The organism is Pseudarthrobacter phenanthrenivorans (assembly GCF_036455295.1).
Lineage (GTDB): Bacteria > Actinomycetota > Actinomycetes > Actinomycetales > Micrococcaceae > Arthrobacter > Arthrobacter phenanthrenivorans_C.
The window spans coordinates 56793-172135 of the sequence record NZ_JAYXNX010000002.1 but is presented as its reverse complement, the minus strand read 5'-3'; the positions used below and the strand labels follow the sequence as shown (position 1 = coordinate 172135).

Below are 115343 nucleotides of genomic sequence, written 5' to 3'. Positions count from 1 at the left end.
GCCGACCGGAAGCCGGGCCAGGAACAGGGCCCCGCGGCAACCGAGTGGGGCTGGGCGTGGCCGGCGAACCGACGCATCCTGTACAACCGCGCGTCCGCTGACCCGGCCGGCAAGCCGTGGAGCGAACGCAAGAAATACGTCTGGTGGGACGAAGATCAGGGTAAGTGGGTCGGCGACGACGTCCCCGACTTCCCGCCGAACCTCGCCCCCGGCAGCAAACCCGACCCCTCGGTGGGTGGACCGGCCGCGCTCAGCGGGGATGATCCGTTCATCATGCAGGCCGACGGCAAGGGCTGGCTGTTTGCGCCTAAGGGCCTGGTGGATGGGCCCCTTCCCACCCATTACGAGGCCCAGGAATCACCCGTGGCGAACGCGCTGTATCCGCAGCAGCAGAGCCCGGCACGCCTGATGTTCCCCCGGAAGGACAACCTCAGTGCGCCAAGCGCCGGCACCAATGGCGTGGACGTCTATCCGTACGTCTTCACCACGTATCGGCTCACCGAGCACCACACCGCAGGGGGGATGAGCCGTTGGCTGCCTTACCTGTCGGAGCTGCAACCGGAGATGTTCTGCGAGGTCTCGCCGGAGCTGGCTGCCGAGCGGGGATTGGAGCCCTATGGGTGGGCAACGATCATTTCGCCGCGCTCCGCCATCGAGGCGAAGGTGCTGGTCACTGACCGGATGCGGCCCCTGGCTGTTGGTGGCCACACGGTGCATCAGATCGGGCTGCCCTACCACTGGGGCGTCGGCAGCAATGCCGTGGTCAGCGGCGACGCGGCCAACGATCTGCTGGGTGTGACGCTGGACCCCAACGTCCAGATCCAGGAGTCCAAGGTGGCCTCGTGCGACATCCGTCCGGGCCGAAGGCCGCGCGGGAAGGAACTTCTCGACCTGGTTGCTGAATACCAGGTCCGCGCAGGAGTCACTACCGAGACCGGCAACCAAACGGTCACTGATCCCGCGGCGGAAGGCATCCATCCCGCCCCGGGTGACGCCGGCCCGGCCGATGGCGGTCCGCGCTGATGACCGTCACCGCCACAGCCTCAACCGAAGCACAGACCGCCCCGCCCGGATTCCGGCTGCCCACAGGCAGCGTTCCGGCCGCCGACCAGACGTTGGAGAACTAGATGGGCCAGCTGTCCGGACCGACCGACCCCACCGCAGATGCCCACTGGGAGCACAACCATCCGCGCAAGGGGTTCTTTACTGACACTTCTATCTGCATAGGCTGCAAGGCCTGCGAAGTTGCCTGCAAGGAATGGAACCACAACCCGCAGGACGGAAACCTCGAACTGCTCGGTTCTTCCTACGACAACACTGGATCACTGGGCGCCAGCACCTGGCGGCATGTGGCGTTCGTTGAGCAAGGCCAGGATCGCATTGCCGAGGCCCGCGAGTCCGGAAGGGCCCTGGTCAGTCTGGGCATGCCCCGCATTGGCCCTCCTGCCCCGGCAGGCTCCGCCGCGACAGACCTGGCAGGGGCGGATACGACGCCCCCGGACACGGCGGACTTCCGGTGGCTGATGTCCTCGGACGTCTGCAAGCACTGCACCCACGCCGGCTGCCTGGACGTTTGCCCCACCGGGGCGCTCTTCCGCACCGAGTTCGGCACTGTGGTGGTCCAGGACGATGTCTGCAACGGCTGCGGAACCTGCGTCGCCGGGTGCCCTTTCGGCGTCATCGAGCGCCGGAGCAACGGCACCGTCAAGGTGGCCACCAGCAGGGAGGAACAGCACGCCAAGCACCCTTCCGTTCCCAACGAGGGCATCGCCCAGAAGTGCACCCTGTGCTACGACCGGCTGGTGGCGGACGAGACGCCCGCCTGCGCCAAGGCGTGCCCGACGACGTCCATCAAGTTCGGCGACCACGACGACATGGTGGACACGGCCCGGGAACGGGTGGCCACGCTGCACGCGCAGGGCATGACCGAGGCGAGGCTTTACGGCGCGAACGAGCACGATGGCGTCGGCGGTACCGGATCCGTCTTCCTGCTGCTGGATGAGCCCGAGGTGTACGGGCTTCCGCCGGACCCCCGGGTCCCAACTGCCGACCTGCCGCAAATGTACAAGCGGGCAGGCATGGCGGTGGCGGGCATGGCCGCGGCCGCAGCACTGGTTTTCCTGGGAGGACGGGCGTGACCCTTTCCGAATTCGACAACTTCCGGCCGGCCGAGCCCGCCCGGCGCCGCCGGCAGGGCGGCAAGCCCGGGATGCGCCGCCGCCGTGACAACGGCGACGGTTCGCGTGAAATGCCCATGGTTCCGGAGCCGGAGTTCACCTCGTATTACGGCCGTCCGGTGGTCAAGCCGGCACCGTGGGGCGATGACGTTGCCATCTACCTGTTCCTGGGCGGCGTGGCGGCCGGTTCGGCGCTGCTGGGCCTCGGCGGCCAGCTGACCGGCCGGCCGGTACTCCGCCGGAACGCCCGCCTGGGCGCCTTGGCGGCAGTAAGCGCCGGGGCCGTTGCCCTGGTTAAGGACCTGGGCAGGCCGGAGCGTTTCCTGCACATGCTGCGAACCTTCAAGGTGACCTCGCCGATGAGTGTGGGCTCCTGGATCCTCAGCGCCTTCAGTGCCGGGGCGGGCGTCTCGGCAGTAGCGGAAATCGACCGGATGAGCGGAAACAGGCTGCCGCTGGGACCCTTGCGCAAGGTGCTGCAGGCTGTCGAAGGTCCCGCGGGTGTTGAAGCCGCCGTGTTCGCCGGCCCGCTGGCGGCCTACACGGCGGTGCTGCTCGGCGACACCGCCACACCCACATGGAACGCCGCCCATGAGGAACTGCCTTTTGTCTTCGTGAGTTCCGCGTGCCTCGCTTCGGCAGGGCTCGCCATGGTCACCACACCGGTGCGCGAGACTGGCCCGGCCCAGAAACTGGCCGTACTCGGCGTCATCGGCGACGTGGTGGCCATGAAGGTGATGGAGCGCCGGATGGACCCGATCGCAGCCGAGCCCCTGCACCAGGGCAAGGCAGGCGCCATGCTGAAGTGGAGCGAGCGGCTGGCACTCGCCGGCGGCCTGGGAACCTTGCTGGGCGGCCGCAACCGCGTCGCAGCTGCTGCTTCAGGCCTGGCTTTGCTGACTGCATCCGCACTGACCCGCTTCGGCGTGTTTGAAGCAGGACTGGCTTCCGCCAAGGACCCGCGGTACACGATCGAGCCCCAGAAAAACCGGCTCGCGGCCCGCCGCGCCGCCGGTGTTACCGGCGACGCAATCACCACCGGCAGCTGAGCAGCCGGCGCTTTTCAGCGGATCTGAATGCCCTGCCCCGCAGTGGTGTGGCCGATGACGGGGTGTCCGGGCAGCTCGCCGACCACCAGCAGGCCGCCGGAGGTCTGGGCATCGGCCAGCAGCAGCAGGTCGTCCCCGGTGATGCCCGGCGCCGCCTCCAGGTGCGGACGCACCCAGTCGAAGTTGCGCCGGGTCCCGCCGGACACAAAGCCGTCACGAAGCGCCTCGCGGGCTCCCTCAATCACCGGCACGGCCTTCAGGTCTATCACTGCGCTCACTCCAGAGGCCCGGACCATCTTGTAAAGGTGGCCCAGCAGGCCGAAGCCCGTGACGTCCGTCGCTGCCCGGAGCCCCGCGGCCACCGCCGCCTCGGAGGCGTCGCGGTTGAGGGCCGCCATCGTCTCTATCGCCTCGGCGAAGACCTCACCGGTCGTCTTGTGCCGGTTGTTGAGAAGCCCGACGCCGATCGGCTTGGTGAGCGTTATGGGCAACCCCGGCTGGGCCGCGTCATTGCGCAGCAACCGGTCGGGATGGGCCACGCCGGTGACAGCCATGCCGTACTTTGGCTCCGGATCGTCGATGGAGTGGCCGCCAAGAACGGGGCAACCGGCCTCCAGCGCCACACTCAGCCCGCCCCGGAGGACCTCCGTCATCAGTTCCATCGGCAGGACATCACGGGGCCAGCCGACCAGGTTGATGGCCGTCACCGGCCTGCCGCCCATTGCGTAAATATCCGAGAGCGCATTGGCGGCAGCGATCCGGCCCCAGTCAAAGGCGTCGTCGACAACGGGGGTGAAGAAATCGGCAGTGGTCAAAACCGCGAGGTCATCGCGCACCAGGACGGCGGCGGCGTCATCGCCACTGTCCAGGCCAACAAGCACCTCTGCACCGGGCTGGCCGATCAGCCCGCGGACTGCGTCTTCCAGCTCTCCGGGCGGAATTTTGCAGGCACAACCCCCGCCATGCGCGTAGCCGGTGAGCCGGAGCGTGCCGACGGCGGCCTCTTCGAGTTGCTGGACTGACGACTGTACCTCATTCACCCGCCTAGCGTACCCCTCAAGCCAACCCTGCTATATTGAGGCGCGGTGGCGTCCGGGTCCTGGTGGGCCCCCCGGTCTTCAAAACCGGTGAGGCTGAGCATCTCGGCCTGGCGGGTTCGATTCCCGTCCGCCACCGCCAACTTTCGGCTGCGAATGCCGCGATATGAGGAGGGCTGTGGACCACGTCGATCCCCGGCGCCTGATTCCCCGCACCAACGACCTGCTGGCACTCCCTGCCGTCCGCGATGCCCGTACCCGGCTGAACGAGCGTGTGGTCCGCGAACTTGTCCGGGACATCCAGGGGCAGGCCCGGCGCGGTGACCTGCTTCCGGGCCAGGTTGAGCCCGTCCTGCTGGCCGCCATCGGCCGCCGCACGGCGACCACCCTGCGTCCGGTCGTTAATGCAACCGGTGTCATCGTCCACACCAACCTGGGGCGGGCACCCCTTTCGGCGGCTGCGGTCGACGCTCTCATCGCAGCCAGCGGTTATGTTGACGTGGAACTCGACCTGGCTGACGGAAGCCGCTCCCGCCGGGGCGCCGGGGCCCGCGGGGCGCTGCTCGCCGCCTGTCCCGCCGCCGAGGAAGCGCTGGTGGTCAACAACGGTGCAGCTGCGCTGGTACTGGCCACCACTGCCCTGGCCGCCGGCCGGGAGGTGGTGGTGAGCCGGGGCGAACTCGTTGAGATCGGTGCCGGCTTCAGGCTCACAGACCTGATGGAATCGACCGGGGCAAGGCTTCGGGAGGTGGGCACCACCAACCGCACCCACCTGCACGACTATGCCGGAGCCCTCGGCCCCGACACAGGCTGCGTCCTCAAGGTCCATCCGAGCAACTTCCGGGTTGACGGTTTCACGTCCGCTGTTCCGCTGCACGACCTGGGCCCGCTGGCACAGGCAAACGGGATACCCCTCGTGGCCGACCTTGGCAGCGGACTGCTGGTTCACGACCCGCACCTCCCTGATGAACCCGATGTTGCCACCGCCCTGGCTGCCGGGGCCGACGTCGTCATCGCCAGCGGCGACAAACTGCTGGGCGGACCCCAGGCAGGCCTGCTGCTGGGCCGCAGGGAAGTCATCACCCAACTGGCCCGCCACCCCCTCGCCCGTGCCGTCCGCGCCGACAAACTCGCCCTCGCAGCCCTTGAGGCGACCGTCGCGGGCGGCACACCGCCTGTCGTTCAGGCGCTGCACGCCGACGCCGGTCACTTGCGGCGCCGCACGGAGCGGCTGGCCGGTGAACTGGGAGTACCGGTGGTGCCGCATGACGGCAGGGTAGGCGGCGGGGGAGCCCCCGGTTTTCCCCTGCCCGGTTGGGCGCTGCGGCTCCCCGAAGGGCTGGCGCCGCTCCTGCGCACTGGTGATCCTGCCGTGCTGCCGCGCGTCCACGACGGCTCCTGCCTGATCGATCTGCGCTGTGTTCCCGCCGCGGACGATGACCGGATACTCGAGGCGGTTCGGCGCGCACTGGAAACCCTCGACGTCGCGACTGCAGGCAGGGCGGGCTGAGCGTGCACGTCGTTGCCACCGCCGGGCATGTGGACTCCGGCAAGAGCACCCTTGTTCGCGCCCTCACCGGCATGGAGCCGGACCGTTGGGAAGAAGAACGGCGCCGCGGGCTGACCATCGACCTGGGATACGCCTGGACCACGCTGCCGTCCGGACAGGATGTTGCGTTTGTGGACGTCCCCGGCCACGAGCGGTTCCTGGGCAACATGCTGGCCGGAATCGGGCCCGCGCCCGTGGTCTGTTTCGTCGTTGCCGCCGATGAAGGCTGGCAGGCGCAGTCAAGCGACCACAGGGACGCCGTGGCGGCTCTTGGGATCGAACATGGCGTAGTGGTCCTCAGCCGGGCGGACCGGGCGTCCAGCCGGCGCGTGGCAGAGGTCCTGGCACGGACCCGCGTTGAGCTGGCAGGAACTGGCCTGCGGGATGCCCCCTCCGTTGCCGTGTCCGCCATCGACGGTACCGGGCTGCCTGACCTTCGTTCAGCGCTCGACGGCGTCCTGGCCAGCGTGCCTCATCCCACCACGGAAGGGCGGGTCCGGTTGTGGGTGGACCGCTCGTTCACAATCACCGGTTCCGGCACTGTGGTGACCGGAACGCTGGCAGCGGGAACGATCGTCCAAGGCGACCGGCTGAGCCTGCTGGGGCACTTTGGTTCGCGGCCCGTCGTCGTCCGCGGCCTGCAAAGCCGTGACACCTCATACCCTTCCGTGGCGCCGGTCAGCCGTGTTGCCCTGAACCTGCGGGACGTTTCCGCTGCTGACGTTCGCCGCGGGGACGCGCTTCTCACCCCCGACGCGTGGCCTGCCACCGGCGTCGTGGGCATCCAACGGAGCACCGGCGTGGCCTACACGGATGTGCCGGAGCAGCTCATGGTCCACGTTGGCACCGCGTCAGTGCCGGCCCGGCTGCGTCCGTTCGGCGCCGACCACGCCCGGCTCGTCCTTGACCGCCATCTGCCTCTGGTCCTGGGCGACCGGCTGGTGCTCCGGGACCCCGGCAGCCGCTCGGTGCTGGGCGGAGCACGTATCCTCGACGCCGATCCGCCGGAATTGCGGCGGCGCGGTGACGGCGCCCACTGGGCCCAACGGCTTGCGGGCATGGACCCGGCCGGAGACGTGCTGGGGGAGGTGGCAGCCCGCAAGGCCGTGCAGGTGGAACATCTGCGGCGGCTCGGACTGCTGTCCGGCAATGACTCCGGGGCGCCCCCCGGGGTCAAGGTCATCGATGACTGGTGGGTGCACGCTCCCGTCCTTGAGTCCTGGCAGCACCAGCTCCGCAACGCCGTGCAGGCCCTGCAGGAACGCGACCCCTTGGCTCCAGGCCTGTCCATGGGCGCGGCCCGGGACCTTCTTCGACTGCCCGATGAGAGGCTGCTTGCCCACGTCATCCGCGGGGCTGCCCTGGTACAACAGACAGGTCACATCAGGCTGCCTGGCAGCGAGGGCAACCTTGGCCCCATCGAAGCGGCAATCGCGGAATTGGAGCGTCGGCTCACCGCCCATGCGTTTAAGGCCCCGGAATCCGAGGAGCTGACCGCACTGGGCTTAGGCGTCCGGGAGCTGGCTGCCGCCGAACGGACGGGCCGCCTGCTGCGGCTGCGTGATGGCGTAGTGCTGCTGCCCACGGCTCCAGCCCTTGCCATGCGCACCCTCGCCGCCCTGGAACAGCCCTTCACCACCAGCCAGGCACGCCAGGCACTGGACACAACCCGCCGGACCGCGGTTCCGCTGCTGGAGCACCTCGATTCGCGGGGGTGGACGGAGCGGTTGGACGCCGGCCACCGCAAAGTGGTGCGCTGACAGTACGGTTAGGGGCGGTCACTCCCGGCCTGCCTGCTGGACCCGGCGCAGGATATCGTCGACCACCTGGGGGAGCGGTACGGTGGCATCGATGGCCGTGCCACACGCCGGGATCTCCTCCCGCGTTTCATGCAGGTGTTCAATCAGCTTCCGTTCCGCCTCCCGCCCGCCCCATTCGTCCCGCGGACGCGCGTCAAGGCGGCGCTTCAGGGTCTCCCGGTCCACTTCGAGCACGAAGACGCCATCGAACAGGTCGATGAACTCGGCCAGGTTCCTCGACCCTCCGCAGAAGAACGTCACTGCCTCCTGCCGGTCTGCAGCCAGCGCCCTGACGTCGTCCACCCGCCACAGGTGGTGACGGTGCGCGGAGACGCCGGTGACGTCTGATACTGGTTCACCCGTCAGCGGGTCGCCCTGGTAGGCCAGTTCCCGGTCGCCGTTGACGGCGTGGTAGCCGCGCCGCCGCAACTCGTTGCAGACCGAGGTCTTTCCGGTGCCTGACCCACCTTCGACGAGGTAGTTCTTTCTGCCCATGCCTGATGATAGCCACGCGGGAGGCGTCGCCCCAGGGTGCAGGGACCCGGACAGGCGGGCAGAACTCCCCATGCCCCTTACGGCCTGCCGCCTGGATTTCCGCCTAGGCTGGTGGGCATGTCGACGCCAACACCCGATCCTGCCACGCCCATGAAGTCCCTGCTGTACTGGCGCAAAAGCATGATCAACGGAGCCAGGACGGTGCCCGTAATAGTCAGCATGGATTCCTCAGGGGTGTTCCGCATGGTGGATGCTGCCGGCGTGAGCGTGCTCGCTTTGCCCGTGCAGCAGGCGTCATTCCGGTTCACCAGCATGGGAACGATGGTGGTCACAGCCCAGGGCCGCAAGTATGACCTGCTGGGCGTTGGGGCGTCCCTGTCCCCGGACCCGTCGCCGGAGCAGAAGGCGGAGATGAAGGCGGCCTCCGACGACTACAAGGACCGCACAGCGCTCAACCGTGCCGGTTCGGCTGGTGCTGCCATGAGCCCTGCGGGGGGATTGGGCGGGGTAGCCGGTGTCGCCGGGAGCGCTTTGATGATGTTCTCCTACTACGAGGGGCTGGAAATCATCAAGGCCTGGCAGGCGGTCCTGCCGGAAACGGGCGCGGCTGTCCAGACGAGCCCAATGAAGGCCGGTCTTTACATGATTCTGGCGCTCTCCGCGGCCATCATCATCGGCGTCGTTATTGCCATCAACGTTCTCTAGAGTGGTCATGGAAAGAAACCAATATGGGAGGACGTTGTGCGCGCGATGATCATGGACCGGATAGCCGGCCCACTGTCCGTTCAGGAGGTCGCCGCCCCGGAGGTGCCCGCCGGCGGCGTAGCAATAACTGTTGCCGCGACCGGCCTGTGCCGGAGCGACTGGCATGCCTGGGCGGGCCACGACGACATCGTCCTGCCGCATGTTCCGGGCCACGAGTTCGCGGGCGTCGTTGCCGCCGTCGGTGCGGGCGTGACCAAGTGGGTGGTTGGCGACAGGGTGACCGCGCCCTTTGTCGAAGGGTGCGGAGCCTGTGAGTGGTGCCGTGCGGGCGCCGCCCAGGTTTGCCCGGACCAGCAGCAGCCCGGATTCACCCACTGGGGCTCCTTTGCGGAGCAGGTAGTGGTCCACGCGGCGGATACGAACCTGGTGGCGATCCCTGACGGCGTCAGCTTCGAAGCGGCAGCAAGCCTGGGATGCCGGTTTGCCACTGCGTACCGTGCACTCACCGGCCGCGCCGGCCTGGCCAGCGGTGAGTGGGTCACCATTGTGGGAGCCGGCGGTGTTGGCCTGAGCGCCGTCATGATCGCGAAGGCGCTCGGCGGAAATGTCGTGGCGGTAGACCGGAACCCGGCCGCCCTCGAGGTGGCGGCGTCCCTGGGTGCCGACCATGTCCTGGCCGCGGACGGGTCAGACGTCCCGGAACGCGTACACGCCATCACTGGCGGAAGCCATGTCTCCATTGACGCCGTCGGCAGCGAGCAGACCTGCGCGGACGCACTCCTCAGCCTTCGCCGCCAAGGCAGGCACGTCCAGATCGGACTCCTCCCGCCCGTTGACGGCCACCCCCGGGTTCCGATGGCCCGCGTCATCGCCTGGGAACTCGCGGTCTTCGGAAGCCACGGCATGGCTGCGGCAGACTACCCCGGAATGCTTGCCCTGATCGAGTCCGGGGCGCTTGAACCGCAAAAGCTCATCGAGCGGGTGATCGGGCTGGATGAGGCTGCGGGGATGCTGGCTCGTTTCGACACGGCCAACGTGGCAGGCATGACGATGATCGATCCCACACGGTGACGCGGCCGGTCCGGACTGGGTGGTTTGATTAGTCGGTGCTCCGTGTAAAACGCTTTGTGGTCTTCAGCCTCTTCGTGGCGTGCGTCAGTGCGGCTTTCTCGTTCTGGCTTGTGCGGCAGCCCGGGGCGGAAGCCAGCGCGGTCATGGCCGCGCCGCCGCGGGCAGCGGTCAAGCTCGCTGCGGGGGCGCCGGGCATCACCACCGCCGTGAATGTGACGTCCAGCCCGGATGCGCAGTGGCTTGCCGATGCTGCCGCGCAGACGGACATCCCTCTCCGCGCCCTGCAGGCCTACGTGAACGCGGCAGCCACGGCGAACATTTCCAATCCCGGCTGCGGAATCGGCTGGAACACGGTAGCCGCCGTGGGCTTCGTTGAATCGGGCCACGGAAGCCATGGCGGTGGCTCCCTGAGTCCCACGGGGCAGGCGAGCGGGGCCATTGTGGGTCCCAGCCTCAACGGCGCGGGTTTTGCCGCCATTCCGGATACCGACGGCGGTGCACTCGACGGCGACCCGCGCTGGGACCACGCGGTGGGACCCATGCAGTTCATTCCCTCCACGTGGCGGCTTGCGGGAAGGGACGGGAACGGCGACGGAATAGCCGACCCCTTCAATATCGACGATGCCGCGCTCAGTGCGGCGGACTACCTCTGCGGCCACGCCCGTGACCTCACCACGGCACAAGGGTGGACTGACGCCATCTACTCCTATAACCAGTCCGACGCGTATATCCGCCAGGTGCGTTCCCAGGCCACCACCTACGCCGCCGCAAAGGCAGGATCGGCCCGCTAGGTCCACGGTCCCGCGGGGGCGGCATGCTTACGGACTACCCGCTCCGCGCAGGTCACTCCGGCAGCCAGTTGACGGGCAGTGACTTCAGCCCGTAGACGATGCTGCTTTCCATCCGTTCCAACTGGGCGTCCGGGGCCACCGAAAGCCCGGGAAAGCGGGCCAGCAGGGACTCCAGGGCAATCCTGGCCTCAAGCCGTGCCAGTGGCGCGCCGAGGCAAAAGTGGATTCCGTGGCCGAACGCAAGGTGCCGGTTCGGGTTGCGGTCGACATCGAATTCCGCCGCGCGCTCGAATTGCTGCTCATCGCGGTTGGCTGACCCGATCCAGGCCACAAGGGGCGCGCCCGCCGGGATTCTCTGGCCGCCAAGAACCGTCTCTGCTGCCGCCACCCGGTACATGGACTGGACCGGTGACCGGAAGCGAAGCACTTCTTCCAGGGTCTGGGGAATTAAGCCGGGCTCGTCCAGGAGCCGCGCGTGGATGCCGGGCGACTCCGCAAGGCACAGGACGGCGTTGCCGATCAGGTTGGTGGTGGTCTCGTTGCCGGCCACCAGCAACAGGCTGCAGAAGCCGAGAAGTTCGGGCACCGTCAGTTTTTGGCCCTCGATCTCCGCGGCCAGGAGGCTGCTGATCAGGTCGTTGCCGGGCCGGCTCCTGCGCTGGTCGATCAGGGCCAGAAAGTATTCCACCATTTCCGAGGTGGTGGACTCCTGTCCTTCGCCCGCAGGAGCCGTCCGGGTCTGGCTAACAACCACATCTGACCAGTGCTTGAACCGCTCCCGGTCTTCGGCGGGAATGCCCATCAACTCCGAGATGACAATGACGGGCAACGGGTAGGCCAACTCCCGGATCAGGTCTGCGCTGCCGCCACCCGTCGTCATCGCGTCCAGGAGCTCGCCGGTGAGGGCGGCGATGCGCGGCGCCAGCGCGTCAACGGCCTTGGGGGTGAAAGCTTGCGTGACCAGCGAACGCAATTGCCGGTGCCGTGGCGGATCGGTGGTGATCAGGCTCGCTGAGAACAATTGCCCGGTACCGGAGGGGTTCCCGCCGCCCATGCGCGAGGAAAAGGTTGCGTGCTCGGACAACACCCGCTGAACATCGTCATAGCGGAACACGTGCCAGCTCCCGGATTGGTCATCCTGGAAAACCGGGGCCGCTGCCCGCATCTGTTCATAGTGCGGAAAGGGGTTGAGCGGGTACTGGGCGGACTGGGTGACATCCATGGTGGCCTCTCTGCACACCTGGCGCCTACTGCGGGCATAAAAGGCGCAAGCCCTTGACTGACTGACCGTAGAACCTCGATCCTAGCCAATGCCTGCTGCGGGGTCATTAGTTTCGCAGCCCCAAATCCGGCCCTCTGTGGGCTGCGCTACCGCCGGGCAGGAGCGGCCGGGAGAACCACGCCAGGTTTTGTGCTAGCCAATTTGGGTCCTCTAAGGTTGATGCTCGATGAAAGCCCCTGAAGAGACATCCGATCAGTCGCCCGCCATCTCTCCCCGTGGACCCGTGTTCGTCGATGCGTCAGGCCGGCGGCTCCGGCGGGTCAAGATGATCGGCCTGGGGGTCGTCGGACTTGTGGCGGCGTACGTCATCCTCGTACTGGCCGCATTCATCGGCGGTTCCGGGGTCTCGGCACCATTCCTTCCCCTGCCCGCCGCCGCCGGGCCCCGCGACACTCCATCAAGCACCCCGTCTGTGGATCCACGGGCCGGCTTGACCGGGCCCGCCGTTCCGATCGTTGAGCAGTCCCCGGCGGCCGTCCCGGAGCCTGTCTCTGCTGTTACTGCCGTGCCTCCGGTGGCAGGTACCGCCGTCGCACCCGCTGCGGCCGCCGCCCCGGCGGCGCCTGCCGCTGCTCCTGCCCCGGCCCCGGCCCCGACCGCGGCCCCCGCTGCGACGTCCGGAACCGCCACCGGCTCCAATGCAACTGCCCCCGGCTCCAGCGGAACAGCGCCGGGCGCCAGCGCCACCACCGCCCCCGGCGCGAGCGGCTCCGCCCCGGGCCAAACCATGGAACCGGCGGTCACCGAACCGGCCACCGTGATTGTCCCCGCCTATAACGAGTCCGCAGGCATTGAGGCCGCGGTGCGCTCCATCCTTGCCTCCACCCATCCAGTGGAAATCATCGTGGTGGACGACGGCTCAACAGACGGCACGGCCGACATCGTGGAGGCCCTCGGCCTGCCTGGCGTGACCGTCATCCGCAAGGAGAATGGCGGCAAACCATCGGCCCTGAACGCCGGAATCCAGGCGGCCAGCCACGATCTCGTGGTCATGGTGGACGGTGACACCGTCTTCGAACCCGATACGGTCCGTGCCCTCATCCAGCCCTTCGCGGATCCCAGGGTTGGGGCCATTTCCGGCAACACCAAGGTGGCCAACCGCGGTGGCATCCTGGGCGCCTGGCAGCACATCGAGTACGTGGTGGGCTTCAACCTGGACCGCAGGCTGTTCGACGTTGCCGAATGCATGCCCACCGTCCCCGGGGCAATCGGTGCCTTCCGGCTCCACGCCCTCCGCAACGTCGGGGGCGTCAGCGATGACACGCTCGCCGAGGACACCGACCTGACCATGGCACTGTGCAGGGACGGCTGGCGCGTCGTGTACCAGGAGGACGCCAGGGCCTGGACGGAGGCACCCGCCACCCTGGGCGCACTGTGGCGCCAGCGGTACCGGTGGTGCTACGGCACTTTGCAGGCAATGTGGAAGCACCGCGGTGCCGTTGTGCAGAGTGGGGCGGCGGGCAAGCTGGGCCGCCGCGGGCTCGGTTATCTTCTCGTCCTGCAGGTGCTGCTTCCCCTGTTCGCGCCCATCGTCGACGTCTTTGCCCTGTACGGCCTGATCTTCCTCGACCCGCTGCGGATCGGCGCGTTGTGGCTGCTGTTCCTGGCGGTCCAGCTGCTCATGGCCGCTTATGCCTTCCGGCTCGACAAGGAACGGCTCGGACCGCTCTGGACACTTCCCCTGCAGCAGTTCGTCTACCGGCAGCTCATGTACCTGGTGGTTATCCAGGCAGTTGTCACCGCTGTGGCCGGAGTGCACCTTCGCTGGCACCGGATGGAAAGGTACGGCAGCCTGCGCGTCCCGCAGACCCAGGGCCAGGGCTAGGGTAGGTTCGTTCCTATAGGATTCGTGGCTCCCTGATAGGGCTGCCGCCACCTAGCCGCTTCACCGTGGCGGCAGGCACCCTGACTGCAAAGGAGCTCCGTTGGCTGTCGAACTTACCAGTGGCGCGCTGGAGTGCCTTTTCACCGGCTCGGTATGGGCCGAGGGGCCTGTGTGGGTGCCGTCATCGCAAACCCTCCGGTGGAGTGACATCCCGAACGACCGCATCCTTGAGTTCGACCCGGCCACCGGGAAGACCCGCGAATATGCCGCCGGCGTCGAATACACCAACGGCCGCACACTGGACGCCGATGGCAGCGTGGTGCAGTGCAGCCATGGCCGGCGCCGGGTGGAACGCGACACCGGGGGTTCCGTCACCGGCCTGGTTGACTCGTTCAAGGGCCGGCAGCTCAACTCACCCAACGATGTGGTGGTTGCCCGCGACTCGGGTATTTGGTTCACGGACCCGCCCTACGGCATTCTTCCCGGGACAAAGGAAGGCCATGAGGGGGAGCAGGAATACGGCGGCTGCTATGTCTTCCGCTTCGAGCCGGCGTCCGGAACCCTCACGGCGGTGGTCACAGATTTGGTGCATCCCAACGGGCTGGCCTTCTCACCCGATGAGTCCGTCCTTTACGTGGCTGACACCGCCGGCCGCCGTTACGGGGTGCCGCTGCGGATCGCCACCTACAGCGTGTCCGACAGCCGCTGCGGTCCACGCACCGGCACCCTCGAACTGGAGGACGACCGTCCGGCGGACGGTCTGAGGGTGGACGTTGACGGCAGGATCTGGACCTCCGCCGGCCCGTCGGTCCGGATCTATTCGCCGTCCTTTGAACTCCTGCACACCATGGAAGTGCCGGAAACGGTGGCCAACCTGTGCTTCGGCGGCCCCGACGGACGGGACCTCTACATCACGGCGACCACCAGCCTGTACCGGATCCGCACCACCACCACGGACGCAGCCCGCCGCAACTTTCCGCCCAACCACAACTGATCGCGAGGACAACCATGCAGTACCGAACCCTTGGCCCCAGCGGAACCATCGTCACCAGCTTCGCCCTGGGCACGATGACCTTTGGTGCAGAGGCCACCGAGGAAACGTCCCACGCCATCCTGGACGGCTACTTCGAAGCGGGCGGCAACTTCATTGACACAGCCGACGTCTACAGCGCAGGGGTCTCGGAGGAGATCATTGGCCGGTGGCTGGCCCAGCGCCCGGAGCAAAGGGACAAAGCCGTCATCGCCACCAAGGGGCGCTTCCCCATGGGCACGGCACCGAACGACGTCGGAACGTCCCGCAGGCACCTGGCCCGCGCCTTGGATGATTCCCTCCGCCGCCTTGGCGTGGAACAGATTGATCTGTACCAGATGCACGCGTGGGATCCGATCACCCCTTTGGAGGAGACCCTCCGCTTCCTGGAGGACGCGGTACGAAGCGGCAAGATCGCCTACTACGGCTTCTCCAACTTCCTGGGCTGGCAGCTCACCAAAGCCGTCCAGGTGGCCCGCAGCCAGGGCTGGAACCCGCCTGTCAGCCTGCAGCCGCAGTACAGCCTCCTGGTCCGGGACATCGAATTCGAGATCGTTCCGGCTGCCCTGGACGCCGGAATCGGACTGCTTCCGTGGTCCCCCCTTGGCGGCGGCTGGTTGTCCGGCAAGTACAAGCGGGACCAGCGCCCTTCCGGCGCCACCCGCCTGGGGGAGAATCCCAAGCGCGGCATGGAGGCGTGGCAGGCCCGCAACGACAACCCCCGCACGTGGGCCGTGATCGATGCCGTTGAGGACATTGCCTCGGCCCACGCCGCAAGCCACTCCCAGGTAGCCCTGGCCTGGCTCGCGGACCGGCCGGCGGTGACATCAGTAATCCTGGGCGCCCGGACTACTGAGCAGCTGGCCGACAACCTCGCGGCAGCCGAACTCACCCTGAGCGCGGACGACATCAGCAGGCTCGACAGTGCCAGCGAGCCGGAGACCGGGGTCTATCCCTATGGGCCGATGGCCAGGGAACAGCGCAGCCGCAAAATGGAGGGCGGGCGGTAGGCTCCGCCCTCAAAGTGGCGGGGAGCCGGGCGCCCTACCCGCCGTGCTTCAGGACGTCCGGCAATTCATCCACGAATACCGTCTGCGGTGGGTCGAAGTAGATGACCAGCACCTCGGCACCCACCGGGAACACGCTGGTCTTGTCGTACGGGTGTGCGTGGAAGGCCATGATGCCCCCAAGGTAGGGAAGCATGACCTCGCCGATGGTGCCCGGGCCAACAAGCCCGGTCACCCGGCCGATCTTGCCGGTCAGGCTCCGGTCAACATTCCTGCGCATCCATTGCTCCTGCGTGTCGGCAGCCCGTAAACGTCCGGTTCCTAGGCGTCCGGGGCCTTGGCTGGACGTTTCCCCTCATCGCCCTTCCGGAGCGCTGACCGGAGGGCCGGCAGGTAGTCACCCGCCTGGGCAAGGATTCCACCCAGCATCCTGTTGACGCCCTCGCCGCCGTTCAGGACGGTCATGTTGCCCACGTGGGCGAAAGGCTCCGCGGCCGCCGCGATGATGGCAGGCATGTTCTCGGCGAGCTGCTGGGAAATGACGGCGTCCTGGTTGGTGGCCAGCGCCTCTGCCCGGGCCTTGATGCCCTCGGCCTCCGCCAGGGCCTTGGCCTTGATGGCGGACGCCCCTGCCTCGCCCTTGGCCCGCGTGGCGGCGGCCTCGGCCTCACCGGTGACCTTGGTGGCTCCGGCAGTGGCGGCAGCAGCCGTGGCATTTGCCTGCGCCTGCAGCTCCGTTCTCCGCGCGTTGGCCTGTGCCTCGAGCTCCGTGCGGCGTGCCAGTGCCTCCGCGGCGCTGATGTCCGCTGCCTTCTGGCCTTCCGCTTCCGTGCGCCTGGCGTAGGCCTTGGCGTCCGCAGGCTTCCGGATGCTGGTCTGCAGCTTCTGCTCTTCGCGGTCCGCTTCCAGTTTGGCAACCTCTGTTTCCTGCACCACCACCTGCTGCCTTGCGGTGGCCTCGGCCAACGGTCCGGCCTGGGCGGCGTTGGCCCTGGCGCGTTCTGCGTTGGCCTGCGCCACGGACTGCCTGATCGCCGACACGCTCTGTGCGTCCGCGATCAGGGCGGCGGCTTCCGCTTCCTTTTCCGCCGCTTCCCGGTTGCGGGTGGCCTCGGCGATTCGGGCTTCCATTTTCACCTGGGCGATGTGGGGCTTGGCGATGTTCTGGATGTAGTCCGTGGGGTCCTGCAGGTCCTTGATCTGCAGCGAGTCCACCACCAGGCCCAGCTTCTCCATTTCCACCCCGCTCGCACTGCGGACCTGGGACGCCAGCTTGTCCCGCTCGCGGATGATCTCCTCCATCGTCATGCTGCCGATAATGGACCGCAGGTGGCCTTCGAAAACGTTATAGACCTGGCTCTCCATTTTTGGCTGCTGTCCCAGGAAACGGCGTGCTGCATTGGCAATAAAAGGCGGAGCATCACCGATCTTGTAAATGACCACACCCTCCACAATTACCTGGATGCCCTGCGACGTAACGCAGGAAACTTTAAGTTCGGTTTCATTCAGGGTCAGTGACAGGGGCCTTACCGTCTGGAGTCCTGGAAGGACCAGGGCGCCCTTCCCGGTGACGATCTTGAAATCCATCCCTTCCCGGGTTTCAAGGGTTCCCCGGGTCAGGCCCGAGATGATCAGGGCCTCATTGGGTTCAGCTACCTTCCACATCAGCTTTGTTGCCACCCAGATAAATCCGACGGCAACAAGCACGCCCAGGATAATGGCTAGAAGCGGGAAGAATGGTGCAAAGTCCGGCATGACCAGGTCCTTTCAATGCCGTGAAACCGGCATCACGGTAAAGCCCCAATAAAAGCAGCCGTCCCTTGACCCGGCCAATAAAGTTCATTCAATTCCGACGCGCCAGGCAGGCTGTTGTAGACAGTCTGGTTCCGCGCAGCCCAAGAGTCCAGAGCAGGGGCGGATTCGGGCCCCGGCGCGGGACAAGGAGTACGACGCCGGCACCCAGGCTCCATGACCCGGCGCGGCTTCTGCGCCGTGCGCCACCGTCACGAAGGGAAGATCTTCTCCATGTACCCAAGCGCCGCGCTGGCCGCCTTCGCCGCGTCCGCTACCTCCGGGCCCAGCCGCCCGACGTCGTCCGGGCCCACGCGCTGGGTGGGGAAGCCCACGCCCAGGACAGCCGCCAGGCGCCCCAAATGGTTGAAGACCGGCGCGCTGATGGAGCCCACATCTGAGTTCCGCTCGCCGAAGGCTGCGAAATAGCCGTCCGCCCGGGCACTGCTGACCTGGGCATCCAGCTTGTCCCATGTATCGGGTGTGGTGGGCGTGTAGCGCGTCAGTTCCGCATCCCTGATCGCCTGGCGGGCTTCCGGATCGAAGGCAAGGAAAATCTTCCCCGGTGCGCCGGCGTGGATGGGCATGACCTGTCCCACGAGGAACGGGCGCATCACCACGTGCCGCGTTTCCGCCACGGCGACGACCGTGCGGAAGGCCCCGTCCCGCATATAGAGGCATGCCGTTTCTCCCGTCCGGTCCCGCAGTTCCTGCAGGATCGGATGGACCAGGCGGACCACATCAAGGCCGAAAGTGCCCGGCGCGGCCCATTGGACCAGCCGCAGTCCGATACGGTAGCGGTCACCGTCCCGGTCGAGGAACCCTTCCCGGACCATGTTCTGGACCAGCCGCTGGCAGGTACTCTGCGGCAGCCCGGTTTGCCGGGCGATTTGCTGGAGCGTGGGCTCCGGTGATTCCACGGAAAAACAGTTCAGTATTTCTGTGACCTTGCGCAGCACCAAGAGGGGTGGTGCGGATCCGCTGGTTCTCTCTGCCGCCAACGCCCTTGTCCCTAGTCTCCAGTGAATATTGGTGGGTGCGAGTGGTAATCATATCCGGCACATCGACGGTCGCGCCGCGCTGGGGAAACCGTTGACATAGGCAACCAGGACCCGCACGATGGGTTGGAGAACCGCAATGCGGGTCCAATGCCTGGCTGCACACCGCTTTTTATCCGTTTCAGAGCGGAGCCGGGCGTTCTGCTACATCAGACCAATGGAGTGATGATGAGTCTTCAAGGAGTGACCCGGGAGCAGGCCGTAAGGCGCGCCACCGTCGCGAGTGTGGTCGGGACGACCATCGAGTGGTATGACTTTTTCCTTTACGGAACTGCCGCGGCCCTGGTTTTCCCCCAGTTGTTCTTCCCCGGGCAGGTGGCCTTTGCGGGCGTGCTGGCAGCCTTTGGAACACAGTTCGTTGGTTTCGTCGCCCGGCCCATCGGCGCCGCCATCTTCGGCCACTTCGGCGACCGGATCGGCCGAAAGACAACACTGATGGCCACGCTCTTCCTCATGGCATTCGGAACAGTGCTGATCGGCTGCCTCCCCACGTACCAAAGCATCGGCGTGGCCGCGCCCGTCCTGCTGGTGCTGCTGCGCATCATCCAGGGCATCGGCGTCGGCGGCGAGTGGGGCGGGTCTGTCCTCCTAAGCATGGAGTGGGGTGACCAGAACCGCCGTGGCCTGTCCGCTTCCTGGCCCCAGATCGGCGTGCCGCTGGGCTTGGTCCTGTCCACCGGCGTCGTACGCATCACCACGGCCGCAACCGGTGCTGACGGCTTTGTTGCCTACGGCTGGCGGATCCCCTTCATCCTCAGCATTATCCTGATCGGCGTTGGCCTGTTCGTCCGGCTGCGGGTCATCGAAAGCCCCGAGTTCGACGCAGTCCGCAAGTCCAACAAGGTGGTCAAAACCCCCATCATGGAAGTGATCCGCCGGCAGCCCAGGGAGATCCTCCTGTCCGCCCTGGTCCGCACGTCAGAGCAGGCACCGTTCTACCTGTTCATTACATTCGTCATCACCTATGCCACCAAGCAGCTGAAGCTGGACAGCAATTCCATCCTTGACGACACGCTGATCGCAGCGGCCATCGGGCTGGTCACGGTCCCGCTGTTCGGGCGCTTGTCCGACCGTTTTGGCCGGCGGCGCGTATACGGAACCGGCATCGTGCTGACCGCGCTGTTCGCGTTCCCCTACTTCGGTCTGCTGAATACCCGGGACGCCCTCTGGGTGGGCGTAGCGGTAGTGGTCAGCCTGATCCTGCACGACATCCAGTACGGTCCCCAGGCGGCCCTGATTGCCGAGAGCTTCGACACTGACATCCGGTACACCGGCGCAGGACTGGGCTACCAGTTGGCCAGCGTGATCGCCGGCGGTCCTGCACCCCTCATTGCAGCTGCGTTGCTGGCCAACTACGGAAACTCGACGTCCATCTCGCTGTACATCATCCTGTGCTGCATCATCGCAATGCTTGCCCTGATCTTCCTGCCAAGGGGCAAGGGCGCGATGGCCCAGGACAAGGCGGCCACCGCTGCGCCGCGGAGCCTGTAGGACCGGATGCGGACGGACTTCGATCCAGGGCGGCTGGGCCCGCGGGACTTCTACAAATTCCTGACGTCTGTGGTGATCCCGAGGCCCATCGCCTGGGTGTCGAGCACGTCCTTGGCCGGGGTGGACAACCTTGCGCCGCACTCGTTCTTCACCGTCGCCTCCGTGGATCCGCCGGTGGTCCAGTTCACGTCCGTCGGCGAGAAGGATTCGCTGCGGAACATTGAGGCCACGGGGGAGTTCGTGGTCAACCTCGCCCCTGCATCGCTGATCCAGGAGGTCAATGCCACCGGTACCAATTTCAGTGCGGACGTGGATGAGTTTGATGCCGCCGGGCTCAGCCGTGAGCCCAGCACCGTGGTCAGGCCGCCCCGGGTCAAGGAGTCACCCGCGGTCCTTGAATGCACCCTGCACCAAACAATTCGGGTAGGCGATTGCGTCCTGGTGCTTGGCCTGGTGGTGCACGGCTCCGTGTCTTCGCGCGTGCTCAAGGGCAGCCACCCGGATGCGGCCCTGCTCGATCCGCTCTCACGGCTCGGCGGGGATGAGTGGGCCACCCTCGGGCCCATCCAGGACCTGCCCCGGATCCGGGCGTCCCAGTGGCCCGGCTCCTTCAGGCCACAGGGAGGGCACGAAGGAATGGCCGGATGACTACCGTAAGCATTGAAGAAGCGGGACCGGTAGCGACCCTCTCTTTTGGCAGTGGGGAACGGCTGAACGCCCTTGGACGGAACGACTGGCTGGAACTGGGGCAGGCGGTCCAACGGCTGGCGGCTGCACCGTCCCTCCGTGCAGTGGTTGTTCGCGGCAGGGGAGGCGTCTTCTGCGCCGGCTCCGACGTCCGGGAATGGGAGATGTCCCCGGATGCGGACATCAGCCGCACCTTTGTGGTGATCGAAGAAGCGCTGCAGGCACTCGAGGACCTGCCCGTCCCCACCGTTGCCGTTGTTGAGGGCGTGGCAGCCGGCGGCGGCTGCCAGCTCGCCCTCGCCTGCGACCTGCAGTTGCTCACTCCGTCAGCACGCATCGGCATGCCAGTCGGACGCCTGGGACTGCTGGTGCCGGCCTCCTTCGCCAACCGCCTGGCCCTTCGAATCGGCCCCTCCCGGAGCAAGGACCTCCTCTTTGGCGGCCGCATGCTGACAGCCCACCAGGCCCTCGACATCGGGTTGGTCACTACGGTGGCCCCTGACGATCACGCAGACGCGGCGCTCGCAGCGATCCTGGCCGCCTGGGGAGAGGGCTCGGCCGGGTCCCTCAGGGCGTCCAAGGCCGCCGTGAACGAGGGTTTGCGTCCGCTCACGGAAGCCGGCCGCCTGGCGCCCGCGGGTCCGGCAACGGATCCGGTCGAGTTCCGGGGCCGGGTGGCGCGTTTCCTGGCCCGTCACCGCAGCAGGCCCCAGGCGTCATTCGTAGAGGGCGCACCAGGCCGCGTGGCCCCGTAAACCTCTACTGGCCCCGTAAAACCCACGCCGGCGGCCCTACGCCTGCCCGGGCTCCACCACGGTGATGTCCAACCCCATCCGGTTCGCCCTGCGGAGGCGGCCGGCCAGCACGCTGCGCAGCCCGCGGGTCACCAGCCTCCGCTTTGTCAGGAACCTGAACTCCGGAGTATCCGAGGTCACCACATCCACGATCGGCCGGGCGGCATCGCGGGCGGACTGCCCCCACAGGCCCACCACCACCTGCAGGGCGCCGAGGCGCTGCTGGTAGCCCGGCTGGCAGGCCACCTGCCGCAGGAGATCTGTCTCCACCAGCCCTGGATTCATGCCGTGCACCCTGACCCCCGTGCCCTTCGTTTCCAGCCGCAGCGTCTCGGTGAACTGGCGGACCCAGCGCTTACTCGATGCATAGGCGTTCTGCTGCGCCACGGGCCCGGTGTCGCCCTGACCGTACAGGTTGACCAGGTCGCCGTGGCCTTGGCCCAGGAATACCGGCAAGGCTACCCGCGCCCCGTGGAAAGTCCCCAGGATGTTGGTGTGCACCACGTGCTCGAAGTCAGCCACGGGCGTGGACGCCGTGGGCCCGTACACACCCGACACTCCGGCGTTGTTGATCCAGATGTCCAGTGTTCCCTGGCTGAGCGCTTCGTCGCGGAGCGCCTCCACGTCGTGAAGCGTTGCGGTGTCACACCGGCGCCCGGACGCCGTGATTCCCTCCGCCCGCAGGCGTTGGACGGCGGCAGCAACGGCGTCGTCCGACCGGGACGCCAGCACCACCGCGGCACCGTGCAGGCCCAGCTCGCGTGCCATTGCGAAGCCGAGCCCGCGGCTGGAACCTGTCACCACGGCCACGCGGCCGCGAAGCACTTCGGAAGGGACCACGGGCCGCCGGGAACGCATTCCTCAGTGATACCCGCCGTCATGCAGAAGGGCAAGGGTGATACCTACCGGCCCTGGAGCGCCGCCGCCAGATAGGGTGCGGTGCGGCTGTCGCCGGAACGCGCGACGACGGCAGGGTCACCGGCGGCAACGATCCGGCCGCCCGCGTCGCCACCGGCAGGTCCCAGGTCCATGACCCAGTCCGCGGCGGCCACCACGTCCATGGCGTGCTCCACGACGACCACCGTGTTGCCGGCGTCAACCAGGCGGTTCAGCTGCGCCATCAAGAGCAGGACGTCCGCCGGGTGCAGCCCCGTGGTGGGTTCATCCAGCAGGTACAGGGTGTGTCCGCGCCGGGCCCGCTGCAGTTCGGTGGCCAGCTTGATCCGCTGTGCCTCGCCGCCGGAGAGTTCGGTAGCGGGCTGGCCCAGGCGGAGGTAGCCCAGGCCCACGTCCTGCAGGGTCTGCAGGGAGCGTGCGGCTGCGGGCACGCCGGCCAGGAACCCGGCGGCCGCATTGACCGTCATGCCCAGGACCTCCGCGATGTTGCTGCCCAGGTAGGTGACTTCCAGGGTTTCGGGGTTATAGCGTGAGCCCTGGCATTCGGGGCACGGCCCGTAGCTGCCGGGCAGGAAGAGCAGTTCCACCGCCACGAAACCCTCGCCCTGGCAGGTTTCGCACCGTCCCCCGGCCACGTTGAAGGAGAAGCGTCCTGGTCCGAACCCGCGGCGTTTGGCTTCAGGGGTGGCAGCGAAAACCTTGCGGACGGCGTCGAACAGGCCCGTATAGGTGGCCAGGTTGGAGCGCGGGGTGCGGCCGATTGGTTTCTGGTCGACTTTCACCACGCGGTCGATCCGTTCCACACCGGACACATGCCCTACGGTCACCGGCCCGCTGCCCTCCGCGGGGTCCGGTTCGGGCTCTTCGGCACCCGGAAGAGTATCCGGGCCCCCGCGCACTGCGGCCCCTGCAACCTCGGCCAGGACCTGGCTGACCAGGGTTGACTTCCCGGAGCCGGAGACACCGGTGACCGCCGTCAGGACGCCCAGCGGAAAGGCCGCGTCCAGGTCCCGCAGGTTGTGGCGGCTGATGCCCCCAAGTTCCAGCCACCCGCTGGCTTCGCGCCGGGCGCCGCCGGCGTCGTCTGTCTCTGGTTCTTCCGGCTTTGGAAACAGGAACGGCCGCGTCATGGAGCCCGCCACTGACGCAAGGCCCGGTACCGGGCCGCTGTAAAGCACCTCTCCGCCGTCTTCCCCTGCCCGGGGTCCCACATCCACCAGCCAGTCGGCGCGCCGCACCACATCCATGTTGTGTTCCACCACGAAGACCGAGTTCCCCGACGATTTGAGCTGGTCAAGCACGGTGAGGAGGGGTTCGGCGTCGGCCGGGTGCAGCCCGGCTGACGGTTCGTCCAGCACATAGATCACGCCAAACAGGCCCGACCGGAGTTGGGTGGCGATCCGGAGCCGCTGCATTTCGCCGGGCGAAAGCGTGGGCGTGGGCCGGCCCAGCGCCAGGTAGCCCAGGCCGAGTTCCAGCAGCACGTTGATGCGCTGCAGCAGGTCCCGGGTGATGGCCACAGCCACTTCGTTGGCCTCGGAGGCCTGCTTCCGCGATGCAGTTGCCGCGCTGGCCAGGGCAGTGGTGGGACGGATGATCTCCGCCAGTTCGGCCATGGGCACGGCGTTGAGCCCCGAAATGGTGTGCCCGGCGAACGTTACTGCCAGCGCTTCGGGCCGGAGGCCGGTTCCCCCGCAACGGGGGCACGGGCCGGTCTCCATGAAGCCAACCACCTTCTCCCGCATCGCGGGGCTCTTGGAGTCCCGCAGCGTGTGCATGACGTAGCTCCGGGCGCTCCAGAACCGGCCCTTGTACGGTTTGGCCACCCGGTCGCGCTGGGGCGTCACTTCCACCACCGGCTGTTCCTCGGTGAACAAGATCCAGTCCCGCTGGTCGCGCGGCAATTGCTGCCACGGGAGGTCTACGTCGTAGCCCAAATGAGCCAGGATGTCCCGCAGGTTCTTGCCCTGCCAGGCGCCGGGCCATGCGGCAATGGCGCCTTCACGGATGCTGAGGGAAGCGTCCGGAACCAGCGATGCTTCACTGACCGTGTGCGCAGTCCCCAGGCCATGGCACTCCGGGCAGGCGCCGGCCGCGGTGTTGGGGGAGAAAGCGTCGGAGTCCAGCGGTGCGGCCCCGGCAGGGTAGCTGCCGGCGCGGGAGAAGAGCATGCGCAGCGAGTTGGACAGGGTGGTGAGGGTCCCAACGGTGGACCGGGAGGTTGCGGTACCCCTGCGCTGTTGAAGTGCGACGGCGGGTGGCAACCCGGTGATCTGCTCCACCTTGGGATTGTGGCCCTGTTGGATGAGCCGGCGCGCGTAGGGCGCCACGGATTCGAAGAACCGGCGCTGCGCCTCGGCGTAGATGGTGCCGAACGCCAGGGAGGACTTGCCTGAGCCGGAGACCCCGGTGAACGCCACGATCGCATCACGGGGCACGTCCACATCCACGTTCCGCAGGTTGTTTTCGCGGGCTCCGCGTACCCGGACAAAGCCGTCTTCGGCATGGCCGCCGTCCGGGACGGGCAAAATCAGCGCGGTCAGATGGTCGGCGTTCTGTTTGGCATGCACCGCTTCGACTGTACTGGCCATCCGGGCCATGCGGGAACTTGGCGGAACCTGTCCGGACGGCGCGGACGGATCTACACTGAAGCATTCCGCGACGCTGGCAGGCAGGGGAAGCTGACCGGGGTACAGAGGATCAACTACATATTCGGAAGGGCCGGCCATGGGCAACGCGTCACAGGGAGCTAACAGGGCAGTATCCGAGGCAGCGTCGGCCAGCCGCAGCCCGGCGTTCCGCATGCTGGCCCGGGCCGGATTTGTCTTCATCGGCCTGGTCCATATCCTGATCGGTGCCATTGCCCTGCAGCTGGACCGGGGCCAGGGTGGTGAAGCCGACCAGTCCGGCGCGATCGGCAGCCTGGCGTCCAAGCCCGGTGGCGGGATCCTGCTGTGGGTTGGAGCCGTGGCCTGCGCTGCGCTGGCATTGTGGATGCTCAGTGAGGCCGTTTTCGGTGCACGCTCGGAGAGCGATTCCAAGAAGAAACTGAAGGAGGTTGCCACGGCGGTCGGGAAGGCCGTGGTCTTTGGGTTCCTGGCCTTCACCTTCGCCGTTTTCGCCGCCGGCGGCAGCAAGAACTCCAGCCAGTCGGCCAGCGATTTCACGGCAAAGTTGATGGGTGCCCCCGCCGGGGTGGTGCTTTTGGTTGTTGTGGGACTGGCAATCGTCGCGGCCGGCGTCTTCTACGCCTACCGCGGCGTCTCCCGGAAGTTCATGGAGGATTTGCAGGATCCCGGGAACGCCCGGACCGTGGTTGAGTGGATCGGAACCGTAGGCTACGCGGCCAAGGGCGTGGTGCTCGCCGTCGTCGGCATCCTGATCATCGTGGCGGCCGCAACTGCCGACCCGTCCAAGTCCTCGGGCCTGGACGGCGGCCTGAAGGCCCTGGGATCCCAGCCCTACGGCGTGTTCCTCCTCGCCGCCATTGCCGCCGGCCTCATTTGTTACGGCGTCTACTCCATGGCCCGGGCGCGGTACGGAAAGTTCTAGCCTTCGCGGGTGACCGCGGCTGCCAGCGCCTCTGCCAGGGGGACGTGCAGCGCAGGCCCGTGGCCGGGGAGGACAACCGCGGCGTCCACGCCGGCCAGTTCCCGCAGGCTGGCAAGAGCCTCCGCCGGGTCCGTGTGGTACATCGCGTGCAGCATCTGCGGCCCGGAAATCCGGCTGATGGGGTGGCCGCTGACGAACGCGTCGCCCACGGCGATGGCGCCCGCGCCAGGAAAGAGGATTGCGGCATTGCCCGGCGTATGGCCCGGCAGGGGAATGGCAACAGGACTGCCGGGCAGCGCCTGGAGCGTCTCCGCGTCCCACGCCATTGCGCCCAATGCAGGCTTTGCCGCCAGGGCGCCCGCCCTGATGGCGTGCACCATCCAGCGGAAGACGCGGGGGCGCCATGCCCGCCTGAGGACCTGCCCCAGGGTGACCTGGTGTTTCTCCTTGCCCTGCACGTGGGCCAGTTCCGCGGGCGAGCACAGGACCGGGGTTCCAAAAGACTCGGAGAAGAAGGCAGCGGAGCCGGTGTGGTCCACGTGGCCGTGCGTGACCAGTACGGCCCGCGCGTCCGCCGGGTCCAGGCCAAGGAAACGCAGCGACGCAAGCACGTGGCAGCGGTCCTCGGGATATCCGCTGTCCACCAGGATGAATCCTGTTGGGTCGCGGACCACCAGCCAGTTCGACGCCGGCCCTTCAGCGAAGTAGATGCCTGACGCCTGCTCGGAGAGGCTTGTTGCCGGGTTCCATTGGGTGGGTTGCTGCTGCACGGGTCAAGCCTAGCCCGGAGCGGTCCCACCCCGGACCGTGTCCAGAGGGGTACCTAAGCCCCCTAATGTTGCTGTGCAGTTGCTGTGCATCCTATTGATTCTGGTCACGTTCGCCCTACAGTATTCCCACCATTGCCTACGATGGGACACGGAGACAGGACAGATCGACGGCGGACAGCCCCGGCGGTTCCCGACGATTCCAGGCAGGAGGGCGGCACCAATGCACGACAGCAACATGCTGCAGGGCCACCCTGGCCGGGCTATAGCGGCGGCCGCGGCCGGCCTCCTCCTGGTGGTCACATCCGGAAGCGCGGCCCGGACGCAGCCCCCGGCCACGGCCGCGCCGCCGGTCCGCGTCGTTGTGGTGGGGGACTCGCTGAGCACCGGGCACGGAACGTCGCCCCAGCAGGCGTGGCCCGCATTGATGCGCACGGACCCGGACGTGGCGGGACTGGAAATCATCAACGCAGCCGAGGACGGAAGCGGTTACCTCAGCGTGGGTGACTACAACGGGACCTTCGGCACCCAAGTTGATGAATACGTCACCGCGGACACGGGCATCGTGGTGTTCTTCGGTTCCGAAAACGACCTGGGCTACGCACCCTCCGACTTGGGCGACGCGGCCCTGGCCGCCATGGACCGCGCCGAAACCCTGGCCCCGGAGGCGAAACTCATCGTGGTGGGGCCGCCTTCCTACACGGCAACTCCGGACCCCGGGCTGGTCGACATCAGCGGCGAGCTCAAAGCTGCTGCCCGGCAGGCCGGAGCCGAGTTCGTGGACCCCATAGCGGAGGGTTGGATCAGCGGCGATTTCGAGGACCTCATCGGCCCGGACGGTGACCATCCAACCGTCGCCGGCCAGCATTACCTGCTGGAGCATATCGGCGCCCACCTTGAGCAAACGGCCCCGGCCGCGGCCGTTGCGCTGGGACACGCCGAGGCCCAGTAGCGGGCGTCCCCCGGCGTAGTCCCAGGATCAGCGCCCTAGACCAGAGGCCACGGGTAGCGCATCCCGGTCCTGTCGACGGGTAGCACCTTTTCCTGCAGCAGGCGTTGGACCCGGCGCTGCAGCGCAACCGCCTCGGCGTGGTCCAACAGCTCCGCCATCCCGGCGGGAATTTCCGCGGCGAGGGGCGTGATGTCTTCAAGCAGGGCTTCCGGGATGGGTTCGCCGGCGAAGTCCCAGATCACAGTGCGCAGTTTGAACGCCGCGGAGAAACAGAGGCCGTGGTCGATGCCCCATATACGGCCGTCGGCGCCGCGCAGCACGTGCCCGCTTTTCCGGTCCGTGTTGTTCGCCACGTAGTCGAACAGGGCGATCCGCGCCAGCTCCGCGTGTGTTTCGGGCGCATCGGCGTAGAGGGTGAAGTAATGCTCCTGCTGGTCGCCTTCGATGAACCACTGCAGCGATCCCACCCCAAGCGGCGCGTCCGTGCGCACCACCGTCGCCGGTACCAGGCCCCATCCCAGTGTCTCGCTAAGGAGGTAGGCCGCGCGCTCCCGGCGGTACAGGCCGGCGTCGAAATCCGCGAGCGGCCGCTCCCCGGCCTCAGGCTTGTACACCGCCCAGGCGGAATCATCGGCGCAGGAAAGCTCCACCAGGAACGTGGCATTGCTGCCGCTCATGATCCGGCCCAGCAACTCCACGCGGCCCCCATTGAGGAGCGTCAGCTCCCGCGCCGGCACCGTGCGCTCCGAAGCGATCCGTACCGCTTCACGCGGGCCTCAGCCCGCTCAGCGGTTCCGACGTCGAATTCACCGTGAGCACGGCAGGCGCCTGTCCGTCTGCGTAGGAGATGGCAGAGACCGACGCCGGGCTGATCATGATCCGCTGGAAAAGGTCCAGGTGGGTGCCCAGCGCGTGGGCCACGGCCGCTTTGATGGGGTCGGCGTGGGAGAAGCAGACCACCACCCTCCCCGGGTGGGCGGCCCGAAGGGTTTCCAGGGTGCCCACCATCCGGGCCTGCATGCCGGAGAAGCCCTCGCCGTTGGGGAAGCGGAAGACTGACGGGTTGTGCTGGACGGTCTGCCACTCCGGCAGGCCTGCGAGGCCGGCGAGCGCGGCCCCGGTCCAGTCGCCGAAGTCGCATTCCAGGAGGCCGGCTTCTTCCGTCACCGCAGTGCCGGTGCGTGCTGCCGTTGGTTCGGCTGTTTCCCGCGCCCGTTCCAGGGGCGATGAATAGATCGCTTCCACCGGCAGCCCGGACAGCCGGTCCGCAACCGCATCCGCCTGGGCGCGGCCACGCTCGGAGAGATGCAGGCCCGGGGCGCGGCCGGGCAGGACTGTGCCGGTGGTGGGCGTTTCGCCATGGCGCACCAGGAGGATCAATGTGCTCTGTGTCATTAGGTCTAAGCGTAGCCGCGAGCGGACCCCGTGCCGAGCTTGCGAGGCGTGGGGAGCGGCAAGCGGTAGCCGCGAGGGGACCCCGTGCCGAGCTTGCGGGGCGTGGGGAGCGGCAAGCGGTAGGCGCGCAGGAATCTGGAGGAATCTCTCGATTAGCCGCAAGGCGGGGACTACCGTAGAGGAGTGACTGATCGCCCCGATATCTACACCGTTGGTGAACTGCGTGCGGCAGGCTATGTCCAGAAGGACCTGCGCCATGAGATCCGCGACAATCTCCTCGCCGCCCTGGCTTCCGGGCGGGACCCCTGGCCCGGCCTGTTCGGCTTCAGCAGGACCGTCATACCCCAGCTGGAACGGGCCCTGATCGCCGGTCATGACATTGTCCTGCTGGGGGAGCGGGGCCAGGGCAAGACCCGGCTGCTCCGTACCCTGGCCGGACTGCTGGATGAGTGGTCTCCGGTGATCGAGGATTCGGAACTGAACGAGCACCCGTTCGACCCCATCACCGAGCAGTCGAGGGCCCGCGCCCTGACCGAAGGCGACCGGCTGCGGGTCGCATGGCGGCACCGGTCCGAACGCTACGTGGAGAAGCTGGCCACGCCGGACACGTCGGTAGCGGACCTTGTTGGCGACGTTGACCCCATGCGCGTGGCGGAGGGGCGCCGGCTCGGCGATCCTGAAACAATCCACTACGGCCTCATTCCACGCTCCAACCGCGGCATCATCGCCATCAACGAGCTCCCGGACCTGGCGGAACGGATCCAGGTGGCCATGCTCAACGTCATGGAGGAGCGCGACATCCAGATCCGCGGCTACGTGCTGCGGCTGCCGCTGGACGTGCTGGTGGTTGCCTCCGCCAACCCGGAGGACTACACCAACAGGGGGCGGATCATCACGCCGCTGAAGGACCGGTTCGGCGCGGAGATCCGGACGCATTATCCGATCGAACTCGAGGACGAGGTCTCGGTGATCCGCCAGGAGGGCCAGCTGGTGGCGGACGTCCCGCCCTTCATCCTGGAGATCCTGGCCCGCTACACCCGGGCCCTGCGGCAGTCCCCGGCCATCAACCAGACGTCGGGCGTTTCCGCCCGCTTCGCCATTGCGGGGGCGGAGACGGTGGCTGCGGCTGCATTGCGGCGGGCAAGCCTCAGGGGCGAGGACCACGCCGTGGCCAGGATCATCGACCTGGAACCTGCCGTGGAAGTACTGACGGGCAAGATCGAGTTCGAGTCCGGTGAGGAAGGGCGTGAACAGGGCGTCCTGGACCACCTCCTCAGAACTGCCACGGCCGAGGCTGTGAGGGCTCACTTCCAGGGCCTGGACATGGGCCCGCTGGTGGCAGCATTGGACGGGCACCGCACCGTCACCACCGGTGAGCAGGTCACGGCAAAGGAGTTCCTCGGCAACCTTCCGGCGCTGAACGGCTCTGGCCTTTACGACGAAATCGGGCGGCGCCTGGGTGCCGTGAACGACGGACAGCGGGCCGCCGCCGTCGAACTCGCACTGGAAGGCCTGTACCTCGGCCGGCGGATCTCCAAGGAATCCGACGACGAGGAAACGATCTACGGCTAGGGGCAGGACGCAGCATGGCCATCCACAAACGGTCCGCCAAATACGGCCGGTACACCGGCGGTCCGGACCCGCTGGCCCCTCCGGTAGACCTGGCGGAGGCCCTGGACGCCGTCGCGGAAGACGTGATGGCAGGGTACTCGCCGCGGCATGCCCTCCAGGAGTTCCTGCGGCGCGGCGGCCGCAACCGTGACGGGCTGGACGACCTCGCCCGGCGTGTGCAGCAGCGTCGGCGGGACCTGCTTAGCCGGCACCGGCTGGACGGCACCCTGGATGAGGTGAAGAAACTCCTGGACACGGCCGTGCTGGAAGAGCGGAAGCAGCTGGCCCGGGACGCCATGATGGACAACACCGACCGCGCCTTCCGGGAGATGCAGCTGCAGAACCTGCCGCCCTCCACGGCAGCGGCTGTGAACGAACTGGCCTCCTACGACTGGCAGTCAAGCACAGCCCGGGAAGCGTACGACAGGATCAAGGACCTGCTGGGGCGGGAGGTCCTTGAGCAGCGGTTTGCTGGCATGAAGCAGGCGCTGGAAAGCGCCACCGACGAGGACCGGGAAGCCGTCAGCGCCATGCTCCGGGACCTCAATGAACTGCTGGGCAAGCACCGGCGTGGCGAGGACACGGACGCCGATTTCCAGGATTTCATGGCCAAACACGGCCAGTTCTTCCCCGAGAACCCGCAGTCCGTGGAGGAGCTGGTGGACGCCTTGGCCCAGCGGGCCGCTGCAGCCCAGCGGCTCCTGCAGTCCATGTCAGCCGAACAGCGCAATGAGCTGATGCAGCTGTCCGCCCAGGCGTTCGGCTCACCCGAACTGATGGCCCAGCTCAGCGAACTTGATGCGGCCCTCCAGGCGCTGCGGCCGGGAGAGGACTGGACGGGTTCGGAGCGCTTCGAAGGGCAGGAAGGCCTGGGACTCGGTGACGGGACCGGCGTGCTCCAGGACATTGCCGAACTCGACGAACTGTCCGACCAGCTCTCGCAGAACTACAACGGCTCCCGGCTCGATGACCTGGACCTGGATGCGCTGGCCCGCCAGTTGGGCGAGAAGGCCGCCGTGAGCGCGCGCACCCTGGCTGAGATTGAGCGGGCCATGCAGGACGGCGGCTACCTGCGGCGCGGCGCCGACGGCGATCTCAGGCTTTCCCCGCAGGCCATGCGGCGGCTGGGGAAGTCGCTGCTCCGCGACGCCGCGCGCCAGTTGTCCGGGCGGCAGGGCAGCAGGGACACCAGGATGGCAGGCGCGGCGGGTGAACTGACCGGCTCCAGCCGCCAGTGGGAGTTCGGGGACGCGGAGCCCTGGGATGTCACCCGCACCATGACCAACGCCATCCAGCGCACGATGGCAGACGGCGGCGACCCGGCCCGTGGACTGCGCCTCGCCGTGGAGGACATCGAAGTCGCGGAAACGGAGGCCCGGACCCAGGCTGCGGTGGCGCTTTTGGTGGACGTGTCCTTCTCCATGGCTGCCGAGGGGCGCTGGGTGCCCATGAAACGCACCGCCCTTGCACTGCACCACCTGGTATCCACCCGTTTCCGCGGCGACCGGCTGGAACTCATCACTTTTGGCCGCTACGCACAGTCCATGGACATCGGGGAGCTTACGGCGCTGCCTGCGCTGCGGGAACAGGGGACAAACCTGCACCACGGGTTGCTGCTGGCCGGCCGCTTCTTCCGCCGCCACCCGTCAATGCAGCCGGTCCTCCTGGTTGTCACTGATGGCGAACCTACAGCGCATCTGCTCCCGGACGGGGACTCGTGGTTCAACTGGCCGCCGGATGCGGAAACCATCCGCGCCACCATCGGCGAACTTGACCGCGTGGGCCGCATGGGGGCGCAAACCACGTTCTTCCGTCTTGGCAACGACCCCGGCCTGGAGCGGTTCATCCAGCGGATGGCGCGGCGCGTGGACGGCCGGGTGGTGGCATCCGAGGCAGGCGACCTTGGTGCCGCCGTGGTGGGGGAGTACCTCCGGGCCCACGTCCGCAGCGCCTACGCTGACGGCGACTGGTTCTGACCCGCGTCCAGCCCGGCCTGTGAGATGAGTTCGGTCAGCCATGGCCTGTGTTCGCGGTGGAACGTCAGGCCCGCCGGCAGGCCCTGAACCTCAGGTTCTCCGCCTGTGATGTCGATGGTGATCCGGCCACCGGCCAGGGGGGCGTTGGTGATGTGCAGGTTCCCGAACGACTGGGGCAGCGCCGGGTCCATCCAGAAGCCCCCGCGGGAGACGTAGGCGTCGTACCTCATCAGGCAGGTGATCAGCATGATCGGCGTGGTAGCCGCCCAGGCCTGGGGGGAGCAGGCCGTGGGGTACGGCACCGGCTCGGCCACCTGCTCCCGGCTGAACCCGCAGAACAACTCGGGCAGCCGGCCGCCGGAAAAGTCCGCGGCCTCGAGCAGGGCTGTGGCGATGCGCTGGGCCTCACCGACAAGTCCGTACCGCATCAGGCCTGCAGCAATGATTGCATTGTCATGGGGCCAGACCGAGCCGTTGTGGTAGCTGGCCGGGTTGTAGGCCCCCATGTCGGAGGCCAGGGTCCGGATACCCCACCCGCTGAACATCTCCGGCGACATCAGCCGTTCAGCCACCAGCGGCACCTTGTCGTCGTCAACGATGCCGTGCCACAGGCACTGGCCCATATTCGAGGCGCACGCATCAACCGGCCGCTTGTGGCCGTCCAGGGCAATTGCGAAGTACCCGAGGTCCGGCAGCCAGAATTCCTCGTTGAACCTTTTCTTCAACCGTGCGGCCTCGGCGGTGAGCTGCGCAGCCAGCGGCGCGTCCCCGGCGTCGTACGCCATCCATGCGCGGGACAGCAGCGCTGAGTAGACCAGCGCCTGCACCTCGCAAAGTGCGATGGGCGGATCGGCGATGGTTCCGTCCGCGAAATTGATGCCGTCCCAGGAGTCCTTCCACCCCTGGTTGATGAGCCCCTGGTCGTTGAGGCGCTGGTACTCAACGAACCCGTCGCCGTCCTTGTCGCCGTAGGTCCTGACCCAGTCCAGGGCACGGTCGGCGTGGGGCAGGAGGGCGGCAATCCTTTCCTTGCCGAAGCCCCAGCGGCTGACCGAGGCCAGGGTCATTACGAACTGCGGGGTGGCGTCAACGCTGCCGTAGTAAACGGATTTGCCGCCAAGCGCCAGCCCGGAGGACACCCCAAGCCGGACTTCGTGGAGGATCTTGCCGGGTTCCTCCTCGCTCATCGGATCCACCACCCGGCCCTGCCGGTCCGCCAGCGTCTGCAGTGTGCCCAGGGCCAGGGAAGGGTCCACGGGAAGGGCCATTTCCGAAGCCCACAGCGAGTCGCGCCCGAACAGGGTCATGAACCATGGCGCGCCGGCGGCAACGACGATCCGTTCCGGGTGCTCAGGGTCCTCGATCCGGAGCGCGCCGAGGTCGTCGTAGCTGCGCCGCAGCGTGCGTTCAATGGACCGGTTTGTCATCTGGAGCCTGGGAATTTTGGCAACCCATTCCTGATGCCGCCGGTCACTCGGTGACAGCCCGTGCCCGGCGGGACGCGAAATGTTGTGCTGCCCGGCGGGTGCCACGCTCAGCCGTGTGCTCCACTGGCCGTATCCGGGAACCACGGTACGGTAAGTCAGCGCGTCGGCGGAGGCCATGGCGCCGCGCCCCCTGACCAGGACAGCCTTCCGCAGGTCCTGCCAGGCCGCGCTGATGATTAAAGAATCGCCGTCGGCGCCGCGGGTGACGTCCCAGCGGCGCTGGACCCTCGCCTCCTTCACTTCAAACAAATCGGCGAAGTCCGAATCGACGCCCACCGAGATGCTGCACCCGACGGGGTCGCCCGAGTAGTTGCGGATGGTAATCTCCTCAACCACTCCCGCCGCCACTTCCCGCAGGCGCTCCACGATCAGAGGGCTGTCCGCGTACCCGTCGGCCCTGGGAACGCGGCCAATGAACAGGGCCCGGTAGGGTTCCTTCGTCTCCGCCGCCAGCGGCTCAAGGGGCTGGCCGTTCACCGTCATCCTCCAGGCGGACAGGATGCGGGTGTCCTCATGAAAGACGCCATGGGGCAGTTCCGGGTGGATATCCCCGTTCGCTGCGGAGATGCAAAAACACGAGCCCTCCACCAGCGTGACGGTACCGGCCCCCACAGGCCCCGCCGCTGTCTCTGCATTCCATCCAGCCATGTCCGCTCCTTCGACGGCTAAGACGGTCCCGGCGGGATAGACGCTACCCCTCAGGCAGGGCTGGCAAAAGGGGGGGCACACTTGTACCTCCGCCCGGCCGGTCATAACATGCCAGCACATCCACGCCGATCGGTTTAAGGAGCCGGCCATGGGCGCCACACCAGCTGAACCGTCACCAGCACCGCTGATGGTGGACCTGATCATCTCGCTGGACGGGTATGCCTCCGCCGAGGGATGGCCGGGGTGGTGGGGACTGGAGGGGCCCGAATACCTTGCCTGGCTGGACCAGGAATCCGCGAAGAACTACACCTTGCTTCTGGGCGCGAACACGTACCGGCTGATGTACGGCATGTCGGCGCAGGCAGCGGCGGACCGGTCCGGTTTTTCCGAAGAGGAGGGCGCCAGCCTCACGGGGCTGTCCGCCGTACCGAAGATCGTGTTCTCGTCTTCGCTGCAGTCTCCGCTGGGCTGGCCGAACTCGACTTTGGTTGCGGGGGATGCGGTTGAGGCGGTCCGGGAGCTGAAGCGTCGCGGAACAGGGCCGCTGAGTACCCTGGGCAGCATCAGCCTGGCCCGGTCGCTGCTGGTGGCGGGCCTCGTGGACCGGTTCCGGCTGGTCGTCTTCCCCGTGATCACCGGCGCCACCGGGCGGGAGCGGATCTACGACGGTTATCCCGATGTCCGGCTGGAAATGGTGCAGAGCCGGACGTTCGACGGCCGGCTCCAGTTGCTGGAGTACGTTCCTACGGTGCTCACGGGCCCGCCCGACACCGGGCAACCGTGACCGGCTAACTGGTTCGTGGTTCGTGGTTCGTGGTTCGTGGTTCGGGGGGATGGGGTCGGGCGTCCGAGTACATCCCGCACGTGCCAGCCCTGCGGGTCCGCTGGCAGCTCAATACTTGAAGCTTTAACTAACAGCGCGTACGCTTACTTTAATGTTCAAGTAACTCTGCAAGCGAGGACACGTGACCGCTGTTATCCAATCAGTGCCGCTTCCGGCCGGTTTGCCCGCGGCAGCAATCCGCACCCGGGTGAATATTCCCCTGCGCTTCCCGGACGGCTATGCCACTTCCGCTGATGTGATGACCTTCCACGGACTGGCAGACGGGCGGGAACATCTGCTGCTGGCCCTTGGTGGCTGGGAGCAGGCGCTGCTGGCGGGAACCACGGCGCCGCTTGTCCGGATGCACAGTGAGTGCATGACAGGGGACGTCTTCGGCAGCGCGCGCTGCGACTGCGGCCCGCAGTTGCGGAAGCTGTGGAACGGATCGCGTCTGTCGGGGGCTTCCTTCTTTACCTCCGCCAGGAAGGCCGGGGAATCGGTCTCTATCCAAAGCTGGATGCCTACGCGCTGCAGGACCAGGGCCTGGACACGTACGACGCAAACCTGGCGCTGGGACACCGGGACGATGAGCGCGACTACACGCCGGCAGCGCAGATGCTCCATGTCGTCGGTGCCGGCAGCGTCCGGTTGCTGACCAACAATCCGGACAAGGCCGGACAGTTGGCGGCGCTGGGAATCGGCATCGAACAACAGATTCCCACCGGCGTCCACCTTTCAGCCGCCAATGCCCGGTACCTCGCCGCCAAGCGGGATCGTACCGGCCATACGCTGGACCTGGACCAGGCCGCCGCCGGGCGCTCCGTGCAGTCCGCTGCCGGAAGCAATCCGGACCACCGCGGACTGCTTGCCCGCGTGGAAGCCATGATCCCTGGCTTGAGGGCCAGGGCGGAGGAAACCGAGCGGCTCCGCCGCCTGCCGGAACTGACGGTGCGGGAGCTGCAGGATGCCGGAGTGTTCCGGATCCTGCCGCCAGCGGCCGTGGGTGGCTATGCGCTTGGTGCCCGTACCTACGGCGAAGCGGTCAGGGCCCTGGCCAGGGGGTGCGCCTCCACAGCCTGGACCGCCGGGCATCTGGCCGAACACGCCTGGATGCTGGCGCGGTGGCCCCGCGACGTCCAGGACGAGGTGTTTGGAGCGGGGAACATGCCGCTGGCGGCCGCCACAAGCGCGCCGGTGGGTTCGGCGACGAAGGTTGCCGGCGGCTACGCCATTTCCGGCCACTGGGGTTTCGCGTCGGGCGTCATGCATTCCCGTTGGGCGCTGCTGGCCGTCGAGCATCGAGGGGCCCGGTTGCAGGCGCTCGTTCCCGTGGCTGACCTGGAACTCCTGGACGCCTGGCATACCGATGGCCTGAGGGGGACGGGCAGCAATGATCTCCGCGCGGATGGACTTTTCGTGCCCGGGTACCGCGTCCTTGACTGGGCCGAGCTCAGCGGGCCCGGCAACCCCGGAAGCCTGTTCCACAGCGACCCGCTGATCCACTCGCCCATGTCCACCCTGCTGAATCTCGTCGCACCTGCCGTCGCGCTCGGTTCGGCGGAATACGCGCTTGAATTGTTCCGTGCCCAGTTGCTGGTGCCGAAGGACAGGAACGGAGTGCAGACCCGGCAAGGTGAATCGGCCCTGGCCCAGGCACGCTACGCGCGGGCGGCAGGGGCGGTGGCCACCGCCCAGCTGCACTGGCAGCCCGCACTGTCCATCGTGTCCCCGGACGAAGACCCGGCGGCCGGACTGCCGGACCGGCAGCGCGCTTCGCTCCGCCTCTCGCTCGTTCTCAGCGCGGAGTCGGCGCAGGAGGCGGTCCGACTGGCGGTTGCCGGTTCCGGCGGCAGCGTCCACCGGCTGGCCAACCCGTTGCAACGCATCCAGCGGGACGTCGGGGTCCTTCTGAGCCACCCCACCCTGGGCATCGACCCCATCCTGGAGCAGGCAGGCCGCGGCCTGCTGGACCTCGGCTTCACGGTCCGGTCCTTCTAGGCTGCCCGGTCCGGTGCCGCGGCGGCCGGATCCGTGTCAGGATCAAGGTATGCCCCAGCGCCTGATGCTGCTCGACACCGCTTCCCTGTACTTCCGCGCCTTCTACGGACTTCCGGACACCATCCGGCGCCCCGACGGAACGCCGGTCAATGCCGTCCGCGGGCTGCTGGACATGATCGCCCGGCTGAGGCTGGACTACCACCCCACGCACCTGGTGGCCTGCTGGGACGATGACTGGCGGCCGCAATGGCGGGTGGACCTCATCCCCACGTACAAAGCCCACAGGGGCCGAGGCGGTGCCCGGCGGGACCGACGTCGAAGTGGTTCCTGAGGGCCTCCAAGCGCAGCTGCCCATGATCCGCCGGGTGCTGGACCTGGCCGGCATCGCCATAGTGGGCGCTGCCGAACATGAGGCCGACGACGTCGTGGGCACCTATGCGAGCAACGCCCGGTTCCCCGTGGACGTCGTCACAGGCGACCGCGACCTCTTCCAGGTGTGTGATGACGATCGAGCCGTCCGGGTGATCTACACGGCCCGGGGCATGAAGAACCTGGAAGTCATGACGGAAGAGGCTGTGGTGGCCAAATACAAGGTCCTTCCGCAGCAATACGCCGACTACGCCACCCTGCGGGGGGACGCCTCCGACGGCCTGCCCGGCGTGGCCGGGATCGGCGAGAAGACGGCGGCGTCCCTGCTGCTGAAGTTCGGAACCCTCGAAAACCTGCTGGCCGCCGCGGACCAGTCCGGCCCCGGTGTCTCCGCACCCGTCCGGGCCAAACTGTCAGCTGCTGCCGGGTACCTGGCGGCAGCCCCCGCCGTCGTCCGCCTGGTGCGCACCCTGGAGCTGCCTACCCTTGACGAGGCAGGCGCCCTGCTGCAGCCCGTCACCGGTGACCGGCGCGCGGAGCTGGAAACGCTGGCCACCGACTGGAACCTGGGCGGATCGGTGCGCCGGCTGCTTGCTGCCCTGGACCGCAAGGGGTAGCGGCTGCCCGCGGTGGAGGGCAGGAGGACCCGGAGGGCCGGCATGCCACGGTGCTGCGTCATGCAACGTCACGCGCCGCGCCCCGGTGGCCGGAACGGATGACGCCGGATGTACTGCCGTGACGGTTCGTTGCGGTGCGCGTCCGCGGGTTTCGGACGGCTTGAGCCGGCCTTTTTGCTGATGGTTTGGTGGGGTGACGATCCGCACGAGAGGCCATTCCATGACAGTCACTTCAGATCTTGCACACCGCCGGCTTCGGGATATTTTCGGAACCTTCGCCAGCGGCCTGACCGTGATCACCAGCTCCACCCCGGACGGGGCGGCCGGCTTTACCTGCCAGTCCTTCGCGTCCCTGTCCCTGGATCCGGCGCTGGTGACGTTCAGCCCGGCACGCAGTTCCACCACCTGGCCGGCGCTGCGCAAAGTGGGTTCGTTCACCGTCAACATCCTTCCGTCCGAGCACCGGCATCTTGCGGGGCAGTTCGCGCGGTCGAATTCCGACAAATTCGCAGGCGTTGGCCTTACGTCCTCGCCGCTGGGAAACCCCGTGCTGGACGACGCCCTCGCCTGGCTCGACTGCGAACTGCATGCCGAGTACGACGGCGGCGACCACACCATCGTGGTGGCCGCGGTGCGGCATCTCGACGCGAGGCGTGACGGCCAGCCCCTCGTGTTCTTCAGGGGCCGTTATGCCGCGCTCGCCCCGGCGGATCTCCTGCTTGGAGCCGTCGGCTGAGGATCATGCCGGGAGCTCTGCACAGGATCCCGGACGTACTTGCCCTTGCTTCCGGCCCATCCGGTAGTAAGCTTACTGAGCATTGGTAGTAAGCTTGCTGATTAAATGGGATGGGAGCAGGAGCCATGGGCGCAATTTTCAGTACGGCCCTGTCACTGATGCTGACGGTTGGTGGGGCAGCAGTGGCTGCAGAGGGTGGCCCCGGCGCCCCGCGGCAGTACCTGGTGGGGCACGTACTCCTCGGCGTTGGCATCGGTTTATTGATCGCCACCGCTCTGCGCATCGCCCTCAAGATGGTTCTGGCAAGGCCGGCTTCCCGGGTACCGCGGGCCCCCGCGCAGCCCGTGGCCGGTGAACCCGCTGCCGTAACTGTGCTGCCAGTTCGATCCGCCCATGCGGTCTCGCTGCGGGGCAGGCATGCTGCTTGAGATGGAACCGGTGCAGCGGGCTGTGGTGACGGCCCCCGCAGCCGGAAGAGTTCCCCTGCCCCGGCGCCGCGGCACCCGCGCCCTGATGCTGCTGTGCTCCGCCCTTGTTGCCGCCGCAGTGGTGGCCGGTGCATCCGGCATCCAGTCCACGGACACCGACGCCAACGTCCTCCGGGGTTTCCAGATCCGCGTGCTAAGTATCAGCCAGGCAGCGGCAGAGAACAGGATGGACGGGGCCCTGGCAGCCCTGCAGGCACTCGAAAAGGACCTGGGCGACGCGGCAGCCCACGGCCGGCTGTCCGCCGCGCGTTACCGCGGCATCGAAACCGCGCTCTCCGCCGTCAGGGCAGACCTCACCAGGCAGGTTGCCGCCGCCGCCCCGGCGGCACCTCCCGCCGAAAGCCAGGCGGGGACAGCCTCCACTGCCTTGGCCGACACCGCAACCCAACAAGCCCCCGCTTCCACTCCCGTGGACCCTGTGGTTCCTGCCGCCGCGCCTGCACCTGCTCCCGACGTGAAGGCGCCGGGCGCTCAAGGCCAGGACACGGCCAAGGAAGCCAAAGCCAAGGGCAAAGGCCCAGGCAAGCCCTGACCTGACGGGAAGGCGGCCCCCCGCAGGGCAGAATGGAGTGATGATCCCTCCTGTCGGCAACCCCCCTGCCGCTGCCTTCGACCTCGCCACCATCGGTGCTGGCCTGGCCTTCGAAGGTTCCCTTCCCGCCCTGCGGGAGGTGATGGAACGCGGAGCCGCACCGGGAGCCGCAGTTGTGCAGGCGCCCCCGGGAACAGGTAAGACCACCCTCGTCCCGCCGCTGCTGGCCAACCTGTACGGCGGCCACGGCCGCGTCGTCGTCACCCAGCCGCGGCGCGTTGCCGCACGGGCAGCCGCCCGCCGTCTTTCATCCCTGGACGGCCGTCCGGGGGACGGCCGTGTGGGCTACACCGTTCGCGGGGAGCGCCGCGCAGGACCGGGCACCCTGGTCGAATTCGTCACCCCGGGCATCTTGTTGCGCCGCCTGCTGGCGGACCCGGGACTGGACGGGACCGCCGCCGTCGTCCTCGATGAGGTGCACGAACGCGGTCTGGAAACGGACCTTCTCGTCGGCATGCTCGCTGAGGTCCGCGCGCTGCGCGGTGACCTGGCCGTCGTCGCCATGTCCGCAACCCTGGACGCTCCCAGGTTCGCCGCCTTGCTTGGCGATCCCGACGGCGGCGCGCCGGCCCCGATCGTCGACTGTCCCTCCGTGAACCACCCGCTGGAGGTGGAATGGCTCCCGGCTCCCGCAGCCCGGCTGGATACCAGGGGAGTGAGCCGTTCGTTCCTGGCCCATGTCGCCGCCGCGGCTGCCAACGCCCACGCCCTTGCCGCGGATACGGGCCGGCCAGTGGACGCGCTGGTCTTCCTGCCGGGAGCCCGGGAAGTGTCCCATGTTGCCGCGGCGCTCCGGGCCCGGCTGGGTGGCCATGCAGACGTGCTGGAGCTCCACGGCCAGGTGGGCGCAGCGGAGCAGGACAGGGCCGTATCCGGCCGGCGTCCAGGGGACCGGCCGCGGATCATCGTCTCCACGGACCTTGCAGAATCCTCCCTGACTGTGCCCGGGGTCCGGCTGGTCATTGATTCGGGGCTGGCGCGGGAGCCGCGGCGGGACTCAGGCCGCGGGATGAGCGGGCTGGTCACCGTCTCCTGCTCCCGGGCCTCCGCCGACCAAAGGGCCGGCCGCGCCGCCCGCCAGGGCCCCGGCAAGGTGGTGCGCTGCTATTCACAGCAGGCCTACGGGGCGGCCCCCGCGCACGTCACACCCGAGATCAACGTGGCAGACCTGACCGGCGCCGCCCTCACCCTCGCCTGCTGGGGCGCGCCGCGCGGCAATGGCCTTGCCCTGCCGGACGCACCTCCGGCCCTTGCCATGGATGACGCCATGGAGGTGCTCCGGGAACTGGGGGCCGTGTCCGATGGCGGCCAGGTGACGGCGGAGGGACGGGTACTTGCCGGAATACCCGCCGACCCGCGGCTTGCCCGGGCATTGCTCGACGGCGGCGCCGCCATGGGCGGCCAACTGGCCGCCGGTGTGGTGGCCGCCCTTTCCGCCGACCACCGCGCGCCGGGAGCAGACCTGCCCCGCCTTCTGTCACAGCTCAGGGCGGACGCAGGCCCGGCGGGAAGGCGCTGGGCGGAGGAGTCAAAGCGGATGGCCTCCCTGGCCCGACGGCAAAAGGCCGGCGCCCCGGCGCCTGCCCACAGTGCCGCGAATAACGACGAGGCTGTTGGGGCCGTCGTCGCCCTCGCCTTTCCCGACCGCGTGGCCCGGCTCGTGCCAGGCAGCGGGGGAGCAGGACAATACCTGCTGACATCCGGCACCAGGGCAGGCCTGCCGGCGGCCAGCACGTTATCGGGCCATGAATGGCTGGCCGTCGCCGAAGTGTCCCGGGCGGAAGGCCGGGACGCGGGAGGCACCGGCGCCGTGATCCGCGCCGCCGCGCCGCTGTCGGCAGCAACCGCCGAAACTGCAGCCTCGCACCTGTTCTCCGACACCGTGGAGGCAGGGTTCAGCGCGGGCCGGGTAAGCGCACGGCGGACCAAGCGGCTGGGTGCCATCGTGCTGTCCGCAACGCCCGTCCGTCCCACTGCCGAACAGGGAAGGAAAGCGGTGGCGCAGGCGCTGCGGTCCGAAGGGCTGGCCGCCCTGTCATGGTCGACGGCGGCCACCTCCTTCCGGCGGCGCCTTGCCTTCCTCCACCGGGAGCTGGGATCGCCCTGGCCCGATGTGTCTGACAGTGCGCTGCTGACCCGGCTGGAAGAGTGGCTGGGGCCCGGGCTGGAGGAACTCGCAGCCGGGAAGGCGGTCAGTTCGGTAGACCTTGCCCAGCCTTTGCGCCGGCTGCTGCCCTGGCCCGAGGCTGCCCGGCTGGATGAGCTGGCCCCGGAAATGCTCCAGGTGCCCAGCGGTTCAAGCGTCCGGATCGACTACCCGGAACCGGGTGACGACAGTGCTGCGCCGGTAGTGGCGGTCAAACTGCAGGAGTGCTTCGGCCTGGCCGAATCCCCGCGGCTCGTGGGCCGCGTGCCGGTCCTGTTCCACCTGCTGTCTCCGGCCCGGCGCCCCCTCGCCGTGACGGATGACCTGACCTCGTTCTGGTCCGGCCCGTACACGCAGGTCCGCTCGGAAATGCGGGGCCGCTATCCCAAGCATCCGTGGCCTGAAGACCCGTGGTCGGTCCCTGCCACCGCGCGCACCAAACAGCGCATGTAGTGGCGGCAACTGTGCGGCGGGGGCCGGCCTCAGGAGTGGGCGGCAATAAAGGCCGCAACGGGGGCGGCAAGGGAGGCGCCCACTTGGTCGGCGGAACGCTTCTTGCCGGCGACGGCAAACGAGTGGTCACCGCCTTCCACCCACTGCAGCACTGCGTTGGGGCCGATCCGGGACACGACGGTTGACAGGATGTCCGCTGTGGCGAAGGTGTCCCGGGTTCCCTGCAGGAACAGCACGGGCAACGCCAGCCCGTACAGGTGCCCGTCCCGGAGCTTGTCCGGTTTTCCGGGAGCGTGGAGGGGGTAGCCCAGGTACACCAGGCCGGCAGGGTCCATGCCCTCGGCAACGGCCATGGACGCCATCCTGCCGCCGAATGATTTGCCTGCAGCCCATACGGAGCCGCGGTCCCCGTGGGCGTCAGCCTGTCCGCGGGCGGCGGCCATGGCGGCACGCCACGCGGCCATGGCCGCCGGGGGGCGGTCGGGGAACTTCCGCCCTGCCTCCATATAAGGGAAATTGAAGCGCAGGGTGGCCAGCCCCAAGCCATTCAGGGCATCGGTAAATCCCCGGAGGAAGGGGTGGTCCTTGCCGGCCCCCGCACCGTGCGCCACCACCACGGTGGCCGTGGGGTCAGCGGGGCGCGCGTACACGGCGGAAAATGTGGTGTCACCTGCGGTGACGGTGAGTTGCTGGTCGGATGCAGGCATGGCTCCATCATGCCGGAGGCCTGCCGGATGTGCCGCTCCCTGCGCGCTGCCGGGTGTACGTTGTCCCCATGGCGAGCGAACAGACCACCATCACTGTCCCGGGTCCCCACGGCGGACGCGAGATGCGCATTTCCAGTCCCAGCCGGGTCCTCTGGCCGGACCTGGGCCTGACCAAGCTGGATCTGGTCAACTACATCTGCTCGGTGGGAGAGGCGTTCATCGCCGCCAACGGGGACCGCCCCGTATCGCTGCAGCGGTTCTCCGGGAACATTGAGGGCGAGATGTTCTTCTCCAAGAATCCGCCCAAGGGCACGCCTGACTTCATCCGCTCCGTCAAGGTGGTCTACCCCAGTGCCAGGTCCCATCCGCAACTGGTGTTCGACGAGCCCGCGGCCGCCGTCTGGGCCGTCCAGATGAACACAGTGGTGTTCCATCCCTGGCCCTCCCGGGCGGAAAACACTGACAACCCGGACCAGTTGCGCATAGACCTGGACCCGCAGCCCGGAACCGACTTCGACGACGCAATCCCCGCGGCCCTGGTGCTGAAGGAAGTCCTTGCGGAGGCCGGACTGACGTGTTTCATCAAGACGTCCGGGAACCGCGGACTGCACGTCTACGCACCCATCGACGCCACCCGCGAGTTCCTGGACGTCCGGCACGCCGTCATCGCCGCTGCCCGGGAAGTTGAGCGCAGGATCCCGGATAAAGTGACCACGGCCTGGTGGAAGGAAGAGCGGGGCCGGCGCGTGTTCCTGGACTTCAACCAGGCCAACCGGGACCGCACCATCGCCGGTGCCTACAGCCCGCGCGCCCTGCCGCACGCCCCGGTGTCGTGCCCCATCACCTGGGAGGAACTGGAGCAGGCGGACCCCAAGAACTTCACCATCCTCACCGTGCCGGACCGGCTGAAGACCGTGGGCGACCCCTGGGCGGACTTCAGTGCCAGCCCGGGCACCATCGACACGCTGCTGCAGTGGTGGGACCGCGACTGCAAAGCCGGCCTGGGCGAGATGCCTTTCCCGCCCGACTACCCGAAGATGCCCGGTGAGCCTCCCCGGGTCCAGCCGAGCAGGGCACGCAAGCAGGACTGAGTGGCCCCTCGAAAAAGGGGCACTTTGACGCGGACACGCCGGCCGCCGTCGTAATTCACGACGGCGGCCGGCGGCAAAGTGCCCCGGGACGGTTACTCGAAGCGGGACGGGTCGCCCATGCCTCGCCGGACAACCTCGGCAACACCGCTGGAAAAATCGACCACGGTGGTGGGCTCTGCGCCGCAGTCACCGGCGTCGATGACGGCATCCACCTGGTGGTCCAGCCGCTCCTTGATCTCCCAGCCCACGGTCAGTGGTTCCTCTTCGTCCGGCAGCAGCAGCGTGCTGGACAGCAGCGGCTCGCCCAGTTCGGCCAGCAGCGCCTGTACCACCCGGTTGTCCGGGATGCGCACCCCCACCGTCTTCTTCTTGGGATGGAGCAGGCGCTTGGGTACTTCCTTGGTGGCAGGCAGGATGAACGTGTAGCTGCCGGGCGTGACGGCCTTGATGCTGCGGAAGACGTCATTGCCGATGTTCACGAACTGTCCCAACTGCGCGAAGTCACGGCAGACCAGGGTGAAGTGGTGCTTGTCGTCCAGGTGCCGGATGCTCCTGATCCGGTCCAGGGCCTCCCGGTTGCCCATCTGCGCCCCCAAGGCGTAGCAGGAGTCCGTGGGATAGGCGATCAAGCCGCCGTCGCGGATGATTTTCACTGCCTGCGCGATGGCGCGGGGCTGGGGGTCCTGGGGATGAACGTCAAAGAATCGGGCCATGCCCCGAGCCTACGTTCCCTTGGTCCGTACCGCACCCATCCGCGCCGGGCTCTTCGGAGAGTGAACCTCCCGTGGGCCGCGCCGGCTGCCGGTTCCTACCCTGAAACAGGGAACCGGGCAGGGGGACCGTACCCTACCGGCCCGTAGCCGGATGGGGCAGGATGGTTATCTGCCCTGTACCCGCCGGTGCAGTTCCGGCCCGCCTGCCAAGGAGAAGCCCGATGCCCACCATCCTTAATCCGTACCTCAGCTTCCGCGACAATGCCCGTGAGGCAATGAATTTCTACCAGTCCGTATTCGGCGGTGAGCTGACGCTCAGCACCTTCGGTGACTTCCAGGCCAGCGAAGACCCCGCGGAAGCGGAAAAGATCATGCACGCCATGCTGGCTACCGCCCAGGGCCTGGTGCTCATGGGCGCGGACACCCCGAACAGCATGGAGTACCGCCCTGGTTCCGCTATCTCCATCTCGCTCAGCGGCGACGACGAGGTGGAACTGCGTGGCTACTACCAGAAGTTGAGTGCTGACGGGGGCGCAGTCACTGTTCCCATGGAGAAAGCGCCTTGGGGTGACGTTTTCGGCATGTGCACGGACCGGTTTGGCGTCTCCTGGCTGGTCAACGTGAACGCAGCCCAGGCCCCCGCCACCTCCTGAGGCGCGGGGCCGGCACACCGGCGCCAGGACCTTCCCCCTTACGGAATTATTGAGGCCGGACCTCCGGACTGCGAGGATTAATGCGTGAGGTCCCTCATGGAGTCCCTGGTTCCACCAGGGCTTTCCCGCAGGCGGCAGCGTGAAGCGGACGCTTTACCTTGACGTCGATGGCGTGCTCTGCCCGTTCGGCCCGGAAGGAGTCACGGGGTGGGGGTCGGCCTGGCAGTATGCTGACGCCGGCCTGCTGCCGGTCGCCTTCGCGGCCGAACTTGTGGCCGGACTCAATGCCCTGGCCCGGACCCCCGGGCTGCGCTGCGTCTGGCTGACCAGCTGGGAAGAGCTGGCGCCCCGGTACCTGTGTCCCGCCGTCGGCCTGGCCGGCACCACCTGGGCGTTTCTCGCAGCGGACGGGCCTGCCGGCGGGACAGGCTGGTGGAAGCTCCGGGCCATCCAGGAAGACATCGAAAAGACGGGGCCCGATGCCGTGGCGTGGGTGGACGACCAGCTGGCGTTCGAGGGCGAAGCGCAGCGCTGGGCACGCTTCCTGGGCCGGCGCATCCTCACCGTCTCGCCCCATCCCCGCCACGGAATCTCGCCCGCCGAACTCGGCAGGCTCCGGTCTTTCCTGACCCAACCCGTGTTTTGACCTCATGCCGGGGACGCGTACGATCGATAAGGTTTCCCGCCGGTTGTGCCAACACCGCAAGTCATTCCACGCAAACAGCTGGTGAACTATGCTGTCCAAGGCAGCCTGGTTAGAGAAACTGCTGAACGTCGACTCTGCAGATTGGGCAACAGGTGGATATCACCTTCATGGTGGCGCTGGTCATCGGACTGGCACTATTTTTCGACTTCACGAACGGCTTCCACGACACCGCGAACGCCATGGCAACGCCCATCGCGACCGGTGCCATCAAACCCAAGACAGCGGTGGCCCTGGCGGCCGTCCTGAACCTGGTGGGCGCCTTCCTTTCCACCGAGGTGGCCAAGACAGTGTCCGGTGGCATCATCCGCGAGGGATCCGAGGGACTGCAGGTCACGCCGGAAATCATCTTTGCCGGGCTGATGGGCGCCGTTCTGTGGAACATGATCACGTGGTTGAAGGGCCTGCCTTCCAGCTCCTCCCACGCCCTCTTCGGTGGGCTGATCGGCGCGGCAGTGGTCGGGGCAGGATTCGGCTCCGTCAATTTCGAGAGCCTGGTCCAGAAGGTCATCCTCCCGGCCGTCTTCGCCCCCGTGATTGCCGGCCTCGCCGCCTACGTCTGCACCCGCCTGGCCTACGCCCTCACGGCACGCCACGACCCCGAAACGGGCACCAAGCTCACCCAGAAGCGCGGGGGCTTCCGCACCGGCCAGGTCTTCACATCCAGCCTGGTTGCCCTGGCCCACGGAACAAACGACGCCCAGAAAACCATGGGCATCATCACGCTCGTCCTGATCGCAGCCAAAGGTCAGGCACCTGGCTCCGGTCCCCAGCTCTGGGTGATCACCGCCTGCGCCCTGGCCATTGCGGTCGGAACCTACGCGGGCGGGTGGCGCATCATCCGCACCATGGGCTCGGGCCTTACCGAAGTGAAGCCCGCCCAGGGTTTCGCGGCCGAGACCAGCACCGCATCCGCCATCCTTGCGTCCTCGCATTTGGGCTTTGCCCTCTCCACCACCCAGGTTGCCTCCGGCTCCGTCATCGGCTCCGGGATGGGCCGCCGCGGCACCACCGTCCGTTGGAACCTGGTCGGCAAGATCGCGCTGGGCTGGCTCTTCACCCTCCCGGCGGCAGGCGTCGTCGGAGCCCTCACTGCCCTGTTGGTGAAGACCGGAGCCGTGGGCGTGCTCATCGCCGCCGTCGCCGGAAGCGCCGCGGTGCTCTTCATGTTCTTCTATTCACGCAAGTCCTCCGTGGGCCACCAGAACGCCGTCGAGGTCGAGGAAGCCGGCCAGGCCGTCCGGTTCGCAAAGAAAAAGGCCCGGGCCGAAGCAAAAGCCAAAGCCAAGGCAGAAGCGCGAGCCAGGGCTGACGCCCGGGCCAACAACACCAAGGAGAATCGGCGATGAAGTGGTTGGAACTGCTGAACGTTGCGGTTGCAACGCTCGTGGCCGCCGCAACAGTGGTGACCCTTTACTCGCTCGGCGTCCGGCTGACGGCCATCGCCGCAGATGCGGAGCAGACCTCGCCCGGCGTCAAGCGTTCCTTCGCCTACCTCTGCTTCGGCCTGTGCGCCCTGGCGGTCCTGGCTGGCCTATACCTGATCATCCCCTACTTCACCAAGTAGCACACCCGGCCGGCGCTGCCCGGCTGTTGGCCGGCCCACTGCTCCTGGCTAGGCTGGGGCCATGCCGCGTATCCAATACTTTGTGGCCGCCTCCCTGGACGGCTTCATCGCCACCCCCACCGACAACCTGGACTGGCTGCTGCAGTTCGACGGCTTCGAAGGTGGGGCGGACAGCTATAACGTTTTCATGGCCGGTGTGGGCTGCATCGTCATGGGCGGGGAGACGTATGCCTGGCTGTTGGAGCATGAGCCGGGCAGGTGGCCGTATGCCGGCACTCCCAGCTACGTCTTCACCCACCACGAGTACCGTGCCCCGGAGGGCGCGGACGTCACATTCGTGCGCGGGAACGTCCGGGAATTCATTGGCGACTTCCGTCGTGCTGCGGGGGACGGGAACATCTGGGTCGTGGGCGGCGGCAACCTCGCGGCCCAGTTCGCCGACGCCGGACTGCTGGACGAGATCATCCTGTCCGTTATTCCGGTGGTGCTGGGCGCGGGGAAGCGGTTGCTGCCCATGAACGGGCCGACGCCGCCACTTGAGCTGGCGGCCTCCCGCACCTTGGGCCGGGGCATCGTTGAGTTGCGCTACCTGCTGCCAAGTTCCCCGGGCCGGCAGTCCTGACCCGGGTTCGCCCTAGTCGGCGTTGTCCCGGAGCAGGTTGGTGATCCGCGCGGTCGAAAGGCGCCTTCCCCTGGCATCAGTCATAACGATCTCGTGGGTGGTCAGCGTGCGTCCAAGGTGGACTGCCGTGCAGGTGCCCGTGACCACGCCTTCGGCGATCGACCGGTGGTGCGTTGCGTTGACCTCGATGCCCACGGCATGGCGTCCCGGCCCCGCATGCATTCCTGCGGCGAAGGAACCCAGCGTCTCCGCCAGCACCACATGTGCTCCGCCATGCAGGATGCCTGCCACCTGCGTGTTTCCTTCCACCGGCATGGTGGCGACGGTATGTTCAGGGCTCATCTCCAGGAATCGGATCCCCATCTTCACCACCAGGGCCCCGACGCCAAACCTCCCCAGCCAGCCGTGCATGTGGTCGGGAATACCGGCGGCTGTGAGCTCTTCGGCGAAAGCGCCCGGCGTGAAATTGTCTGTCATGGCAACTAGGCTGGCACCTGTGAGTGAAACAACCAAACCGGCCCCTTTCCCGTCCCAGGCCATCGACGAGGGGGCTGCCCGGCAGCGCCCGTCGTCCGCTTCGAGGCCTGCTGTGAAGACCGCCACCCCGGCTGCCGGGGGATCTGTTTCAGCCACGGAGGCACCCGTCATTCCCATCACCGACCAGCCACGGCTTCTGGTCCTTGACGGCCATTCAATGGCCTTCCGCGCATTCTTCGCCCTCCCGGCCGACAAGTTCTCCACGTCCAATGGCCAGCACACCAATGCCATCCACGGCTTCACCTCCATGCTGATCAACCTGATCAAGGAGCAGCAGCCCACGCACATCGCGGTCGCGTTCGACGTCTCCGACGAATCCACGCACCGGAAGGCCGAGTACAGCGAATACAAGGGCGGCCGGAACGAGACCCCCCGCGAAATGAGCGGCCAGATCGACCTCATCGGGCAGGTCATGGAGGCATGGGGCATCAGGACCATCAAGATGCCCGGCTACGAGGCTGACGACATCCTGGCCACGCTCGCCGCGATGGGGGAGAAGGCCGGCTTCGAGGTGTTGCTTGTTTCCGGTGACAGGGACGCCTTCCAGCTCGTCACTGACAACGTCTTCGTGCTCTACCCCAAGAAGGGCGTCAGCGACATTCCCAGGATGGATTCCGCCGCCATCGAAGCGAAGTACTTCGTTCCCCCGTCCCGCTATTCGGACCTCGCCGCGCTGGTGGGGGAGACGGCGGACAACCTGCCCGGCGTGCCGGGCGTGGGACCCAAGACGGCGGCAAAGTGGATCAACCAGTACGGCGGCCTGGAAGGCATCCTGGAACACCTTGATTCCATTGGCGGAAAGGTGGGTGATGCGCTCCGCGAGAACATCGAGAACGTCAAGCGCAACCGGCGGCTCAACCAGTTGCACACGGACCTGGCACTGCCCGTCACCCTGGACGACCTCTACCAGCCGCGCCCTGACCAGGCCGCTATCGAGGACCTCTTCGACCAACTCGAATTCAAAGCCATCCGCGGCCGGTTGTTCGCCCTGTACGGGGACGCCGACACCCCTGCAGCCGAGCGTGAAAGCATCGACACCCCGGAGTACACCGCCCCAGCCAACGCGGCGGAGCTGGCCGCGTTCCTGACCGGGGGCACCGGACAGCGGTCCGCCCTCGCCGTCGACCTCGTGCCGGGCCGGATTGGTGAGGACGCCGCTGCGGTGGCCATCGTCCGTTCCGACGCCGCCGTCTATGTGGACCTCGCAGGCCAGGACGCGGAGACCGAGAACGTGCTGGCCGCGTGGCTGCGCGATCCGGAGGCGCCCAAGGTGATGCACGGGTTCAAGGCTGCGCTCAAGGCCCTGACCGCCCGCGGGCTCGAGCTTGAAGGGGTCGTGGACGACACGTCCATCTCCGGCTACCTCATCCAGCCCGACCGCCGCACCTACGAGCTCGCCGAGCTTGCCCAGCACCACCTCAACGTAGGGCTTCCCGCCGCCACTGCCAAGGCCGGGCAGCTGGAACTGTCGTTCGACGGCGAGGACACCGCCGCTGCCGACGCCCTGGTCCAGGCCGGCGCGGTTGTGCTGGCGTTGAGCCGCTACTTCGAGGACGAACTCAAGGAGCGGAAGGCGGAAGAACTGCTGTCGACCCTCGAACTCCCGGTCAGCCGCGTCCTGGCGGACATGGAACTCGCGGGCATCGCCATCGACATGGACAAGATGGACGAACAGCTCGCGGACCTCGCCCGGGTGATCGACCAGGCACAGGAGCAGGCCTTTGCCGCCATCGGGCATGAGGTCAACCTGGGCTCGCCCAAGCAGCTGCAGACCGTCCTCTTCGACGAACTCCAGCTCCCCAAGACCAAGAAGATCAAGTCCGGCTACACCACGGATGCAGCCTCCCTGAAGAACCTTCTGGAAAAAACCGGGCACGAGTTCCTGGTGCAGCTCATGGCCCACCGCGAGGCCGCCAAGCTGCGCCAGATGATCGAATCGCTGAAGAAGTCGGTGGCGGAGGACGGCCGCATCCACACCACCTACGCCCAGAACGTGGCAGCCACCGGCCGCATCTCGTCCAACAATCCCAACCTGCAGAACATCCCCATCCGCAGCGAGGAAGGCCGCCGCGTCCGTGGCATCTTCGTGGTCAGCGACGGCTATGAATGCCTCCTGTCCGCGGACTACTCCCAGATCGAAATGCGCATCATGGCGCACCTCTCCGGGGACCAGGGGCTGATCCAGGCGTACAAGGACGGCGAGGACCTGCACCGCTTCGTGGGCTCCAACATCTTCCACGTCCCCACGGACCAGGTCACCAGCGCCATGCGCTCCAAAGTCAAGGCGATGTCCTATGGCCTCGCCTACGGGCTGACCTCGTTTGGCCTGTCCAAGCAGCTGGAAATCTCCGTTGACGAGGCCCGGACCCTGATGAAGGACTACTTCGACCGCTTCGGCGCCGTCCGCGATTACCTCCGGGGCGTTGTGGACCAGGCCCGCGTGGACGGGTACACGGCCACCATCGAAGGGCGGCGGCGCTACCTGCCGGACCTCACCAGCACGGACCGGCAGCTGCGGGAAAACGCCGAACGAATTGCGCTCAACAGCCCCATCCAAGGTTCCGCGGCGGACATCATCAAACGCGCCATGCTGGGCGTGCACGCGGAGCTGCAGGCGCAGGGCCTGAAGTCGCGGCTGCTGCTCCAGGTCCACGACGAACTGGTTCTTGAAGTGGCAACGGGGGAGCGGGCAGCCGTGGAAAAGCTGGTGACTGAGCAGATGGCGGCCGCGGCCGAGCTCAGTGTGCCGCTGGAAGTCCAGATCGGCGTCGGTCCCAGCTGGTACGACGCAGGCCACTAGCCCTGGCGGCCCGCTGCGCCCGGCGGAGACAATGTTGTTGCTGGTCAGGCGCCGGATTCGTTACTAGGCTCGGGTAAATGGGGAATCTGAGCGGTAACTATGAGATCCGGCGCTTTCCTGCTGTCTCGGAGGGCAGGGACGGCTACGCCGAAGCCGAAGCATGGGCCCGGGCGGTGGCCTTCGGCTTCCACGATGCCACCCGGGGCGCCGCCCATGTGGCGCGTTCCATGGCCACCTACGAGGCTGACGGCAGGATCTTCACCGGCGCCTACCAGACAGGCGCGGTGGCCCAGTCCTCCCTACCCGCCGAGGTCCCCGTAGCCACCTTCGGGACGTTCCGGAAAACGCTCAACATCGGCTTTGGCCGGATGCTTGAGACCCAGATGGTCACGGCCGTGACCGTCCGGACCCCGCACCGGCGGCGTGGCCTGCTGCGCCGGATGATGACCGAAGACCTGCAGGCCGCCACGGACGACGGCATCGCCGTGGCAGCACTCACCGCTTCAGAGGGCAGCATCTACGGACGCTTTGGATACGGTGTGGCGAGCCTGGAACGCTCGGTGAAAGTGGACACCACGGCGCGGTTCAACGTGCGCCACCAGGCCACCGGCACCGTGGAGGTCGCAGACCCTAAAGTCCTGCTGGAGGTGGCCCCCAAGGTTTTCGGCCGGGTGCACCGCCACACGCCCGGGTCGCTCGGCCGGCAGGAATGGTACTGGCTGCTGGCGTCCGGGTCCCTGAGCCGGGAGGGCAAGGAAGATCCGGCCATCAAGGCGGCGCTGCACTATGGTCCGGAGGGACTTGTGGACGGATACGTCTCCTACAAGTTCGCCGGCTGGGACACCACGCCGGCAACCATGGAAGTGGTGGACCTCCTGGCCGCCACTGACCACGCGTACCTGGAGCTCTGGCAGTACCTGGGCGCCATCGACCTCGTGGAGCGCGTCACCTGGAACGAGGCGCCGGTGGACGATCCCCTTGCCTGGGCGCTGGCTGATGCGCGGTGCATTGACGCCTCGGACAGCCGCGACATGCTGTGGCTCCGGATCCTCGACGTCCCGCAGGCGCTGGCAGCACGCCACTACCCGGCGGACGGACGGTTGGTCCTCGCAGTGGCAGACCCGCTGGGCCTCACGGGCGGCACCTTCGCGCTGGACGTCAAGGGTGGCGGGGCCGCCGTCGAACGCCTGCCCGCTGATGCACCCGCGGACCTCGCACTGGACGTCTCAGCCCTCTCCTCGATCTACCTTGGCGGGGTCAGCCCCGTGACGCTGAAGGCCGCCGGCACCATCAGCGAGGCAACACACGGATCCGTCTTCAAGGCCCAGCAAATGTTTGCGGTGGAACGCGCCACCCACTGCCTGACCCACTTCTAGTTCCCGGACCACCTGGCACGTCCGCTTTGACCCTCATTGCCGGCAGCGACTAGAATGAACAGGCTTGTACCACGTGCACGCGCCCGCGGCCCCTTGAGGGCTGCAAAAAGAAAGAAATCCACAAAATCAGGATGACCCGGAGGATCCGTCGGATTCACCGCGAATCGCGCCTGCGTTCCATAACGCGGGCGCGCCGGTTTGCCTGACCGACTAACTATCCACAACGGAGCCCCTACTACATGACCATCACCTCCACCGAGAAGCCCGGTACCCCCGTAGTCGCCATTAACGACATCGGTACCGCTGAGGACTTCCTCGCAGCTGTCGACGCCACCATCAAGTACTTCAACGACGGAGACCTCGTCGAAGGTACCGTCGTCAAGGTCGACCGCGATGAAGTCCTGCTCGACATCGGTTACAAGACCGAAGGTGTCATCCCCTCCCGCGAGCTGTCCATCAAGCACGACGTTGACCCCGGAGATGTCGTCTCCGTCGGCGATCAGGTCGAAGCCCTGGTGCTCACCAAGGAAGACAAAGAAGGCCGTCTGATCCTCTCCAAGAAGCGCGCTCAGTACGAGCGTGCCTGGGGCGACATCGAGAAGGTCAAGGAAGAAGACGGCGTCGTCACCGGTACCGTCATCGAGGTTGTCAAGGGTGGTCTTATCCTCGACATCGGCCTGCGCGGCTTCCTGCCCGCATCCCTCGTCGAGATGCGCCGCGTGCGCGACCTGGCTCCGTACATCGGCCAGCAGATCGAAGCCAAGATCATCGAGCTGGACAAGAACCGCAACAACGTGGTCCTGTCCCGCCGTGCATGGCTCGAGCAGACCCAGTCCGAGGTCCGCTCCACCTTCCTCAACAAGCTGGAAAAGGGCCAGGTCCGTCCCGGCGTCGTTTCCTCCATCGTCAACTTCGGTGCATTCGTGGACCTGGGCGGCGTAGACGGCCTCGTCCACGTTTCCGAGCTGTCCTGGAAGCACATCGACCACCCGTCCGAGGTTGTCGAGGTTGGCCAGGAAGTCACCGTCGAGGTCCTCGAAGTGGACCTGGACCGCGAGCGTGTCTCCCTGTCCCTCAAGGCTACGCAGGAAGACCCGTGGCAGACCTTCGCCCGCACCCACGCCCTGGGCCAGGTTGTTCCGGGTAAGGTCACCAAGCTGGTTCCGTTCGGTGCGTTCGTCCGCGTCGAAGACGGCATCGAAGGCCTGGTCCACATCTCCGAGCTGGCTGTCCGCCACGTGGAGCTGGCCGAGCAGGTTGTCTCCGTTGGCGACGAACTGTTCGTCAAGGTCATCGACATCGACCTGGAACGCCGCCGCATCTCGCTGTCCCTCAAGCAGGCCAACGAGGGCGTCGACGCCGACAGCACCGAATTCGATCCCGCACTGTACGGCATGGCCGCAGAGTACGACGAAGAGGGCAACTACAAGTACCCCGAGGGCTTCGACCCCGAGTCCAACGAATGGCTCGAGGGCTACGAAGCACAGCGCGCCGCATGGGAGCAGCAGTACGCTGACGCCCAGGCACGTTGGGAAGCCCACAAGAAGCAGGTTGCCCAGCACGCTGCCGACGACGCTGCTGCAGCGACGTCCGGTGACGGCGACTCCGGCGCCACCAGCTACTCCTCCGAGCCTGCTGCCACCGACTCCGGTGCCGGCACCCTGGCTTCGGACGAGGCACTTGCTGCCCTGCGCGAGAAGCTGACCGGCAACTAATTGCCACTGGCCCGGTGCGTCCGGGCTGACCGAACGGGCCCCTGCGAAAGCGGGGGCCCGTTCTGTTTAACGTGGCAGACGCGGCTGGCGCACCGGCGAGGGGCCCGGTTCCCCAGTGGGGTGTGCTCCCCAGCCGAAGGCGATTAAAGGTCGACGACGGCGCTGACTGTCCCTTCGGCGTCGGCCGCCAGTGCCGCCCCGGCTGTCGTGAGCAGCCGCAGGGCGCTGCGGTTGCCGGCCAGTGTCCGGGCGGTGACCCGCCGGAGCCCTGCCCGGCGGGCTTCGCCGAGGACGAGGTGCAGGGCCGCGGCGCCGATTCCCCGGGAACGGAAGCTGCGGCCAAGCCAGATGCCGGTTTCCGCCGATTGCACGTCTTTGTCATTCCGTTTAAGCCGCACTGAGCCGGCAATGTCGCCGCCACAGAAAACTGCCCAGGATTTCTCTGCAGCGGGTCCGTCCAGTCCGGCGGCGGCAGCATGGTGGTAGCCGTAGAACCAGGCCGTGCGCTCCAGGTTCCAGCCGGGGCCGCCCAGAGGGGGAGCCACCTCATCCGGGGAAGCATCCCTCTTGGCCAGCGCCAGCAGTTGGTCAGCCACGGCGTCATCAACGTCCACCAGGGCAACGTCAGCCGAGGGCTTCATCAACCCACTCCGTTCCGTCGGGAGAGAGGAGGGTGGCGCCCGCAGTGAGCTGCAGGATCCGTTCAGTCGCGGCGGCGATGGCGCCGGCATCGTCCGGGACAGCAATCCGCAGCACCGTATGCCGGTCCTGGTACGTGGTACCGGCCATGACCATGCCTGCCGCCCGGAGGTCGTTCTCCAGGCGCCCCGCTGCCGCGTGGGTGACAGGGGCGGAGCAGATGCGCAACCGGCTGCGGCGGACCAGGGGCGCCTCATCCAGCGATGCCGAGATCGATTCCGAGTACGCCCGCACCAGCCCGCCGGCGCCGAGCAGGACGCCGCCGAAGTAACGCGCGACGACGGCGCTGACGTCGCTGAGGTCCGTTACCCCGGGAACGGTTTCCCTCTTCAGCAGGGCTTCGAGCATGGGAATGCCGGCAGTCCCCGCCGGTTCGCCGTCGTCGCTGGAGCGTTGGACAGTCCTGTCGGGTCCGATGACGAACGCGGAGCAGTGGTGCCGGGCGTCATGGAACTCGCGGCGGAGGCCTGCCACCAGGTCCCGGGCCTCGTCCTCGGTGCCGGCGCGGCGGAGGACCGTGATGAACCGGGAGCGCCTAATCTCAAGTTCGTGCCGGAAGTCCTGCCCGGCTCTCAGGGTGGTGTAGGAGGTGGCCCGGCTGTCCGTGTCCTGTGGTGGGTCCGCCGGGTTCAACACCGCTTCAGTCTAGTGGAGAAGCGCATCAGGCCTATCGGCCCATGACAGGGCAGACGGCAGCCTGGAAAATCGACGCATGTCACGCATATTGAAGCGGCTGGCCACGCCGGGAGTGGTGCTGGCTGGCGCGGCAGCATCGGCTGCCTGGTTCCGAAGGTATTACCTGCGCTGGGGTGCAACTGATGCAGAGACGGGCGGCACGCTCCCCGGCGATGACTTCCTGCCCGCACCCGACCTGACGGCAACGCGTGCGGTCAGTATCCAGGCCCCGGCTGAGGCTGTATGGCCGTGGCTGGCGCAGATGGGCCAGGGCCGCGGGGGTTTCTACAGCTACGACTTCCTGGAAAACCTCCTGGGCCTCCGCATCCACAGTGCAGACCGGATCCACCCGGAGTGGCAGGACATCGAGGCCGGGGACCATGTCCACCTGGCGCCGGCTGCGTCCTCGGACCTGGAGATGGCCCTCGTGGACAAAGGAAGCGCCCTGGTCCTGCGGGTTCCACCCGGTTCACCTCCCGGGCCGTTCGACTTCACCTGGGCGTTCGTGCTGCGGCCGGAATCCGACGGCACCACCCGGCTGCTGGTCCGGGAGCGGTATGCCTACCGTCAATGGTGGACAGCCTGGCTGGTCGAAGCAGTGGAGGTGGCGAGCTTCATCATGTCCCGGCGGATGCTCCAGGGAATCAGAAGCCGGGCGGAGGGAAACGCGTAACCGCATGACCGCTGCACAGGGGACCACCCGGCGGTCCGGGAGGCGTGCCCTAGGGTGGGAGGGTGCTGAAAATTGGGTTGACGGGCGGAATCGCCTCAGGGAAGTCAGTGGTTGCCGCCCGCCTGAAGGAACGCGGCGCAGTACTGGTGGATGCGGATGCGCTGGCCCGTGAGGTGGTTGAGCCCGGTACTGAAGGGCTGGAGCGGATCGTCTCGGAGTTCGGTCCCGCGATGCTCGACGACGACGGGCGGCTCAACCGGCCGCGGCTTGGCGATGCGGTGTTCGGCAATCCGGACCGCCTTTCCGCGTTGAATGCGATCGTCCACCCCTTGGTTCGCGCCCGGGCCGCGGCCATCACGGCTGCGGCCGGCCAGGACGCCGTGGTGGTCCAGGACATTCCCCTTCTGGTGGAGACAGGCCAGGGCGCGGCCTTCCACTTGGTGGTTGTGGTGGACGCGCCTGACGATGTGCGGGTGCAGCGCATGCTGGACCTCCGGGGGATGACGGCCGAGGCGGCGCGTTCCCGGATGGCGTCGCAGGCCACGCGCCGTGACCGGCTCGCCGCTGCCGACGTCGTCCTGGATAACTCCAGCACTGTGCAGCACCTTCTGGACCAGGTGGACCGCATGTGGGACGCGCGGCTGGTGCCGTTCGCCCACAACGTGGCTGCGGGGACACGTGCACCCCGCCGTGGGGGACCTGTGCTGGAACCGCACCGCCAGGAGTGGGCCCTCCAGGCAGCCCGGATTGCGGCGCGGATCGTGGCCGCGGCCCCGGAGCTCATCCTGGCGGTGGACCACGTCGGTTCCACCGCCGTTCCCGGGCTGGCAGCCAAGGACGTCATAGACCTGCAGGTCTCGGTGCAGGATCTCGAGGCCGCCGAAAAGCTGGCCCCGTTCCTGGCGGCCGCCGGCTTCCCGGCGGTACGGGGCGCGGAGTCGGACACGCCGAAGCCCGGGGATCCTGACACGTCGGCATGGCAGAAGCGGTTCCACGCCAATGCCGATCCGTGCCGCGCCGTCAACGTGCACGTCCGCGCAGCGGGTTCCGCGGGGTGGCGCTATGCGCTGATGTTCCGGGACTGGCTGCGACACGATCCCTCCGCGCTGCGGGATTACCAGGCGCACAAGGCGGACCTGGGGGCCCGCTTCGCGGATTCGACCACCACCAGGGCTTACGCGGAAGCAAAGGAACCTTGGTTTACGGACATTGCCTGGCCGCGAATGTCGGCCTGGGCTGAGGCAACCGGGTGGGTGCCGCCGTCGTACCCGTCCTGACACGGGAGCTTGTGTGCGGCGCTGTTCGCCTGTAACGGAAGCGGCAGTCCAGTGTCAGCGCCCCGCTGTAAATTAGATTCATGAGCCTTGCGCAGGAGATCAACCGTGTTGTAGCGCCCTTCGAAGTCATCAGCGAGTTCAAACCTGCCGGAGACCAGCCGGCCGCCATCGCGGAACTGACGGAGCGCATCAACAACGGCGAGAAGGACGTGGTGCTGCTTGGCGCCACCGGTACCGGTAAAAGTGCCACCACCGCCTGGCTTATTGAACAGGTGCAGCGCCCCACCCTGGTAATGGTGCAGAACAAGACCCTGGCCGCGCAGCTGGCCAACGAGTTCCGCGAACTCCTGCCCAACAACGCGGTGGAGTACTTCGTTTCCTACTACGACTACTACCAGCCCGAAGCATATGTGGCGCAGACGGACACCTTCATCGAGAAGGATTCCTCAATCAACGAGGAAGTGGAACGGCTCCGCCACTCCGCCACCAATGCGCTGCTGACCCGCCGCGACGTGATCGTCGTGGCAACAGTATCCTGCATCTACGGCCTGGGAACCCCTGAGGAATACATTTCCGGCATGGTTACCCTCCGCCGTGGCGCCGAGATGAACCGGGACGACCTCCTCCGCAAGTTCGTCTCCATGCAGTACTCCCGCAACGACATGGACTTTCACCGTGGAACGTTCCGGGTCCGCGGCGACACCGTGGAAATCATTCCCATGTACGAGGAACTGGCCATTCGGATCGAGTTCTTCGGCGACGAGATCGAGAGCATCCACACGCTCCACCCGCTCACCGGCGAGGTCATCCGCGACGAGGAAGAGATGTACGTCTTCCCGGCTTCCCACTATGTGGCCGGCCCGGAACGGATGGCGCGGGCCATCAAGCGGATTGAGGATGAACTGGCGGACCGGCTGAAGGTGCTGGAAAGCCAGAACAAACTGGTGGAAGCGCAGCGGCTGCGGATGCGCACCACGTATGACCTCGAAATGATGCAGCAGATGGGTTTCTGCAACGGCATCGAGAACTACTCAGCGCACATTGACGGCCGCGGGCCCGGCACCGCGCCGCACTGCCTGCTCGACTACTTCCCGGACGACTTCCTGCTGGTGGTGGATGAGTCCCACGTGACCATTCCCCAGATCGGTGCCATGTACGAAGGCGACATGTCCCGCAAACGGAATCTGGTGGACTTCGGCTTCCGGTTGCCGTCCGCCATGGACAACCGGCCGCTCAAGTGGGACGAGTTCCTGGAACGGGTGGGCCAGACCGTCTACCTCTCCGCCACCCCCGGCAAGTATGAACTGGGCAAAGCGGACGGCTTCGTCCAGCAGATCATCCGGCCCACCGGCCTGGTGGATCCCGAGGTGGTGGTCAAGCCCACCAAGGGGCAAATCGATGACCTCCTGGGTGAAATCAAGACCCGCGTCGAGAAGGATGAGCGCGTCCTGGTCACCACCCTGACCAAACGCATGGCGGAGGACCTCACCGACTACCTGCTGGGCCACGGCGTGAAAGTCGAATACCTGCACTCGGACGTCGACACCCTGCGGCGCGTGGAGCTCCTGCGTGAACTGCGGCTGGGATCCTTCGACGTCCTGGTGGGCATCAACCTCCTCCGGGAGGGCCTCGACCTTCCCGAGGTGTCCTTGGTCAGCATCCTGGATGCGGACAAGGAAGGGTTCCTGCGCTCCTCCACCTCGCTGATCCAGACCATCGGACGTGCCGCCCGCAACGTCTCCGGCCAGGTACACATGTATGCGGACCGGATCACCGACTCCATGGCCAACGCCATCGACGAAACCAACCGGCGCCGCGCCATCCAGGTGGCCTACAACACCGAACATGGTGTCGATCCCCAGCCGCTGCGGAAGAAAATCGCCGACATCACGGACCAGTTGGCCAAGGAAGACGCCGATACGGATGCGCTGCTGGGCAGCTTCGACTACGGCAAGGGCAAGCGTGGCATCACGGGGGCCAACAAGGCCGGGGCCAAGAAGGGCGCGGCGCAGGTCCGTTCCGATGGCCTGGCGGCCGCACCGGCCGAGGACCTGGTGGGCCTGATCGCGCAGCTCACGGAACAGATGCACGGCGCCGCCGCCGAACTCCAGTTCGAGGTGGCGGCGCGGATCCGCGACGAAGTCAGCGAACTGAAGAAGGAACTGCGCCAGATGCAGGCGGCGGGCCACGCCTGACGTCTGCGGGGTATTCGGCTGGGGTACAGTTAAAGGCACGTAGGGGAGTATCCCAAGCGCTACGATCGTCAACACGCAGGGCATGGTTGCCCTGCCGGGCGTAGCGGGCCGCCGCATCAGCACCAAGTGCACTGGCAGGCCGGAGAGACTTACACCATTTTGTGTACCCTGCGAAAGGCTTTCCCGTGCCCGATTTGCCTGTTTGGTTTGAGGTTGGCTCCTTTGCCGTCCTCGGCCTGATTCTCCTGACCGATCTTCTCCTGGTGGTCCGGAGGCCGCACGAACCCTCCATGAAGGAAGCCGGTCTCTGGGTGGCCTTCTACGTCACCCTTGCCCTTGTCTTCGCCGGCGCCATGTTCGCCTTCACCGGCGCCGAATTCGGCAGCCAGTTCGTCGCCGGCTGGGTCACGGAGTACAGCCTCAGCATCGACAACCTCTTCGTGTTCATCATCATCATGGCCAGGTTTTCCGTGCCCCGGAAGTACCAGCAGGAAGTGCTGATGGTGGGCATCATCATCGCCCTGATCCTGCGGGGCATCTTCATCATGCTCGGCGCCATCGTCATCGAGCAGTTCAGCTGGGTCTTCTACATCTTCGGCGCGTTCCTGCTGTGGACGGCCTGGAAGCAGGCCCAGGACGAGGGCGAAGAGGAAGAAGACCGGGAGAACCCGCTGATCGCCAGGATCCGCAAGGTCATTCCCATGTCCGAGAAGTTCGACGGCGGCAAGCTGCGGACCACAGTGAACGGCAGGAAGGTGTTCACCCCCATGGTGATCGTCTTCATCACCATCGGCCTCACGGACCTGCTGTTTGCGGTGGACTCCATACCCGCCATCTTTGGCCTGACCCAGAGCCCGTTCATCGTCTTCACCGCCAACCTGTTCGCCCTGATGGGCCTGCGGCAGCTGTACTTCCTGCTGGGCGGGCTGATGAACCGGCTCATCTACCTGAAGCACGCCCTGTCCTTCATTCTCGCCTTTATTGGGATCAAGCTTGTCCTGCACGCCATGCATGTCAATGAGCTGCCCTTCATCAACGGCGGACAGCACATCGAATGGGCACCTGAGATCCCCACCTTCGTGTCACTCGCGGTCATCGTGGGCACCATCATCATCGCCGTTGTCGCCAGCCTCCTCAGCTCCAAGGCCCAGGCGGCCGCGATTGATCCGCGGCTTGAGGAAGACGCCCGGAAGAGCCACAGCGACGCCGAGTAGGCGCCACCATAGCGCAGCAGTCCCCGGCCGCATGAGCGGCCGGGGTCTGCTTTTTTGCAGCCGCAGGCGGATCGTGCTTCACGCCTTCGTCACCCGCGCGGCGCACCGTGGGTCAGCGGCTGCCTGACCGGGCCATACCCAGCAGCCGCGCAAAGATCCGCTCGCCGTCGTCGGCTATACCGTCGTGGTGGAAGTCAGCTGTCTCCCAGACCTGCAGCCCGCGCACGGCGGCGGCGGTTCGGAGGGAGAGGTCGCGGTCCACGTAGATATCGTCCGTGTAGACCGCTGCTGCCGCCGGAACGGTGTTGCCGGCCAGCACCTGGGGATCGTAGAGCGGTTTCCAGTCCTGCTTTGCCGCCAACGCTTGGGCTACTTCCTGCAGCGGCTGGAGGGCAGGGTCCTGTTCGAAGTACCACGGGTAGACCATCTCGCCCGTCAGCAGCAGGGGCTCGGCGTCCGGCCTGAACCAGGGGTTCTCGCCAAGCATCCGCCAGGCTGACCAACCGGTGGCTGCGCCCTGGCCGTAGATGGACTCGTGCATCAGCGCGTACAGGGGGTTGGACCGTCGTGAGACCACACCCTGGAGCTGCTCCAGGAAGGTGTCCGAGAGCCTCGGCCCGGCGGTGGTCTCCACGAAAGCGTCCTCCAGAAGGTAGTGGAGGCTGTCCACACGGGTGTTGCCGCCCAGGAAAGCCCCCGCCATCTGGAAACGCTCCACGGTCAGGGGCGTGCCGTCGGGCATGGATTCGGTCGTGCCCCGCAGGTGGGCGGCGATCCGCTCGACCGTTACCCGGTCTTCGGGATACCAGCCGAAGTACTCATCGTTCCGCGCGGCCACCCGCTGGTAAGTGGCCCTGTACACGTCATCGGGGCTGCCAGTGAGCGGCGCCAGGCCACCGGTGATCAGGACTTCGCGCAGCCCCTCCGGCGCGAATGAGAGGTAAGTCAGGGCGCAGAAGCCGCCGTAGCTCTGGCCGTAGATGGTCCAGGGGTCGGACCCCAGGGCTCTGCGGATCAGCTCGGCGTCCGCCACGATGGAATCGGCGCGGAAGTGCTCCAAATAGGCCGCCTGCTTAGCCGCAGACCCCCGGTCCGCGAGCGTGACACGGTCGAGGGGAGTGGAGAGGCCGGTGCCGCGCTGGTCCAGCATCAGGATGCGGAAGTCCTGCGCCGCTGCCTTGCCCCAGCCGCCCAGGGAACCCCACCTGTTGCCGCGGCCGCCCGGACCGCCCTGCAGGAAGAGGAGCCAGGGCAGCCGGGCGGCGGCCTCCTCGCTGTGCGCCGCGGAGACGTACTCCCGGGCAAAAACCGTGATGGCCTCGCCGGTTGGTTCGGTGTGGTCCAGGGGCACCGTGAAGTAGTGCTCCACGGTACGCATGCCGCGGAATTCATGCGTGGCCCTGATTTCATGCCCGACGGCGGCAGCCGGGCTCTGGTGCACGTCAGCCACGGGCAGCAGCAGGAAGGGAGGCCGGCTGGCCAAAACGGTCGAGTGCCTCACCGGTAAGCCGGAAGGTGGACCAACCGTCCATGGGGCGGGCACCCAGGCGGCGGTAGAAGTTGATGGACGGTTCGTTCCAGTCCAGAACGCTCCATTCCACGCGTGCGTAACCGTTGTCGACGGCGATCGCGGCAAGGTGCTGCAGGAGCGCCTTGCCGTGCCCTTCGCCGCGGGCTTCGGGGCTGACGTAGAGGTCTTCCAGGTAGATCCCGTGCACACCCTCCCACGTGGAGTAGTTCAGGAACCACAGCGCGAAGCCCTGCACATCGCCTGCTTCGTTTTCCGCCATGGCTGCGAAGACGCGCGGGTTTTCCGCGAACAGCACCTGCTCCAGCATCTCCGGCGTGTTGCGGACGGCGTCCGGTTCCTTCTCGTAATGGGCCAGTTCGTGGATCATGCGAAGGATGGCGGGGACGTCGTGCCGTGTTGCGGGGCGGATTACACTCATTCTCCGAGCTTACCGCCGGTGCCGGAGCGCCTCCGGCAGGGTCCGAGCCGGCAACCGCGTCAGAGCCGGTTCACGTCCGTCACCCGCACCACCGCAGTGCCGCCCGCATCGGACTCCGCCAGGTCCACCTCCGCCGAGATGCCCCAGTCGTGGTTGCCGGCGGGGTCGTCGAAAATCTGCCGCACCTTCCAGCGTCCGGGTTCCTCGGTGATGATCAGCAACCCAGGTCCCCGGGCATCAGGCCCTGTCCCAATATCGTCGTGCTCGTCGAAGTAGTCGTCCAGCGCATCTTCCCAGCGGTCGGCCCCCCACCCGGAGCCGCCGTCGAGCTCTCCCAGCGCGGTGGCGTCCTCGTCGGCGAAAAGTTCAACGCGGCGGAACATCTCATTGCGCACCATGACCCGGAAGGCGCGGATGTTGGACGTGAGCGACGGCGGCGGAGGCGGCGGCGCGTCGTGCGGCGTCGGCGCCGCACCGGACGCCAGTTCCTCCCACTCGTCCAGGAGGCTTGAGTCCACCTGCCGCACCAGCTCACCCAGCCACGCGATGAGATCGGCCAGGTCCTCCCGGAGCATGTCCTGCGGGACGGTCTGGCGCAGCGCCTTGAACGCGTCGGCGAGGTACCGCAGCACGATCCCTTCCGACCTCGCCAGCCCGTAGAACTGGACGAACTCGCCAAAGTTCATGGCACGTTCGTACATGTCGCGGACCACCGACTTGGGCGCGAGCTCGAAGTCGCCCACCCACGGCGCGGCCTTCCGGTACACCTCGAACGCCTCGCCCAGGATTTCCGCGAGCGGCTGCGGGTAGGTTACCTCGTCCAGCATGGCCATCCGCTGGTCGTAGTCGATGCCGTCAGCCTTCATGGCCGCCACCGCTTCGCCGCGGGCCTTCTTCTGCTGCGCCGACAGGATCTGTCGCGGTTTCTCCAGGGTGGCCTCGATGACGGACACCACATCCAGGGCGTACGACGGCGACTCCGGGTCAAGGAGGTCCAGTGCGGCAAGTGCGAAGGGGGAGAGCGGCTGGTTCAGGGCGAAGTTCGGCTGAAGGTGGACGGTCAGCCTGACGGTGCGCCCGTCGGGACCCTGCTCCTCCGGCGGAATCCGCTCGATGACCTCGGCGGCCAGCAGCTCCCGGTAGATGCCCAGTGCCTTCTTCATCAGCCGCAGCTGGGACGACCGTGGTTCGTGGTTTTCCGTGAGCAGGCGCCGGGCGGCAGCGAACGGGTCGCCGGGCCGCTCCATGAGGTTCATCAGCATCGCATGGGTCACGGTGAAGCTGGATGTCAACGGATCCGGAACTGACTCCACCAGCCGCTTGAATGTGGGTTCACCCCAGGACACGAAACCCTCAGGCGGTTTCTTCTTCACCACCTGGCGCAGCTTCTTCTGGTCGTCGCCGAATTTGGCGGTGGCCTTGGCAATCGCCTTGACGTTCTCGATCACGTGCTCGGGAGCCTGCACCACCACAGTCCCGGCGGTGTCGTAGCCCGCCCGTCCTGCCCGGCCCGCAATCTGGTGGAACTCACGTGAGTTGAGCAGCCGGGTGCGGACGCCGTCGTACTTGCTCAGGGCGGTGAGCAGCACCGTCCGGATGGGCACGTTGATGCCCACGCCCAGGGTGTCCGTCCCGCAGATGACCTTCAGCAGCCCTGCCTGCGCCAGCTGCTCCACGAGGCGGCGGTATTTGGGCAGCATGCCGGCGTGGTGGACGCCGATTCCGTGGCGCACCAGCCTGTTCAGTGTCTTGCCGAACCCGGCCGCGAACCGGAAGTTGGCAATCAGCTCCGCGATCTTGTCTTTTTCCTCCCTGGTGCACACGTTGATGCTCATGAGGTTCTGGGCGCGGTCGATCGCTTCGAGCTGGCTGAAATGCACCACGTAGACCGGCACCTGCCGGGTGGACAGCAGTTCCTCGAGCGTCTCGTGCACGGGCGTCTGGTGGTAGTAGTAATGCAGCGGAATGGGCCGCTCCGCCGAGCTGACCGTGGTGGTGGGACGGCCCGTCAGCGCGGTCAGCCCCTCTTCGAACCGGGTGACGTCCCCCAGGGTGGCGGACATGAGCAGGAACTGCGCCTGCGGGAGTTCCAGGAGTGGCACCTGCCAGGCCCAGCCACGCTGCGGGTCTGAATAGAAGTGGAACTCGTCCATGATCACTGCGCCCAGCTCGGCCTCGGACCCTTCCCGCAGCGCGATGTTGGCCAGGATTTCCGCGGTGCAGCAGATGATCGGCGCGTCCTGGTTTACGCCCGAGTCGCCGGTGATCATGCCCACGTTCTCGGCTCCGAAGATGTCGCAAAGCGCGAAGAATTTCTCGGACACCAGGGCTTTGATCGGCGCCGTGTAATAGCTGCGGCGGCCCTGGGCCATTGCCTGGAAGTGCGCGGCGATGGCCACCAGCGACTTACCGGAGCCTGTGGGGGTGGCCAGGATGACATTGGCCCCCGTTGCCAGTTCCATGATGGCTTCGTCCTGGGCCGGATACAGCGACAGCCCCCGGCTTTCCGTCCATTCCACAAACCGCGTGTAAAGGTCGTCGGGGTCGACGGCGGCGGGATGGTTGGGGACGGACAGATCGCTCAGCTGGTCAACGAGTTTCATTGACTTCAACCTTAGTGCCACGTGGCATACCGGCAGGGCGGTGCTGCCGGGTTACGCTACGGCTTGCCCGCGTGTGCATCAGAACCTGGAGAGACTCATGAAATGGGACCCCGCAAAATACGTCCAGTTTGGGGACTACCGGAACAGGCCGTTCTTCGATCTCACGGCCCGCATCCAAGCGGAGGATCCCGTGCAGGTGGTGGATCTTGGCTGTGGACCAGGAAACCTCACGGCAACACTGGCGGAACGCTGGCCAGGCGCCCGGGTGGTTGGTGTGGATTCCTCCGCTGAGATGCTGGCAAAGGCTGCCCCGCTGGCGGTGGAAATACCCAACCTGAGCTTTGAACAGGCGGACATCGCCGGCTGGATGCCCACCGCAAGGACGGATGTCGTGGTGAGCAACGCGGCCCTCCAGTGGGTTCCGGGCCACCAGGACATGATGCGGAGGTGGCTCGCAGCCCTCGGGCCGGGGGCCTGGTTCGCCGTGCAGGTGCCCGGGAATTTCAACGCCCCCTCACACGCCCTGCTGCGCGAACTGGCGGCGTCGGACCGCTGGGCTTCGAAGCTGGCCGGCGTGCTGCGGGGCGGCGAGTCGGTGGGGGAGCCCGGGGACTATTTGCGCATCCTGCTGGATGCCGGCTGGGCGGCGGATGTGTGGGAGACCAGCTACCAGCAGGTCCTGACGGGGACGGACCCGGTATTGGAATGGGTCCGGGGCACTGGACTCCGCCCTGTCCTCGCCGCCCTTGAGGAGACTGACGCCAAGCGCTTCGAATCCGAGTATGCAGCCGCTTTGCGGGAAGCCTATCCCCGGGCAGCGCATGGCACCGTCTTTCCTTTCCGCCGAATTTTTGCCGTGGGCCGCAAAGCGGACTGACACCCGCCGCGATGCTTTTCCAGCAAGTCACACGATGTGACAACGAAGAAAAGTGATCTGGCTTACACTGTCCTCTGGTGTAGGGGTCAAGCCGCTGGCCCCCTCTTCGGCCGAAGGCACGTACAGGGGGTATTTTGCTGGTCGGACTCATAAGGCGGCAGCTTGCGGGCCAATACCCGCAAGTATGGGCGATCGTCTTCCTGCAGTTGGTCCAGGCGGCGGCAAACCTGCTGTTGCCCACCGTCAACGCGGACATCATTGATGACGGAATCGTTGCGCGGGAGCCCGGCGTGATCTCAAGGCTCGGCGTGCTCATGGCGGTCATCGCCGCGGTGCAGGCCGCCGCAGCCATCGCGGCGGGCTACCTCGGGGCAGTAGTGGCCATGAGGACCGGGCACCGCCTGCGGGCTGAAGTATTCGGCAGGATCCAGTCGCTCTCGTCGCAGGACGTGGCAATGTTCGGAACCCAAAGCCTGACCACGCGCGCCACCAACGACGTCCAGCAGATCCAGGCGTTTGCGGTTCTCGTCTTCACCATGCTTTTTGCCGGCCCGGCCATGGGTATCGGCGGCGTCGTGCTCGCCGTGCAGCAGGACCCGGCGCTGTCCGTCGTGGTGATCGCCATTGTGCCCATCCTCCTGCTGATCATGTACCTGATCGTCCGCCGGCTGATCCCGCTTTACCGTGAAGGCCAGGACCTGCTGGACCGGTCAGGTGGCATTCTCCGTGAACAGATCATCGGCGTGGACGTCATTCGTGCCTTCGTCCGCCAACGGCACGAAGTGCGCCGGTTCGCGGACACCAACGCCGGCCTCACGGCCAACAACCTGCAGTCCGCGCTGCTGGTGGCCGGGATGCTCCCAATGATCATGCTGGTAGTCAATATCAGTTCGGTTGCCGTCGTGTGGTTCGGTGGCCACCGCATCCAGGCGGGCCTGATGGACATCGGGGCCCTCACCGCTTTCATCGCCTACATCATGCAGATCCTGCTGGCAATCATGATGTCCATGTACGTCCTCATGACTGCGCCACGTGCTGCGGTATGCGCCGAACGCATCCAGGCCGTACTGGATACCGAGCCGTCAGTCCAGGCCGCAGCCGAGCCGGTGAAGTCTCGGCTGGACGCAACCCGGCCGGCAGGACTGACGTTCCAGGACGTTGGCTTTTCCTATCCCGGGGCGGAAGCCCCGGTGCTTGCGGGCATCAGCTTCACCGCGGCTCCCGGCACCATCACCGCAGTCGTCGGATCCACGGGCAGCGGCAAGACCACCCTGCTGAACCTGATACCCCGCCTGCTTGATCCCACGGAAGGCTGCATCACCCTGGGCGGCCAGGACACCCGGAATCTGCCGCTGGATCAACTGCGCGCCGCCATGGCGATCGTGCCCCAGCACTCACACCTGTTCACCGGCACCATCGCGGACAACCTGCGGGTAGCCGCCCCGGAAGCTACTGACGAGGAACTATGGGCCGTGCTCAGGACGGCGCAGACCATGCGCTTCATGGATGACCTCCCGCTGGGGCTCGCCACGCCCGTGGGCCAGGGAGGTGCCAGCCTCTCCGGCGGCCAGCGGCAGCGGCTGTGCATTGCCAGGGCGCTGCTGCGCAAAGCAGCCCTTTACATCTTCGACGACAGCTTCTCAGCCCTTGACTACGAAACGGAGACCCGGCTGCGGCATGCCCTGGACCAGCAGCTCGCCGGCGCAGCGGTGATCATGGTGGCGGAACGGATATCAGCGGTGGAGGACGCGGACCTCATCCTGGTGCTCGACGACGGCCGCGTCGTTGCGCAGGGGACACACCATCATCTCCTCGAAACCTCAGCCACCTACCGGGAAATCGCCGAGTCACAGCTGGCGCTGGACGGCGCGCTGTGACGGGGGAGGACGAAGCCGGGGAAACGGCACACCGCTTCTGGCCAACTGCCGGCAGGCTCCTTGGCCTCCTGCGCCCCTTCCGGCTGCAGATGCTGGGCGCCGTTGCGGCCACCTGTGCGTTCGCGGGACTCAACGTGGCCGCACCCAAGTACCTTGGCGATGCCACCGACGTGGTGGTGGAGGGCATCTTCCAAGGCAGCCTGGACCAGCGCCTGGGAATCCTGCTGGCAGCCGTGGCCACAATGTACCTCTTCGCCTCACTGTTCAACTGGATCCAGGGGGCCCTGACGGCACGCGCGGTGCAGGGACTCATGCACGGCCTCCGCGCCTCGGTCGAGGACAAGCTGCACCGCCTCCCTTCCACCTACTTCCGGGAACGTTCCCGCGGGGACGTCCTGAGCCGTGCCACCAACGACATCGACAACATTGCCCAGGCCCTGAACCAGGTCCTGACCCAGCTGATCGTGTCCGCGCTGATGCTGTGCGGTTCGCTGGCCATGATGCTGTGGATTTCACCGCTGCTCGCGGCGATCGCCATTGCCACCGTGCCGGTTTCCACTTGGATCACCGTCCTGGTGGCCCGGCGGTCCCAGGAGCACTTCGCCAGGCAATGGAAGGAAACCGGCGAACTCAACGGACACGTTGAGGAGTTCATCAGCGGACATGAAGTCATCAAGGCATTCGGCCACCAGGGGCAGGCCACGGAGGTGTTCAGCCGCAGCAACGGACGGCTGGCGCGCGCAGCCGCCAGGGCCCAGTACTCGGCCGGGGTGGTCCAGCCGCTGATGGTGCTGATGTCCAACCTGAATTACATCGCGGTTGCCGTGGTGGGGGCCCTGGAGGTAATCGCGGGAGCAATGACCATTGGCGGTGTTCAGGCCTTCATCCAGTTCGGCCGGCTGTTCACCCAGCCCGTGGGGCAAATCGGAGGGTTGCTCAATGTCATGCAGTCATGTGCAGCGTCCGCGGCCAGGGTCTTCGTGCTCCTGGACGCCGCCGAAGACCCGCAGGATCCCGGCGGTCAGGCCGGCGGCGCTCCGGCAGGAGGCCGCATCGCTTTCCACGACGTCACCTTCGGGTACCCCGGGTCCGTTCCGGCGGTCCGCAACCTCACCTTTGCCGTGGAGCCCGGCCAGTCGGTAGCCATCGTGGGACACACCGGTGCAGGCAAGAGCACCGTGGTGAACCTGCTGATGCGGTTCCTGGAGCCCTCCGCCGGCCGGATCACCATGGGCGGAGTGGACATCGCCGGGATCCCCCGCGACCAGTTGCGTGCCCACTTTGGCGTGGTGCTGCAGGATTCCTGGCTCTTTGCCGGAACCATCCGCGAAAACATCGCGTATGGGCGCCCGGACGCTGCCGATGCTGCCATCGTGGCCGCCGCAGAAGCCACCCACGCGGACCGCTTCATCAGGTCTCTTCCGCACGGCTACGGAACCGAGCTGGACAACGGCGGGGAGCCGCTCAGCCAAGGGCAGAGGCAACTCATCACCATCGCCAGGGCGCAACTGGCCGGCCGTTCCGTTCTGGTCCTGGACGAAGCAACAAGTTCCGTGGATTCCAGGACGGAGCTGCTGATCCGAAAAGCCATGCAGCGGCTCCGCGACGGCCGGACCAGTTTCATGATCGCCCACCGTTTGTCCACCGTCCGCAACGCTGATCTAATTCTCGTCATGGACCACGGACGCATTGTCGAGCAAGGCACCCACGGAAACCTTCTCGCCGCCAACAGCTACTACGCCAGGCTCTACAACGCCCAGTTCGCCGAACGCGATGGGAAGGCAGGCGTCCTGGAGGGAGGGCTGTGAGCACTGTCCGGGAGTTCCCCGGACCGTGGCGGCCCAACCAGAACAGCAGCGTGGCCCTTTTCGAGCAGGTGAGGCTCCAGGTCATCCACCTCGTGGACAGCGGCGAACTGGCCCCTGGCACCCGGCTGCCGGCGGTACGGGCCCTGGCCGAAGCCCTTGACGTCGCTCCGCACACCGTAGCCAGGGCGTACAAGGAGCTGGAGGCCGCCGGTGTCGTAGCCACGCACGGCCGGAACGGTACCGTGGTCTGCGCGGTCGACGACAGGCTGGGAGGCCTGGCCGCTGCCGCTGCCGCCTATGCCGCCGCGGCCAAATCCCAGGGAGCAAGCTTCGCCGAAGCGGTCAAGCTGCTGGCTGCCGCCTACGATGTTCCCTGAGGGCGGAACCGTCCATGTTCGAAAAAGTTTTCGATTAGCATTATGGGGTGCCTAAAGCCTTAGCTGAAGAAACCTCTGCCCCCTCCGCTTCCCTGATGGTCCCCTCCTCTGCCGCCGTCGAGCGGCCGGACCTCTCCCGCCTCGTGGTGAAGGGCGCGCGTGAGCACAACCTGCGCAATGTTGACCTGGACCTCCCGCGCGATGCCATGATCGTCTTCACCGGCCTCTCCGGGTCCGGGAAGTCTTCACTGGCATTCGACACCATCTTCGCCGAAGGGCAGCGGCGCTATGTTGAATCGCTGTCCGCCTACGCACGCCAGTTCCTGGGCCAGGTGGACAAACCCGATGTGGACTTCATCGAGGGACTGTCCCCGGCGGTCTCCATCGACCAGAAATCCACCAGCAAGAACCCGCGCTCCACGGTGGGCACCATCACTGAGATCTACGACTACATGCGCCTCCTGTGGGCGCGGGTGGGCAGGCCGCACTGCCCTGTCTGCGGCGAGCCGGTCTCCAAGCAGACGCCCCAGCAGATCGTGGACCAGCTCCTGGAACTTGACGAAGGCACCCGGTTCCAGGTCCTGGCGCCGGTGGTGCGCGGGCGCAAGGGCGAGTTCGTGGACCTCTTCAAGGAACTCAGCGCCAAGGGCTACTCGCGGGCCCGTGTGGACGGCAACCTGGTCCAGCTGAGCGACCCGCCAAAGCTGGGCAAGCAGTTCAAGCACACCATTGAGGTTGTGGTGGACCGCCTGGTGGTCAAGGAAGGCATCAGCCAGCGGCTTACCGACTCCATCGAGACCGCGCTGGGACTGGCGGAGGGCCGGGTGCTGGCGGAGTTCGTGGATGTTGACGCAGACGCCCCGGAACGGATCCGTGCGTTCTCGGAAAACCTCGCATGCCCTAACGAACACCCCCTGGCCATTGATGAGATCGAGCCGCGCTCGTTCTCGTTCAACAACCCCTTCGGCGCGTGTGCCGCCTGCAGCGGAATCGGTACCCGGCTCGAAGTGGATGAGGAACTGATCGTTCCCAACCCCGAGCTCTCCCTGTCGGAGGGCGCCATCGCCCCCTGGTCCCTGGGCACCGCAACCACGGAATACTGGAACCGGCTCCTGGAGGGCCTGGCGAAGGAAGTGGGCTTCTCCATGACCACGCCGTGGGAGAAGCTGGGCAAGGATGTCCGCCAGACCGTCCTGCACGGCAAGGACCACAAGGTGGTGGTGCAGTACCGCAACCGCTTCGGCCGCGAACGCAAGTACAGCACGGGATTCGAAGGCGCCATCCAGTATGTCCACCGCAAACACGGCGAGACCGATTCCGACTGGGCACGCGACCGCTATGAGGAATACATGCGGCAGGTTCCCTGCCCCGCCTGCAACGGCGCCCGCCTCAATCCGGCGTCCCTGTCCGTCCTGATCAACGGAAAGTCCATCGCGGAAGTTGCAGCGCTGCCCATGCGGGAATGCGCCGACTTCCTCAACAACCTGGTGTTGACCGGCCGTGAAGCACAGATCGCGCACCAGGTCCTCAAGGAGATCCAGGCTCGCCTGACCTTCCTCCTGGACGTGGGCCTGGAGTACCTCAACCTCGAGCGGCCCTCCGCCACCCTTTCCGGCGGCGAAGCCCAGCGCATCCGGCTTGCCACCCAGATCGGATCCGGCCTGGTGGGCGTCCTCTACGTCCTCGACGAGCCGTCCATCGGGCTGCACCAGCGCGACAACCGCCGGCTGATCGAAACCCTCACCCGCCTGCGGGATATGGGGAACACTCTCATCGTCGTGGAACACGACGAGGACACCATCCACGTGGCCGACTGGATTGTCGACATCGGGCCGGGAGCCGGCGAGCACGGCGGCCAAGTGGTGCATTCGGGCACGTACAAGGAGCTGCTGGAGAACACCGAGTCGCTGACGGGCGACTACCTTTCGGGCCGCAAGGCCATCGAGGTCCCGAAGAAACGCCGCAAGTACGACAAAAAGCGCGAGATCAAAGTGGTGGGCGCCCGGGAGAACAACCTCCTGAACGTGGATGCAGCCTTCCCGCTGGGGCTCTTCACTGCGGTGACCGGCGTCAGCGGCTCCGGCAAGTCCACGCTGGTCAACGAGATCCTTTACAAGGTGCTCGCAAACAAGCTCAACGGGGCCAAGCAGGTGGCCGGAAGGCACAAGACAGTCCAGGGCCTGGAGCACCTGGACAAGGTTGTCCACGTTGACCAGAGCCCCATCGGCCGCACCCCCCGCTCCAACCCGGCAACCTACACCGGTGTCTTCGACAACATCCGCAAGCTCTTCGCAGAGACCACCGAGGCGAAGGTACGCGGCTACCTTCCCGGCCGGTTCTCCTTCAACGTCAAGGGCGGCCGCTGCGAGGCATGTTCCGGTGACGGCACCCTGAAGATTGAAATGAACTTCCTGCCGGATGTGTATGTCCCCTGCGAGGTGTGCCACGGGGCCCGTTACAACCGGGAAACCCTGGAGGTGCATTACAAGGGCAAGACCATCGCCGATGTCCTCAACATGCCCATCGAGGAAGGCGCCGAATTCTTCGCCGCGTTCTCACCCATCGCACGCCACCTCAACACCCTGGTGGACGTGGGACTGGGCTACGTCCGGCTGGGGCAGCCAGCCACCACCCTGTCGGGCGGTGAGGCGCAGCGCGTCAAGCTGGCGGCAGAGCTGCAGAAGCGGTCAAACGGCCGCAGCATCTACGTCCTGGACGAGCCCACCACAGGCCTGCACTTCGAAGACATCCGGAAGCTCCTCATGGTCCTGCAGGGGCTGGTGGACAAGGGCAACACCGTGATCACCATCGAGCACAACCTCGACGTCATCAAGAGTGCGGACTGGCTGGTGGACCTTGGCCCCGACGGCGGTTCGGGCGGCGGCCAGATCGTCGCCGCAGGAACGCCGGAGCAGGTGGCCAAGTCGGCCACGAGCCACACCGGGAAGTTCCTCGCCGAAATACTGGGTTGACCTGCAACGGAATCCCGCGGGAAATATTCCCCTGGAGGAATGCGAGTTTCAGGCACTGCTGCTGTCGTGAGAAACTAACCCGGTGACTTCAACAACAGTGCCCGTGATCTTTGACCTGGACGGCACTCTTGTCGACCCGGCCGGTGGAATAACTGAGGGGATTGCCTCGGCCCTTCGCGGGCTGGGGCTCCCGGTTCCCGGCCAGGACCTGCTCGATGCGATGATCGGCCCCAAGTTGAGCGACTCCCTCCTTAATATCGCAAACGTGCCGGCAGACCGCCTCGAAGAAGTAGTCCGCCGGTACCGGGAGCACTACGTCGCCACGGGTATTGCCCAGAGTCGGCTGTACCCCGGCATCCGCGACATCCTTGAGTCCTTCACGGAGGCCGGACGCCCCGTGGCCGTGGCTACCCAGAAGCCGCAGAAGCTGGCGCGGAAAGTACTGGCTTACCATGGCATCGACGGATTCTTCCACGGCATCCATGGCTCCGCGGACGACGAAGCGGCAGTGGACGGAGTCCCGCTGGGCAAGACGGAGATCATCGCCGCCGCCCTGCGGGACCTGGACACCCAACACGCCATCATGGTGGGGGACCGTGCCCAGGATGTCTCCGGAGCCATAGCCAACGGCCTGGACTGCATCGGCGTCATGTGGGGTTTCGCTCCCGACGGTGAACTGGAGGACGCAGGATCCGTCGCAGTCGTCAGGGACGGCGGGGAACTGGTGGCCGTCATCGAGCGGCTGCAGGCCGTCCACACCGCGGCAATGAGCGGGGTGAACAACGATGGAAATGTTTGATGCCGTCCGCTGGACCACCCGGAACCTGATCGCCGGCACCTGCCGGCCCACCGTCGTCGGGCTTAAGAACGTGCCCTCTGACGGTCCTTTCATCGTGGCGCCCAACCATCTGTCCTTCTTCGACAGCGTGATCGTCCAGGCCCTGATGCCCCGGCCTGTCGCCTTCTTTGCCAAGGCTGAGTACTTCACCACCGGCGGCGTCAAAGGCAAAGTCATGAAGGCCTTCTTCGAGTCAGTGGGTTCCATTCCCGTAGAGCGCGGGGAACAGGCTGCCAGCGTCCAGGCGCTCAAGACCCTGCTGGACATCCTGGAAGCCGGCCGCGGCATCGGCATCTACCCAGAAGGCACCCGGTCCCGTGACGGCATTCTCTACCGGGGACGCACCGGCGTCGGCTGGCTGGCCCTCACCACCGGTGCGCCCGTGATTCCCGTGGGCCTGATCGGCACCGAGAAGCTCCAGCGCGCAGGTGAAAAAGGGGTCAGGCCGCAGCACTTCACCATGAAGGTGGGGGAGCCGCTCTACTTCGACAAGACAGGGCCGGACCACTCGCTGCCCGCCCGCCGCGAAGTAACGGACCGGATCATGAATGCCATCGCCGAACTCAGCGGCCAGGAGCGGTCCGCCAGCTACAACCAGAGCAAGTCCGCCGATTAGCCCCGGGCCGGCAGTCATGCCCGGTCCGGCGCGGCAGGGAAGTCCGGCGGAACTCAGTAGACTTGATAGGTGGCAAATCCAGCAAGTTACCGGCCAAAAACCGGTGAAATCCCCACCAACCCGGGCGTCTACCGGTTCCGTGACCCGCATGGCCGGGTCATCTACGTTGGCAAGGCGAAAAGCCTCCGCTCCCGGCTGAACTCCTATTTCGCCAACCCTTCCGGGCTGCTGCCCAAAACCTACGCCATGGTCCACGCGGCCAGCAGTGTTGAATGGACCGTGGTGGGCAGCGAACTGGAGTCGCTCCAGCTGGAGTACACCTGGATCAAGGAATTCAAACCCCGTTTTAACGTCGTGTTCCGGGATGACAAGACCTATCCCTACCTTGCCGTGACCATGAGCGACAAGTACCCCCGGGTGCAGGTGATGCGCGGGGACAAGCGCAAGGGAACCCGCTACTTCGGCCCCTACACTGCCGGTGCCATCCGGGAAACCTTGGACACGCTGCTGCGCGTTTTCCCTGTCCGGAGCTGCAGCCCCGGGGTCTTCAAGCGGGCTGAGGCCAGCGGCCGGCCCTGCCTCCTGGGCTACATCGATAAGTGCTCAGCGCCCTGCGTGGGCCGGATTTCGCCCGGGGACCACCGCGCGCTGGCAGAGGATTTCTGCGCCTTCATGGGTGGGGAGGCCAAGAGGTTCATCAACAAGCTGGAAAAGCAGATGGCCGACGCCGTGGCGAAGCTCGACTACGAGCACGCGGCCCGGCTGCGTGACGACATCACGGCCCTGCGCAAGGTCTTCGAGCGGAACGCCGTGGTGCTGTCCGAGGATACTGATGCGGACGTCTTCGCCCTCCATGAGGATGAACTGGAGGCTGCCGTCCAGGTGTTCCACGTCCGCGGCGGCAGGATCCGCGGCCAGCGCGGCTGGGTGGTGGAAAAGGTGGAGGATTTCACCACGCCGGACCTGGTGGAGCATCTGCTGCAGCAGGTCTACGGCGAGGACGGCGACACCCACGGCAGGCTCCCGCGCGAAGTGCTGGTGCCCGTGGCACCCAGCAACGCCGAGGACCTTGCCAGGTGGCTGGGCGGGATTCGGGGCGCAAAAGTGGACATCCGCGTACCGCAGCGCGGAGACAAGGCGGCGCTGATGTCCACCGTCCGCGAAAATGCCGAGCATGCGCTGAAGCTCCATAAAACACGGCGTGCCGGGGATATCACCGTCAGGTCCCAGGCCCTCCAGGAACTGCAGGAAGCCCTGGACCTGCCCGTCCCCCTGCTGAGGATCGAATGCTTTGACGTTTCCCATGTGCAGGGCACCAACGTGGTGGCGTCCATGGTGGTGGTGGAGGACGGGCTGCCCAAGAAGTCCGACTACCGCAAATTCTCCATCACCGGTCCCGCCGCAGCCGATGACACGGCCGCCATGCACGACGTCCTGACCCGCCGGTTCCGCCACTACCTCAACGACAAATCAGCGCAGGTGGACGAAGCCACGCTGGAGGCGGGGGGCGGCGGAGACGCAACGGACGCCGCCGTGCCGGACACCACCACGCCCGCGCCGAAGGCAAAATTCGCCTACCCGCCCAACCTGGTGGTGGTTGACGGCGGCCAGCCGCAGGTCAACGCCGCGGCGCGCGCCCTGGCAGACCTGGGAATCGACGACGTGTACGTGGTGGGGCTCGCCAAGCGGCTGGAGGAGGTGTGGCTTCCGGACAGCGACTTCCCCGTTGTCCTGCCCCGCACTTCGCAGGGGCTGTATCTGCTGCAGCGCATCCGTGACGAGGCCCACCGCTTCGCCATCACCTTCCACCGGCAGAAGCGGGGCAAGGCCATGACGGTTTCCGCCCTGGACGCCGTTCCCGGCCTGGGCGCCTCCAAGCGGAAGGCCCTGCTGGCACACTTTGGCTCAGTCAAGGGCGTCAAGGCTGCCTCCGTGGAAGAGCTGGCCCAGGCGAAAGGCATTGGCCCCGCACTCGCCGGCGCTATTGTGAACCATTTTGCGGCTGACGGGCCCGAGGCTGTGGCCGTACCGGCAATCAACATGACCACCGGCGAAATCATCGAATCTTAGCTAGGGTAAAAGGCGGGCGCCGCCACAGCGGCCGCCCGGGGGACAACAAGGAAACGGGGCAGGCTTCATGGCAGACACGACGGCGGAATCCGGAGCAGGGCACGACGGGCTGGAGCCCGTTAAGCCGCTCGAAGCGGAGCTGCTGGTAGTCACCGGAATGTCCGGCGCCGGACGGAGCACCGCGGCGGACGCCCTGGAGGACCATGGCTGGTACGTGGTGGAGAACCTTCCGCCGCAGATGCTGGGCACGCTCGCCGAGCTTGTCTCCCACGCCCCACAGTCCATCCCCAGGCTGGCCGTGGTAATTGACGTCCGCAGCAAAGGCCTCTTTGCCGACATCCGCTCGGCGCTTGGCGCACTCGCCGCCAGCGGGGTGACCTTCCGGGTCCTCTTCCTCGATGCCAGCGACAACGTCCTGGTGCGGCGGTTCGAACAGGGTCGCCGTCCGCACCCGCTGCAGGGCGGCGGACGGATCCTCGACGGTATCGCGGCCGAACGCGAGCTGCTGCAGGAACTGCGCGACAGCTCCGACGTGGTCCTGGACACCACCAACTACAACGTCCACGGCCTGGCCACTGCCATTACGGAACTCTTCAGCGAAACCGGCCCCGTGGCCCTTCGGCTCAATGTCATGAGCTTCGGCTTCAAGTACGGCCTGCCGGTGGACGCCAACTTCGTGGCCGACGCCCGCTTCATCCCCAACCCGCACTGGGTTCCCCAGCTGCGCCCGCAGACCGGCCTGGACAAGGACGTCAGCGATTACGTCCTTGAAGCCGAAGGCGTCAAGAACTTCGTGGACCGGTACGTCCTGGCCCTGGAGCCGGTGCTGGAGGGCTACCGCCGGGAAAACAAGCACTACGCCACCATCGCCGTCGGCTGCACCGGCGGCAAGCACCGCTCCGTGGCCGTGGCAGTGGAACTCTCCAAGAAGCTCGCGCAGTATCCGCGGGTCACGGTGACCACCGCGCACCGGGATCTGGGCCGCGAATAATGGCCCTTTTCACCGGAGCCCTGCCCCTGGTGCCGCCCGCCGCCGGTAAGGGCTCGGGCCAGCAGGACAAGGGCCCCAACGTTGTGGCGTTGGGCGGCGGCCACGGACTGGCTGCTTCTTTGTCGGCACTGCGGCTGCTTACCTCCGAGCTGACCGCAGTGGTCACCGTAGCGGACGACGGCGGATCTTCCGGGCGTCTGCGCGAAGAGTACGGTGTCCTCCCGCCGGGAGACCTCCGCATGGCCCTGTCAGCGCTTTGTGACGACACCGACTGGGGACGTACCTGGCGCGATGTCATGCAGCACCGGTTCCGCCGCGGCAAGGGTTCCGGCGGCTCATTGGACGAACACGCCATGGGCAATCTTTTGATCGTCACGCTGTGGGAGCTGCTAGGCGACGCCGTGGCGGGACTCAAATGGGCCGGCGCCCTCCTGGGCGCCCGGGGGCAGGTCCTGCCCATGTCCACGGTCCCGCTCACCATCGAAGGCGACATCCGGGTGACCGCCCCGGACGGCGGGACTGCCCTGCAGACCATCCACGGCCAGGCGCGCTGCGCGGTGGCGGGTTCGCTGGAGGAAGTCCGGCTCCTGCCCAAATCCGCACCCGCCTGCACGGAGGCGTTGACAGCCATTGAGCTGGCCGACTGGGTGGTCCTTGGCCCGGGTTCCTGGTACACCTCGGTCCTGCCGCACCTGCTGCTGCCCGAGATGCGGCAGGCCCTCTGCGCCACGCCCGCCAAACGCTGCCTCACCATGAACCTGGCCATGGATACCAAGGAAACCACCGGCATGACGGCGGCGGACCATCTGCACGTGCTCCGGCGCTACGCACCGGAGTTCAGCGTCGACGTGGTCCTGGCCGATCCCGCCTCCGTACCGGACCGGCAGGAGTTCGAGAAGGCCGCCGGCATGATCGGCGCCGAGGTGGTCTTGGGTAAAGTAGGGGCGTCGGGACGCCGCCCCGTCCACGAGCCGCTCCGGCTGGCCACGGCGTACCAGGACATTTTTGGGAACAGTTAGGAAGGTGCCATGGCACTGACAGCATCGGTCAAGGAAGAACTGTCCCGTCTGGACATCAAGAAGTCATCAGTGCGCAAGGCTGAGGTCTCCGCAATGCTCCGGTTCGCCGGGGGACTGCACATCATTTCCGGCCGGATCGTCATCGAGGCGGAAGTGGACCTGGCGTCCACTGCCCGCAGGCTCCGCGCAGCCATCGCCGAGGTGTACGGACACCAAAGCGAGATCATCGTGGTGTCTGCCGGCGGACTCCGGCGCGCCAGCCGCTACGTGGTCCGGGTGGTCCGCGACGGAGAGGCGCTTGCCCGCCAGACCGGCCTCCTGGACGGACGCGGGCGCCCCGTGCGCGGCCTGCCGTCCGCCGTCGTGAATGGATCAGCCGCGGACGCTGAAGCCGTATGGCGCGGCGCGTTCCTGGCCCACGGCTCGCTCACCGAACCCGGCCGGTCGTCGTCGCTTGAAGTCACATGCCCCGGCCCCGAATCCGCCCTGGCCCTGGTGGGTGCGGCCCGCCGGCTGGACATCCAGGCCAAGGCCCGTGAAGTCAGGGGAGTGGACCGGGTGGTCATCCGCGACGGGGACACCATCGCCGCGCTCCTGACCCGCATGGGGGCGCATGATGCGCTGATGGTGTGGGAGGAACGCCGGATGCGCAAGGAGGTCAGAGCCACCGCCAACCGGCTGGCCAACTTCGATGATGCCAACCTGCGCCGCTCCGCGCAGGCAGCCGTGGCCGCCGGCGCCCGTGTGGAACGGGCTCTGGAGATCCTCGGCGACGACGTGCCGGATCACCTGAAGTACGCCGGTGAACTGCGTGTGGCGCACAAGCAGGCAAGCCTTGATGAGCTGGGCCGACTGGCTGATCCGGTGATGACCAAGGACGCGATCGCGGGCAGGATCCGCCGCCTGCTGGCCATGGCGGACAAGCGCGCGCTTGACCTGGGCATTCCCGGAACGGACGCCAATGTGACGCCTGAAATGCTGGACGAGTAAGCGCCCCATAGAATCAAAAAGAATTCCGGGCACCAGCTGCCCGGATGCACAATCCAAGAGTTACCAACCGGGCCTTCGGGTCCACGATATTGGAGGATTTTGTGACCGAGTACGTTTTGCCGGAACTCAGCTACGACTACGCCGCCCTCGAACCGCACATCTCCGCGCGGATCATGGAGCTGCACCACAGCAAGCACCACGCAGCCTACGTGGCAGGCGCCAACAACGCCCTGGCCCAGCTGGCCGAGGCACGTGAAAAGGGCGACTTCGCCAACATCAACCGGCTCTCGAAGGACCTCGCGTTCCACACCGGCGGCCACGTCAACCACTCCGTGTTCTGGAAGAACCTCTCCCCGGACGGCGGCGACAAGCCCGAAGGTGAGCTGGCTGCCGCGATTGACGACGCCTTCGGCTCCTTCGATGCCTTCCGTGCCCAGTTCTCCGCTGCAGCCCTTGGCCTGCAGGGCTCCGGCTGGGGTTTCCTGGCCTACGAGCCCATCGGCGGGAACCTGGTCATCGAGCAGCTTTACGATCAGCAGGGCAACACCGCTCTGGGCACCATCCCGCTGCTGATGCTGGACATGTGGGAGCACGCCTTCTACCTGGACTACGTCAACGTGAAGGCCGACTACGTGAAGGCTTTCTGGAACATCGTGAACTGGGCAGACGTCGCCCAGCGCTTCGAGGCAGCCCGCACCAACGCCACGGGTCTTATCACCCTCCCGTAGTGACGTGCGTTATGCATCGCTGTAACAAACTTCACATTCCGACTTAAACCAGCCGGGATGTGGACGGTCCGCCCCCGCACTTGCGGGGGCGGACCCAGTTAAACGTAAGATAGGTCACGGAAGGCGGTTAGCCTTCAGCAATGAGGCTGGTCGCCCTCCGTGTTAATCATCTCTGCCCAATGGCGTGCGGGATCTGTTAGTTGGCTTGAACGCCCGCTCAACTAGTAGTGCTTCTCAAAGCACCAAGGAGACTGTAAAAGTGACGACCCGTATTGGTATCAACGGCTTCGGCCGCATTGGCCGCAACTACTTCCGCGCAGCACTTGCCCAAGGCGCGGACCTTGAGATCGTTGCAGTCAACGACCTCACCAGCCCCGAAGCCCTGGCACACCTGTTCAAGTACGACTCCGTCGGCGGGCGACTGAAGGAAACCATCGAGGTCAAGGACGGCAACATCGTCGTCAACGGCAACGTGGTCAAGGTCCTGGCGGAGCGCGACCCCGCCAACCTCCCCTGGGGCGAACTGGGCGTGGACATCGTCATCGAATCCACCGGCTTCTTCACCAAGGCAGCCGACGCGCAGAAGCACATCGCAGCCGGTGCCAAGAAGGTTCTGATCTCCGCTCCGGCGTCGGACGAGGACATCACCATCGTGATGGGTGTCAACCACAACCTCTACGACAACGCCAAGCACAACATCATTTCCAACGCCTCCTGCACCACCAACTGCCTCGGCCCGCTGGCCAAGGTGGTCAACGACGAATTCGGCATCGAGCGCGGTCTCATGACCACCGTGCACGCCTACACCGCCGACCAGAACCTCCAGGACGGCCCCCACAAGGACCTGCGCCGTGCCCGCGCTGCAGCCATCAACATGGTTCCCACCTCCACCGGTGCCGCCAAGGCAATCGGCCTGGTCCTGCCGGAGCTCAAGGGCAAGCTGGATGGCTACGCCATCCGCGTCCCCGTGCCCACCGGCTCCGCCACCGACCTCACCGTCACGGTCTCCCGCGAGACCACGGTGGAGGAAGTCAACGCAGCGCTCAAGCGTGCCTCGGAGTCTGACGAACTGCAGGGCTTCCTGACCTACACCGAAGAGCCCATCGTGTCCTCGGACATCGTCGGCGACCCCGCTTCCTCGATCTTTGACGCCGGCCTGACCAAGGTCATCGGCAACCAGGTCAAGGTTGTTTCCTGGTATGACAACGAATGGGGCTACTCCAACCGCCTCGTTGACCTTACGGAGCTTGTGGCATCCAAGCTGGGCTAGGGTTAGAGACATGACATTTCACACCCTCAACGAACTGATCGCTGAAGGTGTCCGCGGGCGGTACATTCTGGTTCGAAGTGACCTGAATGTGCCGCTCGACGGCTCTACAGTCACTGACGACGGCCGCATTAAGGCCTCGCTCCCAGTGCTGGCAAAGCTCACGGACGCCGGTGCCCGCGTGCTGGTAACAGCCCACCTCGGACGCCCCAAGGGCGCCCCGGAGGAGAAGTACTCATTGCGGCCCGCAGTGGACCGCCTGGCCGAGCTGGCGGCCTTCAAGGTAACCCTGGCTGCCGACACCGTCGGCGACGCAGCCAAGGCTGCCGCTGCATCCCTGCAGGACGGTGAAGCACTCGTTCTGGAGAACGTCCGCTTCGACGCCCGGGAGACCAGCAAGGACGACGCCGAACGCGGCGCCTTCGCCGACGAGCTGGTCGCACTCACCGGCAGCAACGGCGCTTACGTGGATGACGCCTTCGGCGCCGTCCACCGCAAGCATGCCAGCGTCTATGACGTCGCTACCCGGCTGCCGTCGTACCAGGGCGACCTGGTGCACACCGAGGTTGAGGTCCTGCGGAAGCTCACCACCGACACGCAGCGCCCCTACGTGGTGGTTCTCGGCGGCTCCAAGGTCTCGGACAAGCTCGCGGTGATCAACAACCTGATTGGCAAGGCCGACACCATCCTGGTGGGCGGAGGCATGCTCTTCACCTTCCTGGCAGCCCGGGGACACAAGGTCGCGTCCAGCCTCCTTGAAGAGGACCAGATCCCGGTCGTCCAGGACTACCTGAAACGGGCCGCGGACGCCGGCACGGAATTCGTGGTTCCCACGGACGTGGTGGTGGCGGAGAAGTTCGCCGCCGACGCCGCCCACGAGACCGTCGCCGCGGACGCCATTGAGGGCAGCAGCTTTGGTGCCCAGGGCATCGGCCTGGACATCGGACCGGAAACCGCTGCCGCCTTCGCTGAGCGGATCAAGGGCGCACGGACCGTCTTTTGGAACGGCCCCATGGGTGTCTTCGAATTCGAGGCTTTCTCGGCAGGCACCCGTGCCATTGCCCAGGCCCTGACTGGTACGGAAGGCTTCACCGTGGTGGGCGGCGGCGATTCCGCTGCCGCTGTACGCACCCTGGGGTTCTCCGACGACCAGTTCGGCCACATTTCCACGGGTGGCGGCGCCAGCCTGGAATACCTCGAAGGCAAGGAACTTCCCGGCCTGAGCGTCCTGGACCGTTAGAAGCAGGCCGGTGGAAGCACACCGGTTAAACACTGCTGCTGTTCCGCAGTCAGCGGACCATGCAGTCCTCCGGCCGGCAGGTTGCCCGCGGCAGCCTGCCGGCCGAACACATATCAAGAACTTTTGGAGATTACGTGACTACCTCAACGAACGGCGCTTTCGACCGCACGCCCTTCATCGCGGGCAACTGGAAAATGAACATGGACCACGTGCAGGGCATTACCCTCCTGCAGAAGCTGGCCTGGACCCTTTCCGACGCGAAGCATGACTACAGCCGCGTTGAGGTTGCCGTCTTCCCGCCGTTCACCGACCTTCGGGGCGTCCAGACCCTGGTGCAGGGCGACGACCTGCACATCGCGTACGGCGGCCAGGACCTGTCCCAGTTCGATTCCGGCGCCTACACCGGTGACATCTCAGGCCAGTTCCTGAACAAGCTCGGATGCAAGTACGTCCTGGTGGGCCACAGCGAACGCCGTACCATCCACAACGAATCCGACGAGGTCCTCAACGCGAAGGTCAAGGCAGCGTTTCGGCACGGCGTGGTTCCCGTCCTCTGCGTAGGGGAGGGCCTTGAAATCCGTCAGGCGGGCACTCACGTTGACCACACCCTGCAGCAGCTCCGGGCAGGGGTGGCCGGACTCACCAATGAGCAGGCCGCAGAACTGGTAGTGGCTTACGAACCGGTGTGGGCCATCGGCACGGGCGAGGTGGCAGGCCCGGAGGACGCACAGGAAATGTGCGCCGCCATCCGCGCAGAGCTGGAAACCTTGTTCGGCGCCGACGTGGCAGCCAAGACCCGGTTGCTGTACGGCGGCTCGGTCAAGGGCAATAACGCTGGTGCCATCCTGCGGGAACGCGACGTGGACGGTGTCCTGGTGGGCGGCGCCAGCCTTGACCCGGCTGAGTTTGCTAATATTGTCAGGTTCGAGAGCCACCTGGTCGCGGACTAGTCCGGAGCCAGCGCACACTCCCGCAATCCCAACTTCTGAAAGGCCGTCGTGGACGTTCTTCATGTCATTCTGCAGATCCTCCTGGGCATCACCAGCCTCCTGCTGACGCTGCTCATCCTCCTGCACAAGGGACGCGGCGGCGGCTTGTCCGATATGTTCGGCGGCGGAATGAGCTCGGGGCTCAGCTCTTCAGGTGTGGCAGAACGCAACCTCAACCGCTTCACCATCATTCTTGGCGTCACCTGGGGCGTCGTGATTATCGCGCTTGGCCTGATCATGCGCTTCAGCGGTGTAGGGGACTCCTGACCGTCACTGCGTGACACAAGGACCTTTCGGCCCTCCCGGCCCCCAGGCCTGCCAACTAGACTGTGGCTGTCGGATTTCCGGCAGCCACAGTCTTATTCTGTTTAACGGCACCGGCAGGCGCGAGGCAGGAGTTTCCCATGGTCCACCCAGCATCCGGTTTTCGGGGTACACGAGCGGGCGTGATCGCAGGCTCGGGATCAACCCTGCAGGGCAATGACTCCTCGTCCCGGCCCCTGCCGCGCATCCGGGTGTCCTACTGGTGCGCGAAGGGGCATGAAACCCAGCCTGTGTTCCTGAAGATGCCCGAGGACCAGATTCCCCGATCGTGGGATTGCCGGCGGTGCGGCGGACCTGCTACCCGGGACGGCCAGGCGGTTGGTCCTGAGGATCTGTTCGACGACGGCTCCAAGAGCCACCTGGAATACGTTAAAGAACGGCGCTCCGGCCAGGACGCCGAAGCTGTCCTGGCCGGAGCGCTGGAAAAACTACGCGCCCGCGGCGTCCTTCCGGACCAGCTGCTGCGGGACACGTGAGGCCGCGTTCTCGTCGATCAGCCACAGGGTCCGGGACGTTCCCCGGGGTCCCGAGGCAGGCACCTGCACAGGGTTTGCTCCGGCAAGTGCCAGTCCCACCGCTCCTGCTTTGTCCTCGCCGGCCACCACCATCCACACCTCAGCTGCCGTGTTGATGGCGGGCAGCGTCAGGGAGACCCGGAGCGGCGGCGGCTTGGGGGAGTTCCGCACGCCCACCACCGTACGCTCCTTTTCGCGGATTCCAGCCTGCTCCGGGAACAGGGACGCTATGTGTGCGTCGGGACCCACACCCAGCAGCACCACGTCGAGCCGGGGGAGTGCGGCGGGCTCCTCAGGCCGGTCGTCGGACATGTCTGCTGCGTGTTCGGCTGCCGCCGCGTCACGCAGCCTGCGGGCGTAGTCGTCCGCTGCTTCCTCAGGGCTCCCGAAATCATCCGTCGAGCCGGGGGAGTGAACCCTGTCCTGGTCCACCGGAATGTGGGACAGCAAGGCGTCGAACGCCTGCTTGGTGTTCCGTTCCGGATCAGCAGAGGCAACAAAACGCTCGTCACCCCACCAGAAGTTGACCTTGGACCAGTCGACGGCAGGTGACGCCGGAGAATCCGCAACGGCCTTCAGCGTGCCGATTCCCACGGTTCCCCCTGTGAGCACCACGGTGGCTTCGCCGTACTTGTCCTGGACATCAACGAGCTTGGTGATCAGGCGTGCCGCGATGGCGGCCATGAGGACGGACGAATCAGGATGGATGCTTACACGTGGGTCAACGCTCACTGGGTCGGACGCTCCTTAGATTGGTACGTGGCAGTCCAATAGTAATCACTTCACCGAACACTTCGTCCGGGTCCAGCCGGCGGAGCTCTTCGGCGAGGCAGTCCCGGAGGCTGCGTCGCGGCAGGGAGATCCGCTGGGCCGGCTGGCCCGGTTGGGTGAGTTCGGCCACGGAGAGCCCCGGCCGGAACAGTTGGACGTCGCCGCCCGGGCGGGTCAGACGAACCCGGCGGATGCCGGTTCCGGCAGGGTCCGCCACGATGGTGACGGGCGCATCCAGGGTCAGGGTGAGCCACGCCGCGAGCAGGATAGTGGAGGGTGAATCCGAGGCACCTTCGACGGCGACAGCCGTCACGGGGGATGAATCCACCTCGTCCAATGCTGCCGCGAGCTGGATGCGCCAGTTGGTCAGGCGGGTCCAGGCGAGGTCGGTGTCGCCTGCTTTGTAGGTGCGGTGGATGCGTTCGAGCGCGGCCTGGGGGTCGGGTTCGTTCGCGGAGTCCGTGATCCGGCGGTGCGCAATGGCGCCGATAGAGGTTTCGCAGGCGTTCTCGGGGGCGCCGTGCGGCCACCAGGCCACGATCGGGGCGTCCGGGAGCAGCAACGCGGCCACCAGGGACTCGGATTCGTGCGCGAGTTGGCCGTAGCCGCGCAGCACGATCACCTCCGAGGCACCTGCGTCCCCGCCCACACGGATCTGTGCGTCCAGCCGGTCCTTGGCGTCTTTCCCCGCGTCCGCGAGCACGATGATGCGGCAGGGGTGTTCCCGGCTGGCATCGTTCGCGGCCTCGATCGCTTCCTCTTCGAGCCCGGACTTGGTGACCACCACGAGGGTGAGGACCCGGCCCAGGGCGATCACACCGCCCTGTTCGCGCAGGGCCATGAGTTTCTTGGACACCTTGGAGGTGGTGGTGTCCGGCAGGTTTACGATCATGGCCTTCTCCAGGTTCGTCCGTCGCGGGCCAGCAGCTCGTCAGCGCTGGCCGGGCCCCAGGAACCGGGGGCGTAGGGTTCGGGCTGTTCGTTGAGGGAGGCCCAGTATTCCTCGAACGGGTCAAGGATCTTCCAGGACAGCTCCACTTCCTCATGCCGCGGGAACAGCGGCGGCTCACCCAGCAGGACATCCAGGATCAGCCGCTCATACGCTTCCGGGCTCGACTCGGTGAAGGAGTGCCCGTAGCCGAAGTCCATGGTCACGTCGCGGACTTCCATCTGGGTGCCGGGAACCTTGGACCCGAACCGGATGGTCACGCCCTCGTCCGGCTGGACGCGGATAACCACGGCATTCTGTCCGAAGTCATCCTCGCCATGATCGGTGAAGAGGAGGTTGGGGGCGCGCTTGAACACCACCGCGATCTCGGTGACGCGGCGGCCCAGGCGCTTGCCGGCCCGCAGGTAGAACGGCACGCCGGACCAGCGGCGGGTGTGGATGTCAACCCGGACCGCCGCATAGGTCTCAGTGGTCGAGTCTGCCGGGATGCCTTCTTCCTCCAGGTAGCCCTGGACCTGTTCCCCGCCCTGCCAGCCGCCGGTGAACTGGCCACGCGCCGAGTGCGTGGACAGATCCTCCGGGAGCTTGACCGCAGCCAGCACCTTTTCCTTTTCGGCGCGCAGGTCATCGGCGTTGAAGGAGATGGGTTCTTCCATCGCCGTCAGCGCCAGCAGCTGCAACAGGTGGTTCTGGATGACGTCGCGGGCAGCGCCGACGCCGTCGTAATACCCGGCCCGTCCGCCGGTGCCGATATCCTCGGCCATGGTGATCTGGACATGGTCCACGTAGTTCGCGTTCCACAGCGGCTCAAACAACTGGTTCGCGAACCGCAGCGCCAGGATGTTCTGGACCGTCTCCTTGCCCAGGTAATGGTCGATCCGGAACACAGCATCCGGCGGGAACACCGACTCGACAATGTCGTTCAGCTGACGGGCCGAGTCGAGGTCGTGACCGAACGGCTTCTCGATCACCACGCGGCGCCACTTGTCCCCGTCGGCCTGTGCCAGGCCGTGCTTGGACAGCTGCCGGCAGACCTGCTCAAAGGCCTTGGGCGGGATCGACAGGTAGAACGCGTGGTTCCCGCGGGTGCCGCGGACGTCGTCGAGTTCCTTGATGGTCTCACCCAGGCGCTCGAACGCGGCGTCGTCGTCGAACTCGCCCTGGACAAACCGGATGCCCTCGGACAGCTGGTTCCAGACCGCCTCGTCAAACGGAGTCCGGGCGTGGGCCTGCACCGAGGCCTTCACCTCGGCAGCGAAATCCTCCTTGTCCCACTCGCGGCGGGCAAACCCCACCAACGCGAAACTCGGCGGCAACAACCCGCGGTTGGCCAGGTCATACACCGCCGGCATGAGCTTCTTCCGGGCGAGGTCACCCGTTACGCCAAACAACACAAGCGATGATGGACCGGCGATCCGGTTCAAACGGCGATCACGCGGATCACGCAGCGGATTACGCCCGCGGCCCGCGCTCTTCCGGCCGTATTCAGTTTCTGGCATGGTGCTTTTGTGCCTTAGCTTTCGGTTGCGGATGCACGGGTGGACAGGGCAGCGACAATGTCCTGCAACTGGGCCACGCCCGCGGCACGGTCAGTGAGGTGGAGGCGCAGCACGGGGCGTCCGTGTTCACCCAGGACCTGGGCGTCGCCTGCGGCCTGCGCGGCGATGAGCTCGCCGAAGGTGAAGGGCCGGTCCGGGATGGCCAGGTCCTCGGCGGGCGCGGCCGTTACCTGGAGGAACACGCCGATGGCAGGGCCACCCTTGTGGAACTGCCCCGTGGAGTGCAGGAAGCGCGGTCCCCAGCCGAAGGTGACAGGACGGCCGCTGGCGGCGGCAAGTTCATCACGGATTCCTTCGAGTCCCGCGAAGGCCAGCCGGTCGAAGTAGGCCTGGACGCTGAGGTAGCTGTCCCCGGCCAGGGTGCCCAGCAGCGCCTTGACTGCGCCCTCTGCCGTAGCAGCATCGCCGAGCCAGTCGCCGCCGCGGACCTCGATGGCACCGTCCACGAAAGCAGCGGGCGTGGGTTCCGGCTGGGCATCCAGCAGGCCGCGGGCCGCCACCTTGGCGGCCTCGACGTCAGGCTGGTCGAAGGGGTTGATGCCCAGCAGGCGCCCGGCCACAGCCGTGGCAAACTCCCACACCATCATCTGCGTGGCGAGGCCCCCCGCGATCGCTACCTGGTTTTCACCGAGTTCGACGTCGGCATCCGCGGCAACGAGGCGCACCACCAGGACATCGGGTGCACCCGAGGTCACCTCAGGTGCGTGCGGACCCGCCACCACCGGAAGGATACCGGTGCCCAGCTTGCCGGTGGATTCGGCAATGAGCTGTTCCGCCCAGTCCGCGAACCCAACGATGCCCGAGCCGTCTTCGGCGATGACGATTTTGTTCCGCAACGGGCTGGTTCCACCCAGGGCGGTGCCCAGGGCCAGTCCGATGTTCTCAGGTGCGTCATCGTTGAGGATCTCCGCTGCTTCCTCTGCTTCGTCGAGGAAAGCCTGGATGTCCACGCCGGCCAGGCCGGACGGCACCAGCCCGAACGCGGTCAGGGCGGAGTAGCGGCCGCCCACGTTGGGGTCGGCGTTGAAGACTGCGCGGTAACCCGCTTCCCTGGAGGCTTTGTCCAGCGGCGAGCCCGGATCCGTCACGATGATGATGCGGCTCTTGGCGTCCACACCTGCCTCCGTAAAGGCCTGTTCGAAGATGCGCCGCTGGGAGTCCGTCTCCAGGGTGGAACCGGACTTGGACGAGACCACGATGGCGGTTGCGGCCAAGCGGTCGGCGAGGGCAGCACGGACCTGGTCCGGGTCCGTGCTGTCCAGCACTGTCAGCTCGACGCCGGCGGTGCCCGCGATGACCTCGGGGGCCAGCGAGGAGCCGCCCATGCCGCAGAGGACGATCCTGCTGACGCCTTCGGCGCGCAGGGCGTCCCGGAGTTCCAGGATGTCCTTGACCAGGGGCTGTGACACGGTGGCGGCCTCTACCCAGCCAAGGCGGATAGCTGACTCGGACTCGGCGTCAGGGCCCCACAGCGTGTGGTCCTTGGCGAAGATCCGGGTTGCGATCCTGTCCTCGATGAGGGCGGGAAGGTGCTGCTCAAGTGCCTGCCGGGCAGCGCCTGTGGCGTCGTAGCTGAGAGTGCTCATGGGTGTTAGGAAGCCTTCCGTGCAGAGGCGAGGGCGCCTTCGACGTCGGCCAGGAGTTCCTTCCAGCTGGCCACGAACTTGTCCAGGCCTTCGGTTTCAAGGAGCGCGACGACGTCGTTGTAGGAAACGCCAAGCTTTTCCAGGGCGTCGAGGGTTGCGTTCGCCTCATCATAGGTGCCCGTGACGGTGTCGCCGGTGACCACGCCGTGGTCGAAGGTGGCGTCCAGGGTTTTCTCCGGCATGGTGTTCACTACGCCCGGTGCCACCAGTTCGGTGACGTAGAGGGTGTCCGGGTAGGCAGGGTCCTTCACGCCGGTGGAGGCCCAGAGGGGGCGCTGGGGGCGTGCGCCGGCATCGGCCAGCAGGGCCCAGCGCTCGGTGGCGAAGAGCTCTTCGTAGACCTGGTAGGCCAGGCGGGCGTTTGCCAGGCCGGCCTTGCCCTTGAGGGCCTTTGCTTCCTCCGTGCCGATCTTGTCCAGGCGCTTGTCGATTTCGGTGTCCACGCGGGAGACAAAGAAGGATGCGACGGAGTGGATCTTCGAGAGGTCGTGGCCGTTTTCCTTGGCCTGCTCCAGTCCGGACTGGAAGGCGTTGATGACCGCGCGGTAGCGCTCGAGGGAGAAGATCAGGGTCACGTTGACGCTGATGCCTTCGGCCAGGGTCGCGGTGATGGCCTCGAGGCCTTCGATGGTGGCCGGGATCTTGATGAGGACGTTGTCCTTGTTCACGCGCTGGTAGAGGTGCTTGGCCTCGGCGATGGTGCCTGCGGTGTCCCAGGCCAGGCGGGGATCGACCTCGATGGAAACACGGCCGTCCACGCCCTTGGTGGCGGCAGCCACGGGTGCGAAGAGGTCGCAGGCGTCGGCGACGTCAGTGGTGGTGATCTCGAAGATCGTGTCCTCCACGCTGGCGCCTTCTGCGGCCTTGCCGGCAATGATGTGGTCATAGTCCGTGCCGGACGTAATGGCGGCGTGGAAGATGGACGGGTTGGTGGTTACGCCTACCACGTTCTTCTCCTCGATGAGCTTCCGGAGGGTGCCCGTTTCCAGGCGTCCGCGGGAAAGGTCGTCGAGCCAGATGGAAACGCCGGCGTCGGAAAGCTGCTGGGTGGGAGTAGTCATTGTTGTATCTCCTGAAAGTTTAGGTTTTAGGCCTGGAGGGCGGAGAGGGAGTCCTTGGCGGCGGCTGCAACTGCTTCAGCCGTGATGCCGAACTCCTGGAAGAGGCGCTTGTAGTCTGCGGAAGCGCCGTAGTGTTCGAGGCTGACCGAACGGCCGGCGTCGCCGACGAATTCGCGCCAGCCCAGTGCCAGTCCTGCTTCCACCGACACGCGTGCCTTGACGGCGGCAGGCAGGACGGATTCGCGGTAGGCGGCGTCCTGCTTCTTGAACCATTCGACGCACGGCATGGACACAACGCGCGCCGCGATGCCTTCGGACTGGAGGGCTTCGCGGGCCTGGACGGCCAGCTGGACCTCGGAACCGGTGGCAATCAGGATCACGTCGGCCGGAACCGTGGCGCCATCCTTAGAAGCCTCGGCCAGGACGTAGCCGCCCTTCGCCACGCCTGCGGTCGACGCGAAGGTGTCGCCGTCGGCGTCGCCCTCGCCGCGTTCCCACGTGGGGATGTTCTGGCGGGTCAGGACGATGCCTGCCGGGTTGGCGTGGTTTTCGAGCATGGTCTTCCATGCGGCGGCCACTTCGTTGGCATCGCCGGGGCGAACCACGTCCAGGCCAACGATGGCGCGCAGGGAGGCGAGCTGTTCCACGGGCTGGTGGGTGGGGCCGTCCTCACCCAGGCCGATGGAGTCATGCGTCCAGACGTACAGCGACGGGACACCCATCAGGGCGCCGAGGCGGATCGCGGGGCGCTGGTAGTCGCTGAAGATCAGGAAGGTGCCGGAGAATGCGCGGGTGTTGCCCGCCAGCGTAATACCGTTCACGATCGACGCCGCTGCGTGTTCGCGGATGCCGAAGTGCAGCACGCGGCCGTACGGGTTGCCTGACCACGCATCGGTCTGCTTGGAGGCAGGCACGAACGAGGGGGAACCCTCAATGGTGGTGTTGTTGGACTCGGCGAGGTCGGCGGAGCCGCCCCAGAGTTCGGGCAGGACCGGGCCCAGGGCGTTGAGGACCTTGCCGGATGCCGCACGGGTGGAAACGTCCTTGCCGGCAGGGAAGAACGGAAGCGCTGCGTCGAGGCCTTCGGGAAGTTCCTGTGCCTCGAGGCGCTGCAGGAGCGCCGCACCCTGGGGGTTGGCTTCCTTCCAGGCGTTGAAGGACTCTTCCCATTGCTTGTGTTCGGCGGCGCCGCGTTCCACTGCCTGGCGGGCGTGGTCCAGGACTTCCTGGTCCACCTCGAAGGACTTGGCAGGGTCAAAGCCAAGTACTTCCTTGAGTGCGGCGACTTCCTCGGCGCCAAGCGCGGAGCCGTGGATCTTGCCGGTGTTCTGCTTTTTCGGTGCCGGGTACCCGATGATGGTGCGCAGCGAGATGATGGACGGCCTGGAGGTTTCGGCCTTGGCGGCAAGCAGGGCGCTGTAGAGCTCCTGGACGTCTTCCTTGTATTCGCCGGTGCGGGTCCAGTCCACACGCTGGGTGTGCCAGCCGTAGGCTTCGTAGCGCTTCAGGACATCCTCGGTGAAGGCGATGTCGGTGTCGTCTTCGATGGAGATGTGGTTCTCGTCGTAGATCACCACCAGGTTGCCCAGTTCCTGGTGGCCTGCCAGCGAGGAAGCCTCGGACGTGACGCCCTCCTGGAGGTCGCCGTCGGATGCGATGACCCAGATGGTGTGGTCGAACGGTGACTCGCCTGCCGGGGCATCGGCGTCGAACAGGCCGCGCTGGCGGCGCTGTGAGTAGGCGAACCCCACGGAGGAGGCCAGGCCCTGGCCCAGCGGGCCCGTGGTGATCTCCACGCCGGCGGTGTGCTTGTACTCCGGGTGGCCCGGGGTCAGCGAACCCCAGGTGCGGAGTGCTTCCAGGTCCTTCAGTTCCAGTCCGTAGCCGGAAAGGAACAGCTGGATGTACAGGGTCAGGGAGGTGTGGCCGGGAGACAGGATGAACCGGTCGCGCCCCAGCCACTGGGGATCACGCGGGTCGTGGCGCATCAGCTTCTGGAAGAGAAGGTACGCGGCCGGGGCCAGGCTCATGGCGGTTCCTGGGTGGCCGTTGCCCACCTTCTCCACCGCATCGGCAGCCAGGACGCGGATGGTGTCCACGGCCTTCTGGTCCAAGCTGGTCCATGACAGTTCTTGCTCTTCCAAATGTGGCACGAAAACCGGGCCCCTCTCTGTGCTGGCGGCGGCCGGTACACCGGTTCCATCAGGGCGCGCTGTGGGCGGCCGCTGCGGTGTGTGTACCAGCCGTTCACCATCGAAACGTTGATCCTTGCCATCAGCCACGAACAGCAGCGGGAATGCGTTTTCCACCGCTTTCTTGCTGCGTGCTGATCTGGTGACAGCTTAGCTCTTATCCATACTCCGGGCGGCCGAAATCTCACGTTGTGGACGCAATTTCCCCTTTTATGAATCAGTGTCACGGAGGGTTGAGTTAATCTGCTCGAATGGGCCCGCGAGCAATCATGTGCGCATATGGCGGGGCAGGGGCGGGGCCCGTGGCGCGGTATGATATTTGGAGGCCAACGCCGGGTGCGCATCACTTTCGCCGCCCGGGGTTCCCCGGCTGTTGCACGCGCCACACGTAATTCCTTCCTTCGTGCCGTGCCCGGGTCCGGGCCGCACGACCGGAGCTGCATTGCCAGCCTCAACCGCCATACAGAACGGGTGACTGCCACCGTGAGCACTACAGATACGCCGCTGAACGCATCCCGGGCCTCCGGTACCGGGTTTGCCCGTAAGGCCAAGGCGTATCTCGCCCTCACCAAGCCGCGCGTGATCGAACTGCTCCTGGTGAGCACGCTGCCCACCATGATCTACGCCCAGCGGGGCTTCCCCTCCATTGGGCTGATCCTTGCCACGCTGGTGGGCGGCGCCTTTGCTGCCGGGAGTGCGGGCGCCTTCAACTGCTACATCGACCGCGATATCGACAAGCTGATGCACCGGACCGAGAACAGGCCGCTGGTCACCGGTGAGGTCACTCCCCGCGAGGCCCTGGTCTTCTCCTGGCTGCTCGGTGCGGCGGCCATCGTGATCCTCTGGTTCGGAGCCAACCCGCTTTCCGCGTGGCTGGGGCTGGGTGCCATCTTCTTCTACGTGGTCATCTACACGATGATCCTCAAGCGCCGCACCGCGCAGAACATCGTGTGGGGAGGCGCCGCCGGCTGTTTCCCGGTGCTGATTGCCTGGGCCGCGGTGACCAACTCTGTCGAGTGGCCCGCCGTCATCCTGTTCATGGTGATCTTTCTGTGGACTCCGCCGCACTACTGGCCGCTGTCCATGCGTTACGGCGAGGATTACCGGAACGCCAACGTCCCTATGCTGGGCGCGATTGCGGGCGCCAAAGTCGTGTCCGTCCAGGTGGTTCTCTATGCGTGGGCCATGGTGGCCTGCTCCCTGCTGATGATTCCGGCGGGCGGTGCCGGCTGGGTCTACACCGTCACCGCCGTCCTTGCGGGTGCCTGGTTCCTGTACGAATCGCATGGCCTTTACGCCCGCGCCCAGCGTGAGGATATTCCGGACAAGCGCGCCATGAAGGTGTTCCACGGCTCCATCAGCTACCTGACGCTGCTCTTCATCGCACTCGCTGTGGACCCGTTCATTGGGCACGCCATTATCCGCTAAAGAATCGAAACGCACCCGGCGGCTCCCACATTCTGTGGGGGCCGCCGCGTTGTTTAAGGGCCAGGTGCGGACCCGGCCATGCGCCGGACGTCCAGCTGTCCTGTGCAAATCGTTGTCCCAGCGAACGATGTGACATCTTTGTCATATCTGTCACCTTTTCTGTCATTTACAGTTATGAGCTGCTTACGGTGGAGCGGACCCTTCCCCCTGTCGAAAAGGAAAATCCAATGGAATCCCGTCCCGCCACAGTCCCCGCTCCCAGCCACAGCCCGCCAGGATCCACGGAAAAGCCCGGCCGCTTCACATTGCGGCGGCCCCGCCAGCCCCGCCATCTGGGTGCGGATGTGCCCGCCTCCCTGGTGGTGTTCCTGGTGGCCCTTCCGCTTTCGCTGGGCATCGCCGCAGCCTCCGGAGCGCCCATCATGGCCGGCCTCATCGCCGCGGCCGTGGGCGGCATCGTGGCAGGCAGCCTTGGCGGCTCGCCGCTCCAGGTGAGCGGACCGGCAGCCGGGCTGACCGTCGTCGTTGCCGGCCTGGTCCAGGAATTCGGGTGGCAGGTGACCTGTGCCGTCACCGCCGCGGCCGGCGTCGTGCAACTCCTGCTGGGCATCAGCCGCGTCGGCAGGGCTGCCCTGGCCGTGTCACCGGTGGTGGTCAAGGCCATGCTGGCCGGCATCGGCGTCACCATCATCCTGCAGCAGCTCCGCGTTCTTCTCGGCTCGAAGCCCGCCGGCTCAGCCTTTGGGAACCTTGCGGCCCTTCCCTCGGCTATCACGGACCTGGACCTGCACGCCGCCCTCCTGGGGCTTGCCGTTGTGGCCATCCTCTTCGGCTGGAAGTTCCTGCCGGCAGCTGTCAGGCGCGTCCCCGGCCCCCTTGCCGCCGTCGCGGCAGGCACCTCACTTGCTGTCGCCTTCGCGCCGGGGGTCGAACGCATCTCGCTGGACGGCTCGATCCTGGATGCCATCGCCCCGCCCCAGCTCCCCGACGGAAACTGGCGGCCCTTCGCCTTCGCCATCCTGACCATGGCGTTGATCGCGAGCATCGAGTCCCTCCTGTCCGCCGTTGCCGTGGACAAAATGCAGACCGGTCCCCGGACCAACCTCAACAGGGAGCTCATCGGCCAGGGCGCCGCAAACATCGTTTCCGGGTCACTGGGCGGCCTGCCGGTAACCGGCGTCATCGTCCGCAGCGCCACCAACGTGGAGGCTGGCGCCGCCACCCGGGCCTCCGCCGTGCTGCATGGTGTCTGGGTCCTTGCCTTCTCGGCCCTCTTCGCCGGCATGATCCAGCTGATCCCGCTTGCTGTCCTGGCCGGCCTGCTGGTGGTGATCGGTGCGTGGCTCATCAAGCTGGCAGATATCAGGACCAGCCTGCGGACCGGGGACTTCCCCATCTACGCGGTGACCCTGCTCTGCGTGGTGTTCCTGAACCTGCTCGAAGGCGTCATGATCGGCCTGGCACTTGCCGCGGCCAGCGTGCTGTGGCGCGTCCTGCGGGCCCCCATCCATGCACACCGGCCCGCCACGCCGTCGTCGCCGTGGCGGGTGACCATTGCCGGGTCATGCAGCTTCTTCGCACTGCCCAAGCTCAGCCGCGTCCTCCAGGCTGTCCCCGGCGGCGCTGACGTTGTAGCGGAGCTGAACGCCGACTACGTCGACCATTCCTTCCGCGAAGCCCTCATCGCCTGGCAGCTGCAGCACCAGTCCACGGGCGGCAGTGTCAACATCGAGGAGCACGGGAACACCGTGTTCAGGGACGCCGCCCAGCGTGCACCCCGCCGTGAAGATGCAACAGAACTGCCCCTTCCGCCAAGAAAGGAGCCGCTGCTTCTGGGCATCAACAAATACCACCGCCGGTTCGCCCACCAGGTCCGTCCGCTGGTGCATGACCTGGCGGAAGAGCAAAATCCGGACAGCCTGTTCGTGGCCTGCGTCGACTCCCGCGTCAATCCGAACCTCATCACCAGCAGTGGTCCGGGGGACTTGCTGACCCTGCGGAACATTGGCAACGTGGTGTGCGGCCATGGTAAGGACGCGTCAGTCGATTCAGCCCTGTCTTTTGCCGTGAATGGCCTGGGAGTACAGTCGCTGGTCATTTGCGGACACTCCAACTGCGGCGCCATGAAGGCGCTCCTCGAGGAAGCCGACGGCGGCGGCAACAGTTCGCTGGGTCCGGCGTTTGGGCAGTGGCTGGACCATGCCCGGCCGTGTTATGCGGAACTGCAGGAGGGTCATCCTGTTGGGATGCAGGCCGCGGCAGCAGGCTACAGCGTGGTTGACCAGCTGGCCATGGTCAACGTGGCGTTGCAGTTGGCAAAGCTGCAGAACCATCCGGTCGCGGGGCCAGCGATTGTCGGGGGCGGGGTACAGGCCACCGGCCTCTTCTACGACATCGCCACGGCGCGCGTCCTCAGGATCACGGCGGACGGGATTGAGGACCTGGACCCGGCGTTCGACGCCGGGGCCCGGGAAAGCGTCCTGGTTGGCCGGTAACTCCACACCGCCAGGGCCTCAAACGAAGAGAGGCGCCCCGCTCCCGGAAGGGGCGGGGCGCCTCTCGGCGTAATGGACGGACGGGGCGCTTACTTCGTGGCGCCGGACCGTTCCGCCGGACTGGAATGGGCGACGTCCCAGGCGTTCGTCGAGGCCGCCATCAGCAGCGCCGCACCGAGCATGTGTGCCGCCACCAGCAGGGCCGGAATTCCGTTGTAGTACTGGGTGAAACCAATGATCGCCTGAAGCACGGTAACGCCCAGCAGCATCAGGGCAGCGGTCCGGAACGGGCCGGTGATGCGGCGCCCGAAGACCAGCACCAGTGCCACCACGGTTCCGGCCGTGACCAGGTAGGCGGGTACCGCGTGGATGTGGGAGAACAGGTCCCAGTCAAGGTTGTTGCGGGGGGCGTCGGCGTCACCGGCATGCGGGCCGGCGCCGGTGACCACCACGCCGAGCATGACGGCGGCGGCGGAAAATAGGGCGACGGCGGACGTCACCGGGCGCAGGACAGCCGGCAGCGGGGCATGCGGGGCAGCCAGGAAACGGCCCGTGCGGCCATAGGCCCGGTTGACCAGGAGGGTGGAGAACACCACAAGGGCCATCGATACGAGGAAGTGCAGGCCCACAACCCAAGGGTTGAGGTTGGTGAGGACGGTGATTCCGCCGATGACTGCCTGTGCCGGGATGCTGGCAAGGAGGCCGATCGCCAACAGGAAGAGGTCCTTGCGTTCCTTGCGGAGGTTCCACAGGAACACCAGCATCAGGACGGCCACCGCGGCCAGGGCAAACGTCAGGAGCCGGTTTCCGAACTCGATGAAGCCGTGGATGCCCATCGCCGGGGTGTTGACCAGCGAGTCCGAGGTGCAACGGGGCCAGGTGGGGCAGCCGAGGCCGGACGCCGTGAGCCGGACCGCGCCGCCGGTGACCACCAGGAGCGTCTGGCCGATCAGGGAGGCGACGGCGAGCCGGCGGATCCGGACGTCCACGGTGCGGGGGAGCCGCGAGGCCAGGCGGCCGGCAATCTGGGGGAGGCGTGAAGCCGTGGTCACGATTTTCTCAATTCCACTTGAACCAACGGATGGCAGCTGCCCCGGCGATGACCGTCCAGAGCAGCAGGATGAGGGCGGCGCCGCCGTTTACGGCCCCGCCCAGGAACGCGGCGCGCATCGACTCGCCCAATGCGCCGGACGGCAGGAAGTGCACGACAGCCTGGGCGGCGGCAGGCAGCCTTTCGGCCGGGAGCACGATGCCGCCCATGGCTCCAAGGAGGATCCACAACAGGTTGGTGATGGCCAGCGTGGCTTCGGGACGCACGGTCCCTGCCACCAGCAGCCCGAGCGCTGTGAAAGCCGCCGCACCCAGTGTGAGGAGCCCCAGTCCCGGAAGCCAGCCCGCCGCGGCCGGCTGCCAGCCCAGGGCCAGGGCGACAAGGCCCACCACCACAACCTGGATGCACAGGACGGCCAGGACCGCAAGGATCTTCCCGGCAATCAGTCCGCCACGCCCCAGGGGCGTGGTGGACAGGAACCGGAGCACCCCGTAGCGGCGGTCGAATCCGGTGGCGATGCCCTGGCCGGTGAAGGCGGTGGACATCGCGCACAGTGCAAGGATCCCTGGGACGGCCACGTTGACGCGGCTGGAGCCCATGCCGTCCAGGATCGGGGTCACCGTCAGCCCCACCAGCGCCAGCAGCGGAAGCACCACTGCGAGGATCAGCTGTTCGCCGTTGCGCAGCATGGTCAGGGCCTCGTACCGGCCCTGCAGCAGGACGCGGCGCAGCAGTGACGCGGGCTGCTGCTGGTCCTGGAGTGCTGCAGTGCTCATCGGATGTCCTTTCCTGAAATGTCCAAAAAGACGTCTTCAAGGCTACGCGCCTCAAGGCTCATCGAGGCAGGCATGATGCCTTTCGCTTCCCACCACTGGGCAAGGGCGGAGAGGTGGCGCGGCGTCAGTGCTCCGGTCACCGTGTAGCTGCCGGAGCGGGCCTCGGAAACCTCGACGTCGCCCGGCAGCACCGCCGCCAGGTCCAGGCCCGACGGGGCTTCAAACACCAGGGTCCGCACGTGGTCGGTGCCATGGTCCGTGACAGGGCTGCGTTGCAGCAGCTCCTGGACCGTGCCCTCCGCAACGTTGCGGCCGCCGTCGATGATGTACACGTAGTCCGCCAGCCGCTGCGCATCATCCATCAGGTGCGTGGTCAGGATGATCCCCATCCCGTTGTCACGCAGCTCGGCGATGAGGTCGAACACCAGCTGCCGCGATTGCGGGTCCAGGCCGGCGCTGGGCTCGTCAAGGAACAGTACTTCGGGCCTGCCGATCAGGGCTGCGGCCAGTGCCAGGCGCTGCTTCTGTCCGCCGGAGAGCCTGCGGACACCCGTCCGGCTGAAGGTGTCGATGCCAAGCCGGCCCACCAGGTCATCCAGCGGCCAGGGATTGGCATACAGGCCGGCGATGTGCCGCAGCAAAGGCAGGGGCCTGGCCGACGGCGGGAGGCCGCCGTCCTGCAGCATCACGCCCACGCGGGACCTCAGGGCGGCACCCGCCGTGTCAGGATCCTGGCCCAGCAGCGAGATGCTGCCGCCGGTGCGCTTCTGCAGGCCCTGAGCGCATTCGAGGGTTGTTGTCTTGCCGGCGCCGTTCGCGCCGAGCAGGGCGGTAACCTGTCCGCGCTCCGCAACGAGGGAAACACCGCTGACAACCCTGAGCATCTTGCCGTCCAGGCTGGACAGGGGGCCAACGTCCTTGATGAGCCCATGGATGGACAAGACGGGGGACTGGGGGGATCGCACCACAGTATTCTACGGGATGTAGTATATGGAGCCGCCCTTCAGGCAGGTGCCTTATCCTAAGGAATTTTGCGATCCCTGGAGTTTGCGCGGCGCCGGGGCCAAGGTCAGCCTGCCCTTACTGGAGTGCGGGACTAAATTACGACATGATTGTGTTGTGTATTCCATGACCGATACCAGTGCTGTGCCTGTGGCAGGGCCGGGTCCTGTCGCCTCCAGCCCTGTGGCTGAGGCCGACGAGCGCACCCGGGACCGGGTCCTCGCCGCCGTTTTGGAGCATGGACCCGTCAGCGCCGCTGAACTGGGGGACATGCTGGGCTTCACCCCGGCGGCTGTCCGCCGGCACCTGGACCACCTTTCGCGCGCCGGCGTCATCGAGGTCAAGCGCGTGGCGAAACCGGGAGCGGGCGCAGGCCGCCCCGCCCGCCGCTACGTCCTCAGCTCCCAGGGCCAGACAAGCCTGGGCAACGACTACCTCGACATTGCAGCCCTGGCGCTCCAGCAGCTGCAGAAAGTTGCCGGCCCGGACGCTGTGCGCGCCTTCGCCGAAGAGCGGTTTGCGGACATGGAGCGGCGCTACGCTCCCGAAATCGAAAAGGCCGGCCCGGACATCCGTGACCGCGCTACGGCACTGTCGGCCGCTTTGAGCCGAGACAACTTCGTGGCTTCCGCCGCCTCCATCGAGGCCAAGGCACCCCTCCCCGCCGCGCTGTCCAGCGTGCAGCTCTGCCAGGGCCATTGCCCCATCCAGCAGCTCGCGGCCCGGTTCCCGGTGTTCTGCGACGTTGAAACCGAAGTCTTCTCAAGACTGGTGGGAGTGGACGTACGCCGGCTCTCCACCTTGGCACGCGGCGGGCACGTCTGCACCACCCACATTCCTACAGGCAGGCTGTCTGCCAAACCGGCCACCGTGCCGGCAGCAGCCCCCGCAGGCCTGGACGAAGTAATCAACCATCAGCAAGAAAGGCCGTGATGACGGACCAACTATCAGAGAAAGCAGTAGCCGAAAACACTGTGATCTCGGAGATTCTGGAAAAGAATCCCGAGCTCCACGGCATCGGCAACTACGAGTACGGCTGGGCTGACAAGAACGACGTCGGCGCCAATGCACGGCGTGGTCTCGATGAAGAGGTAGTCCGGGACATTTCGGCCAAGAAGAGCGAACCGGAATGGATGCTCGACCTCCGCCTCAAGGGCCTGAAGTACTTCGACCGCAAGCCGATGCCCACCTGGGGCGCAGACCTCTCCGGCATCGACTTCGACAACATCAAGTACTTCGTCCGGTCCACGGAGAAGCAGGCTGCCAGCTGGGAAGACCTCCCTGAGGACATCCGCAACACGTACGAGAAGCTGGGCATCCCGGAAGCCGAGCGCAGCCGCCTGGTCTCGGGCGTCGCCGCACAGTACGAATCCGAGGTGGTCTACCACCAGATCCGCGAGGACCTCGAAGCCCAGGGCGTTATCTTCCTGGACACTGACACCGCGCTGAAGGAACACCCGGAGATCTTCCAGGAGTACTTCGGCACCGTGATCCCTGTGGGCGACAACAAGTTCGCTTCGCTCAACACCGCAGTGTGGTCCGGCGGCTCCTTTGTGTACGTGCCCAAGGGCGTCCACGTGGACATCCCGCTGCAGGCCTACTTCCGTATCAACACGGAAAACATGGGCCAGTTCGAGCGGACCCTGATCATCGCCGACGAGGACTCCTACGTCCACTACATCGAAGGCTGCACCGCGCCGATCTACACCTCGGACTCGCTGCACTCCGCCGTCGTGGAAATCATCGTGAAGAAGGGCGCCCGCGTCCGCTACACCACCATCCAGAACTGGTCGAACAACGTCTACAACCTGGTGACCAAGCGCGCAATCTGCGAAGCCGGCGCCACCATGGAATGGGTTGACGGCAACATCGGTTCCAAGGTCACCATGAAGTACCCGGCGGTCTACCTGGTGGGCGAGCACGCCAAGGGTGAGACCCTGTCCATCGCGTTCGCCGGCGAAGGCCAGCACCAGGACACGGGCTCCAAGATGGTCCACATCGCGCCCAACACCAAGAGCTCCATCATCTCCAAGTCGGTGGCCCGCGGCGGCGGCCGTGCTGCCTACCGCGGCCTGGTCCAGGTCCGCGAAGGCGCCAAGCACTCCGCCAACACCGTGCGTTGCGACGCGCTCCTGGTGGACACCATTTCCCGCTCGGACACCTACCCGTACATCGACATCCGCGAGGACGATGTGCAGCTGGGACACGAGGCCACCGTTTCCCGCGTCAGCGAGGAGCAGCTCTTTTACCTCATGTCCCGCGGCATGCCCGAGGACGAGGCCATGGCCATGATCGTGCGCGGCTTCATTGAGCCGATCGCCCGCGAGCTGCCCATGGAATACGCCCTTGAGCTGAACCGCCTCATCGAACTCCAGATGGAAGGATCCGTCGGTTAATGACTGCCGAAGCAACTACCGAAAAGGCGCGCATCGGCGCTCCGTCGATCGCCGGCTTCACCGAGGAAGGCGAACACCTGGTCGCCTCCAAGGTTGACCGCCACCACAGCCATGGCACGCAGGTCATGGCCTCCCGCGCCGAGCGGCTCACCAGCCACGACGTGGCCGACTTCGCCCTGCCCAACGGCAGGGAAGAAGAGTGGCGCTTCACCCCTGTGCGTGAACTGGCCAACCTGCTCTCCGACGCCCCGTCCGACGCCGGCGTCCTCAGCGTCTCGGTCGAGGCGCCGGCCGCCGTCGTGCAGCGTACCCTCGGTGCAGGCGAGGCCCCCCGCGGTGCCACGCTGGTCCCCGCCGACCGCGCCGCTGTGGTGGCCTCCGCCAACGCCGGTGACGCCCAGCTGATCTCCATCCCGGCGAACGCCGAGCTGGACGCCCCTGTGCGCGTTGTCCTGACCGGCAACGGCGCGGGCCGCCGCAGCAACTCCCACGTGGTCATCGAGGCCGGGGCCAACAGCCGCGGCGTGGTAATCCTCGAGCACGGCGGCATCGCCGACCACAACGGCAACGTCGAGGTCCTTGTCCGTGAGGGCGCCCAGCTCACGGTGGTCTCCGTGCAGCTGTGGGAAGACGACGCCAAGCACCTGGCACAGCACGACGCCGAGGTTGCCAAGGACGCCGTCTACAAGCACATCGCCGTTACCCTTGGCGGCAAGATCGTCCGCCTGAACTCCAACGTTCGGTTCGCCGGCGAAGGTGCCGAAGCAGAGCTCCTGGGCCTTTACTTCGCCGACGCCGGCCAGCACCTGGAGCACCGCTCCTTCGTGGACCACAACATGCCCAACTGCAAGTCCAACGTCCTGTACAAGGGCGCGCTGCAGGGCAAGGGTGCACACACGGTCTGGGTTGGCGACGTGCTGATCCAGAAGCAGGCCGAAGGCACCGACTCCTACGAGAAGAACCAGAACCTGGTGCTCACCGACGGCTGCCGCGCGGACTCCGTGCCCAACCTCGAGATCGAGACCGGCCTGATCGAGGGTGCCGGCCACGCCAGCGCCACCGGCCGCTTCGACGACGAGCACCTGTTCTACCTGATGGCCCGCGGCATCCCCGAGGATGTTGCCCGCCGCCTGGTGGTCCGCGGCTTCCTCAACGAGGTCATCCAGCAGATCAAGGTCCCGGCCCTCGAAGAGCGCCTGACCGAGGCTGTTGAGCGCGAACTCGCGGCAACCGAAAACTAGGAACGGGCAGGAATGTATGAGCGGCACACCCAAGGGCGAGCTGGTTTGCAGCGCCAACGACATCCAGGTCAAGCAGGCGCTGCGGATCCTCATTGACGGCTACCCCGTAGCCGTGGTGCGGGACTCGATGGGGGATATCCACGCCATCGGCGACACCTGCTCGCACGCGGACATCTCCCTGTCCGAGGGCGACGTGGAAGGCTGCGCCATCGAGTGCTGGGGCCACGGCTCCCAGTTCGATCTGCGCAGCGGCCAGCCGCTGCAGCTGCCCGCCTACGATCCTGTCCCGGTGTTCGCCGTCGAACTCGACGGGGACGACGTCTACGTGGACGTCACCAACGTATTGAACGGCGCAGCAGTAAACAATTACTGAGCGCCCGCAGCACCAGACTTACGAGCGAAAAGAAAGAAGAGCATGTCAACTCTTGAGATCAAGGACCTGCACGTCAGCATTGAGACGGAACAGGGCACCAAGGAGATCCTGAAGGGCGTCAGCCTGACCATCAGGACCGGCGAGACGCACGCCATCATGGGGCCCAACGGCTCCGGCAAGTCCACCCTGGCCTCCACCATCGCGGGCCACCCGCGCTACACCGTGACCAGCGGCACCATCACGCTGGACGGCGAGGACGTGCTGGCCATGAGCGTTGACGAGCGCGCCCGCGCAGGCGTCTTCCTGGCCATGCAGTACCCCGTGGAGGTTCCGGGCGTCACCATGACCAACTTCCTGCGCACTGCCAAGACCGCCATCGACGGCGAAGCACCCAAGCTGCGTACGTGGACCAAGGACGTCAAGGATGCCATGGAGAAGCTGCGCATCGACGCCGACTTTGCCCAGCGCAACGTCAATGAAGGCTTCTCCGGCGGTGAGAAGAAGCGCGTGGAGATCCTGCAGCTGGAACTCTTCAAGCCCAAGTTCGCCGTTTTGGACGAGACCGACTCCGGTCTGGACGTTGACGCGCTGAAGATCGTCTCCGAGGGCGTCAACCGCGCACACGCGGAGGGCAACATGGGCACGCTGCTCATCACCCACTACACCCGCATCCTGCGCTACATCAAGCCTGACTTCGTGCACGTGTTCGTGGACGGCCAGGTTGTGGAGGAAGGCGGCCCGGAGCTGGCCGACCGCCTCGAGGACGAAGGCTACGACCGTTACGCCAAGGGCGCCGGCGCAGCCACCATCGCGGCCCCTGCCGCGGCACAGGCCTAGTAAGGACTATCTGTCATGACCGAAATCAAGCCGGGCCGCACGGCCCTGGAGGACGTCGAAGAGGCGCTCAAGGACGTCATCGACCCTGAGCTTGGCGTCAACGTTGTGGACCTGGGCCTCCTGTACGGCCTGAAGTACTCCGACGACGACGGCGCGCTCCTGATCGACATGACGCTCACCACCGCCGCCTGCCCGCTCACCGACGTGCTCGAGGAGCAGGTCGGCCAGGCCCTGGACGGCGTCGTTGACGACTGGCGCCTCAACTGGGTATGGATGCCGCCATGGGGTCCCGAGCGGATCACCGATGACGGCAAGGACCAGATGCGGGCCCTCGGCTTCAACATCTGATCCCCACCGCCTCCCTAAGGACTACGACGACGGCGGGCCACCTTTCGCAGGAAAGGTGGGCCGCCGTCGTCGTTATCACCACCGATTGCTGCGTACTTGTCGTTATGGACGTCCTTAACGACAAGTACGCAGCAATCGATGGTGTTAAAGGATGGGGTTAGAGGGTTGCGGCGCTGAACGTGTCGCACTGGTTGATGTCCCCGGACTGGTAGCCGCGGGAGAACCAGCGCTGGCGCTCCTCGCTTGAGCCGTGCGTCCAGCCTTCGGGGGAGACCCGTCCGGTGGCGGCTTTCTGGATGCGGTCATCACCCACGGAGGCAGCAGCGGACAGTGCGTCGTTGACGTCCTGCGGAGTGAGGGGTTCCAGGTACGGCTGCCCGGTCTTGGGGTCGGGGGTGGTGGAGGCGTACTTGGCCCACAGGCCGGCGTAGCAGTCGGCCTGGAGCTCCGTGCGGACGGAACCGGATTCGGGCCCTTGCGGATCCTGCTGCGCCCGCTTCAGGTCGCCCAGCAGATTCTGGACGTGGTGGCCGAACTCGTGTGCCACCACGTATTCCTGGGCCAGCGGTCCGCCTGACGAGCCGAACCGGTCCACCAGCTCCTGGAAGAACCCGGGATCAAAGTAGGCGGTGGTGTCTGTGGGGCAGTAGAAGGGGCCCACCTCGGAGGTGGCGGCCCCGCACGCCGTGTTGGTGCCGCCGCTGAAGATGACTGCCTTCGGCTGCGGGTACTGCACGTTGTACTTCTTGAGGTAGCCGGGCCAGAACGCATTGAGGCTGTTGACGGTGCCGGTAATCCGGCAGTCGAGCCGGGTGTCGGCGTCCGCGCCGGTGCTGCAGGCCGGCGCCGTGCCCTGGGACTGGCCCGCCGTGCCGCCACCGGTGAGGCCGCCGAGCATGTTGGGGTTGATGCCGAGGAGGAGCGCAATGAGCAGCACCAGGCCGCCGCCGATTCCGCCGCCGACTTTTACCCCCGTGCCCATGCCCCGGCGGTCCTGGACCTGGGAGGGATCAAGCTGCACATTGTCGTTGAAACTCATAACGTCACATTACCCGCGGGCCGCAGGCTCAATCCGGGCGGCCCGGTAAAGTTGGTGCGTGCCTTTCCTCGACAAGATCCAGCGGTGGGCCGGGCAACGCCCGCACGATACTGCGGTGCTGATAGCCGGGAGGCGCCTTGACTGGGCCGGGCTGCGCGATGCCGCAGCCGGATTGGTGGCCGGGAGCAAATCGGTGACCACGCTCTGCGAAGCCAACTCCGTGGACTTCGCGGTGAAGTTCGCCGCCGCCGTCGCCGGCAGCCGCCAGTGCGCGGTCCTGGATCCCGAATGGCCGGCTTCCCTGCAGGAGGACATTGCCCGGCGGGTGGAGGCCTGCGCCGCTCCGGCCCCGGTATCCCCGGATGATGAACTGGCCGATGGACCCCAGGATGCCGGCTTCCTGATCGGCCTGACCTCCGGAACCACATCGGTGCCGAAGGCCTTCACCCGCTCCCGCCGGTCCTGGCAGGAGTCCTTTGACGCCTCGATCGAATTCTTCGGCCTCCGCCAGGACGACGTCACGCTGGCTCCGGGCCCGCTCGCGGCTAGCCTCAACCTTTATGCGCTTGCCGAGTGCCTCTACGCCGGGTCTGAGTTCCAGACGCTGGAGACCTTCGACGTCGGGGATGTCCACGCCGCGATCACCCACGACCGTGTGACCCGGCTGGTCCTGGTACCCACCATGCTGCGGATGCTCAGCGAACGCGGGATGACAGGATGCGTCGATGCCTCGAACATCCGCACCATCATCTGTGCGGGGTCCAAGCTTGATGCCCGCACGCTGGAAGCAGCCCGGCGCTGGGCGCCCAACGCCACTATCTACGAGTACTACGGCGCTTCCGAACTGAGCTTCGTTTCCGGCCTGGGGCTGGCCCCCGGGCAGCCGGCCACCGCCGGCGGCAGCGGAATCGGACGGCCCTTCCCCGGCGTCGAGGTCCGGATCCTGGAGGACGACGGCGCCCCGGTCCCCGATGGCGGGTACGGGAACATCTGTGTCCGCAGCGGCATGGTGAGCAACGGGTATTTGTGGGGCGACGACGGCGAAGCACTGCGGTCCTTCGGCGACTGGTACACGGTGGGGGACCAGGGCTACCTGGCGGATGGCGAACTGCACATCCTCGGACGGCGTGCCGACATGATCCTCACCGCCGGCCGGAACGTCTACCCGCACGAGGTGGAACTCGCCGTGGCGGCAGTCCCCGGAGTTGCTGCCGCCGTCGCCGCCGGTATGCCGGACGATTTGCGAGGGCAGCGCGTGGTGGCCGGGGTTCTTCCGTCCCATGGCGGCCTTACCGCGACTCAGCTGCGGGCCGGCCTTGAGGACATCCTGTCCCGGCACAAGCGCCCGCTTCAGTATTACCTGCTGGCCGAGCTTCCCATCACCGACCGCGGAAAGGTCAGCCGCAACCTACTCCTCGAGTGGATCGACGCCCGGGACCCGAGAGTGCGTTCCCTTGCCGGCTGACTTCCTGCCGCCCGACCGCCAGCCGGTCATCATCGCCGCCCGCCGCACCCCTGTATGCCCGGTCAACGGTGCACTGCGTTCCCTGCGCGCCCACGAGCTCCTGGCCCCGGTCCTGGCCGCGCTCGTTGCCGACGTTGCCCTTGACCCGGCCTCTGTTGCCGACGTGGTGATCGGCAATGCCGTTGGTGGCGGCGGAAACGTTGCCAGGCTGGCCCTGCTGGAAGCCGGACTCCCGGTCAGCGTCCCCGGGATCACGGTCGACCGCCAGTGCGGTTCGGGCCTGGACACGATCGCCCTTGCGTCCCGGCTGGTGGCGGCCGGGGGCAGCCCGTTGTACCTGGCGGGGGGAGTGGAGAGCACAAGCACCGCGCCCCTGAGAGCGCACAGGAAGGACGACGGCGGCCCCGAGTTCTACCGCCGCGCCCAGTTTGTGCCGCACAGCTTTGGCGACCCGGACATGGGTGTGGCGGCGGAAACGGTCGCAGCGGAATACGGCGTGGGCAGGGAGCGGCAGGATGATTTCGCGCTGGCCAGCCACCGGAAGGCCATTGCGGCCACCCGGGAGGGCCATTTTGCCGGTGAACTCGTGCCGCTGGAGACACCTGCGGGGACAGTAACGTCCGATGGTGGCCCGCGTCGGGGGCTCACCCCTGCCGTCATGGCGCGGTTCCCTGCCGCCTTCGTTCCAGGGGGAACTGTCACCGCTGGAAACTCCTGCTTTGACGCGGATGCCGCGTCCGCCGTCGTCATCACCTCGCTGGCGCGTGCGCGGGAACTGGGGATGGCCGACGCGATGCTGGTGCTCGGTACTGCCACCGCCGGCGTGGCTCCCCAGCTGCTGGGAATCGGCGCCGTCCCGGCTGCAACTGAGGTGCTGGCGGCGGCAGGCGTGGAACCGGACGAGCTGGACCTGGTGGAATTCAACGAGGCGTTCGCGTCCCAGACACTGGCGTGCCTGGACCAGCTGGGCATCGACCCGGAGCGGGCGAACCTCGACGGCGGCGCGCTGGCTTTGGGGCACGCGTACGGTGCGTCGGGAGCCGTCCTGGTCACACGGCTGCTGGCCCAAGCGCGGAGGATGGGGACGCCCGGTGCCCTGGGGCTGGCCATGATCAGCATGGCCGGTGGCATGGGGACGGCCGCGCTGCTGCAGTACCGCGGCCTCCGGCCCTAGTCCTCCGCCTCGCCCAGGCCCCGGGCGGCAAGCGCCTCACCTGTTTGGCGGGCGTAGGCAACCGAGGTGATGAACACCGGCAGGACCAGCGCCCGTGGATTGCGTTCCAGGCCCCTGGCCTTCGCGGAATCGCGGACGTCGGCGAAGGTGCCCGCGATGAAGGGAATGCTGCGGAGCATGATGCCGATGGTCAGGGCGAAGCGCTCAGGATCGGCGCCAAAGCGCTGGAAGGGACGGGCCAGCTGGACTACGCCGTCGAGGAGCTGCTGGATGGGGGTGGTTGCGGTGAGCAGGGACGCGGCCACGACGCAGACCAGAATGTTCAGCACGATCCGCGCTGCCGTGGGGCCGCCCAGCTGCCACCATTGAAACAGTCCGATGACCAGCAGGACGGGGGCCAGCGGCCTTACGGCGCCCCACAACCGCTTGGGTCCGGCGCCGCTGAGCAGGAAGAGCCCGCCAAGGGCCGCGAGTACCGCTGCGGAGATACGCCAATCGACAACGATGAAGGACAGCAGTCCGCAGGCAAGGACCAGGAGGAACTTCAGCGCAAGAGGCGCCCGGTGCAGGAGCGAGTTGCCCGGCACGTAGTTGGCAAGGAGGAACCCGTGGCCCCTCACGGTGAGTCCCGTCCTGCCGGATCCAGGGCCTGCATGCACCATTGGCGGTAGGCTGCCACCGCTTCGGTGGGCGCGCCGTCGAACGCCACCCGGCCCTCCTGGATCACCAGGACCCGGTCCATGTCCAGCGCCAGACCGAGGTCGTGGGTGGACATGATGATTTGCTGGTCCAGGTCTGCCAGGGTACGGCGAAGCAGTTCACGGTTGCGCAGGTCCAGGAGAGTGGAGGGCTCGTCCAGGACAAGCACCTTGGGTTCCACGGCGAGGACGGCGGCGAGCGCCATCAGCTGGCGTTCACCGCCCGACAGTTCGTAGATGCTTTGGTCCGCCAGGTGCAGCAGGCCAAGGCGTTTGAGGGCAGATTCGGCTTTGCTGCGCCGTTCGGTGCCGTTGCGGACGGAGCGGCGCAGGGACAGCTCCACGTCTTCCCGCCCGGTGGGCATCACCAGCTGGGACAGCGGATCGGTGAACACGAACCCTACGTTCCGCCGGACTTTCCTGACGGCGCGGACTGTATCGTCGCCGTCGACCGTCACAGTGCCGCTGGTGGGCTGGATGAGCCCGTTGACCAGGCGCAGCAGCGTGGATTTGCCGGATCCGTTGGCGCCGATGACGCCCACCCGTGCTTCGTCCAGCCTCAGGCTGACGGCGTCAAGGAGGACCTTGGGCTGGAGGGAGTCCTCCGTCTCGACGGCGACGCTCACCTGGTCAAAGGCCACGGCAGGCATGGCGGCCTACGCGCTTTCGGCCGGCAGCCCGCGGCGCCTTACGCGGCGGACCAGGACGTCGGGGAAGGCCCGGTGGAGGGCTACGGCGATGGCGGCGGCGAGGACGTTCTTGACGATGTCCCCGGGGTAGAAGACCAGGTCGCTGACGAAGGCCTGCTCCAGGGTGGCCTTGGAGTTGACGACGATGCCGAGGATGCCCAGCGTGTGCACGATGACGACGCTCGTGGCAGTTGCGGACAGGAAGAACCATAGGGCGCGTGCCTTAGTGGTGCGCCGGATGACCAGGGTGGCCAGCCACCCCACCACGCCTGCGGCAATGGGGAAGGCAATGATGTAGCCGGCGGAGGGACCGGCGAGGATGCCCAGGCCGCTGCGGCCCTGGCTGAAGATGGGCAGGCCCGCGAGGCCCAGGAGCGTGTAGAGCCCGACGGCGGCGAGTCCGCGGGCGGGGCCCAGCACAAGCCCGGTGAGCATCACGGCCAGGGTCTGGAAGGTGATGGGGACGCCGAAGCCGTTGAGGGCGAGTCCCGGCACCAGGGCTGCAGCGGCCACGAGGGCGGCAAAAACGGCGATCAGCCCCAGGTCCGTGCCGTTCCAGCGGCGGCGCTCTGTCCGTTTGCTCGTCTTGGGGGTGGTTTCGGTGTTGCTCATCGGTGGTCCTGTCGGGGTTGTACAAGCGGAATCTAATGTACAGCCGACGCTACCGGGGTGGAACGGGGGCCATTTTGTAGGAGTCCCACTAAGCCCGGCCGTGGGTGTTTCCGGGTGGGCACAACGGCCGCGCCCACACGCCTCATTCTGCATGCCGGACGAAGGTGGGACGTGGGCGGAGCAGCCGGAACCCAACTCCATCTGACGGCTTGAGCCAATTACCTGTGTAGCGTTTAGGGGACCTTCACCGGGCAGTTTTGCGGGCGGGTCATACGGGAAGCTGGGGCAGCCCGAAATCGTGAGGACTTTGATCAGCGCTCCACAGAGCAAAATGGCGGCCGCTGGAGGACCGTCTTACGGGCACCCGAGATAGACACTTCTTGTCGCTATAGTTCGGCCCATGATCGTTTGGCTCAATGGCACCCACGGAGCAGGAAAGACAACGACCGCCGTGCTCGTGCAGCAATTGCTGCCTGGGGCGCGCGTGCTCGACGCCGAGAAAGTTGGTGAGGTGCTTATGGACATCAAGCCAGGGCTTCCTGCGACGGACAACTTCCAGCATTGGGAGCCGTGGCGGCCGCTCGTTATCGAAACCGCCCGGCGCGTTCTCGACTACACCGGAGCCACACTGGTGATGCCCATGACTGTCTTAGTCGAGAGTTATTGGAGGGAGATCAGCGATGGTCTCGCTAGGTACGGCATACCGATCCGGCATTTCGTGCTCCATGCCGACCAGGAGACCCTCCGCCACCGAATACAGAACGACCGGATTCTGGGTCCCTCGACGTTCCGTTTCGCGTACTTGGAGCTCTACGCTGAGGCAGCCCAAAGCTGGCTGCACGACGAAGCCGAAGTCATCGACACCGCACATATAACACCGGAACAAGCAGCTCGGCAGATCGCGAATTCGGTGCTTGGTTTCTGAATGCGCGGAACTTCCCAGATTCTTGTGTCCGGTGCAGGATCGGCCGCTTGCGGGGCTTAGCAGGCCATTGGAAATAGCGTCATTGCATGGCAACCCCACACCCGACCGATCGATTGCAGTTCCATGAGATGGCGGATGCGGACCTCGATAACATGACCGCCTTACTCGGAGATCCTGAGGTGATGCGCTTCTACCCAGCACCCAAGTCTAGGGACGAAGCAGCAAGGTGGATTCACTGGAATTGCGAGAACTACGCGGAGCACGGGTAGGGCCTATGGATTGTCGAAACGCACGACGGAGAGTTCATAGGCGACTGCGGCCTAACCTGGCAGCAGGTGAACGACGCACAGAAGCTTGAGGTCGGATACCACGTGCGCTCCGACCTGCACGGCCAAGGGTATGCGACAGAAGCAGCCGCCGCCCGTCGCGACTACGCCGGAGAAGATCTCGCAGCCAAGGAACTGATAGCCATCATCCATCCGGATAACCGAGCTTCAGAGCGGGTGGCTGAGAAAATCGGAATGCACCGCATTGCTGATGACTTAGGCGGAAATATCCCCGTCCGAGCAGTCCTGAGTATGCAGCTGTAGATACGTCCGAGGCCGCCCGCTGGAGGATCGTTCAACGGGCGCCGGATTCTGCACTAGGCACGCAGCGGGCGGGGGAGTTCGCGGTTCAGGTCGGTGAGTCTGGGTGGATCCTGGTCCCAGACCTCAAACAATGCGTCCAAGCCGTGTTCCTTCACGGTCCGAGCTTCTTCAGGGAAGACCGGCGTGGCGTCCAGGAAGACCACATGGTGCCCGCTGTCGAGCAGAAGGGGCGGGATGAAATCATCAACTCTTTCGAGCATCAGCCATGATCTAAAGTCGCGGCCGTCGAGGATACGCTCCACTGCCGGTGTAACCATATGGCCGGCCTCCAGGACGATTTGCTCGGCGATTACATAGTTAGCCATCAGGCCAAATGACAACCTAACGTCATCTGTTCCTGCCGCCACGCATGTGTAGAGCTCGAACCCATGGTTCTGGTTCAGCGGACCGTGAACTAAGCCATGAAGGCCAAGCGTCGCGTAGAGGTGAAATGGCTTAAGTGATGCTCCTTTGGGCCATTCAAGCACACCGACCATTTCTGGATGCTCATTAAATTTCCAGTACTCCGGCTCGCCGCCGAAATGAATCTCATAGTGAGCATCCACTGCTTTTACGCTGCCCAAGCCTTACCCCCTGTCATACCTGGTCAGCACTAGCCTAGGGCCTGAGACCGAGCTGCATTCACGGAAAGACCACCTGAGCGAAACCTTCGCGTTCAGGAAAGCAACGCCCGGTAGACGATCGGCTTACGGGCAGGGTCTGGACGCCGGACGAGTACGCGGCCCGGCGGTACAGCCAACGTCATCCTCTTTACCTCGGCGGTGGTCCGAAGGGCTGTGGTGAAGTGCTGGTTTAGTCTTGACAGAGCAGGCGCGTATCGATGTTCTGGATCTGCAGCGGGGACAACTTAGAGGATTGTGTGGGGACTTTCATGCGTAAGGGAAATCTGCAAGCTCGGATGATAGGGACCGGCGCCCTTTTGGCGGCATCGGCACTGCTGTTGGCAGCATGTTCTTATTCAGCGCCGACGCCGGCCCCCACTACCTCCAGCGCTTCCCTTGAAGCCGAGTCAGCGGCGGGTGTAACCTCCAGTTCTCCGGCCATTGCCCCCGTCAACGACAAGCGCGACATCCGCTGCTATTACCGCGCCGACCTCACCACCACCTACCCCGTCAAAGCGGACCCTAAAGTGATCATGCCGCCATACCTCAGCACGGGGATCATGATGGCAGGATTCGACGCGAAGAATAACCCGAACCCTGGTGACCCGAACGCAGGAATGCAACAGATCACTGACCCCATTAACCAGTGTGGCGGGCTATGGGACATGGGATCGATGAACCCCCAGGGGATCACTGACGATCTCATTCCCGCCGGTTTCGTCCGAACCACTCCCACGGCCGACCCCGGCAAGTCAAGCGCCAACGGCAGGCCGAGTGATAAGTACGGCAATCCATTGGGCGGGGCCGCCGGGACGAACAAACTCATCGGCCAGTACGTCCCACAGCTGACCGCGTGCGTCGTCGACAACAGCGTTGCCGTCATCCCCGGAGGACCCGAAATCTGCGCCCACCTTGGAATCCCCTCCCTGGAGCAATAGCAAGGCGCTGTCCG

The 115343-nt window shown here is 66.4% G+C and carries 100 protein-coding genes, 1 tRNA gene and 3 pseudogenes (1 of these 104 only partly in view); 70 read left to right on the top strand and 34 right to left on the bottom strand.

All coding sequences use genetic code 11. The features are described from left to right. From fdh to nrfD, 3 genes are all read left to right on the top strand, one after another. A protein-coding gene (gene fdh, locus VXJ37_RS03235) for a formate dehydrogenase (protein WP_331321616.1) crosses the window boundary here: on the top strand, positions 1 to 1023 show its final stretch. Its footprint begins 2310 nt before the window's first position; the window shows 1023 of its 3333 coding nt (coding positions 2311-3333); the start codon falls outside the window, past its left edge; its stop codon occupies positions 1021 to 1023. 104 nt (positions 1024 to 1127) lie between these two features. Then, on the top strand, positions 1128 to 2138 hold the full coding sequence (locus VXJ37_RS03230) for a 4Fe-4S dicluster domain-containing protein (protein WP_331321615.1): 1011 nt from the start codon (positions 1128 to 1130) through the stop codon (positions 2136 to 2138). Further along, a complete protein-coding gene (gene nrfD / locus VXJ37_RS03225; RefSeq protein WP_331321614.1) occupies positions 2135 to 3226 on the top strand; it encodes an NrfD/PsrC family molybdoenzyme membrane anchor subunit in 1092 nt (363 codons plus the stop codon). The genes VXJ37_RS03230 and nrfD overlap by 4 nt, the downstream gene beginning before the upstream one ends. A 14-nt stretch (positions 3227 to 3240) precedes the next feature. On the opposite strand, the gene selD is transcribed toward nrfD, so the two are convergent. After that, the gene (gene selD / locus VXJ37_RS03220; protein WP_331321613.1) at positions 3241 to 4266 is read right to left on the bottom strand and encodes a selenide, water dikinase SelD; all 1026 of its coding nucleotides are present in this window, start codon (positions 4264 to 4266) and stop codon (positions 3241 to 3243) included. Positions 4267 to 4310: 44 nt separating this feature from the next. Between selD and VXJ37_RS03215 the strand changes: the two genes are divergently transcribed. The 3 genes from VXJ37_RS03215 (at position 4311) to selB (ending at position 7572) form a co-directional block, all read left to right on the top strand. After that, a tRNA-Sec gene (locus tag VXJ37_RS03215) sits at positions 4311 to 4405 on the top strand. 36 nt (positions 4406 to 4441) lie between these two features. Beyond that, on the top strand, positions 4442 to 5773 hold the full coding sequence (gene selA / locus VXJ37_RS03210) for an L-seryl-tRNA(Sec) selenium transferase (RefSeq protein WP_331321612.1): 1332 nt from the start codon (positions 4442 to 4444) through the stop codon (positions 5771 to 5773). 2 nt (positions 5774 to 5775) lie between these two features. Then, positions 5776 to 7572: a selenocysteine-specific translation elongation factor gene (gene selB / locus VXJ37_RS03205; protein ID WP_331321611.1), complete on the top strand. Its 1797-nt coding sequence runs from the start codon at positions 5776 to 5778 to the stop codon at positions 7570 to 7572. Between the two features lie 18 nt (positions 7573 to 7590). Here the strand turns inward: selB and VXJ37_RS03200 are convergent, their stop codons facing one another. Continuing rightward, on the bottom strand, positions 7591 to 8106 hold the full coding sequence (locus VXJ37_RS03200; protein ID WP_331321610.1) for an AAA family ATPase: 516 nt from the start codon (positions 8104 to 8106) through the stop codon (positions 7591 to 7593). A 117-nt stretch (positions 8107 to 8223) separates the two neighbouring features. Between VXJ37_RS03200 and VXJ37_RS03195 the strand changes: the two genes are divergently transcribed. The 3 genes from VXJ37_RS03195 to VXJ37_RS03185 are packed head-to-tail and all read left to right on the top strand — an operon-like array spanning position 8224 to position 10673. Further along, positions 8224 to 8811, top strand: a complete 588-nt coding sequence (locus VXJ37_RS03195; RefSeq protein ID WP_331321609.1) for a hypothetical protein — start codon at positions 8224 to 8226, stop codon at positions 8809 to 8811. Positions 8812 to 8856: 45 nt separating this feature from the next. Beyond that, a complete protein-coding gene (locus VXJ37_RS03190) occupies positions 8857 to 9882 on the top strand; it encodes a zinc-binding dehydrogenase (RefSeq protein ID WP_440589773.1) in 1026 nt (341 codons plus the stop codon). A gap of 35 nt (positions 9883 to 9917) precedes the next feature. Continuing rightward, positions 9918 to 10673, top strand: coding sequence for a lytic transglycosylase domain-containing protein (locus tag VXJ37_RS03185; protein ID WP_331321607.1), 756 nt, complete (start codon positions 9918 to 9920; stop codon positions 10671 to 10673). 52 nt (positions 10674 to 10725) lie between these two features. On the opposite strand, the gene VXJ37_RS03180 is transcribed toward VXJ37_RS03185, so the two are convergent. After that, positions 10726 to 11895 carry a cytochrome P450 gene (locus VXJ37_RS03180; RefSeq protein WP_331321606.1) on the bottom strand — a complete coding sequence of 390 codons (1170 nt, stop codon included), beginning with the start codon at positions 11893 to 11895 and terminating at the stop codon, positions 10726 to 10728. 226 nt (positions 11896 to 12121) lie between these two features. Here VXJ37_RS03180 and VXJ37_RS03175 point away from each other — a divergent pair, with 226 nt between their 5' ends. The 3 genes from VXJ37_RS03175 to VXJ37_RS03165 all read left to right on the top strand — a co-directional run bounded on the left by VXJ37_RS03175 (position 12122) and on the right by VXJ37_RS03165 (position 15820). Continuing rightward, the gene (locus VXJ37_RS03175) at positions 12122 to 13780 is read left to right on the top strand and encodes a glycosyltransferase (protein ID WP_331321605.1); all 1659 of its coding nucleotides are present in this window, start codon (positions 12122 to 12124) and stop codon (positions 13778 to 13780) included. Positions 13781 to 13880: 100 nt separating this feature from the next. Further along, entirely contained in the window at positions 13881 to 14774 is an 894-nt protein-coding gene (locus VXJ37_RS03170; RefSeq protein WP_331321604.1) for an SMP-30/gluconolactonase/LRE family protein, read from the top strand. 14 nt (positions 14775 to 14788) lie between these two features. Continuing rightward, positions 14789 to 15820, top strand: a complete 1032-nt coding sequence (locus VXJ37_RS03165) for an aldo/keto reductase (protein ID WP_331321603.1) — start codon at positions 14789 to 14791, stop codon at positions 15818 to 15820. Positions 15821 to 15854: 34 nt separating this feature from the next. On the opposite strand, the gene VXJ37_RS03160 is transcribed toward VXJ37_RS03165, so the two are convergent. The 3 genes from VXJ37_RS03160 to VXJ37_RS03150 form a co-directional block, all read right to left on the bottom strand. Beyond that, positions 15855 to 16097, bottom strand: coding sequence for a hypothetical protein (locus tag VXJ37_RS03160; protein ID WP_141941119.1), 243 nt, complete (start codon positions 16095 to 16097; stop codon positions 15855 to 15857). Positions 16098 to 16138: 41 nt separating this feature from the next. Further along, positions 16139 to 17572, bottom strand: a complete 1434-nt coding sequence (locus tag VXJ37_RS03155; protein ID WP_331321602.1) for a flotillin family protein — start codon at positions 17570 to 17572, stop codon at positions 16139 to 16141. Between the two features lie 248 nt (positions 17573 to 17820). Beyond that, complete coding sequence (locus VXJ37_RS03150; protein ID WP_331321815.1) at positions 17821 to 18567, bottom strand: IclR family transcriptional regulator; 747 nt, start codon at positions 18565 to 18567, stop codon at positions 17821 to 17823. 267 nt (positions 18568 to 18834) lie between these two features. On the opposite strand from VXJ37_RS03150, the gene VXJ37_RS03145 reads away from it, so the two are divergent. The 3 genes from VXJ37_RS03145 to VXJ37_RS03135 are packed head-to-tail and all read left to right on the top strand — an operon-like array spanning position 18835 to position 21599. Next, complete coding sequence (locus tag VXJ37_RS03145; RefSeq protein ID WP_331321601.1) at positions 18835 to 20157, top strand: MFS transporter; 1323 nt, start codon at positions 18835 to 18837, stop codon at positions 20155 to 20157. Positions 20158 to 20163: 6 nt separating this feature from the next. After that, a complete protein-coding gene (locus tag VXJ37_RS03140) occupies positions 20164 to 20805 on the top strand; it encodes a flavin reductase family protein (RefSeq protein WP_331321600.1) in 642 nt (213 codons plus the stop codon). Then, positions 20802 to 21599, top strand: a complete 798-nt coding sequence (locus tag VXJ37_RS03135; RefSeq protein ID WP_331321599.1) for an enoyl-CoA hydratase/isomerase family protein — start codon at positions 20802 to 20804, stop codon at positions 21597 to 21599. The genes VXJ37_RS03140 and VXJ37_RS03135 overlap by 4 nt, the downstream gene beginning before the upstream one ends. A gap of 36 nt (positions 21600 to 21635) precedes the next feature. Here VXJ37_RS03135 and VXJ37_RS03130 read toward each other — a convergent pair whose 3' ends face one another. Together VXJ37_RS03130 and VXJ37_RS03125 are read right to left on the bottom strand one after the other, a co-directional pair. Then, complete coding sequence (locus VXJ37_RS03130) at positions 21636 to 22496, bottom strand: SDR family NAD(P)-dependent oxidoreductase (RefSeq protein ID WP_331321598.1); 861 nt, start codon at positions 22494 to 22496, stop codon at positions 21636 to 21638. Positions 22497 to 22540: 44 nt separating this feature from the next. Further along, a complete protein-coding gene (locus VXJ37_RS03125; protein ID WP_331321814.1) occupies positions 22541 to 25078 on the bottom strand; it encodes an excinuclease ABC subunit UvrA in 2538 nt (845 codons plus the stop codon). A 184-nt stretch (positions 25079 to 25262) separates the two neighbouring features. Between VXJ37_RS03125 and VXJ37_RS03120 the strand changes: the two genes are divergently transcribed. Further along, a complete protein-coding gene (locus tag VXJ37_RS03120) occupies positions 25263 to 26087 on the top strand; it encodes a DUF1206 domain-containing protein (protein ID WP_331321597.1) in 825 nt (274 codons plus the stop codon). Here the strand turns inward: VXJ37_RS03120 and VXJ37_RS03115 are convergent. Continuing rightward, the gene (locus VXJ37_RS03115; RefSeq protein WP_331321596.1) at positions 26084 to 26857 is read right to left on the bottom strand and encodes an MBL fold metallo-hydrolase; all 774 of its coding nucleotides are present in this window, start codon (positions 26855 to 26857) and stop codon (positions 26084 to 26086) included. The genes VXJ37_RS03120 and VXJ37_RS03115 overlap by 4 nt on opposite strands. 220 nt (positions 26858 to 27077) lie before the next feature. On the opposite strand from VXJ37_RS03115, the gene VXJ37_RS03110 reads away from it, so the two are divergent. Beyond that, positions 27078 to 27806, top strand: a complete 729-nt coding sequence (locus VXJ37_RS03110; RefSeq protein ID WP_331321595.1) for an SGNH/GDSL hydrolase family protein — start codon at positions 27078 to 27080, stop codon at positions 27804 to 27806. A 35-nt stretch (positions 27807 to 27841) separates the two neighbouring features. Here the strand turns inward: VXJ37_RS03110 and VXJ37_RS03105 are convergent, their stop codons facing one another. Both VXJ37_RS03105 and VXJ37_RS03100 read right to left on the bottom strand, forming a co-directional pair. Further along, positions 27842 to 28543 carry an SCO1664 family protein gene (locus tag VXJ37_RS03105; protein WP_331321594.1) on the bottom strand — a complete coding sequence of 234 codons (702 nt, stop codon included), beginning with the start codon at positions 28541 to 28543 and terminating at the stop codon, positions 27842 to 27844. A gap of 28 nt (positions 28544 to 28571) precedes the next feature. After that, entirely contained in the window at positions 28572 to 29201 is a 630-nt protein-coding gene (locus VXJ37_RS03100) for an MSMEG_4193 family putative phosphomutase (RefSeq protein WP_331321593.1), read from the bottom strand. Positions 29202 to 29384: 183 nt separating this feature from the next. On the opposite strand from VXJ37_RS03100, the gene VXJ37_RS03095 reads away from it, so the two are divergent. Then, on the top strand, positions 29385 to 30773 hold the full coding sequence (locus VXJ37_RS03095; protein ID WP_331321592.1) for a sigma 54-interacting transcriptional regulator: 1389 nt from the start codon (positions 29385 to 29387) through the stop codon (positions 30771 to 30773). A 14-nt stretch (positions 30774 to 30787) separates the two neighbouring features. Then, on the top strand, positions 30788 to 32788 hold the full coding sequence (locus VXJ37_RS03090) for a vWA domain-containing protein (RefSeq protein ID WP_331321591.1): 2001 nt from the start codon (positions 30788 to 30790) through the stop codon (positions 32786 to 32788). Here VXJ37_RS03090 and VXJ37_RS03085 read toward each other — a convergent pair. Next, positions 32764 to 34923, bottom strand: coding sequence for an amylo-alpha-1,6-glucosidase (locus VXJ37_RS03085; RefSeq protein ID WP_331321590.1), 2160 nt, complete (start codon positions 34921 to 34923; stop codon positions 32764 to 32766). The genes VXJ37_RS03090 and VXJ37_RS03085 overlap by 25 nt on opposite strands. Positions 34924 to 35071: 148 nt before the next feature. Between VXJ37_RS03085 and VXJ37_RS03080 the strand changes: the two genes are divergently transcribed. From VXJ37_RS03080 to hrpB, 8 genes and pseudogenes are all read left to right on the top strand, one after another. Then, a complete protein-coding gene (locus VXJ37_RS03080; RefSeq protein ID WP_331321589.1) occupies positions 35072 to 35707 on the top strand; it encodes a dihydrofolate reductase family protein in 636 nt (211 codons plus the stop codon). Between the two features lie 298 nt (positions 35708 to 36005). Further along, positions 36006 to 36487: pseudogene (gene ribA / locus VXJ37_RS21095) on the top strand (GTP cyclohydrolase II RibA); the annotation flags it as partial. Between the two features lie 141 nt (positions 36488 to 36628). After that, positions 36629 to 37744 (top strand): acyl-CoA dehydrogenase family protein, encoded by a 1116-nt coding sequence (locus tag VXJ37_RS03070; protein WP_369605602.1) that lies wholly within the window; start codon positions 36629 to 36631, stop codon positions 37742 to 37744. A 49-nt stretch (positions 37745 to 37793) separates the two neighbouring features. Continuing rightward, positions 37794 to 38730: pseudogene (locus VXJ37_RS03065) on the top strand (5'-3' exonuclease). 220 nt (positions 38731 to 38950) lie between these two features. Then, a complete protein-coding gene (locus VXJ37_RS03060) occupies positions 38951 to 39466 on the top strand; it encodes a flavin reductase family protein (protein WP_331321587.1) in 516 nt (171 codons plus the stop codon). 125 nt (positions 39467 to 39591) lie between these two features. After that, positions 39592 to 39894 carry a hypothetical protein gene (locus VXJ37_RS03055; protein WP_331321586.1) on the top strand — a complete coding sequence of 101 codons (303 nt, stop codon included), beginning with the start codon at positions 39592 to 39594 and terminating at the stop codon, positions 39892 to 39894. Continuing rightward, positions 39884 to 40486 carry a hypothetical protein gene (locus tag VXJ37_RS03050; protein WP_331321585.1) on the top strand — a complete coding sequence of 201 codons (603 nt, stop codon included), beginning with the start codon at positions 39884 to 39886 and terminating at the stop codon, positions 40484 to 40486. Before VXJ37_RS03055 ends, VXJ37_RS03050 begins: the two co-directional genes overlap by 11 nt. Before the next feature lie 40 nt (positions 40487 to 40526). Continuing rightward, complete coding sequence (gene hrpB, locus VXJ37_RS03045; RefSeq protein WP_331321584.1) at positions 40527 to 43145, top strand: ATP-dependent helicase HrpB; 2619 nt, start codon at positions 40527 to 40529, stop codon at positions 43143 to 43145. A gap of 29 nt (positions 43146 to 43174) precedes the next feature. Here hrpB and VXJ37_RS03040 read toward each other — a convergent pair whose 3' ends face one another. Next, entirely contained in the window at positions 43175 to 43852 is a 678-nt protein-coding gene (locus VXJ37_RS03040) for an alpha/beta hydrolase family protein (RefSeq protein ID WP_331321583.1), read from the bottom strand. A gap of 68 nt (positions 43853 to 43920) precedes the next feature. On the opposite strand from VXJ37_RS03040, the gene ligD reads away from it, so the two are divergent. Further along, positions 43921 to 44943 (top strand): non-homologous end-joining DNA ligase, encoded by a 1023-nt coding sequence (ligD, locus tag VXJ37_RS03035; RefSeq protein ID WP_331321582.1) that lies wholly within the window; start codon positions 43921 to 43923, stop codon positions 44941 to 44943. Between the two features lie 92 nt (positions 44944 to 45035). On the opposite strand, the gene VXJ37_RS03030 is transcribed toward ligD, so the two are convergent. Next, complete coding sequence (locus tag VXJ37_RS03030; RefSeq protein ID WP_331321581.1) at positions 45036 to 45656, bottom strand: L-threonylcarbamoyladenylate synthase; 621 nt, start codon at positions 45654 to 45656, stop codon at positions 45036 to 45038. A gap of 221 nt (positions 45657 to 45877) precedes the next feature. Between VXJ37_RS03030 and VXJ37_RS03025 the strand changes: the two genes are divergently transcribed. The 5 genes from VXJ37_RS03025 (at position 45878) to VXJ37_RS03005 (ending at position 49201) form a co-directional block, all read left to right on the top strand. Beyond that, positions 45878 to 46309, top strand: a complete 432-nt coding sequence (locus VXJ37_RS03025) for a VOC family protein (RefSeq protein WP_331321580.1) — start codon at positions 45878 to 45880, stop codon at positions 46307 to 46309. A 139-nt stretch (positions 46310 to 46448) separates the two neighbouring features. Then, a complete protein-coding gene (locus VXJ37_RS03020; protein ID WP_331321579.1) occupies positions 46449 to 46955 on the top strand; it encodes an HAD domain-containing protein in 507 nt (168 codons plus the stop codon). Between the two features lie 152 nt (positions 46956 to 47107). Then, on the top strand, positions 47108 to 48361 hold the full coding sequence (locus VXJ37_RS03015; protein ID WP_331321578.1) for an inorganic phosphate transporter: 1254 nt from the start codon (positions 47108 to 47110) through the stop codon (positions 48359 to 48361). Further along, complete coding sequence (locus VXJ37_RS03010) at positions 48358 to 48579, top strand: hypothetical protein (protein ID WP_331321577.1); 222 nt, start codon at positions 48358 to 48360, stop codon at positions 48577 to 48579. The genes VXJ37_RS03015 and VXJ37_RS03010 overlap by 4 nt, the downstream gene beginning before the upstream one ends. Before the next feature lie 61 nt (positions 48580 to 48640). Further along, positions 48641 to 49201, top strand: a complete 561-nt coding sequence (locus VXJ37_RS03005; protein WP_331321576.1) for a dihydrofolate reductase family protein — start codon at positions 48641 to 48643, stop codon at positions 49199 to 49201. 12 nt (positions 49202 to 49213) lie between these two features. Here VXJ37_RS03005 and VXJ37_RS03000 read toward each other — a convergent pair whose 3' ends face one another. Further along, complete coding sequence (locus VXJ37_RS03000) at positions 49214 to 49678, bottom strand: hotdog fold thioesterase (protein ID WP_331321575.1); 465 nt, start codon at positions 49676 to 49678, stop codon at positions 49214 to 49216. A gap of 217 nt (positions 49679 to 49895) precedes the next feature. On the opposite strand from VXJ37_RS03000, the gene polA reads away from it, so the two are divergent. The 3 genes from polA (at position 49896) to rpsA (ending at position 55629) form a co-directional block, all read left to right on the top strand. Continuing rightward, entirely contained in the window at positions 49896 to 52538 is a 2643-nt protein-coding gene (gene polA, locus VXJ37_RS02995; protein ID WP_440589772.1) for a DNA polymerase I, read from the top strand. 77 nt (positions 52539 to 52615) lie between these two features. Continuing rightward, positions 52616 to 53914, top strand: coding sequence for a GNAT family N-acetyltransferase (locus VXJ37_RS02990; RefSeq protein WP_331321573.1), 1299 nt, complete (start codon positions 52616 to 52618; stop codon positions 53912 to 53914). 239 nt (positions 53915 to 54153) lie between these two features. Then, positions 54154 to 55629 carry a 30S ribosomal protein S1 gene (rpsA, locus tag VXJ37_RS02985; protein ID WP_331321572.1) on the top strand — a complete coding sequence of 492 codons (1476 nt, stop codon included), beginning with the start codon at positions 54154 to 54156 and terminating at the stop codon, positions 55627 to 55629. 143 nt (positions 55630 to 55772) lie between these two features. Here the strand turns inward: rpsA and VXJ37_RS02980 are convergent, their stop codons facing one another. Next, positions 55773 to 56270, bottom strand: a complete 498-nt coding sequence (locus VXJ37_RS02980; RefSeq protein ID WP_331321571.1) for a GNAT family N-acetyltransferase — start codon at positions 56268 to 56270, stop codon at positions 55773 to 55775. Beyond that, complete coding sequence (locus tag VXJ37_RS02975) at positions 56254 to 56964, bottom strand: IMPACT family protein (RefSeq protein WP_331321570.1); 711 nt, start codon at positions 56962 to 56964, stop codon at positions 56254 to 56256. Before VXJ37_RS02975 ends, VXJ37_RS02980 begins: the two co-directional genes overlap by 17 nt. Before the next feature lie 76 nt (positions 56965 to 57040). Here VXJ37_RS02975 and VXJ37_RS02970 point away from each other — a divergent pair, with 76 nt between their 5' ends. From VXJ37_RS02970 to VXJ37_RS02955, 4 genes are all read left to right on the top strand, one after another. Beyond that, positions 57041 to 57676 carry an SRPBCC family protein gene (locus VXJ37_RS02970; protein ID WP_331321569.1) on the top strand — a complete coding sequence of 212 codons (636 nt, stop codon included), beginning with the start codon at positions 57041 to 57043 and terminating at the stop codon, positions 57674 to 57676. Positions 57677 to 57738: 62 nt separating this feature from the next. Next, complete coding sequence (gene coaE / locus VXJ37_RS02965; RefSeq protein ID WP_331321568.1) at positions 57739 to 58953, top strand: dephospho-CoA kinase; 1215 nt, start codon at positions 57739 to 57741, stop codon at positions 58951 to 58953. An 80-nt stretch (positions 58954 to 59033) separates the two neighbouring features. Further along, on the top strand, positions 59034 to 61148 hold the full coding sequence (gene uvrB / locus VXJ37_RS02960; RefSeq protein ID WP_331321567.1) for an excinuclease ABC subunit UvrB: 2115 nt from the start codon (positions 59034 to 59036) through the stop codon (positions 61146 to 61148). 185 nt (positions 61149 to 61333) lie between these two features. After that, positions 61334 to 62362, top strand: coding sequence for a TerC family protein (locus VXJ37_RS02955; protein ID WP_331321566.1), 1029 nt, complete (start codon positions 61334 to 61336; stop codon positions 62360 to 62362). 112 nt (positions 62363 to 62474) lie between these two features. On the opposite strand, the gene VXJ37_RS02950 is transcribed toward VXJ37_RS02955, so the two are convergent. The 3 genes from VXJ37_RS02950 to VXJ37_RS02940 all read right to left on the bottom strand — a co-directional run bounded on the left by VXJ37_RS02950 (position 62475) and on the right by VXJ37_RS02940 (position 66914). Then, on the bottom strand, positions 62475 to 63740 hold the full coding sequence (locus tag VXJ37_RS02950) for an alpha/beta fold hydrolase (RefSeq protein WP_331321813.1): 1266 nt from the start codon (positions 63738 to 63740) through the stop codon (positions 62475 to 62477). 64 nt (positions 63741 to 63804) lie between these two features. Continuing rightward, complete coding sequence (locus VXJ37_RS02945) at positions 63805 to 64311, bottom strand: GNAT family N-acetyltransferase (protein ID WP_331321565.1); 507 nt, start codon at positions 64309 to 64311, stop codon at positions 63805 to 63807. A 59-nt stretch (positions 64312 to 64370) separates the two neighbouring features. Then, positions 64371 to 66914, bottom strand: a complete 2544-nt coding sequence (locus VXJ37_RS02940; RefSeq protein WP_331321564.1) for a DEAD/DEAH box helicase — start codon at positions 66912 to 66914, stop codon at positions 64371 to 64373. Positions 66915 to 67011: 97 nt separating this feature from the next. On the opposite strand from VXJ37_RS02940, the gene VXJ37_RS02935 reads away from it, so the two are divergent. From VXJ37_RS02935 to VXJ37_RS02855, 17 genes are all read left to right on the top strand, one after another. Next, positions 67012 to 67791 carry a trans-aconitate 2-methyltransferase gene (locus VXJ37_RS02935; RefSeq protein ID WP_331321563.1) on the top strand — a complete coding sequence of 260 codons (780 nt, stop codon included), beginning with the start codon at positions 67012 to 67014 and terminating at the stop codon, positions 67789 to 67791. A 134-nt stretch (positions 67792 to 67925) separates the two neighbouring features. Further along, a complete protein-coding gene (locus VXJ37_RS02930; RefSeq protein WP_331321562.1) occupies positions 67926 to 69668 on the top strand; it encodes an ABC transporter ATP-binding protein in 1743 nt (580 codons plus the stop codon). Between the two features lie 89 nt (positions 69669 to 69757). Beyond that, positions 69758 to 71476 carry an ABC transporter ATP-binding protein gene (locus VXJ37_RS02925; RefSeq protein WP_440589771.1) on the top strand — a complete coding sequence of 573 codons (1719 nt, stop codon included), beginning with the start codon at positions 69758 to 69760 and terminating at the stop codon, positions 71474 to 71476. Then, a complete protein-coding gene (locus tag VXJ37_RS02920) occupies positions 71473 to 71853 on the top strand; it encodes a GntR family transcriptional regulator (RefSeq protein ID WP_331321560.1) in 381 nt (126 codons plus the stop codon). Before VXJ37_RS02925 ends, VXJ37_RS02920 begins: the two co-directional genes overlap by 4 nt. A 47-nt stretch (positions 71854 to 71900) precedes the next feature. Beyond that, positions 71901 to 74825 (top strand): excinuclease ABC subunit UvrA, encoded by a 2925-nt coding sequence (gene uvrA / locus VXJ37_RS02915; protein ID WP_331321559.1) that lies wholly within the window; start codon positions 71901 to 71903, stop codon positions 74823 to 74825. Between the two features lie 82 nt (positions 74826 to 74907). Next, a complete protein-coding gene (locus tag VXJ37_RS02910; protein ID WP_331321558.1) occupies positions 74908 to 75624 on the top strand; it encodes an HAD hydrolase-like protein in 717 nt (238 codons plus the stop codon). Beyond that, complete coding sequence (locus tag VXJ37_RS02905) at positions 75611 to 76279, top strand: lysophospholipid acyltransferase family protein (RefSeq protein ID WP_331321557.1); 669 nt, start codon at positions 75611 to 75613, stop codon at positions 76277 to 76279. Before VXJ37_RS02910 ends, VXJ37_RS02905 begins: the two co-directional genes overlap by 14 nt. Before the next feature lie 69 nt (positions 76280 to 76348). Beyond that, the gene (uvrC, locus tag VXJ37_RS02900; RefSeq protein WP_331321556.1) at positions 76349 to 78349 is read left to right on the top strand and encodes an excinuclease ABC subunit UvrC; all 2001 of its coding nucleotides are present in this window, start codon (positions 76349 to 76351) and stop codon (positions 78347 to 78349) included. A 67-nt stretch (positions 78350 to 78416) separates the two neighbouring features. Next, positions 78417 to 79340, top strand: coding sequence for an RNase adapter RapZ (rapZ, locus tag VXJ37_RS02895; protein WP_141941206.1), 924 nt, complete (start codon positions 78417 to 78419; stop codon positions 79338 to 79340). Beyond that, complete coding sequence (locus tag VXJ37_RS02890; protein ID WP_331321555.1) at positions 79340 to 80359, top strand: gluconeogenesis factor YvcK family protein; 1020 nt, start codon at positions 79340 to 79342, stop codon at positions 80357 to 80359. The genes rapZ and VXJ37_RS02890 overlap by 1 nt, the downstream gene beginning before the upstream one ends. A 9-nt stretch (positions 80360 to 80368) precedes the next feature. Further along, positions 80369 to 81349 (top strand): DNA-binding protein WhiA, encoded by a 981-nt coding sequence (whiA, locus tag VXJ37_RS02885; RefSeq protein ID WP_043454785.1) that lies wholly within the window; start codon positions 80369 to 80371, stop codon positions 81347 to 81349. A gap of 101 nt (positions 81350 to 81450) precedes the next feature. Continuing rightward, positions 81451 to 82077, top strand: coding sequence for a superoxide dismutase (locus VXJ37_RS02880; protein ID WP_307305772.1), 627 nt, complete (start codon positions 81451 to 81453; stop codon positions 82075 to 82077). A 259-nt stretch (positions 82078 to 82336) separates the two neighbouring features. Beyond that, on the top strand, positions 82337 to 83347 hold the full coding sequence (gene gap / locus VXJ37_RS02875; RefSeq protein ID WP_141941212.1) for a type I glyceraldehyde-3-phosphate dehydrogenase: 1011 nt from the start codon (positions 82337 to 82339) through the stop codon (positions 83345 to 83347). Between the two features lie 10 nt (positions 83348 to 83357). After that, the gene (locus tag VXJ37_RS02870; protein WP_331321554.1) at positions 83358 to 84584 is read left to right on the top strand and encodes a phosphoglycerate kinase; all 1227 of its coding nucleotides are present in this window, start codon (positions 83358 to 83360) and stop codon (positions 84582 to 84584) included. Between the two features lie 134 nt (positions 84585 to 84718). Next, complete coding sequence (tpiA, locus tag VXJ37_RS02865) at positions 84719 to 85534, top strand: triose-phosphate isomerase (protein ID WP_331321553.1); 816 nt, start codon at positions 84719 to 84721, stop codon at positions 85532 to 85534. A gap of 48 nt (positions 85535 to 85582) precedes the next feature. Beyond that, positions 85583 to 85840 (top strand): preprotein translocase subunit SecG, encoded by a 258-nt coding sequence (gene secG / locus VXJ37_RS02860; protein WP_141941218.1) that lies wholly within the window; start codon positions 85583 to 85585, stop codon positions 85838 to 85840. Between the two features lie 137 nt (positions 85841 to 85977). Continuing rightward, positions 85978 to 86373: an RNA polymerase-binding protein RbpA gene (locus VXJ37_RS02855; RefSeq protein ID WP_331321552.1), complete on the top strand. Its 396-nt coding sequence runs from the start codon at positions 85978 to 85980 to the stop codon at positions 86371 to 86373. Here the strand turns inward: VXJ37_RS02855 and pgl are convergent. Genes pgl through tkt form a run of 6 tightly spaced genes read right to left on the bottom strand, consistent with a single transcriptional unit; the run spans position 86326 to position 94542 of the window. Continuing rightward, positions 86326 to 87144, bottom strand: a complete 819-nt coding sequence (gene pgl / locus VXJ37_RS02850) for a 6-phosphogluconolactonase (protein ID WP_331321551.1) — start codon at positions 87142 to 87144, stop codon at positions 86326 to 86328. The two genes, VXJ37_RS02855 and pgl, sit on opposite strands and share 48 nt — an antisense overlap. Then, positions 87134 to 88075: a glucose-6-phosphate dehydrogenase assembly protein OpcA gene (locus VXJ37_RS02845; RefSeq protein WP_142133908.1), complete on the bottom strand. Its 942-nt coding sequence runs from the start codon at positions 88073 to 88075 to the stop codon at positions 87134 to 87136. The genes pgl and VXJ37_RS02845 overlap by 11 nt, the downstream gene beginning before the upstream one ends. Further along, positions 88072 to 89631 (bottom strand): glucose-6-phosphate dehydrogenase, encoded by a 1560-nt coding sequence (gene zwf, locus VXJ37_RS02840; RefSeq protein ID WP_331321550.1) that lies wholly within the window; start codon positions 89629 to 89631, stop codon positions 88072 to 88074. Before zwf ends, VXJ37_RS02845 begins: the two co-directional genes overlap by 4 nt. Positions 89632 to 89645: 14 nt before the next feature. After that, positions 89646 to 91277, bottom strand: coding sequence for a glucose-6-phosphate isomerase (locus VXJ37_RS02835; protein ID WP_331321549.1), 1632 nt, complete (start codon positions 91275 to 91277; stop codon positions 89646 to 89648). Positions 91278 to 91282: 5 nt separating this feature from the next. Then, complete coding sequence (gene tal, locus VXJ37_RS02830) at positions 91283 to 92398, bottom strand: transaldolase (RefSeq protein WP_331321548.1); 1116 nt, start codon at positions 92396 to 92398, stop codon at positions 91283 to 91285. Between the two features lie 26 nt (positions 92399 to 92424). Beyond that, positions 92425 to 94542: a transketolase gene (tkt, locus tag VXJ37_RS02825; RefSeq protein WP_331321812.1), complete on the bottom strand. Its 2118-nt coding sequence runs from the start codon at positions 94540 to 94542 to the stop codon at positions 92425 to 92427. A gap of 519 nt (positions 94543 to 95061) precedes the next feature. Between tkt and VXJ37_RS02820 the strand changes: the two genes are divergently transcribed. Both VXJ37_RS02820 and VXJ37_RS02815 read left to right on the top strand, forming a co-directional pair. Beyond that, positions 95062 to 96018 (top strand): heme o synthase, encoded by a 957-nt coding sequence (locus VXJ37_RS02820; RefSeq protein ID WP_141941233.1) that lies wholly within the window; start codon positions 95062 to 95064, stop codon positions 96016 to 96018. Between the two features lie 227 nt (positions 96019 to 96245). Continuing rightward, positions 96246 to 98513 carry a bifunctional SulP family inorganic anion transporter/carbonic anhydrase gene (locus tag VXJ37_RS02815; RefSeq protein ID WP_331321547.1) on the top strand — a complete coding sequence of 756 codons (2268 nt, stop codon included), beginning with the start codon at positions 96246 to 96248 and terminating at the stop codon, positions 98511 to 98513. A gap of 89 nt (positions 98514 to 98602) precedes the next feature. Here VXJ37_RS02815 and VXJ37_RS02810 read toward each other — a convergent pair whose 3' ends face one another. Genes VXJ37_RS02810 through VXJ37_RS02800 form a run of 3 tightly spaced genes read right to left on the bottom strand, consistent with a single transcriptional unit; the run spans position 98603 to position 101305 of the window. Continuing rightward, a complete protein-coding gene (locus VXJ37_RS02810) occupies positions 98603 to 99565 on the bottom strand; it encodes a COX15/CtaA family protein (RefSeq protein WP_331321546.1) in 963 nt (320 codons plus the stop codon). Between the two features lie 7 nt (positions 99566 to 99572). Beyond that, positions 99573 to 100340, bottom strand: a complete 768-nt coding sequence (locus VXJ37_RS02805) for an ABC transporter permease (protein ID WP_331321545.1) — start codon at positions 100338 to 100340, stop codon at positions 99573 to 99575. Further along, positions 100337 to 101305, bottom strand: a complete 969-nt coding sequence (locus VXJ37_RS02800) for an ABC transporter ATP-binding protein (RefSeq protein ID WP_331321544.1) — start codon at positions 101303 to 101305, stop codon at positions 100337 to 100339. Before VXJ37_RS02800 ends, VXJ37_RS02805 begins: the two co-directional genes overlap by 4 nt. A 154-nt stretch (positions 101306 to 101459) precedes the next feature. Here VXJ37_RS02800 and VXJ37_RS02795 point away from each other — a divergent pair, with 154 nt between their 5' ends. The 6 genes from VXJ37_RS02795 to VXJ37_RS02770 are packed head-to-tail and all read left to right on the top strand — an operon-like array spanning position 101460 to position 106537. Next, positions 101460 to 102275, top strand: coding sequence for a helix-turn-helix domain-containing protein (locus VXJ37_RS02795; RefSeq protein WP_141941243.1), 816 nt, complete (start codon positions 101460 to 101462; stop codon positions 102273 to 102275). Further along, positions 102275 to 103738, top strand: coding sequence for a Fe-S cluster assembly protein SufB (sufB, locus tag VXJ37_RS02790; RefSeq protein ID WP_141941245.1), 1464 nt, complete (start codon positions 102275 to 102277; stop codon positions 103736 to 103738). The genes VXJ37_RS02795 and sufB overlap by 1 nt, the downstream gene beginning before the upstream one ends. Next, on the top strand, positions 103738 to 104979 hold the full coding sequence (sufD, locus tag VXJ37_RS02785; protein ID WP_331321542.1) for a Fe-S cluster assembly protein SufD: 1242 nt from the start codon (positions 103738 to 103740) through the stop codon (positions 104977 to 104979). Before sufB ends, sufD begins: the two co-directional genes overlap by 1 nt. Positions 104980 to 104995: 16 nt before the next feature. Continuing rightward, positions 104996 to 105352: a non-heme iron oxygenase ferredoxin subunit gene (locus tag VXJ37_RS02780; RefSeq protein WP_141941249.1), complete on the top strand. Its 357-nt coding sequence runs from the start codon at positions 104996 to 104998 to the stop codon at positions 105350 to 105352. A gap of 42 nt (positions 105353 to 105394) precedes the next feature. Next, positions 105395 to 106189, top strand: a complete 795-nt coding sequence (gene sufC / locus VXJ37_RS02775; protein ID WP_331321541.1) for a Fe-S cluster assembly ATPase SufC — start codon at positions 105395 to 105397, stop codon at positions 106187 to 106189. Positions 106190 to 106204: 15 nt separating this feature from the next. Then, positions 106205 to 106537 carry a metal-sulfur cluster assembly factor gene (locus VXJ37_RS02770; RefSeq protein WP_018761278.1) on the top strand — a complete coding sequence of 111 codons (333 nt, stop codon included), beginning with the start codon at positions 106205 to 106207 and terminating at the stop codon, positions 106535 to 106537. A 157-nt stretch (positions 106538 to 106694) separates the two neighbouring features. On the opposite strand, the gene ypfJ is transcribed toward VXJ37_RS02770, so the two are convergent. Continuing rightward, positions 106695 to 107576, bottom strand: coding sequence for a KPN_02809 family neutral zinc metallopeptidase (gene ypfJ / locus VXJ37_RS02765; RefSeq protein ID WP_331321540.1), 882 nt, complete (start codon positions 107574 to 107576; stop codon positions 106695 to 106697). A 58-nt stretch (positions 107577 to 107634) separates the two neighbouring features. On the opposite strand from ypfJ, the gene VXJ37_RS02760 reads away from it, so the two are divergent. Then, the gene (locus VXJ37_RS02760; protein ID WP_331321539.1) at positions 107635 to 109041 is read left to right on the top strand and encodes a class I adenylate-forming enzyme family protein; all 1407 of its coding nucleotides are present in this window, start codon (positions 107635 to 107637) and stop codon (positions 109039 to 109041) included. After that, the gene (locus VXJ37_RS02755) at positions 109031 to 110215 is read left to right on the top strand and encodes a thiolase family protein (protein WP_331321538.1); all 1185 of its coding nucleotides are present in this window, start codon (positions 109031 to 109033) and stop codon (positions 110213 to 110215) included. The genes VXJ37_RS02760 and VXJ37_RS02755 overlap by 11 nt, the downstream gene beginning before the upstream one ends. Here VXJ37_RS02755 and VXJ37_RS02750 read toward each other — a convergent pair. From VXJ37_RS02750 to VXJ37_RS02740, 3 genes are read right to left on the bottom strand one after another with little or no spacing between them, the layout of a single operon-like run. Continuing rightward, entirely contained in the window at positions 110212 to 110835 is a 624-nt protein-coding gene (locus VXJ37_RS02750) for an energy-coupling factor transporter transmembrane component T family protein (protein ID WP_331321537.1), read from the bottom strand. The two genes, VXJ37_RS02755 and VXJ37_RS02750, sit on opposite strands and share 4 nt — an antisense overlap. Next, a complete protein-coding gene (locus VXJ37_RS02745; RefSeq protein WP_331321536.1) occupies positions 110832 to 111563 on the bottom strand; it encodes an energy-coupling factor ABC transporter ATP-binding protein in 732 nt (243 codons plus the stop codon). The genes VXJ37_RS02750 and VXJ37_RS02745 overlap by 4 nt, the downstream gene beginning before the upstream one ends. Positions 111564 to 111569: 6 nt before the next feature. Next, the gene (locus tag VXJ37_RS02740) at positions 111570 to 112214 is read right to left on the bottom strand and encodes a biotin transporter BioY (protein WP_331321535.1); all 645 of its coding nucleotides are present in this window, start codon (positions 112212 to 112214) and stop codon (positions 111570 to 111572) included. Positions 112215 to 112614: 400 nt separating this feature from the next. Between VXJ37_RS02740 and VXJ37_RS02735 the strand changes: the two genes are divergently transcribed. After that, on the top strand, positions 112615 to 113139 hold the full coding sequence (locus VXJ37_RS02735; protein ID WP_331321534.1) for an AAA family ATPase: 525 nt from the start codon (positions 112615 to 112617) through the stop codon (positions 113137 to 113139). 86 nt (positions 113140 to 113225) lie between these two features. Beyond that, a pseudogene (locus VXJ37_RS02730) lies at positions 113226 to 113729 on the top strand (GNAT family N-acetyltransferase). Positions 113730 to 113782: 53 nt separating this feature from the next. Here VXJ37_RS02730 and VXJ37_RS02725 read toward each other — a convergent pair. Then, the gene (locus VXJ37_RS02725; RefSeq protein WP_331321533.1) at positions 113783 to 114352 is read right to left on the bottom strand and encodes a suppressor of fused domain protein; all 570 of its coding nucleotides are present in this window, start codon (positions 114350 to 114352) and stop codon (positions 113783 to 113785) included. A gap of 377 nt (positions 114353 to 114729) precedes the next feature. Here VXJ37_RS02725 and VXJ37_RS02720 point away from each other — a divergent pair, with 377 nt between their 5' ends. Then, positions 114730 to 115329: a hypothetical protein gene (locus tag VXJ37_RS02720; RefSeq protein WP_331321532.1), complete on the top strand. Its 600-nt coding sequence runs from the start codon at positions 114730 to 114732 to the stop codon at positions 115327 to 115329. Positions 115330 to 115343 lie beyond the last annotated feature (14 nt).

What these genes read in the sequence shown, in the direction of transcription:
- VXJ37_RS03230 (WP_331321615.1), top strand. Translation starts at nt 1,128, where the DNA reads ATGGGCCAGCTGTCCGGACCGACCGACCCCACCGCAGATGCCCACTGG.
- VXJ37_RS03200 (WP_331321610.1), bottom strand. Translation starts at nt 8,106, where the DNA reads ATGGGCAGAAAGAACTACCTCGTCGAAGGTGGGTCAGGCACCGGAAAG.
- VXJ37_RS03195 (WP_331321609.1), top strand. Translation starts at nt 8,224, where the DNA reads ATGTCGACGCCAACACCCGATCCTGCCACGCCCATGAAGTCCCTGCTG.
- VXJ37_RS03190 (WP_440589773.1), top strand. Translation starts at nt 8,857, where the DNA reads ATGATCATGGACCGGATAGCCGGCCCACTGTCCGTTCAGGAGGTCGCC.
- VXJ37_RS03180 (WP_331321606.1), bottom strand. Translation starts at nt 11,895, where the DNA reads ATGGATGTCACCCAGTCCGCCCAGTACCCGCTCAACCCCTTTCCGCAC.
- VXJ37_RS03175 (WP_331321605.1), top strand. Translation starts at nt 12,122, where the DNA reads ATGAAAGCCCCTGAAGAGACATCCGATCAGTCGCCCGCCATCTCTCCC.
- VXJ37_RS03165 (WP_331321603.1), top strand. Translation starts at nt 14,789, where the DNA reads ATGCAGTACCGAACCCTTGGCCCCAGCGGAACCATCGTCACCAGCTTC.
- VXJ37_RS03160 (WP_141941119.1), bottom strand. Translation starts at nt 16,097, where the DNA reads ATGCGCAGGAATGTTGACCGGAGCCTGACCGGCAAGATCGGCCGGGTG.
- VXJ37_RS03155 (WP_331321602.1), bottom strand. Translation starts at nt 17,572, where the DNA reads ATGCCGGACTTTGCACCATTCTTCCCGCTTCTAGCCATTATCCTGGGC.
- VXJ37_RS03145 (WP_331321601.1), top strand. Translation starts at nt 18,835, where the DNA reads ATGAGTCTTCAAGGAGTGACCCGGGAGCAGGCCGTAAGGCGCGCCACC.
- VXJ37_RS03140 (WP_331321600.1), top strand. Translation starts at nt 20,164, where the DNA reads ATGCGGACGGACTTCGATCCAGGGCGGCTGGGCCCGCGGGACTTCTAC.
- VXJ37_RS03135 (WP_331321599.1), top strand. Translation starts at nt 20,802, where the DNA reads ATGACTACCGTAAGCATTGAAGAAGCGGGACCGGTAGCGACCCTCTCT.
- VXJ37_RS03130 (WP_331321598.1), bottom strand. Translation starts at nt 22,496, where the DNA reads ATGCGTTCCCGGCGGCCCGTGGTCCCTTCCGAAGTGCTTCGCGGCCGC.
- VXJ37_RS03120 (WP_331321597.1), top strand. Translation starts at nt 25,263, where the DNA reads ATGGGCAACGCGTCACAGGGAGCTAACAGGGCAGTATCCGAGGCAGCG.
- VXJ37_RS03110 (WP_331321595.1), top strand. Translation starts at nt 27,078, where the DNA reads ATGCACGACAGCAACATGCTGCAGGGCCACCCTGGCCGGGCTATAGCG.
- VXJ37_RS03100 (WP_331321593.1), bottom strand. Translation starts at nt 29,201, where the DNA reads ATGACACAGAGCACATTGATCCTCCTGGTGCGCCATGGCGAAACGCCC.
- VXJ37_RS03090 (WP_331321591.1), top strand. Translation starts at nt 30,788, where the DNA reads ATGGCCATCCACAAACGGTCCGCCAAATACGGCCGGTACACCGGCGGT.
- VXJ37_RS03085 (WP_331321590.1), bottom strand. Translation starts at nt 34,923, where the DNA reads ATGGCTGGATGGAATGCAGAGACAGCGGCGGGGCCTGTGGGGGCCGGT.
- VXJ37_RS03080 (WP_331321589.1), top strand. Translation starts at nt 35,072, where the DNA reads ATGGGCGCCACACCAGCTGAACCGTCACCAGCACCGCTGATGGTGGAC.
- VXJ37_RS03070 (WP_369605602.1), top strand. Translation starts at nt 36,629, where the DNA reads ATGATCCCTGGCTTGAGGGCCAGGGCGGAGGAAACCGAGCGGCTCCGC.
- VXJ37_RS03060 (WP_331321587.1), top strand. Translation starts at nt 38,951, where the DNA reads ATGACAGTCACTTCAGATCTTGCACACCGCCGGCTTCGGGATATTTTC.
- VXJ37_RS03055 (WP_331321586.1), top strand. Translation starts at nt 39,592, where the DNA reads ATGGGCGCAATTTTCAGTACGGCCCTGTCACTGATGCTGACGGTTGGT.
- VXJ37_RS03050 (WP_331321585.1), top strand. Translation starts at nt 39,884, where the DNA reads ATGCTGCTTGAGATGGAACCGGTGCAGCGGGCTGTGGTGACGGCCCCC.
- hrpB (WP_331321584.1), top strand. Translation starts at nt 40,527, where the DNA reads ATGATCCCTCCTGTCGGCAACCCCCCTGCCGCTGCCTTCGACCTCGCC.
- VXJ37_RS03040 (WP_331321583.1), bottom strand. Translation starts at nt 43,852, where the DNA reads ATGCCTGCATCCGACCAGCAACTCACCGTCACCGCAGGTGACACCACA.
- ligD (WP_331321582.1), top strand. Translation starts at nt 43,921, where the DNA reads ATGGCGAGCGAACAGACCACCATCACTGTCCCGGGTCCCCACGGCGGA.
- VXJ37_RS03030 (WP_331321581.1), bottom strand. Translation starts at nt 45,656, where the DNA reads ATGGCCCGATTCTTTGACGTTCATCCCCAGGACCCCCAGCCCCGCGCC.
- VXJ37_RS03025 (WP_331321580.1), top strand. Translation starts at nt 45,878, where the DNA reads ATGCCCACCATCCTTAATCCGTACCTCAGCTTCCGCGACAATGCCCGT.
- VXJ37_RS03010 (WP_331321577.1), top strand. Translation starts at nt 48,358, where the DNA reads ATGAAGTGGTTGGAACTGCTGAACGTTGCGGTTGCAACGCTCGTGGCC.
- VXJ37_RS03005 (WP_331321576.1), top strand. Translation starts at nt 48,641, where the DNA reads ATGCCGCGTATCCAATACTTTGTGGCCGCCTCCCTGGACGGCTTCATC.
- VXJ37_RS03000 (WP_331321575.1), bottom strand. Translation starts at nt 49,678, where the DNA reads ATGACAGACAATTTCACGCCGGGCGCTTTCGCCGAAGAGCTCACAGCC.
- polA (WP_440589772.1), top strand. Translation starts at nt 49,896, where the DNA reads ATGGCCTTCCGCGCATTCTTCGCCCTCCCGGCCGACAAGTTCTCCACG.
- VXJ37_RS02990 (WP_331321573.1), top strand. Translation starts at nt 52,616, where the DNA reads ATGGGGAATCTGAGCGGTAACTATGAGATCCGGCGCTTTCCTGCTGTC.
- rpsA (WP_331321572.1), top strand. Translation starts at nt 54,154, where the DNA reads ATGACCATCACCTCCACCGAGAAGCCCGGTACCCCCGTAGTCGCCATT.
- VXJ37_RS02980 (WP_331321571.1), bottom strand. Translation starts at nt 56,270, where the DNA reads ATGAAGCCCTCGGCTGACGTTGCCCTGGTGGACGTTGATGACGCCGTG.
- VXJ37_RS02970 (WP_331321569.1), top strand. Translation starts at nt 57,041, where the DNA reads ATGTCACGCATATTGAAGCGGCTGGCCACGCCGGGAGTGGTGCTGGCT.
- uvrB (WP_331321567.1), top strand. Translation starts at nt 59,034, where the DNA reads ATGAGCCTTGCGCAGGAGATCAACCGTGTTGTAGCGCCCTTCGAAGTC.
- VXJ37_RS02950 (WP_331321813.1), bottom strand. Translation starts at nt 63,740, where the DNA reads ATGCGTACCGTGGAGCACTACTTCACGGTGCCCCTGGACCACACCGAA.
- VXJ37_RS02945 (WP_331321565.1), bottom strand. Translation starts at nt 64,311, where the DNA reads ATGAGTGTAATCCGCCCCGCAACACGGCACGACGTCCCCGCCATCCTT.
- VXJ37_RS02940 (WP_331321564.1), bottom strand. Translation starts at nt 66,914, where the DNA reads ATGAAACTCGTTGACCAGCTGAGCGATCTGTCCGTCCCCAACCATCCC.
- VXJ37_RS02935 (WP_331321563.1), top strand. Translation starts at nt 67,012, where the DNA reads ATGAAATGGGACCCCGCAAAATACGTCCAGTTTGGGGACTACCGGAAC.
- VXJ37_RS02925 (WP_440589771.1), top strand. Translation starts at nt 69,758, where the DNA reads ATGCTGGGCGCCGTTGCGGCCACCTGTGCGTTCGCGGGACTCAACGTG.
- VXJ37_RS02905 (WP_331321557.1), top strand. Translation starts at nt 75,611, where the DNA reads ATGGAAATGTTTGATGCCGTCCGCTGGACCACCCGGAACCTGATCGCC.
- rapZ (WP_141941206.1), top strand. Translation starts at nt 78,417, where the DNA reads ATGGCAGACACGACGGCGGAATCCGGAGCAGGGCACGACGGGCTGGAG.
- VXJ37_RS02890 (WP_331321555.1), top strand. Translation starts at nt 79,340, where the DNA reads ATGGCCCTTTTCACCGGAGCCCTGCCCCTGGTGCCGCCCGCCGCCGGT.
- whiA (WP_043454785.1), top strand. Translation starts at nt 80,369, where the DNA reads ATGGCACTGACAGCATCGGTCAAGGAAGAACTGTCCCGTCTGGACATC.
- VXJ37_RS02870 (WP_331321554.1), top strand. Translation starts at nt 83,358, where the DNA reads ATGACATTTCACACCCTCAACGAACTGATCGCTGAAGGTGTCCGCGGG.
- VXJ37_RS02855 (WP_331321552.1), top strand. Translation starts at nt 85,978, where the DNA reads ATGGTCCACCCAGCATCCGGTTTTCGGGGTACACGAGCGGGCGTGATC.
- VXJ37_RS02845 (WP_142133908.1), bottom strand. Translation starts at nt 88,075, where the DNA reads ATGATCGTAAACCTGCCGGACACCACCACCTCCAAGGTGTCCAAGAAA.
- zwf (WP_331321550.1), bottom strand. Translation starts at nt 89,631, where the DNA reads ATGCCAGAAACTGAATACGGCCGGAAGAGCGCGGGCCGCGGGCGTAAT.
- VXJ37_RS02835 (WP_331321549.1), bottom strand. Translation starts at nt 91,277, where the DNA reads ATGAGCACTCTCAGCTACGACGCCACAGGCGCTGCCCGGCAGGCACTT.
- tal (WP_331321548.1), bottom strand. Translation starts at nt 92,398, where the DNA reads ATGACTACTCCCACCCAGCAGCTTTCCGACGCCGGCGTTTCCATCTGG.
- VXJ37_RS02815 (WP_331321547.1), top strand. Translation starts at nt 96,246, where the DNA reads ATGGAATCCCGTCCCGCCACAGTCCCCGCTCCCAGCCACAGCCCGCCA.
- VXJ37_RS02805 (WP_331321545.1), bottom strand. Translation starts at nt 100,340, where the DNA reads ATGAGCACTGCAGCACTCCAGGACCAGCAGCAGCCCGCGTCACTGCTG.
- sufB (WP_141941245.1), top strand. Translation starts at nt 102,275, where the DNA reads ATGACGGACCAACTATCAGAGAAAGCAGTAGCCGAAAACACTGTGATC.
- sufD (WP_331321542.1), top strand. Translation starts at nt 103,738, where the DNA reads ATGACTGCCGAAGCAACTACCGAAAAGGCGCGCATCGGCGCTCCGTCG.
- VXJ37_RS02780 (WP_141941249.1), top strand. Translation starts at nt 104,996, where the DNA reads ATGAGCGGCACACCCAAGGGCGAGCTGGTTTGCAGCGCCAACGACATC.
- sufC (WP_331321541.1), top strand. Translation starts at nt 105,395, where the DNA reads ATGTCAACTCTTGAGATCAAGGACCTGCACGTCAGCATTGAGACGGAA.
- VXJ37_RS02770 (WP_018761278.1), top strand. Translation starts at nt 106,205, where the DNA reads ATGACCGAAATCAAGCCGGGCCGCACGGCCCTGGAGGACGTCGAAGAG.
- ypfJ (WP_331321540.1), bottom strand. Translation starts at nt 107,576, where the DNA reads ATGAGTTTCAACGACAATGTGCAGCTTGATCCCTCCCAGGTCCAGGAC.
- VXJ37_RS02745 (WP_331321536.1), bottom strand. Translation starts at nt 111,563, where the DNA reads ATGCCTGCCGTGGCCTTTGACCAGGTGAGCGTCGCCGTCGAGACGGAG.
- VXJ37_RS02740 (WP_331321535.1), bottom strand. Translation starts at nt 112,214, where the DNA reads ATGAGCAACACCGAAACCACCCCCAAGACGAGCAAACGGACAGAGCGC.
- VXJ37_RS02735 (WP_331321534.1), top strand. Translation starts at nt 112,615, where the DNA reads ATGATCGTTTGGCTCAATGGCACCCACGGAGCAGGAAAGACAACGACC.